The following is a 115,343-nucleotide window of genomic DNA, read 5'->3' as shown; positions in this document are numbered from 1 at the left end:
TCATTCGTAAAGGTATCCCAAATAGAAATTCCTTTTCCATCCACATTATAAGCCCCTTCTGTTTGATAAGCCGCCGTAGCAACACCCCATACAAAATCATCAGAGAAATCAGATTTATTTAATTCTTTTTTAGCCATAAGATACAGCTCAAAATAATATTGACTTATTTTAAGTGCTACGCGAAACTATTTCAATCTCTCGAAAATAAAGTATCAATAGAGTTAAATAATTGTAAGTATGATATAAAGAATAGGTTACTTAAAAAGTGCAATAATTTGCTTAGATCTAAATTCAAAAATCCCTTTCAATTGCTTCTTTACAAAAAGTACATGGGCAATGTTTCCTAAAAAACCTAAAGGCAATTTATAAGAGACTTTATCTCCTAACCAACATGAATTTTCATCAATTTTCTCAAAAAAATGTTCATGATGCCACATCTTGTATGGTCCAAACCTTTGCTCATCTATGAAAAACATCCCTTTTTTAACCTGTGTAATCTCAGTTACCCAATTCAATCTAACTCCTGGTAATACACTCACTTTATAAGAAATAATCTGACCTGGATACGCCTTTTTAGGTTTTCCTGACGTTACTTGAAAATTCATTTCTTTAGGAGTTAGTTTCTCTAAATTATCTGGTGAACTAAAAAACTCCCATGCCTTATCAATAGAAATTGGTGCCTTTTGCCTTGACTCTAACGTAAAAATCCCAGAATGTTTTTTAAATGTAATACTCATTTATTAAAAGCGTTTAATTTTTCAAATAAAAATAAATTTCCAAACAGCATAGAAAAAGCATAACCAATATCTTCTATCGGAATACTTATCAATCGAATGCCTAGATTTTCTGAATTGTCATACCACACCACGGGTATTTCCGTAAACATACCTGTAAGAGCTCCATTTACTAGGAAAAACGGAACTAAAATTATCAAAAACGAAATATAAAATTTTTGCAATAATTGGATATTAAAGAACAAACCAATAGCCAACACAACAAACAAAAATGAGTAATTGACAGATGTGTAAGCCTTATGAGGATAACTGTACACCAAATACAAACACAACAATTTTAGAAATATAGTGAACCACCTTGTAAATTTTAATGACAGTTTAACCTCTGGAAATTTATAAAAAAATGCAAAATGCGTAAATAAACTACAAAAAGGAATTACAAAAAAGAACAACCATTCCTCTATGGGCATTTTAAGAAATTTAATTCCTAAACAATAATTTTCCTCAAACCCCCATATAGCATTTTCTGTAAATATAACATCCCAAATTAAAAAAACAACCGCAATTATCGAAGTCGATATTACAAAATGCCTCCATCTTTTAATAAAGTCAATTACAAAAACGGAAAACAATAAAGGGACACTTAAAGACCCCACCAACAAATAAAAATACAATGGAGTCATGGCACTTATATTTTGAAATATTTATTTGGTACATTGAGCATACCGAAACACTCACCATCTTCTTTCCCTAGGTGTTTATGATGTACTTTGTGAGCTTTCCTTAAACCAATCAGATATTTGTTTTTAGTTTTTTTAAACCATTTAAAACGTTGATGAATCAAAACATCATGCACCAAAAAGTAGGTGATCCCATAGAACAAAACCCCCAGACCAATAAAAAACTTATAATTCAATTCTGGATGCACTCCAAAATAAAATAAGGTGATACTTGGAATTGCGCCAATTACAAAAAACGCATCATTTTTCTCAAAAGCATGTTGATACCTTGGCTGATGATGATCTTCATGCAATACCCATAAAAAACCATGCATCACATACTTATGCGTTAACCAAGTTACAACTTCCATTGCTAGATATGTAAAAACGATAATCAAAAAATAAAAAATGTAAATCATATGGAAGTGTTGTTTTCAATAAAAGCTTGAAATTCTTTTGTTATATTATTATTCTGTATTTGTTTCTGAAGAAATAATTTATCCTGTTCAATATCATCTTTATACCCTAAAATAGAAGGTGTTTTTTCTTGTAACAATAAACGAACGTACCTTAAATGAACATTTTCAGGATTCTCCTTAATCAACAAAGCTAACTTCTTTTTCGTTTTGTTAAAAATTTTCAGCTTTGAAATTGGATTCATTGCATATTCAGCTTGCTTCATTTCAACAGCACAAACATAAGCTTGAACCATGACACTAGAATTATTAGAGAACTTTTTTAAAAAAGACTGTTCTTCTTGTTTTGTTCTTAGTTCATGAAAGTTTTTAATAATAACCTGATCTTCCGAAAAAAATACCGTAAAAAACAAACACATAAAAAAAATTTTCATTCTTACACGATATTAAACTGATATCTTACATAAGATTTAAATAACAAATAAGTTTTCAAACCATTGGAAACTCTAATTCTACTTTCAAGTAATGCCGTGGCTGGTGTATTGTCTATTTTTTTTAATAACCTTAAATAGTAACGATATGCAACATAAACTCCTAATCTTGCTTCCTTTGGTAATTTCTTTATCCCACTTAAAGCCTCTTCAAATTCAATTTCAATATCTCGAATAATATTTTCTTTATCTTCCTGTGTTAGTTTATTTGGATCTACATTAGGAAAATAAGTCCTACTTAACCCATCATAATCCGCCTTAAAATCTCTTAAAAAATTTACTTTTTGAAATGCCGACCCAAGCTTCATTGCTGGCTCAACTAGTTTCAAGTATTTTTCTTGATTTCCTTGAACAAAAATTTTCAAACACATCAAACCAACCACATCCGCAGAGCCATAGATATAGTCTTTTATCTCTTGATCTGTTGAATACACTTGTTTGGTTAGATCTGCTCTCATACTTTTTAAAAAAGCGTCTACAAGATCACGATCAATATCATATTCCTCAACTGTTCTTTGAAAAGCATTTATTACCGGATTTGAACTGATGCCATATACTCTAGCATAGTGATACTCATCTTCAAACCTATCTAACAACTGTTTTTGTTGATATCCATCAAAACTATCTACTATTTCATCTGCTACCCGCACAAAACCATAGACGTTATAAACCGCTTGCCTTATACTTGGTGCAAGTAACCTAACTGCAATTGAAAAAGAAGTACTGTACTTTTTCGTAATCATTACAGCTGTACTATCGGATACTTTATCGAATAATTCTTTCATTTACCTTCCTTTTTAAAAATCAATTCTGCCGCTATTTTACCAGATATCAAAGCCGGTGGTACTCCTGGTCCTGGAACCGTTAACTGTCCTGTAAAATACAAATTTTTTACTTTACTACTTTTAATTTTTGGTCTTAAAAATGCCGTTTGTGTTAAAGTATTCGCTAATCCGTAGGCATTCCCTTTATAGGAATTATAATCTTTCACAAAATCTTTTACACAATACGACTGCTTGAACAATACAGAATCTTTCACTTTTTGACCTGTTAATTTCTCTAATCTTTCAATTATTATATCAAAATACTCCTCTCTGTGTTCCTCAGTATCCACTAATCCCGCAGCTATTGGTATTAAAAAAGTTGCGGCCTCTTTTCCTTCTGGAGCAAAAGCATCGTCACTTATACTAGGAAAACTCGCGTAAAATAGTGGATCCTTTGGCCAAGCTGGTGTATCATATATATACTCTGCATGTGAGTCAAACTCTTCATCAAAAAACAACGTATGATGTGAAACATTTTCGATTTTTTTATCAAAACCAACATAAAACAACAACGAAGATGGAGCAAAGGTCTTTTTGTCCCAGTATTTTTCTGAGTACTGTCTATACTCTTTGCTTACTAATTTTTCAGTATGATGATAATCAGCACCACTCAAAACAATATCCGCTGGAACAAAAGTATCATTCACTACAATACCTTCAGCTATTCCCGCAGAATTAACTGCTATCTTATCAACCGCAGCATTTAATTTAAAACGTACCCCTAGTTCTATGGCCAGTTGAGCCATCCCATCTGCAACTTCAAACATCCCCCCTTTAGGATGCCAAGTTCCCAATCCAAAGTCGGCCCAATTCATAAAATTATACATAGCAGGCGTATTACCTGGTTTGGCTCCTAAAAACAATACTGGAAACTCAAGGATCTTTATAAGTCGTGGGTTGTTAAATCTTTTTTGAATTAATTTTCTGATATCAAAAAACAACTGATTTAACTTCGTTACAGTTTTCGGACTTATCAACTCCAAAGGCGAAACTCCCGGACGATATACCAAATCTTTCACCGCAACATTGTAATTACTCTCGGCTAATTTTAAAAATTCTTTCAGATATTTAGAACTTCCTTTCTCTTCCTTTTCAAATAATGAATATATTTTTTCTAAATCATCCCCAATTTTAACACTGTCTCCAATTCCAAAATACACCTCATAGGCTGGATTTAGTTTTTCTAGGGTATAATACTTCTCAGGAATTCGGTTAAAATCATTAAAAAACCGCTCAAAAACATCTGGCATCCAGTACCAAGTTGGCCCCATATCAAAAAGAAAACCATCTTTTTTATACTGCCGAGCTCTACCTCCTATTTGACTGTTTTTTTCGTAAACCTCAACATCATACCCGTCTTTAGCCAAATAACAAGCTGCCGACAATGATGAAAAACCAGATCCTAATATTTTTACTTTTTTCTTCATGTTTAACAAATATATAAATTAATTAAACAAATAAAAATATTTATTCAAAAAATGGTAATTCCTTAAAGCTATTAAAAAAATGAATTCTCTCCTTGAAATCCTCTTTTCCAGAAACCTCTTCCATCACCCTACCAACAATTAAACTAGAGCTGTTAGAGGATTTCAAAAACTCTGAATACTCAAACAAAAAGGCTTCTTTTTCTTCTCTCGTTCTTTCAACAACAAAAGAACAAATCCATTTTATAGACAAAAATTTTGTGTTTAGAGTCTCTAGATTAGAAAACGGTATTCCCCCTCCTAAGTAAACCGTTTTTTTACCTCTTTTTTTCAAACAATAATTTAAAAACAACAAACCTAAACTATGTAACTCTCCTACTGGCAAAAACAAAACATAGGTGTAATCATCATCAGAACTTTTTAAATCTATTTTTGCAGTATTTAAAACAATTTTCCCAATAATTAAGTTTGATATAAAATGCTCATGAGCTGGCTTGATAGCATCCGTTTGCCACAAAACACCAATATGATCTAACAAAGGAATATAAACTTTCACAAACAACTCTTCAAAATCCATAGACTTTGACAACTCATCATAAACTTCATCAAATTTCAGACTATCAAAAGCATACATTGCAAGAATCAGTTCATTAACATTATAACCAGGCTTAACCGATTCTAAACTTATTTTTCTGGCAGTCTCATGCAGCTCCGTTTCAGACAAAACAGACAATTTAGATATTTTATGCCCATTACTATATAAAATACTAACGTTTAAAAGTTTTTGTAAATCTCTTAAACTATACTTTCTAATATTCCTATTAAGTCTCTCTGGGTTTAATAAGTTATACCTTTTTTCCCAAATACGAATCGTATGGGCCTTGATACCACTCAGGGTTTCTAGGTCTTGAATCAAAAAGGAATCTTTAATTTTGTTCATCAAAAAATTGATTTATTTAAACAAAAATAAACAAATTTTATCAATTATAAAATAAATAAAAAAAATGGCGAATTGTAAGATCAATACTCACAACCAGAAGGGATATTTTTTACATAATAAGTTTTGTAATTCTTAGCATTTCTATCCATACAACCACAAAGATCAAGAAGCTCGATATTTTTAAAATCTACAGGACTACTTTCCGCTTGTAAGGCAATATAACCAGAATTTAAAACTTCTCCTTCTCTATTAGTCCAGTACTTTATGGAGTTTTCAATTCCGAACTTCTCCCAGTAATTTGGTTTTCTTTTTGAAAAATCCTCTATCTGAGGCAAATCAAACTCTAAAACAACTTCATCATTTATTTTAAAAATCATTGATTCTCCTCCTAAAACAATAGCCTCAACATGCACCCATTGATCCCCGTGATACGTTTTAGAAACAGATTTAATACAATGATCGTAATTCAAAGTATCTTGCATCATAACAACAGTTCCTGGCGTACAAACATTCCCTGTTGTTCTATCCTCATTCCCTAAGCCCCCCAATAACTGAAATTCAACTGAAAAAGGAAATGTTTGATTTTTCTCATTACTTTTTGCTGATTGAGAATGAAGCATCACACCACTATTTCTTACATTCCAAATAGAACCTCCTTCTATTTGATCTCCAACAAAGCGGTAATCAAATCGTAATCTATAATAAGAATAAGGTGTTTTGTAATACATATGACCAAAGTCTTTGTCAAAAACTTTGTAATTATCATAACTCACCCGAATCATGCTATCTTCAACAACAAAGGTGTTTTTATAATTTTCATTCAAATTCCTCTTCGTGAATTTTACATCCCAATTCTCTAAATCAACGCCATTAAATAAAGAAATCCACTCTTCTTTATTAGGGTCATATTTACTTTTTAAACCTTCTGAACATGCGTTCAAAAAAATCAAAATAACGATTGAGAAAAAAATGTATTTCATATCAAAACAATGTAGGTTGTGCATCTCCTTTATCTGTATCCGTATCTTCCGTCACCTCAAGATCATCCAATACAGGCGGCGTATATGGTTTAGGCTCTAATAAATTCACCGTTTTTATCTTATCCGTTGATAATTGATTTCCAATAGCCTTGATTCCTTTAACTGCAATAAACTCCTCAAAATCTACGATAATCGGATCGAGACTTCGTTTAGAAAACACAACCTCTGCATTGGGTCTATGATCTGTTGCTACGATTTCTAATTGTGATTTAGGGTGATCTGTTATAAACCTATCTTCTCTTTCAGGATGATCAATCATAAACCTTTTCACAAAGTACTTTTCCTTCTCCCCATCAAAATAAATAGCAGATACCGGCTTGTTCGGCTCCCATTTTTCCAGAACAATCATATCCTCTTCAAAATGATAATTTAAGGCTGGAGCAATTGTTTTTGCAATTCCTGATTGTGTAACAATTAACAACTTATCCTCTGCTGTAAACTCTCCCAACAACTCTCCTCTGTCATCAACATTTAATCTTTGTACTGTATCATCAAACCATATCTTTCTAGGTTTCAAAGTAGATTTACCCGCCGATTTAAACTCAATTTTTCTGATAGGTAATTTTGTTATCAAATTACCCTTTGACGAACGACCTTTGATTAACAAATCTGAAAAGTCAATATCCCATTTCAATTTTTTAACACTTCCTACAGCTCTCAGGTTTACCGAAACCACCTCAGCTTCACCATTAGGATTTGCAGAAAAATAATGCAACATAGAACCTTTGTTCCCATTTGTTAAATCATACTCCTTATCTCTAGTAATACTTGTGACGTTAAAACGTTTCATATAGCTAGGACCAGACTTCCCATCTCTATACATCAAGTTATAAACTGTTCTTTTATCTCCTTTTTTAAATACCGCTAAATGAATAATCCCTTTACCCACAAAAGTTTTAGAGGCTACTTTGGTAATCATCATTGTCCCGTTATTTCGAAAAACGATAATATCATCAATATCAGAACAATCCGCCACGAATTCATCTTTACGCAACGAAGTCCCAATAAACCCCTCTTCTTTATTTACATATATCTTTGTGTTGCTCAACGCAACTTTAGATGCTACAATATCATCAAATATTCTAATCTCAGTTTTACGCTCTTTACCTTTTCCGTACGTATCTTTTAAATGTTTAAAATAATCAATGGCAAAATCAACCAAATTCTCAAGCTTATTTTTTACTTCGGCTATTTTATCCTCCAAAGCCTCAATAAACTGTTTCGCCTTATCTATATCAAATTTTGATATCTTTTTAATTCGAATCTCTGTAAGCCTAAGAATATCTTCAGTAGTAACCGCACGTTTTAAATGAGTTGTATAAGGTTTCAATCCTAAGTCAATGGCCTCAATTACTCCATCCCAGGTAGCCACTTCTTCAATATCACGATATATTCTGTTTTCGATAAATATTCTTTCTAACGAAGCGAAATGCCATTGCTCATTCAATTCCCCCAACTGAATCTCGAGCTCTTTCTTCAGCAAGGCAACCGTTCTATCCGTTGAGCGCTTCAATTGCTCTGATACTCCGATAAATAAAGGCTTATGATCTTCAATAATACAACTCAAAGGCGAAATCGAAGTTTCACAGTTTGTAAAAGCATACAAAGCATCAATTGTTTTATCCGGAGAAACGTTTGGCGGCAAGTGAATTAAAATCTCAACCTTAGCAGCTGTATTATCCTCAATACGTTTAATTTTTATCTTTCCTTTGTCATTCGCTTTCAAAATAGAATCGATCAAAGACGAAGTAGTAGTTGCAAATGGAATTTCTGTTATAGCTAGTGTTTTTTTATCTACCTGAGCAATCCTTGCTCTAACCCTAACCTTACCTCCTCTTTTTCCATCATTATAGTTTGTGAAATCAGCGATACCTCCTGTTAAAAAGTCGGGCACAATTTTAAAACTCCTACCCTTCAAGTATTTAATCGATGCGTCTATCAACTCTAAAAAGTTATGTGGCAATACCTTTGTAGACAACCCTACTGCAATTCCTTCTGCTCCTTGAGCCAACAATAATGGAAACTTTACAGGCAGATGGATGGGTTCTTTTCTTCTACCATCATAAGAAGCTTGCCAATGCGTAGTTTTTGGATTAAAGAGAACTTCTAAAGCAAATTTTGATAATCTTGCCTCAATATACCTTGATGCTGCGGCGCGGTCTCCAGTCAGGATATTCCCCCAGTTTCCTTGCATATCTATCAGCAATTCTTTTTGACCAAGTTGAACCATAGCATCTGCAATAGAAGCATCTCCATGGGGATGGTACTGCATAGTATGCCCTACTAAGTTTGCTACCTTATTATAACGCCCATCATCCAAGTCTTTCATAGACTGCATAATCCTACGTTGCACCGGCTTAAAACCATCATCAAGCGCAGGAACGGCTCTCTCCAAAATAACATAAGAAGCATAATCCAAAAACCACTCCTTATACATCCCGGTTACCTTGGTAATCGTTTCTTGACTCTGATTCTCTTGTGATTCGTTTAATTGCTCTTCGTTTTCTTCCTGCATATTTTTCCTTAAATTTATTTTTTAAACTTTCCTTTCAACATAGGTCTTTGTGAAACTTCATGATAACATACCACACCATTAGCTAAATAATGAAACACCATACTTTTTCGTGAGTTTTCAGTTTTCATGACCATTTCTCCACCGTGTAACAAATTAGCATGCCAAATCAAAACATCTCCTTTTTTTGCTAAAAACACCTTTTTCTTTAACCTTTTTTTTTCTACAACTCCAGCAATCATATTCTCATAATCCGAATAATCATTATTCCCGAGCATATATTTAGTTCCTTCGTTATTAAAATCTCTATTCATCATATAAGGCAATTTATGGGAACCTGGGTAATAAAAAAGAGGACCATCATCAATTGAAACATCTTGCAATGCTACCCATGCAGCTATCAAATTCCCCTTGGGAAAAGTTGACATATGGATAGAATCAGCGTGCGCCTTTTGTTGACTCCCCTTTAAAAAATTTATTGTCTGAAATAACACTAACTCTCTATTTAATAAAATCTCTAAAATATCCTTGAGTTTTCTGTTCCCAAAATCATTGATCATCTTAGAAACTCGATTTGCAAACATTATCTTTCTAGAAGCATACCTAAACTTTACAACTCCCGAAGCCAACAAACTATCAATTTCTGCATTAATTCCATCTACTTCTTTCTCTGAAAAAAAACTTTTCAAGATAACATAACCATCATCTGACCAAGTTAAAAGAGAATTTTGAATATCACTTGGCAAAGCCGAAAACCTTACATCTTGAGAAAGAAGTTCTTTAGAATTACCTCGATCATATGGATTTAAATCTTCCTTTAATCCAATAAAATCCTGACTAGACAAGGATGAAAAATACTTTTTTTTCAGACCATATTTCTGAAACAATGGAATATTATGTTTTAAATACTTCCTATTAAAAAAATTATACAACTCATAACTAAGTTTATATTTTTTGTATTTTGTATACATTCAGAATTAATTTAGGTATGGATTTTCTAAATTTCGTTTTACTCCCTTTTTATTCAAATTCATTCTAATAGGATGATCTAGAACCTGAAAAAAATAAATTTGCTTCAACCATTTGGCTCTAGAAAAAACCCTTGAATTCTCTAAAAAATCATGATGCTCAATTTTACGAAAATCCTGAGATGAATTAAACTCCTTAATTGCCAACAATTCACCACAATAGCTATTATGATTAGGCTCCATAATATCATCAAAATAGAGATATGTTAAAGGTAAAAATTTATTAGAATCTTTTGACTTTAACACCTCAAATGCTTTCACTGTAGATGAGTAATAATCTAAATCAAAAGAAATAAATCCTATTGGAGCATCCGCAGTTATTTTAGCGGCTAACTTAGGAATTGTATTTTCTACATCTCCTAAAATCAATTCAACTTTATCTGGTAATTTATTTTTCAGCAATGTTATATCCATTTCAAAATCGCCTTCTTGATAATATTCAGGATGATCTAAATGTGACTCTGGCTTTGGCATTCCTTTTCCTGAATCCATTCCATAAACAATAAACTTGACCCCGGTATCCCTAGATACCCTATCCGCAATCTTCGATAAATTCATTAGTCCTGCTCCACTAGCTACACCAAACTCAATAACACTTATCGAATCTAAATCATTAGATTTCGCATAATCAGCAGCTTTCAAAAGAGAATATGCATGATGAGGCCTAACAATTAGATCAAATTTAATTTTCATCCTTAAACTCCCAAAAACATATACAAATAAAGAAATTATATTTAAGTGCAAGGGTTCCGTAAAACGTTCTAAAAAGATTCTACTTAACACTCTTTTATCACGCAATTTTCTCAAAACAAATCCCATATTATTCCTCTACAACATCTAATTCAACTTTCAGATTTTCAATAATGAATTTCTGTCTATCAGGAGTGTTTTTACCCATATAAAATTCAAGCATTTTTTCTATCGGCATTTCCTTATCTAACATCACTGGGTCCAAACGAATATTTTCTCCAATAAAGTGAACAAATTCATTTGGAGAAATCTCACCCAATCCTTTAAATCGTGTAATTTCAGGTTTCCCAGCTAATTTATCTATTGCGTTTCTTCTTTCCTCCTCCGAATAACAATAGATAGTCTCTTTTTTATTTCTAACCCTAAACAAAGGAGTTTCCAAAATAAACAAATGCCCTTCTCTAATCACTTCAGGAAAAAATTGTAAAAAGAAAGTAATCAACAACAAACGTATGTGCATACCATCTACATCGGCATCGGTTGCGATTACAATATTGTTATATCTCAAATCATCTAAGCCTTCTTCAATATTTAATGCAGCTTGCAATAAGTTGAACTCCTCATTTTCATACACTACCTTTTTACTCATCCCATAAGAATTCAAAGGCTTTCCTTTTAGACTAAATACTGCTTGTGTGTTCACATTTCTAGATTTAGTAATGGAACCACTCGCCGAATCTCCCTCAGTAATAAACAAGGTAGTATCTAATCTATTGTCTTTTTTAAGATCTCCTAAATGAACTCTGCAATCTCTTAATTTTTTATTATGAAGATTGGCTTTTTTCGCTCTTTCCCTTGCTAGTTTACGAACGCCAGACAATTCTTTACGCTCTCTCTCCGCTTGTAGAATCTTTCGTTGAATTTGATCTGCAGTTTCAGGATTCTTATGCAGGTAATTATCTAACTGTGTTTTAACAAAGTCATTGATAAATGTTCTAACGGTTGGTAACCCACCGCCCATTTCCGTCGATCCTAATTTCGTTTTTGTTTGACTTTCAAAAACAGGCTCCATTACTTTGATACTTATTCCAGAAACAATAGACTTCCTAACATCTGAAGCTTCAAAACTTTTACCAAAAAATTCACGAACTGTTTTCACCACAGCTTCTCTAAAAGCAACTTGATGCGTACCTCCTTGTGTTGTATGCTGTCCATTTACAAAGGAATGGTACTCCTCTGAATATTGGGTTTTACTATGAGTCATTGCTACCTCAATATCATCTCCTTTCAGATGGATTACAGGGTACGCCATATCCTCAGAGTTCATATTCTCTTCCAACAAATCTTTCAAACCGTTTTCAGAAAAATATTTTTCTCCATTAAAAATAATCGTCAAACCAGTGTTTAAATACACATAGTTTTTGATCATTTTTATCACATACTCATTTCTAAATTTATAATTTGCAAAAATACTCGGATCAGGTGTAAAAGAAACTCGAGTTCCTTTCCTTTGACTTGAACTCTCAGGTTCTCCTTTTGTAATCAACTCTCCTTTTTCAAACTCTGCAAATACTGTTTGTCCATCTCTAATTGACTGAACTCTAAAATTTGAAGATAACGCGTTCACAGCCTTGGTACCAACACCATTCAATCCTACAGATTTTTTAAACGCTTTTGAATCATATTTACCACCAGTATTCATTTTAGAAACCACATCAACTACCTTCCCTAAAGGAATTCCCCTACCATAATCTCTCACGGTAACATTGGTGTTTCTGACCGAAATCTCAATCGTCTTACCAGCATTCATAACAAATTCATCAATTGAGTTGTCTAAAACTTCCTTGATCAAAATATAAATACCATCATCTTGCGAAGTACCATCCCCCAATTTACCGATATACATACCAGGTCGCATTCTGATATGCTCCTTCCAGTCAAGTGATCGTATATTATCTTCTGTATAAGTAGTTTCTGCCATAATTATCTCCGTGATACTAAGTTGATTCCATTTTACCGCTAAAAAACAGTTGGTACGTTGTGAACCTTGCTAAAATAGAGATTTAGCCTAAAAATAAAAAGAAGAATAAAAATAATTATGAACAAGTTTTTAAACGACTACTTAGCCCCCACTATAATTTAAAGTAAACAACAAAATTTCATTCATTAATCTAAATAACCCACCGCTAAAAACCTGCTGCTTTTTTAATTCGTTTAGGAAACTTTTTTATTGGCCGAATTTGAATCCCCTTTACATAAGCCTCTGCTCCTTCGGATTGAATTTGCAATTGTCCTTTATCTAACTTTATATTATCGTGAGTCAAAGCTCCTGTAAGCGCAAACGTTACCGTACCATTTGTAACATGAACCGCACTATCTTCAATAACATACAAGTCAATTCTCGTCCAAGCTCCATGCACACTTTCGGTATCATACATTCTTTTTCCTCCACTTTTAACAAGATCAGCATTCGGATCCCAACGGTTATACTTATTTACATGTACTTTTGCTTTGGTCCCTGCTAAAGTATACAAATCACCAAAATCCCCTTCTTGAATTTGAGACTCTAAACAACGCTTCCAAACATTCCAAAAAGCACCATGTGCACCGTAGCAATGGTACAACAATCCGTTGTCTCTTTTTTTATTTATTCTTGGAGCATATTTTTTATCTCCCCATTTAAAAAGCATTGTTAAATGATAGTTCTGATAAACTTGTTTTGAAGTTAGTCCTGCATATACCAAACCTGAAATCTGTAGTATCAGCTCTCCATTTTCATCCTCAAAAACTTTAAAAACCTCTAGGGAATTATCTAAACCTATTGGCTCTACAGGAATCCCGCTCTCAGGTATTTTATAAGTACTAGGCAAGTCAAGAACAGACTTATGTGGCACCCCGGTCCACACCTCCCAGAGGCTCAAATCTTTATCCAGAAGAGACGTCCAATCTTTGGACTTTACCAAAACGGAAGGTCCTTTTTGCTTATCAATAACCCCTTCCTTTTGAGCCTGAATAGAATTTACACACAAAATAAAGACCAAGCACACAACTTTTGAAACAAATGTTTTCATATTTAAGATTTTTATTATTCAGTCATTGAAACAAGAAATCGATATTATGAAATTCCAAACACCAAGCTGTTCATTATTTCTCAAACCTTTATTCGAACAAATCAAGATGTCATAAACCCTATTTAATTTTCCATACATAGTTTCTTATATTTCTATTAAATTGTGTATTTTTGGCGCTTAATTTTCAATATACAAAAATGTCGTTATCAAGTTTAAATGCTATTTCACCAATTGACGGTAGATATAGAGGAAAAGTAGAATCATTAGCAGGATATTATTCGGAGGAAGCTTTGATTAAATATAGAGTTAAAGTTGAAATTGAATATTTTATTGCTCTTTGTGAAATTCCTTTACCACAATTAGAAAACTTTGATACATCAGTATTTCCTGCTTTAAGAGAAATCTATACTTCTTTTAGCAGTGATGACGCATTGAAAATTAAAGAAATTGAAAGTGTTACCAATCATGATGTAAAAGCTGTAGAATATTTCATCAAAGAAAAATTTGATGCTTTAAATCTTCAAGCTTTTAAAGAGTTTATCCATTTTGGATTGACTTCTCAGGATATAAACAACACTGCTATTCCCTTATCAATCAAAGATTCTTTAGAGGAAGTTTATTATCCTTCATTAGATGAATTGACAGCTAAATTAGCGGATTTATCTGAAGAATGGGAAGATATTCCTATGTTGGCACGTACACACGGACAACCTGCTTCTCCTACTAGACTAGGTAAAGAATTGTTTGTATTTGTTGAGCGTGTAAACCAACAAGTATTGCATTTACAACACACACCTCATGCTGCTAAATTTGGTGGCGCTACAGGAAACTACAATGCACATAAAGTAGCCTATCCTAATATTGACTGGAAAGCTTTTGGAACACATTTTGTAGAAGATATTTTAGAACTACACCACTCATTCCCAACAACTCAAATTGAACACTATGACCATATGGCAGGTGTTTTTGATGCAATGAAACGTATCAATAATGTTATTATGGATTTAGACAGAGATATTTGGACTTATATTTCTAGTAATTACTTCAAACAAAAAATCAAAAAAGGAGAAGTTGGTTCCTCTGCAATGCCGCATAAAGTGAATCCTATTGACTTTGAAAATTCAGAAGGAAATATCGGAATTGCAAATGCTTTATTTGAGCACCTAGCTGCTAAATTGCCTGTTTCTCGTTTGCAACGTGACTTAACAGATTCAACAGTTCTTAGAAATGTTGGAGTTCCTTTTGGACATACTTTAATTGCTTTTGCTTCTACCTTAAAAGGTTTAAACAAATTATTATTAAATAAAGAAGCTTTCGAACAAGACCTAGAGAATAATTGGGCCGTAGTTGCTGAGGCTATCCAAACAATTTTAAGAAGAGAGGCGTATCCAAACCCGTACGAAGCATTAAAAGGTTTGACTAGAACCAATTCTGTTATTAATCAAAAGTCAATTGCAGACTTTATTGACACTTTAGAAGTTTCCGATGCTATTAAAGATGAATTAAAAGTTATCACTCCAAGTAATTATACTGGGATCTAAATATTTATTTTATTATGTAATCCTCATAATAAAGCTAAAAAAACAATACCTACAAAAAAGTACCCTGAACTAGCTGACGGGTACTTTTTTTATTTAATTTTAAAGCATGTTACAAAAAATTGCTATTAGTATTATGATTGTTGGGATTGTCATTGCCTGCAGTCACAAACAAAACAAAAACTCTTATTCTTTTGAATCAGGTCACTTTAGATCTTACCTAGAAAACAAGAGAGATAGTTCAAGTTTTTACAGGGTAGACAACCTACAAATTGAAACCTACAAAAACAAAATAGACACTTTTAATATCATATGGAAAAACAAGTTTGAATTCCATTTGAAAAAAGTAAACCCAAAATCAAAACTAGACAGTACAAATTTCGTGGTGAAAATCACTAAAATAAAAAACAATGCCTACGATTTTGAAGCCGGCTACGAAAACAATAATTTCAAGCAAAAAGGTAGCACCATAAAAATATCTCAATAAACTTTCAAACTAACAACAACTTAACTTCATGGAAATTTTTTCACAAGTAGACACCTGGGTAGCTTTACTAACTTTAACATTTTTAGAAATCGTATTAGGAATCGATAATATAATTTTCATTTCTATTGCAACAGGAAAATTACCAAAACACCAACAAAAAAAAGCAACCAATATAGGTCTGCTATTAGCAATGGTTTTCAGAGTTATTCTTTTACTAGGAGTCTCTTACTTGATTGCCATGAAAGACCCGATTATCACAATTGAAACTTCCTGGTTAAACACACATGTTTCTGGTCAAAGTATTATTTTATTTCTTGGAGGACTCTTTTTATTATACAAAAGCACCAGTGAAATCAGACATAAAGTTGAAGGAGCTGAAGAAACTCAAAACAACGAACACAAGCCAACCTCAACCATGTCCAAGACCATACTACAAATTGTTTTGATTGATATAGTATTTTCTTTCGATTCTGTGTTAACTGCTGTAGGAATGACCAACGGTACCAACGGGGCTTTGTATATTATGATTACAGCAGTCGTTGTATCAATGGCCATCATGATGCTTTTTGCAAATCCAGTTGGAAAATTTGTAAATGCACACCCTACGATACAAATGCTTGCATTATCATTTTTAATTTTAATTGGTTTTATGTTGATTACGGAAGGTGCCCATCTTGCTCATACAACTGTTTTTGACCAAGAAATTGGAGCCATTCCAAAAGGATATCTATATTTTGCAATTGCCTTCTCTTTAGGTGTAGAGGCTTTGAATATGAAAATTAGAAAAAAAAGAAATTAAAAAAAGGAATGCTTAACGGCATTCCTTTTTTAATTACGCTATTTTCTTCGAATAAAATAAAAAACAATAAACTTGCATTTACCATGCTCTAGAGAATATGCAACTACAGGAATAGATAAAATAGTATCAATCCTTATTTTGTTTAAGGCTTAGTTTTAATAATTCAATACAACCAATTGAATTATTAATTAACTAAACTTAAATCCATGAAGAAAAAACATTCTTTTTTCAACAAGAAATTTGATGTGTTTCAAAAAAACACGTCCATTGTAAAACGAAGTGCTCAAACACTTTTATTATTCTGTGTCACCACTCTTTCAGCACAAAATATTGGCTCTATAGGAACCCAATCAGGAAATGTAGAAGGAACAAACATTACTTTTTTTAAAAATAAAATAATCGTTAATACCACTCGAGTCCTTACTCCTAGTAATGCTACAACATCATTTATCAATTCCGAAATCACAAGAATATCTAATCTTGGAGGCGGTGTTTTAAGATTTACAGCTCCAAATGGTACTAACACAACCTACACACTTGGTGAGATAAAATTAAAATCGAATATCCGAATTGAAGTAGAAGACAATGTTATTTTCAAAATTGACAAAAGCGGAAACAACCATACTTTATTCAATTTGGGAAGAAACACAAGAACAAATCAAGCAAAAATTGAAAACATTGAAATTATTGGTGCAGGAGAAAAACAAAACCAATGGTTTACCATCGATGTTCGAAATTTTGGAATTCTAGAAAAAGCAGCCCCTTTTAAAGTTGGCTACGTAAAAAACTTTGCCTTATCACGTTTTTTTGTAAAAGACAACTTCACCAACATCCCTTCTGAGTTTATGGTGGCGGATAGTAAATACATAAGTGCATCTGAAGGGTATGACCTAAATACCTTTGGACGAATCCCCGAATTTGGAGTCGTAAAATCTGCCAAAGCAACAAATATTGCAACAGGCTATGCCTTAGTTCAATTATTCAGTGGTAGAAACATCATGTTAGAAAAACTTTTTGGAAAAAAAGGAATTACTGTACGCCTTGAACCAGGAAGCGGAAAAGGAAATGATGACCTAAACAAAGTAACAAATCGAAGAACAGGAAATATTGCCAACATAAGACTTGTTAACATTTCAAATAATGATGGTTTCACTTCATTATTCCTAAAACCACATGCTAAATTGTGCGAAAACGTGACTGCTATTAATATTCGTGCAAAAAACAGTCTTTCCTCTTTATATGTTGCAGCAGCCACACTTACACCCAAAAGCAGAAGGGGAAATTTTAAAAACACCTCCATTAAAAACATTTCTTTCAAACAAGACAAAAAAAATCAAGAGGGCGTTTATTTAGCTGACACAGGTTTAGAAGGTCTAAGTTTTGCGCTTCCTACGTACCGAACACTCCTACAAAATAAAAGAAATAACACCTCACCTAAACCTCCTATTTTAACTTTAGTCGAAAAAGATGCCAGTCAACAAAGATGGACGACTTACCCAATTGCTGCAGTAATTATGACCTCTGCATTCTCTAAAACCTCAACTGGAAACCTAAATCAAGGTAGATACAAAGTTTCAATTCCAAATGAAGCTGAAATAAAAACATCAGGCTTCTTTGAAGGCAAAAAAGTGGTCTACAGAAACGAAGCTATTAACCTTGTTGATAGTACTCCTAATACTGATTTAATAAACAAATAATAACACTATGAGAAAACTACATATTTATACAATTGCATTTTTTATATGTTTCCAATTGCACTCTCAATCGAAAAACATAATTGGCTTGAATTCTAAAGAAGGAATGACCACCACAATAAATTCACTGGGAGACTTTATTACTGGAACCCAATATTCTAATTTAGAAACAAGCACTGTCAACACTGTTAATTTAATAGGAAATCAATCTGGAGCCCAAGTGAAAACGGCAATCTACTCTGATAGTAATAATGCGCCATATCAACTTATTGCAATGTCAGAATCAAAAAGCATTGATGATGGTATTACTACAATGTCCATACCTGATCAGGTGTTACTTCCGGGAAAGTATTGGATAATGACACTTTACAATCGAGATGGACACCATATTTATAGCTCTACAGCATCCCCCAATAATAAGGTGTTTTATTTCAAACATGAGTTTGATAAAGCCTTCCCTGAAAAAGCTGAAAATTTTTCAGTTTATCAAGGCCATAGTTTTGCATATTTCTTAGGCTCCAAAACCTCTGAACACGAGAGAATTGAATTTTACCCTAATCCAGCACAAAATTGGATGAGAATAAAAAATCCAAAATGCCAAAATTTCAATATCAAAATCATAAACAGTCAAGGAATTACAAAAACTACATTCATAAGTAACGATAGTTTAATTGAATTAAATATTAAACCGCTACAAAAAGGAAATTATTATTTAATCATAAACAACTCTATACGAGAAACATTTGTTGTTAATTAACACTTACACTTATAAATTTTAAAAGACGCAATATTTTATTGCGTCTTTTTTTATACTCAGACTAAAATCCATTTAAATCATGTTTTTACTATCTCAAAGCTGATTTCAAAAAAATACGATTAAAAACATGACAAACAACTAATTAAAAACATATTATCCGTTCATTTTTTCCAAAAAAATCTTTGGTTTTTAGGTAGAATTCTTTCATCAGATTTTGTAACATTTTTTGTACTTTTGTGCTTTTAAAAATCTAAGCAATAAAGCTTTTAACATTTAAGACTCAATGATTCTATTCTTTCAACGCGATACAACAGTATTTGCAGTTCAAACCAAAGAACTATCACAAGAAAACATTCAAAAATTAGTTTGGCTTTTTGGAAACGCTACACAAGCAGAAGCATCAACAATTGATGGTTACTTTGTAGGGCCAAGAAAAGAAATGATTACTCCTTGGAGTACCAATGCCGTAGAGATTACTCAAAACATGAGTATTGAAGGAATTATCAGAATTGAAGAATTTACAAAAGTAGATTCAAAAGATGCGGCCATTGATCCTATGCTACAAGTATTATATACTAATCTAGATCAAGAGTTGTTTACTATAAACGTACAACCGCAAGCTGTTTTAGATATTGAAGATATTGAAGCATTTAACCAGCAAGAAGGACTTTCTTTAAGTGATGACGAAGTTGCTTACTTAGAGGGGATGTCTCAAAAAATCGGAAGAAAATTAACTGATTCAGAAGTATTTGGTTTTTCACAAATCAACTCAGAACACTGTAGACATAAAATATTTAACGGAACATTTGTAATTGATGGTGAAGAAAAAGATATTTCTTTATTCAAAATGATTCGTAAAACTTCAGAACAAAATCCGAATGGGATTGTATCTGCTTACAAAGACAATGTTGCTTTTGTAAAAGGGCCTAAAGTAGAGCAATTTGCTCCAAAATCTGCGGACAAACCTGATTTTTATGAAACTAAAGATTTTGATTCTGTAATTTCATTAAAAGCAGAAACACACAATTTCCCAACAACAGTAGAGCCTTTTAACGGTGCTGCAACAGGGTCTGGAGGAGAAATTAGAGATAGATTAGCTGGAGGTAAAGGATCTTTACCATTGGCAGGTACTGCCGTTTACATGACATCTTATTCTCGTTTATCTGAAAACAGACCATGGGAAACCATGCAAGAAAGAGATTGGCTATACCAAACTCCTATGGATATCTTGATCAAAGCTTCTAATGGAGCTTCTGACTTTGGTAATAAATTCGGTCAACCATTAATTTCTGGTTCATTATTGACTTTTGAAGCTGATGAAACTACAACAAGTTCTGATTCTCTAAGAAAATTAGGATTTGACAAAGTAATCATGCAAGCCGGAGGAATTGGATACGGTAAAAACGAGCAAGCGTTAAAAGATACTCCTAACGAAGGAGATAAGATTGTAATTTTAGGAGGTGACAACTACAGAATTGGTATGGGTGGAGCTGCAGTTTCTTCAGCTGATACTGGAGGAATGGACAGTCAACTTGAATTAAATGCGGTACAACGTTCTAATCCTGAAATGCAAAAAAGAGCTGCAAATGCAGTTCGTGGAATGGTAGAAAGTGATATAAATCCTATCGTTTCTATTCATGATCATGGTGCAGGTGGACATTTAAATTGTTTGTCTGAACTTGTAGAAGATACAGGAGGTAAAATTGATCTTGATAAATTACCAGTAGGAGATCCTACCCTTTCTGCTAAAGAAAAAATAGGAAACGAGTCTCAAGAAAGAATGGGATTGGTTATCAATGAAAAAGACGTTGATTATTTAAAACGAGTTGCAGATAGAGAACGTTCTCCTATGTACACTGTTGGTGATGTTACTAATGATGATCAATTTACCTTTGAATCTGCTACTACAGGTGAAAAACCAATGGACTTATCTATGAATGATATGTTTGGAAGTTCTCCAAAAACAATCATGAATGATAAATCAATTCAAAGAAAATATGATGCTTTGTCATACGAAGCAGAAAACATACATGAATACCTTGAAAACGTTCTTCAATTAGAAGCCGTAGCTTGTAAAGATTGGTTGACTAACAAAGTAGACCGTTGTGTAGGTGGAAAAGTTGCAAAACAACAAACTGCCGGACCTCTACAGTTACCATTGAATGACGTCGCTGTTATGGCATTAGACTTTAAAGGTAAAGAAGGAATTGCTACAAGTATTGGACATGCTCCAATTGCAAGTTTAATTGATGAAGTTGCTGGATCTAGAAATGCAATCGCAGAGTCATTAACAAACTTAGTTTGGGCTCCGCTTGAAGAGGATTTAAAATCTGTATCCTTATCTGCAAACTGGATGTGGCCTTGTAAAAATGAAGGTGAAGATGCTCGTTTATACAATGCGGTAGAAGCAGTTTCTAACTTTGCTATTGAATTAGGAATCAACATCCCTACAGGAAAAGATTCTTTATCAATGAAGCAAAAATACCCGAACGAGGATGTGATCTCTCCGGGAACAGTGATTATTTCTGCGGCGGGACATTGTAATGATATCAACAAGGTTGTTGAGCCAGTATTTAAGAAAAAAGCTCAAAATAAAATTTATCATATTGACTTTTCTAATGATAGTTTTAAATTAGGAGGTTCTTCTTTTGCTCAAGCAGTTGCAGGTATTGGTAACGAAAGTCCTAACATTAATGATTCAGAGAAGTTTAAAACTGCATTTAATACGGTTCAACAATTAATCAAAGAAGGACGTATTTTAGCAGGACATGATATTTCTGCAGGTGGTATGTTAACTACTATTTTAGAAATGTGTTTCTCTCAAACTATGGTGGGTGCTAATATTGATATTACAGCACTAGGAGAAGCTGACACAATAAAAGCTTTATTTGCTGAAAATAGCGGAGTGATTATTCAATCTGATGATGCAGAAATTGAAAATATCTTGAATGCAAACGGAGTTGCATTTACTGTTTTAGGTAACGCTATTAGAAGTAGTGAAGTTACCATCAAAAATGGAGATGTTACAGAAATATTTAATGTTGCCTACCTACGTGATATTTGGTTTGGAACGTCTTATTTATTAGACGACAAACAAACAGCAAATGGATTGGCTACAACTCGTTTCAATAATTACAAAGAACAACCTTTGCAATTTGATTTCCCATCAAACTTTACTGGAAAATTACCCGTACTAGATGCTAGCAAAGCAAGACCAAAAGCAGCCATTATCCGTGAAAAAGGATCTAACTCAGAAAGAGAAATGGCAAATGCTATGTATTTAGCTGGTTTTGATGTAAAGGATGTACATATGACAGACTTAATATCAGGACGCGAAAACCTAGAAGATGTTCAGTTCATCGGAGCCGTTGGAGGATTCTCTAACTCTGATGTTTTAGGATCTGCTAAAGGATGGGCTGGAGCATTTTTGTACAATGAAAAAGCAAAAACAGCTTTAGACAATTTCTTTAAAAGAGAAGACACTTTGTCTATCGGAATTTGCAACGGATGTCAGTTATTTGTAGAACTAGGATTGATCAATCCAGATCATGAAGAAAAACCAAAAATGGGTCATAATGATTCTTTCAAACACGAAAGTGGGTTTACTTCTGTGGCTATTCAAGAAAACAATTCTGTTATGTTAAAGACATTAGCAGGAAGCACTTTAGGAGTATGGATTTCTCATGGTGAAGGAAAATTCAACTTACCTTACAACGAAGAAAAATACAATATCGTAGCGAAATATGGTTATGATGGTTATCCAGCAAATCCTAATGGTTCTGATTTTAATACAGCCATGATGACATCTAATGATGGACGTCACTTGGTAATGATGCCTCATATTGAACGTTCTATATTTCAATGGAACTGGGCTAACTATCCAGTAGACAGAAAAGATGAAGTTTCTCCTTGGTTAGAAGCTTTTACAAATGCTAAAAATTGGTTGACAAAATAATCGTTAACTAATTTCATTAAAACTAAAAATCCCTCAAGAAATTCTTGAGGGATTTTTTATGAGCGCTTTTTATCTTTTCTCATTACACAATCAACTTCGTTAATTATGTAATCTAACCTATTATCCTTTGCCATAGTTTTATCTAACACGTATCAAAGGATAACTCCCTATATTACAAACACAAAAGCTTATTTTTAATTCCATTGGTGTCGTTCTTAGTAAATTATGATTCTATTTATCTGAAAAAACACTACCTACCAATAGGCAATTATCTATACCGACTGTTTGCTGGTAACAAATTCTTTAACAAAACTAATTATACTACAATTAATTTACTGATAGCCACAAATTAATAATTTATAAATAGGATTTTTTGACCAACCAAACTTAAACCAAAAAATCATGTTAAAAAAGACTATCTACAGCATATTGCTGTACGGATTAATTATGTTCAAAGGGTATTCTCAAATTATTATCCCGAACAATGTATTTACACATGTTGCCATTAAAAACGGAAACTGGAACTCAAAATCTACCTGGAATACTGGAACCATACCATCGACAGGAGCAATTGTACGTATTCCTAATGGCAAAAAAGTAAATTATAATGTGGTCAACACAAGTGCACATATTTTTGTAATAAAAAATGAGGGGGAATTTAACGTTTACGGAAATACGAGTAAGAGAAAACTTATTGTCGATACCTTTTATAACACTCCCACTTCTAAGCTAAATATTACAGCTACCTCCGATAGCGCATCGGACATAGACATTGAAATACGGCCTTATGATATTTTAAAAAAAGTAAACAACAACAATAATTATGGCGGTATTCCTTGGAGTAACACTACGTTGAATTATTTTACGAACGGTGAAAACCAACCCGTTTATGATCATTTTGGAAAAAAAATTCCTTCGGACGGTTCTGGAGTATATGGTAGATATAAATGGGATAAAAACCAAGTAAGTCTATGCCTTATGACTATGGGAATCGTAAGAATCAAAGGGACTGATAAATTGGACTTTTCAGAATTATCAGGAAATGTACCTCTGAACTCAAAAACATTTTTTATTAAATCAGTACCAAAAAACTGGAAAGTAGGTGACAAAATAGTCCTGACAGGTACAAAATTGATAGGGAGAGATGCAGATGAAGTATTTACTATTACCAACATCAACGGCACTAAAATATCCATAGATTCTCCAACAAAAAGAGAACATAAAGGGGTTACCATAAAAGATAAAAGTTATTTTCCATATGTTGCTAATTTAACTAGAAACATCAAAATTCATTCAACGTTTACCGAAACACAAACAAACATCACCAAAAGGGGGCATACCATGTTTATGCTAAACGGTGACATCCAAATAATAAACACACTTTTTAAAGATCTTGGTAGAACTGACAAAAGTAATATTGTAGATGATTTAAAATTAGGAATCCCTACAATTACAGGAACAGGAAATGCAAGAGACATAGAATTCAACAACGCAAACCTAGGCGAATTTGATGCCATCCAAAATATAGAAAACCAAAGAGGTAGATATAGTTTTCATTTTCACAAATCACTAAGAGGCTTGAATTCTGAAAAATTAATAATCGCCAGAGGAAATGTGGTCTGGGGATCCCCCGGCTGGGGAATGGTTCACCACGATAGTCATGCAGATTTTTCAGACAATGTGGTTTTTGATATTGAAGGTGGTGGTATGATTGCTGAAAGTGGTTCTGAAACAGGAATCTGGAGAAAAAATTTAGTGGTTAATATTCGCTATGATGCCTCCTCTCCTTTTTTACCAAATAATGAACCTATGACAAGCCCGATTAGAAGAACTTTAAGAGTAGATCTGGATGATGATTTTAAAGGAGGGGCAGCTTATGGTATGCAAGGTAGAGCCGTGAAAATGCTTAACAATATCGCAACAACTTCAGGTGTTGCTTTTCATTACCAAGGAAGCGGAGAAAACTCTATAGTTGCAGACAAAGTTGATACTAGTATTTTTGAAAAAGAAGGGATGATCAACCCATTTCCTTTAGACTCAGAAATTGTTAGGACCGCTGTACCACTCATACAATTTAAGGGTAATAAATCTATAGGATGTTCTGATGGATTTAAATCACAAAATAGGCTATCAGGTTCTTCTCATAGGGTTTTATCTATTGTTGACCAATTGACCGTAATTAATGCGAGTCGTTTCGGGATCTACATCTCATCTAACTTTGGTTACTTAATAAAAAATTCAATCATTCATCAATCGGACAGTAACCTAACCAATACGGCAAGTGGGATACTTATTCAAAAAGACAATGACAATATCAACCTTAATTACGTCAGATTTCACAATTTCACCACAGATGGCGCGGAAGTTGAAGCTAAGGAAGGGTTCAGTCAAAACAACCCTGCGGCAAAATTTATATTTAACAAAGTGTTTTGGTTAAATAACTCTGGAGAAAACGGTATTCATAGATTAAATCATAAAGACCCATATCCTGACCCTAATGAAAAAGTTCAAATAACAACAACAAACTTTAATCCTAATGAAGTATTTGATGTTTCATTTGTAAAACACAATGATATGGATGATGAAATTAATTTCAATGGAAGTCTGGAATTCAACATCAAAGGTAATATTACAGATAAAGCTGGAACAGTAAACTTTGCAAACTTGACTCCTAAAAATGCCCCTTCTATGAAAAGAACTTATAAATTCAATTCTAAATCAGCTGCGCAAAGTTACATCAACAATCATGGTGGCATCAAAAATGAAGGTTCTAAAAAATATTTTAATTTCATAGAATATATTTCCAATCGAGTTTCAGGAAATATCACTCCCGTAAAATTAAAAATATATGTAAAAAACTATACGAACCTTTCTTCAAAGGAAATTGGCACCAAGGAGAGTATCCAATTAAATAATGAAGGTAAAAACAGTCCAATAGTATACCCAAACCCAAGTAAAAATGGATTTATTACCGTTTTATGTCAACAAAAAAGCAGTATTAAAATCTTTAACATAAATGGTGGCCTAGAGCTTTCATTTGACAAGTCAGCCAATGATGATTCTGAAACAAACATACAACAACTCAGTTCTGGAGTCTATTATATTACAATTTCCACCGAGGAAACTGTAAAAACACAAAAATTGATTGTTAAATAATCTAAAAACATTTTTTTATAAAAAAACCAGTGACTACTATCACTGGTTTTTGTTTTTTGGGTATATACATTTATTTAACAAGTTTTTTCACAATACTACTCCCACCTTGCACTACCTCAATAAAATAGATACCATTTGCCAATTTACTTGTAGGAATTACTATTTCTTTATCCACTCTAGCATCTATTGAATCAGCGATCACTAACATCCCAATGCTATTTATAATTTTTATTTTTATTTCACCCGTTTGATTAAATTGAGTGTCCAATACCACATGAATAGTTTCATTAAATGGATTAGGATATATTACTAAGCTTTTAAAAACATCACCTTGTTCTTCCTTTATATCCTTGACGTTTGCTTTCCCTTTCACGTCCTTTAACAAAACGGAACTCAATGAAGAACCTGCATTAAAAACACGGTCTTTCCACCAAGTAGTACTTCCTTCCCAAGCACCAATAGCAGGATCAGAAGCTCTTGTAACACCGGAAATTTTCAACCCTCCGGTATTATAAGCTGAACTCGTTTTCAACCTAAAATTACCATTCCCTGAATCTATAAAATGGTCAGAAGCATTTACAACAGATTTGTTTCTACCAGAAATAATATTATAATTCAAAGGAGGCTTTGCAATTTCTTGAGTAAAATTAAAAAAGTTAGTTTCTGTAACGCTATTATTTCCAGCACTTAAATAATTTGTCTTTCCATTCATCATTAAATTATTTTTAACCTCCATATTATTTACTTTTCCTCCCTCTAAGTGCCAGAAGCTAATTAAATGATTATACCCCCAAAAAGTATTATTGTAATAATTCATTTTATTTGTCATGTTTTTAGTTCTAGGACCTAGGTATGCAATAATATTATTGTTTTTTGTAGTTTCAGGTTCTCCATTACTTTTTAAACGAACACTTGTATATTCATCATCCAAACCATAAATTAAATTATGATGTACTGTGTAATTATCGGTATCTTCTAAATACAAGGCAACAATAAACTTTTTATTACTCCAATCTTGAGGGTCATAAGCAGGAATCCCTTTTTGATCATGAATTTTATTCCAAGATATTTCTGTGCCTTTCATATCCAATCCTTCTGCTTTTCCTGTACTTGTAAACATAATAGAACCAGCATCCTCTCCTAAAGACATGGCACCAGAAAAATCATTATCTGTAATTTTGGCGTATACCGACTCTGTTGTTCTAATATGAAATCGGGAAGCTTTATTGAATGTGTTTTTCGTAATCTTTGTATTATTCCCATTGTTTTCCACAGCTATTGTAAACTGTCCCATCCAACCAATATCTTCAATATAACTATTGTTAATTTTGGAATTATCTGAACCTTTTAAAATGATAATTCCACTTCCCCACGTATGTCCGATATAGCAACTTTCAAAAGTTGTATTATCTGCATTATTTAATAGAATTCCTTGTCTAAAGGATCCATATGTTCGTCTATACTGAAAAGGAGACAGATATGTAAATGTACAATTAGACAAAGTAGTTGTGTTGGCATTTTTTAACTCGACTTCTCCTACTTTAAAATCTATATTTTGGATTTTTACATTATTTGCATGGACTTTCAGTGTGAATTTTCTTCTTTGAATTTCAAAGTTTTTTCCTGCTATAGTTCCACCTACTGGTTTGTAGTAAATCGTATTTTGCTTTTTTTTGTAAAACCACTCCCCTTCATAATCTAAAACTGATAAATCCATGATGTATCCAAACCCTTCTGGTTGTGTTACCGCTCCATCAGTTCCCCAAATATTACCTTGAGTGTTATAAGATTTAAATTTCACTAATCTATCTCCAGCTTTGGTTACTTGTCCACCATCACCCGAATAAGAAAAAATATTATTTCTCAATTTTCCAATAAACCCTCTGACAATTGCTTCGTCCGAAAAAGTTACATTTGGCAGCTTTTGTGTTCCTCCATGCCAAGAGAATGTAACTTGTCCTGTTTGATTATTACCAGTAGGTTTGCTTGCATTTAACAATACAGCAAATCCTGTTTTTTGATCCCTGGGGTTCATCATTTCTCTATTACTTCCTTTGATGTAACTTATGTACGGAGAAGTGTTGTTCGGGAACCTCGCTATTTGTTTGTGCTGTCCATTGACAAAAAATTGTGTGAATTCGGTTTCGACTTGATTTTGGTTTAAAGTCATTTTAAAAACACCCGTCCTATTAGGATCTCTTGTCCAATTACTATCTCCATACCAATTAGCACCAGATACAGTTACAATAGCATTGTTATATGGTTTGATGGTTACATCATTTACATTTACAACAACTGTTTCTCTGTAAACACCTTGATGCATTAAAATAATATCACCAGGTTGTACTAATTTAGTATTAAATAAATAACTTATGGTTAAATAGGGCGCATTTAAAGAGCCTCTGCCAGTTGGTGCATTAACTCCTGATTTAGCTACATGAATTTCTTTGGCTGTACATGTTAAGTTAAAAATTAAGCACAACAATACTAGGAACTGTATTTGAACAGTTCTTTTTGATTTAAATTTCATTTTTATTGGTTTTGGTTAGTTGCCTTAAAACTAGTCTTTAAAGACTTATGAAACGTACCTCAAAACCATCGTAGGCCTGATGTATATAATTAGTATAAAAATAAATCACTGATTTACAATATACTGATGAACGCCTATTTCTAAATACAAGTATTCATCAAGTTACCTACTAAAATACCAATTGAGTAATCTGACGTTGTGGTCGCCCTAAATTTCCCAAAACTACCAATTTAGATAAACCGTTAACATAAACAACTAGAAATCTATCCACCTACCAATTGCTAAATCGAGCCAATATAATTACTCAAATCATCTCCTCTCTCTAGTCCCATTTTTTTTCGAATCCGATGCCTTGAAATATGAACACTACTCACAGAAATATTTAACAAACGAGCCATTTCTTTGCTATCAAATTTCAATTTAATTAAGGCACAATGTTTTTCTTCGGTTGGCGTCAAAGTATCATGTTTCAACCTCAAACGTTTGTAAAAATCTACATTGACCTCTGTAAATCTCAGGTTAAAACTTTGCCATAAATCTTTATTCTCATTTACAATTTTTTGCTTGACCTTACCATACTTCTCAGGAGATTCATCTTTGATCAAACTCAATAAAGATTCTATTTTTTTATCTTTTTCTATCAATTGCAATGCAGATACCGTAAGTTCTTTACTCTTGGTTTCTGCCATCAGATCATACTTTTCTTTATTGTGTTTCTCTTGAATTAATACTTGTTGTTTTTCAAATTTTAAGCGCTTAATTTTTGATTTATGAGATAAAATTAGAGAAAGTAATAGTATTAGAACAATGATCGAACACAAAATAAGGATCAAACGAAATTGAATTTTATCTTTTTTTGCTAGATCCAGTTCTTGTTTTAAAATTTCTTTATTTTTTAGAGCAATCGTTTCTTGATATTTGTTTTTCACTTGAAACATTTTGCTATTATTACTACTACGGATACTAAACAAACTATCTGCTATTTTTATGGAAGCATTTAAATATGCATAAGCAATTTGATCCTGATTCATTGTTTTATGAAGCCTTGCTAATTTCCGTAACACATCTGCCTTAAAATCTGTATGTGATTTATATAACCCCATATCATCAAGACTTTTTTGGTAATAATAAATTGCCTTTTGAAAAGATTTTTTTTTGACATACAAATCTCCCAAAGAAGCATACACTATAATTGTAAAATGCTTTTTTTCTTTTTCTAATAATTGCTTTGCCTTTAATAAATATCCTTCAGCAGTATCAAAGTCATTTTGCAAATAATAAATCACCCCTTTTTCAGCATTTATATAAGGGTTCTCTTCGGTAAACTCATACTTCTTTCCATCGTACATGTCGCAGCTATCCAAATATACAAGTGCTTTGTCTAATTTTTGGGCCTTTCTGTATTGGACAGCCAAACTAAAATAGGCCTTTCCTAAACTAGAGTTGCGAGCCTCTTTAAACTCAATATTTTTTTTCACAAAATCAAGGGCAATATTTTTATGACGGATTGCCTCTTTCTCTTGTCCATAAACCCCGTATAAAACTCCAAGTTCATCATGAATCAAAGCCTGTTTTGAATCAATATGAGCAGCATCAGCCAACAACATTGCATTCCACAAATGATCATAAGCCTCTGTATAATGTCCATTATTTTTTTCTTGGTTTGCAAACTCCAAAAACAAATCAATTAAAGCGACTGTATCTTTTTCTTTGGCAAGGATAGAATTACTTTTCTTTAAACCTTTTTCTAATTCTAACTCTCCATTTGTTTGAGCAAACAAAATACTGCTTAGCGCACAAAAAGTTAGATAGCAAATAGACAAAATGGCAATTCTATTTTTTTTATTCATGACGGCCAATGTAGTTAATAATTATGATTGATAAACTAATAGTAAAGTTAATTTCAGCAACAAAACCAAACAGTAAAGTTATTGTAAAGTCCTATTTACACAGGGATGATAGATGTTATACTAATTTTGAAACAACAAAATATTTTTTAAACCCAACTAAACCATAGTCTACAAATTTAAAAGGATTTAAGGCTATAAAAACTATTTTAAACATGATAAAAACTGATTTAAACAAAATTAAAGCAACCTTCATTCTATTTATTTTCTGTCTTTTTTCCTTTGTGAATATTTCTTGTAATGAAGATAAAACCGAATCATTAGAAAATGAAGAAGCTCCTATTGATGAGACCCTTCCCGAAGAAGAAACTCCGATAGAACCAGAAAAAAAATGTAGCATCAACCCTAAAGATGGCCTTTTAATTTTAGAAGCAGAAAATTTTGATTTAAAGGGAAAATGGAGAATCGTGGAAGACACAAAAGCCTCTGGTGGAAAATACATTGAATATTATGGATACAACAGCTACAATGCGCAAAACCTAGACCACGAAATCTCGATCACCTTTAACATCCCAGAAGCCAAAGGCTACCTTGTAAAATGGTTTATGAGACAACCCGATCATGCCGAAGGAGACAAATCCAACGATGCGTGGATATACTTCCCAGGAAACATAGGTTATGCTTGGGTAAATCAACAATCTGTAGCATTGGAGCATTATGAAAAATTTGTAAGTAGAGGAAAAGGTGAATTCACATATGGAGGAGCTTTAGATTTACACAATCCCAAATCTAGTTCTTGGTTTACTGTTAAGTTTCCTGAACCTGGTGAATATACCTTAAAAATATGTGCACGGTCTGAATTTTTCCAATTGGATAAAATGGTACTTTCCTCTGGAATTACAAACGATGAAGCCATGGTACAATCTAAAGATGTAACAGAGACCATCATTTGCGAATAATCATTTTAGAGTTTTTTACTATGAAAAACAAACTATCATTTCTTATTTTTTTTGGCACTGTATTCTTTAACTTACAGGCTCAAGGATTGAAATACAACAATTATCGCATTGCCTGTAGTGCAGATGGAAATGCACAACCTGACTTGGAACACAAAGGCAAATACAATTATGCTGATCCCGATGACTGGGGTGCAACACCCGCTGCCCTAGCCTTACTTGCTAAAAAAGATTTACAAGATCAATTGGTACATTTCTCTTACAATAATTTTATGCCATCACCACCGCATACTACGGTACGAAACTACATGAAAGAAGGTGTTGATGGTTCTATTGAAAGGTGGAACTTTAACAAAAATGTATTCTTTGATGTAGGTTTTGATAAAGAGAAAGCCATTCTGCATCTGGCAAAAGAGATTGAAAAATCTACTCCAGAAAACCCCTTGTTTTTTGTAAACATGGGGCCTTCTGAGTTTCTATATCAATCTGTAGCAATCGTGATGAAAAGTGCGAAAAAAGAATCCTTAAAATCCGTTTATATTATTTCTCACAGCTATTACAATGATAATCATTTAAGACGGCCAGAACATCACACCATAGACCAAGTACTTGCTTTAAGTGAAGGACAACTTCATTTTGAGCGAATCAAAGATCAGAATATGAAAAACAACCCTCATATAGGTTTGAGTTCTAATCATGACTGGAGTGTGTGGGATTGGTTAAAAAACCATGAAGATCCAGATATTGCATGGATTTGGGTATGCATGAAAAAACATAGCGAGAAAAGAGCAGATATTTCTGACGCTGGAATGATTTATTATTTGCTAACGGGAGATGATGCTGGAAATCCTAAAAAAATCCAAGCCTTTTTAGGAGATAAAATTTAACCAAACTTAATTTTTCCAATTTGGAAAGTCCTTCAAGCTACCTTGAAGGACTTTTTTGTTTCCTATTTTGATAGCATTCCTAAATTATATTCCTTTATATTTATTTCAAAGATTCATAAAATCAAATCTCAAAATAGTATGAAAAATGATGTATCATCGATAAAGCTTAGCGATTTAAATTTCCAAAAACTAAATTTATCAAACGTAAAAACATTGATATCCTGGGCTAAAACGGAAGGATGGAATCCAGGAAAACAAGATGCGGCTGCTTTTTGGTCAGCAGATCCCGATGGTTTTTATGGTTACTTTAATAACAACGAACTTATTGCAGGAGGATCAATTGTCTCCTATAATCAAGAATATGGTTTTATGGGACTTTTTATCGTTTCTCCATTATACCGTGGTATGGGAATCGGTGCACAATTATGGCACCAAAGATTAAATACCTTAAAAAAAAGATTAAATGCTAATGCCAGTATAGGAATGGACGGCGTAGTAGCAATGCAACCATTTTATCAAAAAGGAGGGTTTGAAATAGCATTCAAAGACAAACGTTATGAAAAAAAAGGTAAAAAATTCTCTATCAGTCCAAACATCTCTCCCATAACCAAGGAGGATTTTCATCAAATTGCAATTTTTGACCAACATTGTTTTGGTTTTTCTAGGATAGAATTCCTTGCATCATGGATGAACCTAGAAGCAAGTAGAACTTTCAAATATACCTATAACAACAAAATACTAGGTTTTTGCGTACTCAGAAAAGTGAATAAGGGCTATAAAATTGGACCTCTTTTTGCTAACACCTATTCTGTTGCTGAATCACTTTATCAAGCCTGTTTGAATGCCGCTATCGATGAATTTGTTTATTTAGATATTCCGATGTCAAATCCTGATGCGGTCAAACTTGTTGAAAATTTTAAAGCTACTTTTATTTTCGAATGTGCAAGAATGTATCATGGTAATGCGCCCAACATACCGATTGATAAAGTATTTGGCATCACCACTTTTGAATTAGGATAACTCATCCAGCAATATTTATTGCTTTTTATACTTTCTCTGCATGATACCATCATTACCAATAATTTTGACTTTTTATAAAAACATACATGGAGTTTAATTAGTTTAACATTTAAAACACAAACACCTGAGGAACAAAAGGATTATCACAAAAGATATTACTATTTTTAGCTGAAGCCTAATCACCACCCCCCCTTGAAAATCAATTAATTCAATATGAAGAAAAAAAACAGCATCTATATTTTTAGAACACTCCTCTTTTCAGGAACGATCGTTTCTTTGTTTTTTGTTCCATGGATATTGATTAAGGCGTGGATACTTCCTTTACCTAATTCGATTGAAGAACAACTTGAACAAAGTTTGGAATTTGGCTTTGATGGGATGATTGTTTATGTGGATGAACAAGGAAAGGAACCTCAAAAATTTGCAGCCGGATGGCATAATAAAGAGACTAAAACACCCGCTAAAACAGATGCTATTTTTTGTATTGCTAGCATAAGTAAGTTATATGTTGCTGTTGCGATTACCAAACTAGCCAAGGAAAACAAAATTGACCTGCAAAAAAGTCTAGCCTATTATTTTCCAGAATACAAAAATCGTATTGAGTATATTGATGACATTTCGATTGCCATGTTAGTACAGCATCGCAGTGGAATTCCTAATTTCACAGATTTTAATGAATTTTGGCAAAACCCACCAAAAGACAGTGAGAGTACTATCGCAATGGTTTTAGACAAACCTGCAAAATTTAAACCAAATGCATCCTATGGATACAGCAATACGAACTACTTGTTACTCTCTAAACTCATTGAGAAAATAACTGGTAAGGATCGTTTTTTTTACATCAAAGAAAAAATACTACTTCCACTTGCATTAAAAAATACTTTTAACTCCAATAAAAACATAGACCCAGAACGAATAATGAGCGGTTATTATGTTGGAATTGAAAAGGATCAAAAACATAAAAACCAAGGGATGTTTGCTACTGCACATGATGTTGCCGTTTTTATAAGAGCCCTTAACAATGGAAGCATCTTTGATACTGGTGAGCAAGATATTTACAATACTTTGTATAATTATGAACATACAGGACTAGCAGCTGGATACCAGAGTATTGCTAAATACCATAAAGATATAGATACTGTTGTTATTCAATTTAATAACACCACAGATTTTAATGGCTACCAATGGAATCTTGCTGAAATATTTTATAATAGAATTTTAAAAATTATTAAAAATAATAAATAATCAAACCTCCAATTATATCTTGAAAGATTTATTAAAAACAATCAATTCAATTGTTTCCCTATCGGATAATGAAAACAAACAATTACAGAATACGTTACAACCGCTCACTTTAAAAAAAGGGGAAGTGTTTTTAAAGCAAGGAACAACAGTAAATCAGATCGCACTTGTGGCATCAGGGAGCTTAGAAATGTTTACGATAGATGCATTAGGAAACGAACGTACCCTAGATTTTATTTTTGCTCAAAGTTTTGCTACTGATTATGTTTCCTATCTAAATAACACTCCTAGTGAAATGAACATTCGTGCCCTAAAAAAAACGGAAATTTATATTATTGAAAAAATAGAACTTGATGCTTTATTTGATAGTAGCATCAATTTTTCTAAGTTAGGACGAGTGATTACCGAACAATTTTTTACCGAATTTGCTAAAAGAATTAGAGATAACTTTTTACCTCCAGAACAACGATATCACAAATTAGTAGAAGACAAACCAGAATGGATTCAAGAAATTCCTCAATACAAGATAGCCTCCTTTTTGGGAATTTCTGCAGAATGGTTATCAAAACTAAGATCAAAAAAATAATTTATTGAATTAATTCAAGAAGATTTAAGTAGTGCTATTTTATTTTTGACAAAAAAATAAAGCTATGAAAACTATAAAAAAACTCCTTGCAATAAGCATCCTATTCGTTTGCCTCACAACCCAATCGCAAAATAAAAAATCAAATTTCTGGCATCCTTCTCCACCAAACTATGAAGTTGAACAAGCCGTTGAAGTTGAAAGTTTATTCCCTATGTTTTTTACCGGTGGTTTTCATGTTGGAATTGGATATCGATATAAAAAATTTAGACTTAGGGTAAGTGTGATTAATGGTGGTACTTATAACGCAGACCAACAAGCAATTGGAGAAACTGATGAAAACTACAATAGATACTATACCACTTCTCCTGGAATTTTCTTTGGATACAATGTTTGGAGAAATTTGGAAATCTATGGTTATTATGAGAACCATAATTTTGATATAGAACAAATTTCCACGGGAGAAACACTTCAAATCCCTTCAAATGATGTAGGAATTGGAATGAGTTATCAATTTTTTATCGGGCGTACATTTTATATACAACCTGGGATACATAGCTATTTTAGAGCAGCTAAAGAAATACAATTTTCTAACGCTGACACCTACAACATTCCTACTTTTGAAATCTCCCCAATTATAAGGGTTGGTGCCAGATTATGGAAAATTTTCGATTAATCAGACACTCCTTTTCTTTTTTTAATTTTTATCTCTACTTTCACGAAAAAAAGAAAAACTTACTATGGCCCAAGAATTTAATAGCACTCAGCTTCCTGACAAAGAACTAGCGAGTCAACTTTACAAACCCACCGGAGCGCAAGGAAAAGAAGTTGGCAAGCAAATGAATAAAGGAAATAAGCATATATGCCTGAATTCATATAAGTGTTTGGCTCCGGAAGCCAACAGCTTGATACTTGAAATTGGTATGGGAAATGGTTATTACATAAAAGACTTGTTGACTATCAATAAAAATTTACAGTATTACGGTTTGGATTTTTCGCAAACAATGATTGAAGAAGCAACCATACTCAATAAAAAATTGATAGAGAAAAAACAAGTTACGCTAATAAATGGTTCTATAGAAAAACTTCCATTTGAAGACCAAAGTATCGATTATATTACTACTACAAATACTATTTATTTTTGGCCAAATCCTGTTGCCAATGCAAAGGAACTTTTACGAGTTTTAAAACCCGATGGAAAAGTACTTATTGGATATCGAAACAAAGAAATGATGAATAAAATTTCCTTCACAAAACATAACTTTGAGAAATATTCGCAGAACGAAGTGGAAAATTTATTAAGAATTACTGGCTTTAAAAATATCACTACTGAAATAATTCCTGAACCAGAACTTGAGTTCCAAGGAAAAACTATGATCATGGAAGGTTTTTATACCTCTGCTGTAAAATAAATTCTAAAAATGCTTTTTTTCAAAAACTATAGAAATTTCTAAGCAATTCTTTTTTTATGAAAGACTACCTGAACCAATTTGGTATTCTAACTTCCGAAGAAATCGATAGTGTAGCGTCGCTACTCACATTAAAAAAACTAAAAAAAGGCGACTTTTTCATAAAAGCCGGTCAAACTTCGAATGAAGTTGCTTTTGTAACTTCCGGCTCTTTTAGGTCATTTTATCACTCTTCAACAGAAGAAGAAATTACCTATTGTTTTACATTTTCAAATTATTTTGTCAGTGCGTATTCTTCATTTTTATCACAAACTCCCACACTAGAAAATATTCAAGCACTTACTGATGCAACTATTTTAACGCTTGATAGAAAAGAAATACTAAAACTAGAAAACTCAAGCACCAATTGGCTACGTTTCTTCAAATATATCGCTGAGCAGGAATATATTAAGATGGAAAAACGAATTTTCTTGTTACAGAAGGAGTCTGCAGAAAAACGTTACCAAGACTTAATCATCAACAACCCCGATTTTCTTCAACAAGTCCCTCTTACCTATTTAGCATCCTATTTAGGGATCACGCAAAGGCACCTCAGCAGAATTAGAAAAAACATTTAGAATTAGACAAATGTCCTTTTTCTAAAAATGGATACTATCGTTCTTTGTCTAAAACAAAAAAGAATGAAAAAAATAGTTATCATCAATGGTCACCCTGACAGTGAAAGTTTTAATTTTGCTTTATCCAATGCTTACCATAATGGAGCACAGAATACAAATGCCAAAATCACTAAAATCAACATCAACGAACTAAATTTTAATCCCAACCTTGAGTTTGGATATCGTAAAAGAACAGAACTTGAACCTGACCTTCTGAATGCAATCGAAAAAATTAAAGAAGCAAACCATATAGTGTGGGTGTTTCCTATGTGGTGGTTTGGTTACCCAGCCATTATGAAAGGGTTTATTGACAGAACATTTTTACCTGGAATAGCATATGAATCAATCGAGGGAAAAGCTGTCCTAAAAAAACTTTTCAAGGGTAAAACAGCTAGAATAATTATAACATCTGACACACCTAGATGGTATAATATCCTTTTCATGAGAAGTCCAGCTGAGAATCAATTAAAAAATGGAACCCTTAAGTTATGCGGCATAAACCCTGTCAAAACAACATATATCTCATCCATAAAAGGTTCGTCAGCTACGTTTAGAAAAAATTGGATTCAAAAAATTTATGCTTTGGGCGAAAATCAAAATTAAAGTAAGTTCATCCGATTCTACTATCTATAGTTAGCAGAAAAACATATATTAATATTTTGATTATGTTTGCAAAAAACACCCGGTTTACTGAGGTAAAAAAATACCATGGAAGCTATCACACAATCAGACACAAACAGTACAAACCAATTATCAATTACTCAATCTTCTGGAGGTTTTTATACCTCTTCTGTGAAATAATATCTTTACCTTTAGAATATTGGAATCTCTACAAGACAATTTAAAAACGCATCACACTGACCCCATATTTCAATTTTTAAACAGCATCAGTGAAATATCCAATGAAACATGGGAACAACTCTCTAAAACTGCAGTTCAAACAACTTTAAAAAAACATGATTATTTTGTAAAGTTCAATGAAGTTTCCCAAGAAATTGGAATCCTTACAGACGGACTTGTTCGATCATTTTATGTAACCGATGATGGCAAAGAATACAATAAAACACTATTTGCTGCACCAAATATAATTGGCTCTTATGTTTCGATAATAACAGGAAAACCCAATAAATTACCCCAACAAGCACTTACAGACTGTATTATTACAAAAATCCCCCTAGCAGAAATAGAAAAACTCTCCAAAAACCATATTGAAATAGAAAGACTACGCAGAAAAATGGCAGAGCATTTTTTTGTTCTCAAAGAAAAAAGAGAACTAGAAATGGCACTACTGCAAGCGGAGGAGCGATATTTGATTTTCAAAAAAGAATTCCCAACGGCAGAACAATTGATACCTCAGTATCATATTGCTTCTTACCTAGGCATCAGTGCAACTCAATTAAGTAGGATACGCAATAAAACAGCCGATTCTTCAAAATAAAATTTACCTATGTAAATGCAAGTCTTTTTCTTAGACTCTAATTTTGACTTCTACTAAAAACTCAAAATTAGAAATTATGAAAACTACGGATCATTCTATTTTCACAACCTTATTTTTACTTGCATCCTTATGGAATGCTATTGGAGCTGGATTCGGTTATTTTAATACCGAATACACCTTCCAAGCACTATTTAATAGAGAATTAACTGACCCTCTATTATTTGAAATTTACAAGGGTGCCTGGGGTACAACTCTCCTGTTTTTTGTTGGTTATATTATGGTAGCAATAGATCCAGTAAAACACGTTGGGATAGCAATAATTGGCGCTATTGGAAAATTCGCGTTTGCTTTTGCTGAATTAAAATTATACCTAAACAACCTTGCAACTTCATACGTACTTATCATTATTGCAGGAGACTTTATTTTTTGTGCATTCTTTATCTATTATTTTATCAAAATCTATCATTTAAATTCAAACAAAAACAACCCTAAATCTTAAAATAAAAATTTTGACACCTTGTTTTTGATTGTATAACTTGAATCCTATTTTAAATCGAGATTCACTCCTATTAGGAATGTAATAAAAAAATGAGTCTTATATTTTTCAAGTAAATATGGAACATTCTTTAACTTTAATTAAATTCGCCATCGATAGATGAACAAATTATCTATTCGAAAAAAAATTACTATGGAAACTATCACACAATCAGACACAAACAGTACAAACCAATTATCAATTACTCAATCTTCTGAAAGTTTTTTAACCGAAATAGCGAAATGGACAAAATTCTTATCCATTATTGGCTTCATTTTTTCTAGTTTCATTATTATTATGGGACTTTCCTTTGGAAGCATAATGACAATGCTACCTTCCAATGAATTGAATGAAATACCAAGTGGCTTTGGAGCTTTGTTTGGTATACTTTACATTGCTCTAGGACTTTTGTATTTTTTTCCTGCGTATTACCTTTTTAAATATTCTCAAAAATTGAAGTTAGCACTTAACTCCAAAAACAGTCAGAATTTAGAAGAAGCCTTAGGAAACCAAAAATCATTTTTTAAGTTTTTTGGAGTTATGGCAGCAATCGGTGTTGTTCTTTATGGTTTTTCAGCTATTATCGGAATTATTGTTTTTCTTGTTGCTTCGTAAAACTTACATCTTACAATTCAAAGATGCTGCTTTTTTTCTGCTAAAAAAGCAGCATCGTCGTTTTTCAACCTATTTATTCTCTTCAAATTGTTTATAAAATTCAAATTTGGTATCTTTTTCATGAAAATGAAAAAGATTAAATATGACTGTTAAAAAAAAACTTCCAATTATTTTAATCCCAGGAATTCAAGGAACGAGATTAAACAATTCTAATGAAACGGATTTTAAAGTACTTTGGTCTGGTGTCAAAAAATTCTTTGCAGATATTCATAAATTAGCCCTTAAGCCTGATGGAGAGAGCGACGCAAAAAAACAAGTTATTATTGAAAGGGCAGATATTGAAAATCTAGCCTACTCTGAAATAGTAAACTATTTACGAGATCTAGGTTATTCTGTTTATATTTTTGGTTATGATTGGAGGAAATCAAACAATTATATCGCAGAAGACCTGAGTAACTATATAACCAAGTTACAAAAGAAACTTGATAGAACAGATTTCAATTTCCTTACACACAGTATGGGGGCACTTGTTTTATCCAGTTATTTTAAAACCCTATCTCCTTCAAAAATTGACCAATTCACAAATAAAGTAATATTCACTACCCCTCCTTTTTTAGGTTCACTTGAAGCCGTTTTTAATTTGGTAATAGGAAAATCTCGTTTATTTAATTCTAGTGATGATTTTAGAAAGGTAGGTAGAACATTTCCAGGAATTTATGAATTACTTCCTGTATACAAAGAAGCTTATTCTCCCAAAGTGGAAAATTTCTATAACTTTGATACGTATTGGCAACATAAAGAAAACCAGCAAAATTCTAAAGAAAACTCCGTAATTAAGAACCGTTTAAATCATCTGAAAAACGTTAGAAATCAAAATAATTTCATTTACGACTTTAATACCTTATCCCCCTCTTTAAGAAGTAAAATGATTGTACTAGCGGGAGGTGGTGAGGATACAAAAACAAAACTAAAGATTGAGGAAAACGAAGATGGCTTTCGATTTTTGTTTGATTTTGAAAAATTCGGAGAACAAAAAAATAGCGGTGATGGTACTGTCCCAATAATAAGTTCAGGAGCATTCAAAAACGTGATAGACACCTATCAAATTGATACAACATGGTTTGAAAAAAGAATTGACTCAAAGTTGATTCAAAATGACTGGCATGCATTTTTTTTAAATAATAGCAGGGTACAAAATATTATAAAACGTTTTTTTGACCCTAATTTTATTGAAAATGAGAATTGGTATCAATCCATCAAAAATAAAGTCACAAAATTATAATTTTAACTAGCTACAAATAAAAAGGATATGACTGAATTGGATTTGATAATAGACCTCCATAAAAACAATCCAAGACAAGGTCCTGGAAGTGAAAAAGATTTAATCAAAGCACTCAGCTTTATGAAGCTCCCTAAAAACAAGGTTTTAGATATTGCTGACATAGGTTGTGGTACAGGTGGACCAACAGTAGCATTGGCTAAATTATTAAAAGCAAATATTGCTGCAGTAGACCTATTTCCAGAGTTCCTTGCAGCACTAAAAACAAACGCACAACAAACTGAAACTGCTAGATATATTAATCCGATAGAAGCATCAATGGATAACTTACCCTTTAAAAAAGAGCAATTTGATATCATTTGGTCTGAAGGCGCGATCTACAATATTGGCTTTGAAAATGGAATAAAAAAATGGAAAGATTTTTTAAAGCCGAAAGGTTATCTTGCCATAAGCGAACTTACTTGGATTACGCAAAACCGCCCCTCTGAAATAACTAATTTTTGGAATTCAGCATATCCTGAAGTATCTACAGCTTCTAAAAAAATAAATCAATTAGAAGAAAATGGGTTTTCACTGCTCGGGTATTTTTATTTACCTACAACAAGTTGGACAACACATTACTTTAAGCCACTTGAAGCCTCTTTTGATTCATTTCTAAAACGTCATAACAATTCAGAATTGGCACAAAAAGTAGTTATGGATCATAAAGCAGAAATTCAGCAATACCATAAATATCAAGAGTATTTTAGTTATGGATTTTACATCGCTAAAAAATATTAACGCGAAATATTTTATTTGAAATAGTAACTTATTTCGCTACCAAAACAAAGTCATACATACTCCTATACCACAAAAAAATATGTTATTTTGACTTTCAATAAACACTAATACAATGCAGGAACTTATTTATACTATTTTAAAAAAAATAAAACTTTCTCATGACGACCGCCTCCTTTTAAACTCATTGTTCATTACCGAAATCATTCCGAAAAACGCCCTATTTCTAAAAGAAGGAATGACAGAAAAACATGTTTACTTTTTAAACAAAGGAATTGTAAAAGGCTACCAAAATATTGACGGTAAAATGGTAGTGCAACACTTAATTTCAAGCAATACCTTTTTTACATCTTTTGAAAGCTTTACAGAACAAACTCCATCAAAAGATTTTTACGAAAGTATTACAGAATGTAGTGTATCAAAAATTTCAAAAACACATTTTGACTTCTTAAATGAAAATACAACCTTTTGGGCACCTTTGGTAAAACAGATTACTGATGAACATCTGCAATGCAAATTAGAACGTGTTACCGATTTTCAAGTTTTGACTGCCAAACAACGTTATGAAAAATTTGTATTAAATGATCAAGAGCTAGCACTGCATGTTTCTGTTGAAACAATTGCTTCTTATTTAGGAATGCAACCTCAATCGTTAAGTAGAATCAGAAGTCAACTTACTTTCTAACATTTGTTATTTTAATAACGTAAAATCTAACGGAAATTTACCCAATAAAAAAACAATAATTATGAGCAAAGAAATTTCATTAGTTACAGGTGGTAACGGACATTTGGGAAACAATATTATACGACTTCTTCTTAAAGAAAACATACCTGTAAGAACAACCGTTAGGAATATTGAACAAAAGGCACCTTTTGAAGGGTTGGACTGTGAAGTTGTTTTTGCTGATCTTAGAGATAGAGATTCTTTAAAATCTGCTCTAAAAAACGTTACTAATCTATACGCTGTCGCAGCTAATTTTAGTATGTGGGCTAAAAATCCAAAAGAAGAAATTTACGATAACAACCTACAAGGATCTCAAAACCTTTTTGACATGGCACATGAATGCGGTGTTAAAAACATTGTCTACATAAGTTCTGTAGCTAGTTTAGATTTTACAAAACTCCCTGCCGACCCTAAAAATGGATATAATCAAGACAGAAGAAATTGGTATTTTAATTCAAAAAATGATTCAGACAAACTTGCTCTTAAATTAGCCGAAAAATATAATATCAGAACGGTATTGGTTTTACCATCGGCTATGATTGGTCAAAATGCGTTTAAATTAAGTTACTCTAACAACCTTGCACTTCAAATAATTCAAGGGAAGGTTCCTGTAGATACAAATATTACAATCAATTGGGTAGATGTAAAAGATGTGGCAAAAGGAACCATAATGGCGATGAAGCAAGGTAAAAATAAATCAAGATATATCTTAGCTAACGAAAAACACACATCCATTCAAGAAAGTGTTAAAATTGCAGCTGACTTTTTCCCAAAACTAAAGTTAAAAACGCCCTTAAAAGCGCCTAGAGTTTTATTATATCTGGTTGCTTTTCTTATGGAAGCCGTAAGTAAAATAACAGGTAAAGAACCCTTATTACAAAAACAATATCTTGATATGTTTTATGGATTGCCTCAAGATTATAATATTGAAGCTTCTAAAGAAGAATTAAATTTCAATCCGAAAAATTCTAAAGAAGTATTGCAGGAAACTTTTTCTTATTTATTAAACGATTGGAAACCTTATACGCACAAACAAGATTAATTTTTACCGCTTCATGATTTTTTTTGATTCGCCTGATAATCATACAATCTATCAATTCATTTCAATAAAATCTTAAAAAGCAGTAATTTCCCCAGCGAATAACGCCTAACATTGAAAACTGCGATGGACTCAAACAAAGACATTTATTATAAAGAATGTGAAGCATGTCAAGGACAGGGTCAAAAAAGTAGAAAACCTAAGAAAAAACTTCGTGTATTATATCAAAAACAACTAGAAGAACATCATAAAAACCCGCAATCTTTTCCAGAGCCAAAACGTCCAAAACGAATACTTACACCTTGCCTGAATTGTAACGGCAAAGGTATCGTTCAATCAGCCACACCACCCATCTTAAAAAAATATCCGAAAGTCGCCATCATTGGTGGTGGCATTGGAGGAATTGCCCTTGGTGTTGCTTGTCTGCATAGAGGTATTCCGTTTACCATTTATGAAAGAGACGCAAGTTTTAATGAGCGATCACAAGGTTATGGATTAACCCTGCAACAAGCAAGTAGAGCCATAGAAGGTTTAGGTTTGGTTACACTTAAAAACGGAATTGTCTCCAACAAGCATATGGTATTTAAAACAGATGGAACCAAAATTGGAGAATGGGGAATGCGAAAATGGATAGATACAAACTCAAATACCACAAATAAAAGAACCAATATTCATATTGCTAGACAAGAATTGCGCAAAGAACTTTTAGAACAATTGAGCTCTAAAAACTGTATCCAATGGAGCCATCAACTCCTCGAAATAAACAAAAATAAAAATCATGACTTGACATTTGATGTTGATGGAAAACAAGTTTTTGCTGACGCAGATATTATTGTTGGTGCCGATGGAATAAGAAGTACTGTTAGAAAAAGTATCATTCAGGAAAAAGACAACCCACTACGTTATCTAAACTGTATCGTAATTTTAGGAATCTGTTCTCTAGAAACTTTGAATGACGTTAATAATGAATTACTGGACGGAAAAACGGTATTTCAAACAGCTAATGGAAACGAAAGAATATATATCATGCCCTTTGATAAGGAATCTGTTATGTGGCAACTAAGTTTCCCTTTATCTGAACACGAAGCTTTAACACTGAGTAAAAAGGGTGCTAAATCATTAAAAAAAGAAGCCATTAGCAGAACTGATTGGCACAACCCCATACCACAAATTATTCAGGCTACTCCAGAACAGAATGTTTCTGGATATCCTGTTTATGATAGAGATTTAATTTCTGAAGATGCTTTTTTAAACGCAGATAAAACAACTCTAATTGGTGATGCGGCGCATCCTATGAGTCCCTTCAAAGGCCAAGGAGCCAATCAAGCTTTATTAGATGCTATAGCATTGGCAAGAAAAATAACAAAGCTTTGTGGTGAAGGCTCTCAATGGAGTGAAAAAGGCATTAGAAATTCAGTTTTATTAGATTTTGAAAAAGAAATGATTTCTAGGAGTTCTTCAAAAGTAAAAGGATCTGCAAATGCGGCCTTATATTTGCATTCTGACATTGTTCTAAAAGAATCTGACACTCCTAGAGGAAGTAACTACAATCTAAAAGAAAGCCCTTAATTTAAGTCCAAATAAAAGATGAAATTACTATTTTTGATACTTATGCCAATAGCTATGGGAGCACAAACAATAATTGATTTTAACAAAACCACCAATATCGAGGATTGGGTAGTGACGGATGATGTTGTCATGGGCGGAAAATCTTCAGGAAATTTTGGTCTTAACGAAGAACACTTTGGTATTTTTGAAGGAAATGTATCCCTAGAAAATAATGGAGGTTTCTCTTCTGTAAGATATCAATTTCCAACTATGAAGACCTCCCAACATTCAAAGATTGTTTTAAAAATAAAAGGAGATCAAAAAAAATATCAATTTAGAATTAAATCATCCATTCAAGATTATTATTCCTACATTTTCCATTTTGAAACCAATGGAAAATGGCAAGAAATTGAGATTCCATTAAAAGAAATGTACCCTGGCTTTAGAGGTAAAAAATTAGATTTAGAAAATTATTCTACCGGGACTATGGAGCAAATAACATTTTTAATTGCTAACAAAAACACTGAAAATTTCAAGTTATTGATAGCTTCTGTAGCTTTAGAATAAAATAGTTTTTACTAAAAAAAGCAACCATCAAGATTAATATTTTATATTTCAGTTTGGATAAAATAATACTTTGCATTTGCTTTGTAAGATTTAAATTCTAAATTGAACACAAATTAAGATACGTATACCAATACATGATTGAGTTAAAAGAAGAAAGAGACATTAAAGAATTACTGTCGCAAGGAGCTGATGAAAGAATATTTACCAATGAAAAAGGTCTTACCCGTTACGGAGTAAGTGCTACCAACGCAAAAGTTATAAATCGTGGTTCCTGTACTTGTAGCGTTGTTACTGACGACAGCATTGATCGAATCAAAAACATGTATCAATCTGTAAAAACCAATACTGAATGGATACAAGAAAATGATCAGATTTTTGATAAAGTAAAAGATTTTATCAACGATAAAAACGAAAATGATTTTGAATTATTCTTGGCTCCCTCTGGAACTGATCTTGTATACGTCCCTCTGATTCTTTCAAAATTAATTGCCCCAAACAGAAAAATATTAAATATCACCACTTGTATAGAAGAGCTCGGATCTGGAACACGATTGGCATCTAACGGAAAGTATTATTCAAACTACAATCAATTTGGAGAAACGGTACCCCAAGGAGATAGCATTTTAGAAAACAATAATATTGAAACTTATTTTTGCAAAGCCCGTTGTGAAAAAGGGGAGATTATTAACAACCAAGAAGAAATAATAGAGGTTGTAAAAAAACATCCAGAGCATACCGTAATTATTAATTTAGTTTATGGTAGCAAATCTGGAATTGAAGACAACCTGGAATTGATAGATAAGATTGATGCTGAAAATGTTTTATGGAATACAGACTTATGCCAATTTAGACATTCAAAGGAAATAATAAAAAAACTGATCCGAAAAAATTCAACTGTGATGATTACCGGTTCTAAATTTTATCAATGTCCACCTTTTTGTGCTGCAGTATTGATCCCTAAAACCATTCTGAATAAAATTTCTAAAAAAGCCAATGCGAATTCAATTGAAGAATTTAGTGCTATTTTTTCTACCTATGATTTGCCTCCCTCTCTAAGACCTAAGTTGGGCTTAAGAGATCAATTAAATCCTGCTAGGATCATCAAATGGAAGTATACCATACAAGAAATCTTAAATTTTAATTTAATTCCTGCTGATCAAGTTCAAGAAAAAATTAATTCGTGGAGAACACATGTTATAAAATTTATAAATAGCTATCCAGAATTTGAGTTGATGCCTTATCAAGAGGATACAAACAAAACTATTATTTCCTTTAGAATAAAATACCAAGGTTCCTACCTGAATGAAAAACAATTAAGAAAATTACATTACTTAACGGTTACTAAAAACTACGAAGATCTGTCAGCCGGAAAATCTATGGTATTTATTGGACAACCCGTGACTTATTTTAGCGATAAATCTTTTCTTCGTTTGGCTATTGGTTCTAAAAACATTAGAGAATTTGTTACTAATAACGAAACAGAATTTGAATTAGACAACAAAATCGTTGCCATTTTGATCGCCAACCTAAAGGAACATTATAATGATCTCTAAACAAGAAGCAGAAGACCAATATCTAAAAGCCGTAACAGAAAAACTATGTTCCTCTGAAAAGGCAACTATATTTTACTCTAAAAATGCTTTAGACAATCAGCTTGATTTGCTAAGAACCATTTTCCCTGCGAATACGAAGCATGCGATCGCTATCAAAACCTGTAACCAAAAAGATGTTTTGGCACACATAATAAAAAGAGGATTTGGACTAGAGGCCGCCTCTTTTGAAGAGGTAATGCTAGCAAAAAAGGCAGGTGCCACAAACGATCAAATTGTATTTGACTCTCCTGTAAAAACAGTTTCAGAAATAAATAAATGCCATCACGATCTTCCTGGAATGCTCCTCAATGCTAACTCGTTGGAAGAATTACAGCGCTATCCAGAGAATTTCAACGGACATATTGGCTTAAGAATTAACCCTCTGGTTGCAAATGCAGGTGGCGCATTTTTTAATGTAGCTACTTCTAATTCTAAATTTGGAGTTCCCATTACCAAAAGAAATGAGATCATCAAAAGTTGTATTGAATATTCTTCAATTGACGCTTTACATTTTCACATAGGTTCAAGTCTTACTGATTTATCTCCAAATTTAAAAGCTATTTCTATAATGGTAGAATTAGCACAAGAAATAAATGCCCTAAGAATTGAAAAAGGCATTGAAACCAAAATCAAGACGCTAGATATCGGTGGAGGAATTGAATTTGACAAAAAAACAATGACGGAATTTGTAACAGAAATGAATCAAATCCCAAACATTTCCGATTTCAATCTCGTAACTGAATATGGAAATTTTGTACACAAACACAACAGTTTTGTGACCTCTAACATAGAATATGTTCTATCAAACGACGAGACTTTGCCTGAAATTGTTTATGTGCATGTAGGTGCTGATCTTTTTGTTAGAAAAGTATATTCTAATTTAAATGCAGATTACCCCTGCTCCATTTTATACAAAGATAAACCGAAAGAAAATGTACCACTAAAATCGTATCATATTGTTGGTCCTTTATGCTTTGCTGGTGATATTCTTTTTAAAGACTTACAGTTCCCTAAAATACAAGAAGGAGATACTTTTTTTATTTTCAACACAGGTTCAAATACATTAAGTATGTGGTCTGGCCACTGCAGTAGAGAGCAGCCTGAATTTATTTTTTACTGATATTAATTGCTTAACTTAGTGCAACTTTATCATAAATTATGAAAGAACTAACGCTTACAACTCCTGCACTATTATTTTCTGCAATATCCTTAATCATGCTTGCCTATACAAATCGTTTTTTGGCCTATGCAACCGTGGTTAGAAGTCTGCATGACACCTATCTAAAGAACAAAGATGCTGTTTTAATCAAACAAATTAAAAATATCAAACAACGATTGTATTTAACTAGGGCCATGCAAATTTTTGGCATCTCAAGTTTACTACTCTGTGTAATCTCTATGTTTTTAATTTATATTGAATTCAATACTTTGGCTATATGGGTTTTTGGTCTTGCTTTATTGCTATTGATCATTTCTCTATCGGTTCTCATCGTGGAAATTCAAATCTCAGTAAAAGCTTTAGAACATCATATAAGTGATATCGAAAGTAAGTAGCCTTATTGACTTTTTTAGTTAAATAAAAAAATCAGTAACTTGAACGTAAAAATATGCCATGTCAAAAATAATTTCTCTGTTCTTTATTATTTTTAGTTTTCTGATTTCTAATGCGCAAACGGAAATCTACGAAACTCCGCCTTTGATAAAAAAAGACTTTTACAATGATGGAGTACCTGTTAAGATAAGATGGTATGGTTATGATAAAAAAATTGACAGTTTAAAAACTTATTACAAATCAGGTAAATTAAATGAAGAACTCTATTTTAAAAATGGAAAATACCATGGAACCTTTTATCAGTATACCACGCTAGGTGAGGTAAAAACCATATGGGAATTTGAAAACGGGAAACTCGTTGAACGAATTGACAAAAAAATGGTATTCACAAAAAAGACTGAAGAAAGAACTAAGAAACTATACTTGTCTTTGAACGCTCTTAATACAAAATTAAAAAAAACAAATACCTCATTTTACGCTACTTATAAAAGAGCTAGTTTACGTTTTCGCTTGGGTAATTATACTCTTGCAATGAACGATCTAAAAAAACTAGAAAGACACATTGAAAAGTTCTCCGTTGAAAAACAAGCGAAATATCACAGACTTATTGCTGCTGTATATGATTATTTAGGTAGTATCTACAATAGTTATGAATTGGAAAATTATGCCATTCAATACAAATACAAAGCTTTAAGAGCTTCGCCTGAACAAAGTAGACTCTATCATAATCTAGGTTCGTACTTGATTGAAATAAAATCGTACGATTTAGGTATAAATTATTTAAACCAAGCTATTGAAATGGTTCCCAATCATTCATTTGCTCATTGGGTATTAGCAGCAACCTACACAGATCTTGGACAATATGAAAAAGCAATGGAGCATGTACAAATTTCATTTAAAAATGAAAATAGTCTATATAAGTTTGGTATCGGTAATCCCGAACGTGATTTACGGACAATACGTGGTTTACTCTACCATAAATTAGGAGACACTGAAAAAGGAATTCATGATTTAGAAGAGGCTTTGGATATCAATAAAAATAATTCATTTGCTATGAGAAACCTTGGAGTTGTCTTATATGAAACAGAGAACTATGAAGAGGCCTGTGAACTTCTTCAAAAGTCAAAGGATTTATTTTACGAGAGCAAACATAGAAAAAAAGATTTACAAGAATATATCGATCTCGCTTGTAACAAAGAGGTGTTTATTGAGAAGAAAGAAAAAGAGGAACTCCCTTTTATATTTCCAAACCCAGCGTCTGACATCATAGAACTTAGAAACTTTGACTTTGATAATTTTGTTTATGAAGTAGTTACACATAACAATCAAACCGTTAAAAAAGGAAAAGCTAACGGAAAACGAATCGATATTTCAGAATTGCCACATGGTTTATATATTCTACGTATCTTAGAAACTGATAAACCTATTTCATTAAGAGTTATCAAAAACTAATACTGCAGAGTTACAACTCATAGAATTAACGTATTCTTAATTGGATGCTTTTATTAAATTTCCTATTTTGCATTAACATCTGTTAATTTACTGGATTAAAACTTAAATAAAATTATGAAAGATATTTCCTTACTATTTGATTTCCCACAATATCAACTTGAAAAATTCAATTTGAAAAAAGCATTCTCTACTAAATATGGAGATACCTGGGTAAGTCTATCCTCACAGGAATATATTGATGAATTAAATAAAATAAGTAGAGGTTTATTAAAACTTGGTGTAAAACCAAATGATAAAATTGCCTTGATCTCTAGTACCAATAGAACAGAATGGAATATTATGGATATGGGAGTGTTGCAAGTTGGAGCACAAACCATCCCAATCTACCCTACTATAAGTAAAGAAGATTATCAATACGTATTGAATCATTCTGAAGCAACTTACTGTTTTGTATCTGATGTCAGTATTATTGAAAAACTTAATCAAATTAAGGAGAACACACATCTTAAAGCTATTTATACTTTTGATGACATTGCCGGAGAAAAAAACTGGAAAGAAGTACTAGAACTTGGACAAAGTACAGAAACACAACCTGAAGTGGAAGCCATTAAAAAAACGGTTAAACCAGATGATTTAGCCACTATTATCTATACTTCTGGGACTACAGGTAAACCAAAAGGTGTTATGTTATCACATCGAAACTTGGTTTCAAATACGCTAGATAGTACCCCAAGAGTTCCTTTAGTACATGGAGAGGCAAAAGCTTTGAGCTTTTTACCTGTTTGTCATGTATTTGAACGTATTATTCATTATTTATACATCTATTGCGGTATTGAGATTTATTTTGCGCAATCTCAAGAAACAATCAGTGATAATTTAAAAGAAGTTCAGCCAGACATTATGACGGCCGTACCGAGGTTATATGAAAAAATATACGATGCAATTGTTGAAAAGGGAACCAACTTAACAGGAATTAAAAAGGGTCTATTTTTTTGGGCACTGAACCTTGGGTTAAGGTTTGAACCTTATGGAGTGAATGGTTGGTGGTATGAAACACAACTAAAATTAGCGAGAAAATTAATTTTTTCTAAATGGAAAGAAGCCTTAGGTGGAAAAATGAATACACTTGTTTCTGGGTCTGCTCCTTTACAATCTAGATTAATCAGAGTATTTTCAGCTGCTGGAATGCCTATTTTAGAAGGATATGGATTAACGGAAACTTCTCCAGTAATTTCTGTCAATTGCCCTTACAACAATGGGATAAGAATTGGTACTGTTGGAAGAATTATTGACAATGTAGAAGTTAAAATTGCAGAAGATGGTGAAATTTTAGCCAAAGGTCCGAATGTTATGTTAGGCTATTACAAGGATCCAGAAAAAACAGCCAGCGTTATGACTGGTGATTATTTTCATACAGGTGATATTGGTGTATTATCTGATGACAACTTTCTTACAATCACTGATCGTAAAAAAGAAATGTTTAAAACTTCTGGAGGTAAATACGTGGCTCCTGCACTTCTTGAAAATGAATTGAAACAATCTCGTTTTATAGAGCAGATAATGGTTATTGGGGAAGGTGAAAAAATGCCTGCCGCTTTCATTCAACCAAATTTCACTTTTATCAAAGAGTGGATCAAGAGAAAAGAAATCACTTGTGGTTCTGAACCCAAGGATATTTGCTCTAATGAAAGAATTATAAAGCGAATTCAAAAAGAAGTTGATAAATGCAATACCAACTTTGGGAAATGGGAACAAATTAAAAAATTTGAATTGACTCCTATGGAGTGGAGTATTGAAAGTGGACACCTAACTCCTACTTTAAAAATGAAACGTAAGATTATTAAAGAAATTCATAAAGACTTGTACAACAATATTTACGGAAAAGATCCTTCTTAATAAGAATCAATATCTATTCCTAATCTCACAGATCTATAAGCTCCAATAGCAGTAAAAGTATTCTGAATTTTTTCAATATGCTTTTTAGTTGCTTTTAACGATTGTTTGGGTGGAATCTTTAGCGTTATGTGTTTTATATAAAGATTTCTAACCCTAGAAACGTTAGGAGCTGTTGGTCCGAGAACATTGTCTTTAAAAGCATTTTTCAAGGAAGTTCCAAACCAATCCGCAGCATTATCTAAGGTCATCAAATCACGGTGTCGTAAAGTTATCCTCAGTACTCTGTAAAAAGGTGGGTAATGAAACTGCCAACGATCTTCTAATTGTTCCTTATACATGGCAGAATAATCATTGGTAGAAACCTGTTGTAATATTTGATGATAAGGATTAAATGTTTGTATTATCACTTTTCCTCTTTTCTTGGATCTTCCAGATCTTCCCGCTACCTGAACCATCATTTGAAAAGTTCTTTCATGAGCTCTAAAGTCTGGGAAATTCAACATATTATCAGCATTCATAACCCCAACCAAACTCACCTTTCCAAAATCAAGCCCTTTTGACAACATTTGAGTTCCCACCAGAATATCTATTTCTTGAGCCTGAAAAGCTCCAATAATTTTCTGGTACCCATATTTACCTCTTGTAGTATCGAGATCCATACGACCTATATTTACATCAGGAAATAATTCATTTAACTCTAGTTCAATCTGTTCTGTTCCAAAACCAATCGTACTTAATTTTGTAGAACCACAAGCACCACAATTTAAAGGCATTGCTTGTCTGTAGTTACAATAATGGCATCGCAACTCTTTTCTGTATTTGTGAAACGTAAGAGAAACATCACAATTAGGGCATTCAGGCGAGACTCCACAAGTCTCACATTCAACAACCGGAGAAAACCCTCTTCTATTTTGAAACAAAATTACTTGTTCCTTATTCTTTAGGGCCTCTTCAATTTCTAAAATCAAACGATCTGAAAAATGACCGTTCATCCTTTTTTTCCTGTGTTTCTCTTTTATATCGACCAATTCAATGGCTGGCAATTGAACTTCACCAAACCTTTTGGTCAGATTAACAAGTCCATACTTATTATTGGTAGCATTGTAATAACTTTCTAAACTTGGTGTTGCTGACCCTAAAAGAGTTTTCGCTTGGTGCATATGCGCCAATAATATTGCCGCATCTCTCGCATGGTATCTGGGCGAAGGGTCAAACTGTTTATAGGAGGTCTCATGCTCTTCATCAATGATCAATAAGCCTAAATTAGAAAACGGTAAAAACAAGGAAGACCTTGCACCTAGAACTATTTGCGCCTTTTCCTTGCCATTTAAAACGTTATTGTAAACTTCAACACGTTCATTCATTGAGTATTTAGAATGAAATACAGATATCTTTCCACCAAAATATTGTTTCAATCTACCTATAAGTTGTGTGGTTAGCGCAATTTCTGGTAATAAAAACAAGACTTGCTTTCCGAGCTCAATTTGTTTTTGAATTAATTGGGCATATACTTCAGTTTTTCCACTGCTAGTAACCCCATGTAAAAGAGTTACAGCCTTCGTTTCAAAAGACTTATTTATTTCCGTACAAGCCTTTTCTTGAAACTCATTCAATTTTTTTAAGTTCCCATCGCCTTCTCTAAAGCTAACTCTATCTACCTGGATATGATAAAATTCTAAAATTTCCTTATCCACAAGTCCCTTTAAAACCGCTGCAGACACATTTGCTTTTTCTTGCAAATCTTTTGCTTTGATAGGTTTTTGAGTTTGAGCCTCTAATGAAAAGTACGTCAATAAGGCATTATATTGCTGTTTGGCTCTTTGTACAGAATCTAATAATGAAGATAGTGCCGCATCCCCTTTATGAGTCTCATTCAATTTTATGTATTTAACCAATTTCGGCTTATAGGATTCATAAATTTCCTCTTTTAATAGAATGGCATTTTTAGCTAGCATTGTTTTCAAAAGCGGAAATATATTTTTCCTTGAAAGTATACTGCTGATCTCTAAAACGGATAATTGACTTTGTTGTCCCAAAGCCTCAAAAACTAAAAATTCTGGATCTGTTAAGACATCCTCATCGGTAAAACTTGGATTCTTAAGAACGATTGTCTCACTTTCCAACAAAAATGCAGATGGCAGTGCAGCCCTATAAACCTCGCCTAATGAACACATATAATACTCAGAAATCCATTCCCAATGTTGTAACTGTAATTCATTCACTACAGGTACCTCATCCAATATTTGATGAATCGGTTTGGCTTCATATGCAGCAGGTTCTTCCTCATGAATTTTATACACTAATGCAGTATATATTTTTTTCTTACCAAACGGAACTGCAATACGCATTCCCTTTTTCAAGAACGTCGCCTCTGCTTCGGTTATCCTATACGTGAACAATCTTTGCAAAGGAATTGGTAAAATTACATTGACGAAAAAATTCTTAAAGGGAAGCTGTGGCAATTTTTGTTTTTTGAAATTATGACACAAAGATAGCTTTTTAAAAAAAATATTTTCCACGGAATTACTGATAAAAAAAACACACAAACTATATTGTGATATTTTTGTTTAACAAAAACCATACTTTAATAAACATTTTGTATATTTGAATATCTAAAAATGATATTTTATGGAAACTATACAAGAAGCATTAGAATTCGAAGAAAATATTAAGACCTATAAAAGTCGAGATCAAAAAATTTGGGCCTCACTGAAAGCCAAAGAATTAATTTTATCATTGAATGAATTTTATAAAAATTCTAAAGACGATAAAATTATGGAAATTATGAAAAGACTGACGCTGATCAAGCGAAAATTTGAAGCAAGACTCAAACCCAAAATTAGAATATAATTATGTTAGATTTTTTATCATCCAATAAAATTGGCCCATCGAAACAGTCTCTATATGAGTTACAAATTAATGCTGTTAATGGAACTCCTATAGATCTTAAGTCTTACCAAGGAAAAAATATTTTGTTTGTCAATGTGGCCTCTAAATGTGGATTTACCCCGCAGTACAAAGAACTTGAAGAACTGTATCAATCACATAAAGATAATCTGATTATCATTGGAGTTCCCTGCAATCAATTTGGCAACCAAGAACCAGGTAATAATGAAGAAATTTCTAATTTTTGTCAACTGAATTATGGTGTTAGTTTTCCTATTACTGAAAAAGTAGATGTCAAAGGAAACCAACAGCATCCCCTGTACCAATGGTTAACCGAAGAGAGTTTAAACGGTAATACTAGCTCTAAGGTTCGCTGGAATTTTCAAAAATACCTTATCAATAAAGAAGGATACTTTGTAGATTTTTTCTACTCAACCACCTCTCCAAAAAGTAATAAAATCTTAAAACATTTAAAATAGTGAGTTAAGTTAGCAAAATTAATTTGGTCAATTAATTTTAGATGGGCACCATCCTTCCTTGGTGCCCATTTTTTTTTACTAAAATGTTTTAGTCATGGTATTTTTGCAGACAATAGTAAACTCATTATTTCCTTTATTGGATTGCTCTATACTTGTTACCTGTTTTTGGGAAACAAAAGAGATCACTGCGATTTTTAATTTTTTATGATACTCATGTACATACCAAGCAGTACCTTCATGATTTTTTGAATGAAAATTGCCATTGAAATGCAAGAATAATTTGTTCTTGTTTTTTTTCTTTAACGAAGCCACTATACTATACCCCATCGTTGCATCCTTTAACGCTTGGGCATCAATAAAATTTTTAGCAGCTCCATGCATTCCGTGTCCGGACATCATTTGTTCCATTTCCTTATAGGATTCGTTATCATAAGGTACCTTAATTGGGAGTGGCGCTATATATTTTTTTCTTGCTTCTTTAGACAGTAACCTTAACGAATCTAATCCTTTTTTAGAAACCAAACTGGCATACCTTCTAGGTACATTTGTAGCAATAAAATGTAAAGAATTGTCTTTGGCGAAGTTTACCAAAGGCGCATAATCTGTATTATAATTATCCCATGCTTTACCATCTTTTATCAATGTTTTCTCTTTAATCAGTCCTGAAAGGTATTCATCAATTAGTAATTGATTGTCTTTTTCAAACATTTCTGCACCGAGAATAATTTCATTGTTTGTTAAAGCTGTAAGTTTACTTGTTAATTCAAACTGTAACCAATGAGCTATAGGATTATTGTGCAATTCCCCAAAAAACACAACATCATACTTCACTAAAGAATCAGCCATTTTTTCAAAAGAAATAGGTGCTTCCTTTTTATCAAATATTTGATAGGGTTGTAAAATATCTTGAGCATTCGCTGCAATAATAAATGTAAAAATAAAAGTATAAAAAAACATTTTTTTCATAGGATACAATTTCTCTTTTAACATAGGTCTAAAATAAAAAACTGTACCCAATTATATTGACTACAGTTTTTTTATTTCTAATTATTTTCAAGCTTTACTCTTCCAATATTCTTTGAAAAAGAAATTTAGGGTTTCCTTTGTCTAAATTTTCATCATAAAAACTGGTAAAAGCCAATTTAAAAAATACGCCTTCCGTAGACTTAATTATATAATATTGATCTTCTACAATATTGAAACTAAAAGTAGCAAAGTCTAATTTTTTCCAATCACTACCAATAGCATCAACCTCTTCACTTAGCGAAATTTTTATGGCATCAGCATATGTAATATCTTCAAATGAAATATAAGTTTCATGCGCTGCCTCTAGTTCTTGTTTATTCAAACGGATGGCTGAAGTTTTTCCTTTATTGATAAGAGCACCGGTTAAACTGTACGGCACCAACACACCAGAACCATTGTCAGTTCTTCCATTGTAATTTGCTAGTACCAAATCCCAACCATCTATACCTTGAGCATGATCTTTGTTAGGGTCCCAAACGTCTAATTTTACAAAATCGTCATTATTATAATGCACTCCAAAAACATCAGCGTTGGAAGTTTCTGAAGCGGCATCAAGGTCAACAAATACCTGACGGTTATAATCTAATTGAATTTGCTCTACTTGTTGAGTGTGGTGATTGAATCCTTCTACAAAAACCTCTGGACTACTATGTAAAGAAACTTGCAGACTAAATGTTGAACCATCTAAACTAGCATCTTCTGGAATAATAGGACTATTTTCTTCTCCGCAGGCGAATAATAAAAAAGAACACAGTATGCTTGTAATAATTGAATTTTTCATTTTTTGATATTTAGTAATTAATTGATTGTTATTAAATTTTATTTAGGTTGTATTTTATTGAGATAAAAAAGCTGCGTCCCCATGCTATTAGACGTCCATTACCTGACGAATGAGCACCACCCGAGGTTGAGTTTGATACTGCTTTTACATCCAAAATATTTTTTGCTCCTGCGGTTAGACTGAACTTTTTATCAAAAAAGTTTTTAGTAGTTGAGAAATTTAACATTTGATAATCTTCAATGAAACCTTCTGCAATAGCGTCGTTAGCATCTAAAAATAACTGAACTCTTTCTCCCGTGTATTTATAATCTATTCTCATAGATACATCTTGCTTTCTAAAAGAATAACCTATCATGGCTGTTACATCGGTAGCGTAACTAAAATTAAAATTGTTCGTGTCTCTAAAATCATAACCTATTCCTGTTACCACAACTCCTGTACTTATCTTCAAATTTTGTACACCATAATCAACAGAGAAGTTCCCTCCTTGCGTTTTCTTTTCCGAAATGTTTCTATAAAAATAGGCTTGGTTATCTCCTTCACTTGTGGTTAATTCAATCACGTCGGTTAAGTAATTATAAAAACCAGAAAGATTGAATCTTAAGATTGCTGCATTGGAAAAATTAAGTGTCTTATTAATGTTTGCTGAAACATTATGAGAGGTTTCAGGTACTAAATTTTCATTACCAAATATCATATGATTGGTATCAACAAAATCCATATACAACTCCTTCATGCTCGGAGCTCTAAAGCCTTTTGCATAAGAAATTCTTGATTGCCAAGATTTGTTTGGATTCCATTTTAGATGCGCTGAATATATTAACGGAGCCTTAAAAACGTTATGGTGTAAATACCTCAATCCAGGTTGAAAAATCAATTTCTCTGATATCTCCATTTTCACATCTGTCCATAAAGCATTTTCTGTCAATCCATTATTCGCTACTACTTTTTCGCCTTTACCTTTTTCATCTGTTAATTCGTACCCGATTTGCCAGTTAAGTCCTTTATAAATAATATTTCCATAAGAAAAACGCGCGTTTAAAGTTTCAAAAGAATCTTCGGCTGATGCTCCTTTTTTTATTGCTGTGTTTTGCAAATCATCAACTACATAATCTTGAGCTGTTCGTTTATAGGTATTATAGGATACCAAACCCACTAAGGTTTCTTCAGGATTTAGCGTTTTTGTAAACTGGCCATAATAAGTAATCCTATCTGTTAAAAATTGCGTATCAATTGCTCTTGGTCCTTCTCGGTACTCCCCTTTATAGGTTAAATCTTCATTGCTAAAACGCACCCCAACTTTGGTATCAACCCCTCCCAACTTTATACCGTAAAAACCTTCAGAATTTAATTGATTTTTTGGATTCCAATCTAAAGCTCTGGTCGATGAATTTAAATCGTATCCATCAAAAAAACGATAACCACTAGAGATTCCATAATTAGAGTTACCAATGTTTCCTTGAAGGTTCATACTAGCATTATATTGTCCTACGGATTCTGCATAAGCAGTAGCATTCCCTGATAATGTATAATATTTGTTCTTTTTAGAAATAATATTAATCGTTCCCGCCAAGGCATTTGATCCATAAACAACAGACATCGGACCTTCAATTACCTCTATATGATCTACTTGAGTCATATCTATTTGAGACAGATCAATATTCCCATCTTGTCTACCAATAATTGGCATCCCATCTATTAAAAATTTAACATGCTGACCTTCCAGTCCTTGCATAATTATCTGAGAACCTAATACTCCATCCTCTATTAAATTTATATTTGCCTGAAACCGTAACGCATCCCTAATATTTTGTACGCCTTGCTTTTCCATCTCTTTTGAAGAAATAACTTGCACTTTATAAATGGATTGATCCACTTTTTGGGGTTCAATGGTTGCAGTAACAACAACTTGCTCAATATTTAGCAAATCCTCCTCTAAAAAAACTGTAACAGATTTAGTCCTTTTTAATGCAACCGTTTGAGTAACATAACCCATATAGGATATGGTTAATACTGCATCTTCAGCAAAATTAATGTTGGCTATTCCATTGCTATTTGTAGAAAAATATTTGGGAAGCGCCGTCTTGGAGACTAAGCATAAATGAGCCCCAACCATTGGTATATTTTCAAATTTATCCACTACTTTCAATTCTATTACCTGCTGTCCCCATGTGTTGGAAAAGAGAAGGACTAAAAGAGAAAAAATTATTTGCTTCATTATTTTATTTTTAACAAGTCTAGATAAACTCAATGCGAAAATAGAAGCATACTTCGAAACCAAATATCGAATAAAGAAAAACTAATATCGAATAAGGAAATATTTATTGAATTGCCATCAAAAACTAATAACAATCCATCTTAATCTTCTGATTATCTATCAAATAATTGACATCAAAATTAAAATACATTGTGCAGATTTTATCAAGGGTTTTGAGTACTTCATTCTGCATAGCCAAAGAGCCACATATGAGCATTGTAGTATCTTTTAAAATTAAATCTTTTATCAATAGCTCATCCTGAAACAAAGCATCTTGTACATAAGATTTATTCTTTTCTTGGGAATACGCAAAGGATATTTTTATAAGATTGGATACTTGCACATAGTTACCGTACACCTCAAAAGATTTCTTTGTACGCATACCTAAATACAAATACACAGCTTGTTCTTTTTTTATTTCTGAAAGCATACCAATAAACGGAGCTATCCCCGTACCGTTCCCGATCAATATAACATTCTGAGATTTTTCAGGAAAGTAAAAATCTGGTTTTCTTTGCAATTGTATTTCAAGATTTGAACCAATATCTTGATTGTACAAAAAGTTAGAAACTACTCCAAACTCATGTTTTTTAACAGCTAGTAAAATACTTCCTCTGTATTTAGAAATTGAATAATAGCGAACCCTTTTACTATTCTCTGGTAAAATGCCTAATAAATCTCCTGACGAAAATTGCAAGTATTTGGGAGTTTTTAATTGGATCAGAAAAGCGGCATCTACATTCAACTGAGTTTTGGCAACTACTTTAACTTGTGACTTTTTTATTTTGGAGGTGATCAAGGGGTTCTTAATCTTTACATCTAAATTGTTGTTAGCATTCCATAAATCCAACCATTTAGAAAAAGTATCATAGCATTGATTGTTTATTTTACACAAAGGAGTGTTTTCAACAAATCCAACTAAATTTTGAAAAACATCATTTACTTCATAAGCAAATTGACAATATTTTGGATATTCTTTAGATCCAAAACCAACCACAGAATACTGAATTTCAGTTTTCTGCTTTATGGTATTCAAAATACTTTCAAATTTTCTGGCGTTAGTCGGTGACTCCCCCTCTCCATAAGTTGCTGTAAATACAATGATACTGTTCGCTTTTTCATAGGAAGAATATTGATTCAATTGATCTAAAAATACTTTTTTATTTGATTTTAAAAGTCCCAAGTAAAATTCTTTAGCATAGGCATATGTAGAACCATTTTCTGAGCCATAAAGGATGATAAATTCTGCCTGATCTTTATTGTATTTATTTTGTACTTTTTGAGATGCTTTTCTACGTTGAAAAGAAATTTTAAATCCTGAATAGAAAAAATATAAAATTGAAAAACAACACAACAACAATATTAAACTCCATACAAAACTGCCTTGACCAGTATGTAAAATCAGACTATAATAAGAAACCAAGGTTGTAAATGGATATATTTTTTGATCTATAATAGTTTCTGTTTTTTGGTTTACATGTACCTCAGCATCCAATAAGAAAACCGTATAATAATCCTCCTCATCATCAGAAAAAGGAAACTCAATAGTTTTTACTCGATCAAAACTTGTTGACTCAAAAAAAGACAAGGAGGAAGTATTTTTTCTATTTCTCTCTTTACTTGTTTCTAGCCTAGATTTGTTATTTTCAAATTCAGGTATTAAATTAAACTTTTCAAGAGACAAGTAAACTCCTGTCAAGGTAACGATTACAATAGGTACAAGGAATATTCTCCCCAAAACAACATGTAAATATTGATATGTTTTTTGATCTTTTATCTTAGAAAAAAACTTACGGATTCCTCCTTGTCTTTTCAGAATAAGTAAAATTCCTGAAACACTAATAAGCAGTAGTAGAAACGAAGTCAGTCCAACAAAAAATCTTCCAATTTTTTTAAGAAAAAGAGAACGATGTAAGGAAGTTGCAAATAGGTAAATAGGAGCTCTTGCTTTAGGGGTTCCTAATTTTTCTCCTGAAATTGGATTTACATAAGCATCCTCCAGGTTTCCTTCTTGATTTATTACTGATACAACAACTTCATCACTTGAAGTAAGTTCTATAGAAATTATATCTTGATGTTTCAACTTTGTACTGTGCAACACCTCTTTTATGGAAAGTCCCTTTAAATCCAAGGAATAATCATTTGAAATCTGATAATCAATGGGTTCAATAGCCAATACAATCCCTGTTAGAGTTGCTATTAATAAAAACAAAGAAGAAGATACAGCCAAAGTAAAATGGCTGTACCTCCAAAAAGAAATAATCATTACTATTTATTTTTAGTAAATACCGATAAAAGTACCTTCTGCTAAATTTTTCAAAGTTGCTCCTTTGGTAAAGGCATCAGGACTTTCTGAATTGATATCAAAAATGTAAACATTCCCATCTACTCCCGTTGGTGTAATAGACATATAAAATTTACCATCTTTAATAACAGCATTTTGATACTGAGTCAACCATAAATCCTTTGGTACATTAAGATTCACAACTGTTTTGTTGTACAAATCAACTCTTGCAACACTCCATACAGAATCACTAAACCAATTAGAACTTAAATCTGTATTTGCATAAGGAACATACCCTATTCCATTTCCTACATAAAACCATCCATTAGAAGCTACATTAAATCCTAACAAATCTGATAAATTATAATCGTAAGAGATATCATATTCACCATTGCTAATTTTTAAAATGTGTGTATCATATGTGTTATCAGGCACTGAAATAATTTGATATACATCACCAAGCTCATCAGTGTAAGCAACTGGTGTTCTGTAGCCATTCGTGGAACCTTGAGCAATATCCGTTGCTATTATTTTTGGATTTGTTAAAGAAGGATAATCTAATACTAATGTTTCTACATTTGTATAAACTGCTCCTGGGCAACCTCTACCTGTACAAGGATTTTCAGGGCTATATGCTCCCTTACCTAGTCCATAGTAAATTTTATCACCAGCTATTACCGGAGCATCTACTCTACTTGTATAATTATAATGATCGTAATCCGTCCCATCAACATTGATTGTATAAGGAGCTAAATCATGATCACTTACTGGAATTGTAATATTCTCAATTGCTCCAAAAGAAAGGTTTTCTAAATCAACGCTCATCACATTCAATTGCACATCTGATCTGATGAATTTTGTAGGATCATTTTCATCAAAAACACGAATAGCGTTTGAACCGTCTGCATAATGTATAGAAGCTGAGCTTTCACTTGCTTTGGTCCACCTTGGATAAGCTGTTCCCATGGCAAACTCCACATTTTTTTCAAACTTTTGAGTATAGGTTTGTAGACCATCCACAGAAAACTTATAAATTCTTCCACCACCATAATCTAAGTTATAAACGTATTTTCCGTCCGCTGAAGAAAAAATTCTTGCTGTTCTTGTTGATGGCATTTCAAATCCAACTCCCGAATAATCAACAGTAACATCGCTGCCAACATTTTCATGCGCCTGTGTATACACTTTAGTTTCACCTGTTGGACTCGCGGACAACGCTAAAGTAAAGTGAGTTCTTCCCTCCGATGGATCCACAACAGATTCATTCCCTAGTTGGTCGTTATCATCACAAGATACAGCCGTAATTCCTAAAAGCATACAAGCGAGTACTGCTTTTTGAATTGTTGAAATATTAATTTGTAGGTTTTTCATAATAATATATTTAAAAAATTGTATAATTTATTTTAAAGTAAAATGCTCTTCCAGGCTTTTGTAGTGCATAATTGTCAAATACTTGTTTGTCCAAAAGGTTCCTTATATCAAAAGAAACACTGGTTTTATTATCAGGAAATAGATGCGTCCATCCCAAATCTAGAACCAATTGGGTCGGTATAATATCTTTACCTGCTCCTCCCAAAGACTCCCAATCTCTATAAAACCAATGCACATAAGCTAAATTTGCCGTAATATTCGTTTTAGAGTTTTTCTGGAACATATTTTCACCTCTGTACCTAATATTTCCATTCGCTGTAAAAAAAGGCGCATTTCTTTCTCTGTCTCCATACCAGGCGAAAGGCAAACCATTCTCATCCAACTGGGTGTTAAATCGTGAGTTAAATAAGGATACATTTCCATTAAAATCTATTTTCCTTTTAAAAGAGTAAAAAAGGTCTAAATCAAAACCTTGACTGATATAATTGTCATCATTAATAAACTCAGTGGTTTCATCTGTACTATCTTCACGAACATTCAACTTTATTTTATCCATGGTGTCTCTTAAAAATGTGTTTAGTTTTATACTAAAATCATGAACGCCCAACGAATAAACTCCTAAGGTACATCCCAGATTGATGTTCAAACTTTGTTCTGGTTTTAAATTATAATTGGGTTCTAAACTTTCTGCTAAATTCCCAAAAAGCTCTCCTGCTACAGGCATTCGAAATGTATTCTCCGCTGAAGTTTGTATCAATATTTTTGGTGAGATTTTATATGCTACTGTAAAGCCATAACCATTGGCACCAACAGCTCTATCGGTTTGATTATATACTACTGGATCGTTCCCTTCTTTTTTATATTCAATAATTTCAATATTTTGATGAAACCTTTTGTAAAAAACAGAACTAGTTAATTTTTTTTGAATAGAGGTATTGGTATACCCAACTCCAAAAATATTTTTTTTCGTAAATCGAATATCCTCTTTATCTCTAATATCCACATGGCGTAATGGATCTTTTGAGTCCCTTTCAAATCGATTGTACATATGATTGATTGCCAATTTATTTTGTAAATCGAATGCATAAGAAAAATTTACTCTAGCTAAAAGAATCTCTTCATTACTAGTTTGCAGAGTAGGATTTCCTGCCTCTGCACCAGAAGCGTATTCATAATATCCATTGGGGTTTCCATCCTTATCGTATTTAACTTTCTTTTTGCCATCCCAATCATATATATAGGGAATGGTATCAATTATGTTTCTTGTTAATCTAGAATAGGAAGAAAACATATCTGCTTTCAGTTTTTTTGCTCCTAAGAAGGTTTGATCTTTATACGAAAGACTTGCTAACTTGGTATCTTGATTATAATTTCTATTTCCGTAAACCGACTCCATCGTTGCGCCATGTTGAATTTCTTTATCCAATTCTGAATATATAAATCCAATCAAAAATTCATCAGCCCATGATTTATCTACAATACCTGCCTCAGCTTTCACTCCATAGGACAAGTAAGCATCATGAAATCTTGTTGCTTTTAAATATGTAATATCACCAGTAGTAGGGTTAGTGGTATATACTTGATTCCCCCATACTTTGTAATTATTATCTGAGTAATTGTAAAAACTAGATCCTCTAAAAACAAAACCCGTTTTCGAATTATGGTAATTTCCAGCAATACTAAATTGATGTGTATTAAAAGATCCAACTGAGTAAGATGTAAATAATTTATTTTTACTTCCTGTTTTTTTCAACACAACATTGATAGCTCCCCCAAGCGCATCACCAGAAAGTTCAATAGGTACAACTCCCTTATAAACCTCAATACGCTCAATTAAATTTGTAGGAATGCTGGCTAGTGAAAAAGAAGGTCCAAAAGATTCTATAGGTGCGCCATCAATAAAAACTCGAATAGCATTTCCTGATAACCCATTGATATTAAAATTCATTCTTGATCCTATACCTCCACTTTGACGAATTCTAACTCCTGAAGATCTATCCAGTACATCTGAAGCCTGAATAGCCTGTAACTCTGCCGATTTTGTACTGATCGCATTTACAGCATATCCTCTACTTTCAATTTGTGCTTCCTTAGATTTACCAATAACTAAAACCTCAGTAAGTTCATTTTCTTCATTAAACCCAAAAGTATGATCTAAAATAATAGGGTCTTTGCCTACCTCAACATTTACCTTTTCTGGATCTTTACCATAATATTGAAAATACACTACGTTAGAACCCTGTTTTAAGCCTGTCAATTTAAATTTCCCCTCATCATCAGTATACGAATACACAGGAGATTTTGAAACGAAAACAGAGGCTAGTTGAACTGGCTTTCCATTCTTGAAATTCACAACCCCTGTAAGTGTCGCATTCTGAGCTGAACTTATCGCTGAAATCAAGAAAAATAATATGTAGTAAAAATAGTTCATCTAATTGCCGTTATGCTATCAGGAAGTAATAAGTGCGTTTTCAATATTCAAGGAAAATTTATTTTGGCATCATACGAACATATCGGATAAAACCATTTCCTTCGATTTTTGATTGAATTGTTTCTGATGTCAGTTCATAGGATACATCATCCATGTAATATTCATCATCCTCTACCGACGTTTCGATGCGTATTTTATATCCCGCATTGATAACGGCATCTTCAAGAGAAAAAGAAACTACTTGTCTTTTCCCTCCTGACAAGGTTGCTCCTGTGATTGCATCGATTTCTTCTTTTTTAGATTTTTGAAAAGCCCACCAGTGATCTACTTCTGGATACCATTCTTTATCATCTCCAAACACTTGTAACGTTTTGGCATAAGAACCATCTGGTTTGATTAATGAAATAACGATATAGGCCCCTTCTCCTGAATAATTCTTCATTTGAATCATACATTTGTAAAGACTCGTTTTTTTCGTAGAAAAAGCTAGGATAGAGATCAATGTAAAGAGTATTAAAACAGTTTTTTTCATTCCTTTTATTTTAAAATTTTAATTTCTTTTGAATTCAGCTGCTCATTTTCTTTTGCTAACTGATATACGGTTTCATCAAAATCTGTTCGGATAGATTTATCAGCTCCAAGAGACAGCAAATAATCAATGGTTTTCATATTGGTAGCACTCATCACTGCAATATGCAAAGCTGTTAGTCCATCTGTATTTTTTACATTGATATCAACTCCTAAATTGCTTACAGTTTTTAATAACTTTTCGTTATTTTTTTCCGCTGCCAAGTGATATAAAGTATTCCCATTCTTTTGCGCTGCTGCAATATCAAAACCATTATTTTTAAGTAGGTCTAATTTTGTTTTGAAATCCTTTGAATTTCTCCTATTCAAAGTCCTAAATAAATGATAAACTATATTATTGCCTTTGGCATCAATTACATTGATATCTGCCTTTTGATCCAATAGATATTGGATTACTTTGGGATTATTTCCCATAGATTTGGTCAAACATGTCTCTCCCTCGTTATTTTTATGATTGATAGATTTGGTATTTTCCTCCAACCAACTAACAACCTTAAGAGAGTTTCGTTCCGCAGCCTTTATCAATGGATTATTTCCTTTAGAATCCACTTGATCTACAGATACCCCTTTTGATTTAAAAAACTCAAAAGAAGCAATGTCTTTATTTCCTGATGAAAGATTATGAATGGCATTTATACCGTCATTATTGGTAATATTTGCCTCAACACCAAGTGATTCTAAAAACTTAAATTTCTCTAAGGATTGGTATCCTTTTCTTGAACCCATTGTTGCGAAAAGCATGGCATTCCCTCCGTTTTTGTTCGGTTTGTTATAAGGTAAACCTCGAGAAATTAACTCTTGTAACACTTGTTGATTTCCTCCTTTTGCTGCATAATTAAAAGCTCCATTTCCTAGATCATCTGTATCAGTTAGTAAGGCTCCCTGAGAAATAAAATATGCTACAAGAGAAAAATCTTTAACGCTTGTAAAAGCTAATAAAAGTCCATTTGCTCCATGGCCATCTTTATCTGTTTTGATATCTATTCCTGCATCAATCAATAATTTGTAAACCTCAATATTAGTTTGACCAGCAGAAGCGGCAAAGGTCAAAGGAGAAAATTGATGAGAATCCTTAACGTTCACAGATGCCTTCTTTTCTATCAATTTTTCAATCAATGCAACATTCCCGGAATAAGCCGCCCAAAAAATATAAGTTCTTTTGTCGTGCGTTCTTTTATCAATTCCATTCCCCTCAAAAGAGAGCAGATATTCTATGGTTTCTAAGGGTGCATTCCCTAAAATTGACTTAACAACTGCATCAAAATTATTTTCATCAAATTCAGTTATATCATTTCCTTCTTTTATCGCTTGTTTTACCGCTGAAATTGTAGTTTCTGGAGACCAAAAAGATCTATCCAAAAAAACATTTTTATTTTGTGAACTTAAACTCAAAGTGTATGCCCATAAAAGCAAAACTGTTATCTTAATTTTCATTTACTTGTATTTTTATTCAATATTTTTTGAACTCTGCTCCGCTATTGAGCTAACATTCTTATATAACTGATGTAACCAATACCTTCAATTTTTTGATTCAATTCTTGGCTAGATGTCAATTCTATTTGAATATCTTTTTCGAAATAAGCATTGTCCTCAACAGCTGTTTCAAACCGTAACTTGAAACCTTTTTGAAAAGCATCTTTAGGAATCTTAATATTCGTAACAACGCGTTTTCCTGACCCCACCGTTGCCCCAGAGATTGCATCAATATTTGGTCGGTACTTTCCATAAAATTGCCACCAAGATGGAATCTCTGAAAACCACTCGTTATCATCTCCCTGGACATAAAGAGTTTTTACATAATTATTTTCATTATCCAACAATGAAATCACTATGTAGGCTGGCTCTCCTTCATATTTATTCATCTGAATCATGCATTTTACAGGAGTCGTTTCATTTAAAGCGTTAAAACTAACCACCGTGAAAAACAAGACAAAAAGAACCGTGAAAATTTTCAAGAGCTTCATGAAGAATTATTTTACAAATGATTCGATAATTTGATTGATTTCTTCTGCACTACTTACTTCTTCTTTGAATAGATGTTTATACAAAACCTTGTTATCAACTTTACTTCTTAAGTTCAAATCTCTATTTCTAGCGTAAACTTCGTTCCATTTTGCTCTTACTATTTCCCATTTAGAAGTATTTTCTTTCCACCATTTAGCAGCAGCCTCACATCTACTATCGTCAATTCTTACATAGATATTGTATCCCTTTTCTTTTGCTAATACGACATCCTCTTTTCCTTTAGCTCTAATCAACTTTGAGTTATCTTGATCATGCAACCAACCATATTCGGTAATTTCATGACGATTCCCACGCATTGTTACATTATAGTCACTTCTTTTGGTGTATTCTCTTCGTGGTAAGGGTGCAGATGTAGTATTCTCCCAATAACTTTTCCCATCTACATGAACCCATGTTGCGGTACCTTCATATCTTGGACTATTATCAACTTGATAAACTTTTTGAGTCCATTGTTTGGATACATCCTTATTTGATTTTTGTTCAAAAAGCCAAGTATTATCTCCATTGAAACTGTATAAATCATTATTCTCATACAACCAATCTTGCCTCCAATGTTTAACTATATGTGGATCTGATGGATTTCCTACTTGCAAAAGATGTTGAATAGAAATTTTATTTTTTTCATCTGTAACTAAACCTGCCAATTCAATAGCTGTTGCCACCTTATCCTCAGATGCATGATATAAAGAATCTTCACTGTATTCAAAAGTTTCAGTAAAATTAAAAGTTACTTCAAAACACCCACACATTTCCTTAATCGCATTCTGATCCTTTTTCTTTTTTGACTGTGCATTTGTGACAACTGCAGTTCCAAGAAACAACAGTATTAAAATCTTTTTAATCGTATTCATTTTTATTTATTTTTATTAAGTCTTAATAATATTTAAATACAAAAATACATGAATACAGGACTTTCAAACTTTCGAATACGGAAATTATTTTTACCAATTCGGAAAAATAACCCAATCTCTTATTTTTAATTAGTTTAAATTAATACTTTTACCGTGACTTATGATGAGTAATGATTTAGATTTTTTTTTAGCCACTGAAACTTCCTCTAGACTAAATAATTCAAAAGAAGAATTTGGTTTAAAAAAGGAAGCGTATATCTATGTGCACAACAACATTAAAGGTCTTTTCAAGAGCATCGAATTCAATACATGGAGAATTCAACGACACACGCTTGAAGAAATTAAAAATTTAGATACAGCATTGGTTTTGAATAAAAACCATAAATATTTTATTCTAAATGTATCTAATTGTACCGCTCTTACATGGACTGTTGAAAATCAAGCCCAAGAACTCTCTCAAAAAACTGGAATATTCATAAACAATCCGTTAAAATCATTTAGAATAGGTACTACACTAACAGAGACTAAGATTATTATTTTTGAGTTAAAAGAAGCCTATTTCAAACAGAGTATATTTAATGAAAGTCTTCAACATCACATTACCTCTACTCTGAATTCTCAAGACAGATTCACATTTAACGTGGACGCTAAAAAAGAAGCAATACTCAAAGAAATTTTCGACCAAAATGCTTTTGGCTTGTGTCAGTTGATGAGCTTGAATAATAAAATATTTGAATTTTTAGCGTCTGTAATCGACTTTTCATCTGTTCAAAAGAAAGAAAATAAAAAGCATCCATATCATTTGCAATTGGAAAAGGTTACCAAGCAAATAAAAAATAATTTAGAAATTCAATTTTCGATTGAAACCCTATCAAAAACGGCGGGGTTAAATACATCATATCTAAAAAAATATTTTAAAGAAGCTTACGGGATCACCATTTTTGAATATTCTCAAAAGAAACGAATCAAATATGCGAAAAAACTCTTGAAAAAATCGACGCATAGCATCGCTACCATATCAGAGAAAGTCGGCTACCAACAAAGCGCACATTTTTCATATGCCTTTAAAAGAAATACCGGACTTTCCCCAAATCAATACAGAAAAGAGAAATTATTACAAACTACTCTTCCGTAGTACCCCATTCTGTTTTCTGAGGCTTTCTTGAGCCTTCGTACATATCGTATCTTACAAAACGACAATCCAAATCTCCATTTTTTAATGGAATTCTTTTCGATGTTCGCAAACCAACATGTTTCAATGCTTGTAAATCAGAAGTAATAAACCATGCTGTTGAACCTGGATATCCAAATTTCAATGTATCTCCAATATTTTTATAAAAGCCTTCTAAATCGGCTAATTCCAAACGTTCTCCATAAGGAGGATTGAACATGATTGTAGTTTTTCCAAAAACTTCTTTTTTGGAGTTAAAAAAGTTCACATGATGTACTGCTGCAAAATCAGCTAAATTCGCATTTTCAATATTTTCATTTGCTTTCCTTACCGCAGAAGGCGCCTTATCAAATCCCATTATTTTATAATGTGGACTACTAATTTTTTTCAATAAGGAATCCTGGATAATAAAATACAAGTCTTCATCATAATCCAACCAATTTTCAAAAGCAAAATGTTTCCTGTTTATATTGGCAGGAATTCTACAAGCTATCATCGTTGCTTCAATCAAAATAGTACCAGATCCACACATAGGATCAATAAAATTTTCTTCTCCTGTATATCCCGATAACAACACCAATCCTGCTGCTAATACCTCATTAATAGGAGCAATATTAGTTGAGCTTCTGTATCCTCTTTTATGCAATGAATCCCCAGAACTATCAAGAGAAACAGTACATAGGTCATTCTTTATATGCACATGAATTTTTAGATTCGGGTATTTTAAATCTACATTTGGTCTTTTACTATATTTATGACGGTAGTAATCTGCTATGGCATCTTTAGACTTTAAAGAAATATAGTGCGAGTTTGTGGTAAAATTTCTTGAATTCACAACTGCACCAATAGAAAAAGTACCTTCTACTGACAAATATTTTTCCCATTCAATTTTTTGAAGACTTTTATAAAGATCATCTTCATTTCTAACTCTAAATTTTCTAATGGGTTTTAAGATTCGTATGGCAGTTCGTAAAGCAATATTAGCCTTATACATAAAACCTTTATCTCCTCTAAAACTAACACTTCTATTGGCTATTTCAACATCTTGTGCACCAAGATCTTTCAATTCCTTTGCCAATACTTCCTCTAAACCAAACATGGTTGTAGCAACCATTTTAAAATTATTCTCCATTTTGTACTATTGAATTGCAAAAGTACGGAATTCTAAACCTATTGCATCCAACTTCATCACTTAGATAAAAGAAAAAAACAGCCAACTGTAAGAAGCGCTTCAGCTGACTGTTTTTATACCTTTAAAAAGTATAACCTAAGTGTACTGTTAAAAACATGGTAAGCGGTGCAATGTCATAACTTTCGCCTTCAATCGTATTATCACCAGCTATTTTTGCAGTATAACCAACACCTCCCCATGGTTTTATATAAAAATTGTTATTAAATGGCATAAACGAATAGCCTACATAAGGCATCACTAATACATTAGAAAAATTAGAGGTCTCCATATAATGATCGTTTTCCAATCTAAATTCTTGAATACTTAATTGTCCACCAATAAACCATTTTTTATGAACCTCTGAAAAATAATATTCTTCAAATAGTCCATATCCTAAATTTATTCGAGCCTTCCATCCTTTACCTTTATTCATCTCATTTAAATCAACAAATACATCTGGTAAATCCATCGCATAGACTCCTGCTCCAAATAAATGATGTTCGCTATTTTTAGGTTGTAATCTGAGATGAAAACTATAACCATTAAATAAAAAGGTAGCAGGATCCACCTCTATGCTAATTTTAGTTTTTTTTGTATTCTGATTCTGAGCTTTTACAGCCTTAGTACCAACTAAGAAAAATATTGCTAGTAGTACCGTTAATTTAATAGTTTTCATTTTAATTTATTTTTAATTATACTATATATTTATTATATTTAGTTTAAGGTAAAAATTTTTACGACATATCTTGCAATACTTCCGCTATTGATTTGGCACCTAAACTGAGTTTCATTTGCTTTTCAGCTTGCTGTAAAACTCCTGTAATTGACTTTTGAGCTTTGTCTGGTCTCTTACCCTCTGCCAAGATATTATAAGATGTTTGAAATAGCGTTTTACCTCCTTCTGTTGCTTCCAGGATATCTAATACCGTTATCGACTTTGGATCTTTTAATAGCCTTACTCCACCACTTTTACCTTCTTTTGTTTCAATGATACCTGCTAAGGTCAAGCTTTGCATTATTTTAACCAATGTTGGTCTAGGAATATTTAATATTTCTGAAATAGATTTCGTTGAAAGAAACTCAAACTGACCTTGTCGAATTTTATCCGCAATAAAAATTACAACCAAAACAGCTTTAGAAAAAGACAACGAATAAGACATACTTAATATACTTTATATTTAGTTACAAATATAGACTAAAATCTATTCCTGCAAAATAAAAAACAAAAAAAATCTCTAACCTTTCGATTAGAGACTTTTATTATGCTTATTTCAGTAAAACTTACACTTCACTTTCCGGTGCTAATTCAATTTCCAAACCATCCATTTCAGGAGTAATATGTAATTGACATCCCAAACGACTGTTGTCTTCCACGTAAAATGCTTGATCCAACATATCTTCTTCAGCATCTCCCATTTCAGGTAATTCATGTTCAGACTTTACATAGCATTGACAAGAAGCACACATGGCCATACCACCACAAGTACCTTCTACAGGTAACTCATATGCTTTACACAATTCCATGATATTCATCCCCATATCTGTTGGAGCATCTAATTCATGAACTACACCTTCTCTATCCGTAATTTTTACTTTAATATCTGACATTTTGTTATTCTATAGTTTTAACAACTGCTTTTTTAGCTTCTTTCTTTTCCCCATCAAATCCTGTAACTCCATTTACGGTAGTATACTTCATTACATATCTCTTTCCTGGGTTGATAATGTTATAAGCAAATTGAACTGCAATTGTAGCCTCATGGAAACCACTCAAAATCAATTTCAATTTTCCTGGGTATGTATTCACATCTCCAATAGCAAAAATTCCTGGGATGTTTGTTCCATAATCCAACGCATTATTTACAACAATCGCATTTTTCTCAATTTCTAATCCCCAATCAGCAATAGGTCCTAATTTTGGAGACAATCCAAATAAAGGTATAAAGTGATCACATTCTTTAACACTTTCACCTTCTGTTTTGTGCTTAATCATAACTGATTCAACTTTGTCTGCTCCGTGAATTTCTTTCACCTCAGCATCAGTAATCAAGTTAATTTTTCCTTCCTTAGACAATTCAGCAACTTTCTCTACTGAATCCAAAGCACCACGGAAATCTTTTCTTCTGTGTACCAATGAAACTTCAGAAGCTACATCCGCTAAGAAAATAGCCCAATCCAAAGCAGAATCTCCACCACCTGAAATTACCACTCGTTTACCTCTATAAATTTCAGGATCTTTAATAATGTATTCAACACCTTTATCTTCGTAGTTTACGATTTCTTTGATAGGCGGCTTTCTAGGCTCAAAAGATCCCAATCCACCAGCGATAAACACTGTTGGTGCATGATGTTTTGTTCCTTTGTTTGTAGTTACAACAAATGTTCCATCGTCTAACTTCTCAATAGTATCCGCTCGTTCACCTAATGTATAAGTTGGCTCAAATGGAGCAATTTGCTCTGCTAAGTTTTTTACCAAATCACCCGCTAAAATTTCTGGATAAGCAGGAATATCATATATAGGTTTCTTTGGATAAATTTCTGTACACTGACCACCTGGTTCAGCTAGAGCATCAATTAAATGACAACGTAATTTTAATAATCCCGCTTCAAATACGGCGAACATTCCAACTGGCCCGGCCCCAATTATTAATATATCTGTTTCGATCATCTTGTAATTATTTTAATTTATTTGGTTTTGCAAAAATCGTAATAAAATACTATTTCGCCTTATACTAATTCAATTATTTCTTCTTCGCTACCAATCCTTTGGTAAATTCGTTCAAAGCTTCCACTTTTTCTTCAAAATCTCCTTTGATAGTTTTTCTGTATTCATTTAAATTCTCTGCCAATTCATTAATATCAGCAGGAATCACTTCTTCAAAAAATTGTCTCAAACGCTTCGCCATTGTTGGTGACTTACCATTTGTTGAAATTGCAATTTTTACGTTTCCTTTCGTTACAATTCCTCCCATATAAAAATCACAAAATGGAGGATTATCCGCCAGATTTACAAGAATATTTCTTTGCTTACAATCTGAATGTACTTGTTTGTTAACTTCTTCTAAATCTGTTGTTGCAATTACAATATGTTTGTTTTCTAAAAAACGCACATCATAAGGTTGCTCAAACATTTCAATCCCATGCTTTTTCGCCAAAGCAATTGTTTCTTCTCGAAACATAGGTGAAACCATTTGAACTTTCGCATCTGGACTAGACTTCAATAAAAAAGTTAACTTCTCTAAAGCCACATTACCACCACCAACTATTAAAGTATTAAGCTCGGTAACTTTTAAAAAAACAGGATATAATTGATTTTGCATTACAATGATTTTCCTTTTTGATTTAACAATTGACTATATAAAACTTCACTTTCTTTTACGGTCTCCCCTACAACTATGATAGATGGATTGGATAAACCTTTTTCATTTACAATATTCAAAATTGTATCAATGGTACCCACTGCCAAACGTTCTTGCGATTTGGTTCCATTTTCAATAATAGCAACAGGAATTGTATTTTTCCCTTTTGCCTTGAACATGTTCACTATATTTTCAAGCTTACTCATCCCCATCAATATAACGATGGTTGTGTTAGAATTAGCAGCTGCCTCAATGTCTTCACTTAACTTTAAATCAGAGCGTGTACCTGTAATCACACGAAAACTTTCATTTACACCTCTCTGTGTTAAAGAAATTCCAAAACTCGCTGGCGCTGCAATTGCTGAAGTTACTCCTGAAACAATATCTATTTCTATTCCGTGTTGAATTACAAATTTCAATTCCTCAGAACCTCGCCCAAAAATAAAAGGATCTCCTCCTTTTAATCTTACCACATGCTTTCCTTTCAAAGCATGTTCAACAATTAATTCTTGTATTTTTTCTTGAATGAACTTATGCATTCCTTTTCGTTTTCCAACAAAAATTTTCTCTGCATTTTCAGCATAATCCAATAACTCTTCATTAGCCAAAGCATCGTATAAAACTACATCTGCTTCACGCAAAGCTCTTACTCCTTTTAAAGTAATTAGCTCTGGATCTCCAGGGCCTGCTCCTACTAATGTTAATTTTGGTTGCTTATTCATTCTTTTTATTTTAAAAATTAGGAGCTGCAAAAATAACAACTCCTAATTCAAAATAACTATTATGCTTCAACTAATTCTTGTTCTCTGTATTGATCTACCAAAGTGTAAAACTTTTCAGCATCTGCTAAATATTTAGCAGCAAACTCAGCTGAAGCTTCATTTTGGTTTATTTGATAAATAAAAGTCTCAAAATCAGTATCCAATTTAATTTTCCCTGTTGCTACGAATACTTCGTTGAAATCAGAAATAATTTTATTGTGCGTATTTGTTTTCTTTCCTTCTGCTGTTAATAAAGCTTTCGCTGTATTCACAATTGAACTATATGCATAATAAATACCATCAGATAATTTTCCTTCTGCTAAAGATGCCTTAGCATTTTCAATTTTTTCTTTACTGTCAAATAATAAAGTTGCAATCAAATCAATAACAACACCAGCACATTCTCCAATACCTACGGCTTTCTCATACTTCTCTTCATTCCCCCAGTCAATAAAATCAGACTCTTCTAAATTAGAAACATCAGATAATGGCTTTAAGAAATCATAGAAATACTTTTCTCCTTGTTTCAGGTAATAGTTGATAAAGTCTTTTCCATCAGCATTCGCTATAAAATCATTTAAGATCAAACGCAATGATTCTGGACCTCTTTTAGAAGGTATTTTAATTACTTTGTCAGAAATACGACCTTTTCCATCTTTTAAGATTCCTCCTCCTAATAAAATTTGTAAAGCAGGAGCAACTAATTTCCCAGACTTCACAGACATTCCTTGATAACCAATGTTTGCCATATTGTGTTGACCACAAGCATTCATACAACCAGAAATTTTGATCATTAAATCTTTGTCATCTGCAAATTGCGGGTATTCTGCTCTTAATACTTTCCCTAGTTCATCAGCAATACCCGTTGAGGAAGCAATACCTAAGTTACATGTATCCGTTCCTGGACAAGCCGTAACATCTTGAATAGATTCGTATCCTAAATCTACCATTCCTAATTTCCCTAATTCTTGGAAAAAGAATGGTAATAAATCTTCACGTACGTGACGAATTAATATATTTTGACGTAATGAGAAACGCAATTCGTCTCCTGCGTAATTCTTAATCAAATCAGCTAAAATTCTAGCTTCTTTCGTATAAAAATCTCCAATATTTACTTTTACTCCAATTGCAAATAATCCTTCTTGTTTTTGCTCAATTACGTTAGAAGCTTTCCATGCATCAAATGCTGCTTGGTCTACGGTCACTTCTGGAGCTACAATTCCTGAAACATCTGGTGTATCGAATCCTTCTGCAGAAATTTCTACAGTTTGATTAGACAATGCTTTTGTCTCTAATGCTACTATTTCATTAAATTTTTCCAATCCAACATCTTTGATGAAGAATTTCAAACGAGCTTTTGCTCTTTTAGAACGCTCTCCGTATCTATCAAAAACACGCAAAATAGACTCCATGTAAGGAATAATTTTGTTTGTTTCTAAGAAATCAAAAGCTACATCAGCAAAACGAGGCTGAGAACCTAATCCTCCACCTAACATTACTTTAAATCCTCTTACTTCTTCACCGTTGATTACTTTCGTTTTTGCGATAAAACCTATATCATGCATAAAACTTAAAGCAGTATCATCATCCGTTCCAGAGAAAGAAACTTTGAATTTACGTCCTAATTCTTGACAAATAGGATTTCTTAAAAAGAATTGGAATACAGCATGTGCATATGGAGAAACATCAAAAGGCTCATTTTTGTCAATTCCTGCAGTTTCAGAAGCAGTAACGTTTCTTACCGCATTTCCACAAGCCTCACGTAAAGTAATATCACTCTTTTCTAATTCAGCCCATAACTCTGGAGTTCTATCCAAACTTACGTAATGAATTTGAATATCTTGACGTGTTGTAATATGTAAACGACCTCTTGAATACTCATCAGACACATCAGAAATTCTGTGCAATTGATCACTTGTAACTTTACCATAAGGTAATTTGATACGTATCATTTGAACACCAAACTGACGTTGTCCGTATACTCCACGAGCCAAACGTAAACTTCTAAATTTTTCTTCATCAATTCTTCCTTCATGAAACAATTGAATTTTATCTGCCAAATCGATGATATCTTTCTCAACGATAGGATTTTCTATTTCTGATCTAAAACTTTGCATCTCGTGTTATATTTATTGGATAAAACCTACTCCTGAGGTATTGTTAGTTTGTGCATCTATTAAAATGAATGACCCATTTGCTTTATTATCAGCATATGCATCATAAAATAAAGGTTTGGCTAGTTTTATAGACACCTCTCCTATTTCATTAATTGCTAATTTTGATGCAGAATCATCTTTTCCTGTAAAATCAGTTTTGATCACAGATTTAACGTCACCAATCTTTGCAACTACTCTATTGGCACCATGTTGAATTAAATACTTCGTTCCTGGTACCAAATTTTTAGCATCCATCCAACAGATTTTTGCTTCAATTTGTTTTGCTTCTTTTGGCAACTCAGAAGATTTTACTAATAAATCTCCTCTCGAAATATTGATATCATTTTCTAAAGTAATATTTACAGAAGAACCTCTTTCTGCTTTATCAAAAGTCTTATCGAAATGGTAAATTTCTTTAATTTTAGAAGATGTTTTTGATGGTAAAACTGTTACCTCATCACCAACACTTAAAGAACCTCCATACAATTTACCTGCATACCCTCTAAAGTCATGAAATTCTTCAGTTTTAGGACGAATCACAGTTTGAATTGGCAAACGTGCTTGTGAAACTTCATAAACATCCTGAGCATCTAAAGCTTCCAAGTGCTCCAACATAGTTTCACCATCATACCAAGGAGTTTGATCTGATTTATTCACCACATTATCTCCTTTTAAAGCACTTACAGGAATAAACGTAATGTTCTGTCCTTTGTAATCTGCCTTTTCTGCCAAAGAAGAAATCTCTGCCTTGATAGCATTAAATTTTTCCTCAGAAAAATCTACCAAATCCATTTTATTTACAGCCACAACGATATCCTTAACTTTTAATAAGTTATTGATAAAGAAATGACGGTATGTTTGTTCAATTGCTCCTTTACGCGCATCAACTAAAATAATTGCCGCTTGCGATGTAGATGCACCTGTTACCATGTTTCTTGTATACTCAACATGTCCAGGAGTATCTGCGATGATATAACTCTTTTTCGCTGTTGAAAAATAAATATGAGCTACATCAATTGTAATTCCTTGTTCTCTCTCAGCAACCAATCCATCAGTAGCCAAAGAAAAATCTAAATAATCAAATCCTTTTTGCTTACTACTTCGCTCAATTGCTTCTAATTTATCATCAGTCAATGATTTCGTATCATATAGAATACGACCGATAAGGGTACTTTTCCCATCATCTACACTTCCCGCTGTTGCTATTTTTAAAACTTCCATTTTAATTTCGTATCTGGTAGTTGGTATCTAGTAGCTAGACCATTTCCTAAAATTTTTAATTTATTTATTAACTGAATCTTCGTTACATTAGAATCTAGATACTAATGTAGTATTACGAATTCTAGAAATATCCTTGTTGTTTACGCTTCTCCATAGCAGCTTCAGATCGCTTATCATCAATACGCGCTCCTCTTTCTGAAATAGAAGAATCTCTAATTTCCTCAACAACTTTTGCAATGTCTACAGCATCAGACAAAACAGCTGCCGTACAACTCATATCTCCTACAGTTCTAAAACGAACCATTCTTTCAACAACTTCCTCATCTTCTTCTCTATACACAACGGCATCATCTGCTGTCCAAATCATTCCATCTCTCACAAAAGTTTTACGTTTATGAGCAAAATAAATAGAAGGGATCTCAATTTCTTCCTTTTCTATATAAGACCAAACATCTAATTCTGTCCAGTTTGAAATAGGAAATACACGAACATTTTGTCCTAAATCAATTTTCCCATTTAAAATATCAAACAACTCTGGTCGTTGGTTTCTTTCATCCCATCCACCAAAATCATCTCTTACAGAAAAGATACGTTCTTTGGCTCTTGCTTTTTCCTCATCTCTACGAGCACCACCAATAGCGGCATCAAAACCAAACTCTTCTAAGGCATCTAATAAAGTTTCTGTTTGCAACATATTTCTACTTGCATACTTTCCAGACTCTTCCTGAACTTTTCCTGAATCAATATTATCTTGCACATTGCGCACAATAAGCTCTACCCCTAAATCTTTACATAACTTATCTCGGAAATCAATAGTTTCCTGAAAATTATGCCCTGTGTCAACATGCAAGAATGGGAATGGTATTTTTGCTGGATAGAAGGCCTTCTGTGCCAATCTTACCAAAGTAATCGAATCTTTACCTCCTGAAAACAACAACACAGGTTTCTCAAACTGTGCCGCTACCTCTCTCATGATATAGATAGCTTCGTTTTCTAAAGCGTTAGAATTTAATATTGTACTCATTATATTTATTTTATTTCGTGTAACTAAATTTTAAAAAGAATTAAGCGTGTAATCCACACTCTCTATTCCCCAATACTTTTGTCGGATCAAAGTATTTATGCTCATTTGGAATTCCGTTTTCCTCGTTGTATGCATCTAATTGTTCATCAGACCAATCGTAAAAAGGACTTACTTTGATAACACCATCCGCACCCTGAGAAACAATATCTATACTATCTCTAAATGCAGTTTGACCTTTTCTCAAGTTGGTAAACCATAAATCAGGTTGATGCTCAGCCATTGCTCTTTTAAAAGGCTCTAACTTTACTTGTTCTGTAAATACCTTATGCATCGGATCTTCAATCTGAGGAATTCCCATCACAACATCTCTATGAGAAGACGTTTGCTGCGGTACATACAAATGAATATTCAAACTCAACTGTTCCTTTAAAGCCTCTGCATGTCTATAAGTATTAGGAGTATTATATCCTGTATCACACCAAACCACCTTTAAATCTTGCTTCTGACTCGTTGTTAAATGCAAGATAGAACCTTCATAAGGTCTGAAATTTGTAGTTATCAATGGTTTCTTTGCTGTTTCTAATCCCCATGCTACGATTTCTTGAGGTGTCTTACCTTTCAAAGAATCGTTAATTTCTTGAAGCTGCGCTTCTGTGTAAATTGTACTCATTATCTTCCCCATTTTATTGTATTCCACACTCTTTCATGAAAAAAGTATAAAATCATTTTTGTCACAAAATCAACTCCAGCAATCGCAGAAGCAGTTGAAACTTCTCCCGTAATAAACAAAGACACAATCAAAGTATCTACAGTCCCCACAACTCTCCAGCTAATCGCCTTCAATAAACTACGAATGGGCTTATCAGAAACTACAGCTTGTTGGTAGCTCTGATTCTCTTTGTTGTTTTGTAACCTATCTAATATCATTTATTTTTTATTTCAAATATTGTAAAACCTATTACCCTATCGGATTGGTAGATTATGTCGCAAAAATAAGAACTTCATTACAACCTCACAAGTTTTTCTATATAAATTAATCTTCAATTTCTTCAGTAACTACAGTAACGCAGCATTTACCCTACAAAAACAGTAGGTTTAAAAAAATAATTATTTTTTCAAGAATCAAAATAAAATGATTAAATTGTTATAATCTACTGAAAAAGAAAACATTAAATAAAACGCTATGATTTACCCAACCACTCCCAAAAATGAACTTGGAAGATTAAAATCTCTTACAAGTTTTCAAATTCTAGACACATTACCGGAAAAAGAATACGATAACATCACAAGAATTGCATCTGAAATTTGCCTTAGTCCAATAGCTTTAATTTCTTTAGTCTCAAAAGACAAACAATGGTTTAAATCACACCATGGACTAGATGCAACCGAAACACCAAGAGACATCGCTTTTTGCGCTCATGCAATCAACTCACCGAATGAAATCTTGATGGTACCTGATTCTAGAGTAGACCCAAGATTCCATGACAACCCCTTGGTGCATGAAGCTCCCAATGTAGTATTTTACGCAGGGGCTCCATTAAACACTCCTGATGGCTTTTCCCTCGGTACACTCTGCGTTATTGACCACGAGCCTAAACAACTTAACAAATCTCAACTAGAAGCTCTTGAGGCTTTATCACAGCAAGTTGTTAGTCAATTCCAACTAAGGAGAAACATTAGTCTTCTCGAAGAAAAAAACAAAGAAACCGAAACGCTAAACAAACAACTTAATTCATTTGCTCATAGCCTAACCCATGATATAAAAACCCCGATAAGAGGGATTCAAACCATAGCCTCATGGCTAAAATCAGACTACCAACATGCATTAGACCAACAAGCTAATGATTGGATTGATTTGATACTTTCACGTGTTAGTTATATGGATACATTATCAACCGGCATGCTTGATTTTTCGCAAAAAACAACTGACAAAATAAAAATCACAAATTTTGACATGAGCAGTTTATTACATAGTATCAGTGAAAATTTCGATGCCAACCATTTCAAATACGAATTTATAAATGCCAATTTCAAAGTAACCCATTCAGAAATCATATTCTTAACTATTTTTCAAAACCTAATATCAAATTCCATAAAGTATTCTGACCAGGAACTTGGGCTTATAAAAATTAGCTTTTTCAAAACTGAAAAAAATCTAAAAATTAGTTATGAAGACAATGGTCCAGGAATCAACAAAGAACACCGAGAAAAAGTTTTTTTACTCTTTGAAACAATTGGTGCGAAAAACGATAATAGTGCTGGTATAGGCCTTACCACGGTAAAGACATGTATTGATAGATTAAAAGGGACGGTAAAATTAATTGATAGAAGCAATGGCTTAAGAGGGGTTCACTTTGCTATTTCAATACCTCTTTTATAGTTTACCTGTAAGATCCGCCAATGTAGTGTTTCTAAAAACCTGAAGTGTACTATCCCGTACCTGTATCATCAATTTATGAACACTACAAGCATTTTCATCAGGACAATCGTCGCATTTTTCATAAAAATTTAAACTTACGCATGGAACCATTGCGATCGGACCTTCCAACGAACGAATTACCTCTGTCATTAAAATATCGGCTGGTTCTTTTAAAAGGTAGTAACCACCTCCTTTACCTTTTTTGGAACCTAAAAGACTCGCCTTTCGCAAAGTAAGCAAGATACTTTCCAAAAATTTATGAGAAATATTTTCACTTTTCGCAATTTCTGATATTTGTACAGGACAATTTTCCTGTCTATTCGCCAAGAAAGTCAATGCCTTTAATCCGTATTTTGTCTTTTTTGAAAGCATAAAACGAAGATAGAAATTTAATTCTATATAGCCTATAAACTTAGTAGATTACCTGCGCTCGTTAAACCGTTTGATAAAATCACTTTTAAACACTCTACCCAACGGAATGGAAATCTCCCCTTCCAAAAAAACCTGATTCCCAGATATTTTTACAATCTTAGATATATTTATCAAATAAGATTTATGAACCCTCATAAAATATTTACTGCCAAGTAATTCTTGCCAATATTTTAATGTTTCAGATGAAAGAATCTTCCTGTCATTTAAATACAACTCCGTATAATCTGAGTCTGTTAAAATGTAATGAATTTCGTCAAACTTAACTCGAATATAATCATAACCTACTTTTACAAACACCTCTGTTAATTCATCAGAATTACGCGTAAAAGAACTCGAAGAATTCAAACTTAACGCTCCACTTTTCTTAGTAGCTTTAGACACTGCTTTTACAAACCTTTGAAAAGAAAAAGGTTTCAATAAATAATCAATCACATTATATTCATAACTCTCAATAGCATAATCTTGAAAAGCTGTAGTAATAATAATTTGGGGAGAAGTGGTTAGGCTTTTTAAGAAATCCATACCAGACAACTTCGGCAAATGAATATCTAAAAACACCACATCTACCTTACCGAAATTGATTACTTCTAATGACTCCATAGCATCAGCATAACAACCTATCAAGGTCATCGAACCTATATCCGAAATATATTTCTTTAATATTCTTTGAGCCGGTAACTGATCTTCAATGATGATACAATTCATATTTCAACTAATCTTTCAATTCAATTGTTAAATCTACCGAATAACTCTCATTATCCGATTCAATATTCAAACTATGACGATTTGGATACACCAATTCTAAACGTTTCTTAACATTCAACAAACCAATTCCACTACCTAAATCATGAGTGTTACTAACATCTAAAAAGGTGTTTTTACACTTGAAATTAAGTACTCCTTTTTCATCTATTTTCAAATCTATATCTATTTCGATAGCATTCGTTTGACTTGATGAGCTATGCTTGAATGCATTTTCAACGAACACAGTCAATATCAATGGCGAAATAACAAAACTTCCCATTTCTTCTTTCACTCTCAAACTTACTTCTCCTCTCCCTTCTATTTGAAGTTTACTCAGATTCACATAATGTTCTAAATGATGAATCTCTTTCTCTAAAGGAACAAATCGTTCTTTACACTCATACAACATATATCGTAAAACAGATGAAAGCTCTAAAATTATCTCTGGTGTTTTGGGCGATTCCATTACTGCATAAGAATACAAGTTGTTAATATTATTAAACAAAAAATGTGGATTTATTTGCGACTTCAAATACAATAATTCACTTTCTTTTACAGAGTTTTTCAACTCCAAAACCTCACGTTGTTTTACCAAAGCATCCCAAGCAAATTTAAAACCTACCAGTATAGAAATTGTTGGTAAAACTCCTAACAACGTATAAAAAATCTTAGAAAATTTCCTACCTCGTGTCTCTGGATAAAAAATCTTTTCTAAAACAAACTCCTCAACCAAAATTACGATTATCAAAACCGAGACTACAGCAATGACCAACTCCCAATACTTGTTTTTATAAAGAAACTTAGGCAGTAACACATAGTTGATTACAAATGCCGTAAAAACCAAATTTAAATAAAAGTAAAACTGCTTAAAATCAATACCCTCGATTCTTTTGTCATACGCAAAAAACACAAAAACCATAACATGCAAAAACAATTGAAAAATCAATTCTTTAAACCTTGAGTGAGAAAAGTGTTTTATAATCTTCATGATTTAAAATTAAACAAAATATCACTCACACAAGCATTTGAATAGTTAATCAACAAAACACACACCTTAAACTACTAATTTACAGAGCTAAACGACAATTTGCTGTTTAACCTAAAACTTTGGTCGTTTGCCAAAAAAAACTTTTGCGATACAGATCTTATGGTTTAATTTGTTTCAACACAATCTAACCCATATTTTAAATTAACAAAAATGGTTCCGAATGAAGATTAAGATTATTTTGATGGCAACACTACTACTCTCGGCTAGTTTTTCGCAAGCACAATACAAGAAAACTGAGATTCATGGAACAATTATAGAAAAAGACAATAGGCTTGCCATACCCTACGCAAGTATCGTACTCTACAATCTAGACACAAATGAAAAATCTGGAACAACTACGGATATGAATGGTGCTTTTAGCATCAACACCACCTATTCTAACTTTGAATTAGAAGTTAGTATTATGGGATACCAAACCAAAACTATTTCAAAATTAAAAAATTCAAATAGAGTGTTAAATCTTGGTAGTATTGAAATACATCCCGAAAACAAAAAACTTGACGAGGTAATTGTTAGAGCAGAAGTTTCAAAAACTGTATTCAAATTAGATAAAAGAGTTTTTAATGTAGGTAAAGATATTAGTAGTTCAGGAGCAAGCGCCCTAGAAGCCCTCAATAACGTTCCTTCTGTTAATGTTAATATTGAAGGCGAAATAAGTCTTCGCGGTAGTACAAGTGTTCAAATCTTAGTAAACGGAAAACCATCCGTACTCGCCGATCAATCTAGCAACGCTTTGGGAACCATCTCTGCCGATATGATTGAAAGTATCGAAGTAATTACAAACCCTTCCGCTAAATACGAAGCCTCTGGTACCTCTGGTATTTTAAATATCATCTTAAAAAAAGAACAAAAAGAAGGTTGGAATGGTTCCATCTCAGCAAATACAGGAACACCCGATAACCATAGCTTAGGTTTGAGTTTAAATAGAAGAACGGAAAATTTTAATTTATTTACACAACTCGGAGCCGGATATCGATCATTACCACAATACAAAAACGGGAGCAACAAGAACCTCAACAGTGGCGAAACTCTTTTTAATGAAGGAACAGAATACAGAAACGAAACGTTTTTTAACGCAACACTCGGTACAGATTACCATATCAACGAACGTAATATTTTAACGCTTTCAGGAAGTTTTGCCTACGAAATCGAAGACCAACCTTCAGAAACTACTTATACTGCTTTTGATGCAAATGACCTTCTTATTTCTAATTGGGTAAGAACGGAAACAACCGAAGCAACAAATCCGAAATTTCAATACGAATTAGATTATAAAAAAGAGTTTAAAAATAATGAAGAAAATTCCTTAATTGTAAGTGCTCTCGGAAGGTATTTTGCCAAAGACCTTTCTTCTGAGTTTTTAGATACTACTATATCTGGCACCGAAAATAACGAAAAACAACAAGTCGATACAGATTACAAATACTCGGACTACACTTTTAAAGCTGACTATGTAAACCCTATAAACGACATATTCACTCTAGAAACGGGAACCCAATATGTTGTTAATAGCGTCATTAATGATTACGAAGTTAGAGAATGGATTGAAGATGACTATGTAATCAATGATTCTCTCTCTAATAATTTTGAATACAGCCAAAACGTATTAGGTGTTTATGGAACATTTGCCTACGAAAAAGAAAAATGGGGAGCAAAAGCAGGACTTAGAGTTGAAAACACAGATTTAAGAACCTACCTTACAGATACAAATGAATCAAACAAGCAAAATTATACGAATCTATTTCCTACCCTACATGCTTCGTATAAAATAGCAAGTGATTTTTCTATTCAAGCAGGCTATTCCAAAAGAATTTTCAGACCTCGCTTAAGAAACCTGAATCCATTTGTGAGCATTCGAGATAACTTTAATGTAAGAACTGGTAACCCTGAATTACAACCAGAATTCACAAACTCTTACGAATTAACCAGTATTTTTAGTTTAGGAAAAGCATCACTAAACTCTAGTTTATATTATCGCTATACAACAGATGTTATTGAAACCGTATATACTTTTGTTGACAATATTACCATTGCTACTCCTCAAAATATTGGAACAAAAAACTCCATAGGTTTTGAAACGAACGGGAAATACAATGCTAACAATTGGCTAAGTTTTAATGGTGATTTTAATTATAACTATTTCGAAAGAAACGGGTCATATGAAGATCAATCTTTTGACTTCGTAGGACGACAATGGTCTGCTAGGCTCGGAACAAAAATTCGATTCCCAAAAGATATCGATCTCGAATTAACTGGTAATTATAGATCAGATTACCAAACCCTGCAAGGAACGAATGATGCATATGCGTTTATGGATGCGGGACTTCGCAAAAAAATCTTAAAAGGAAAAGCAATCGTCAATATTGGAATCAGAGACCTATTCAATTCAAGAATTTATTCACAATCTGTTATTCAACCAACCTTTGAAAGATACAGTGAAAGAAGTCGTGGTCGCTTTTTTACTCTTGGAATAAGCTATGGATTTGGTAAAGGGGAAGCAATGACCTATTCGGGAGGAAGAAGGAGGTAGATTTTTTTGATGGAACAATCTTTAAATAGACAACTTGGCTATTCATTTAAAACAAAAAACCAACACAAAAGTGTTGGTTTTTAATAAAAAAATCATCTATGATATTTATATTCTTTCCAAAGCCTGTTGGATATCGGTGATAATATCATCAATATGCTCTAGACCTAAAGAACAACGAACGGTACCATCTAAAATACCGACAGCTTCTTTATCTTCTTTCGCTAATTTGGCATGTGTTGTAGAAGCTGGATGCGTTACAATCGTTCTAGTATCGCCTAAGTTAGCAGACAACGAACACATTTCGATACTATCAAAGAAAGTTTTCCCTCCTTGAACACCATTTTCCACTTCAAAAGCAACAATTGTACCTCCTAGTTTCATTTGCTTGATGGCAACTTCATGTTGAGGATGAGACTTTAAAAAAGGATATTTCACCCATTTTACTTTTGGATGCGCCTCTAAAAACTCTGCTAATTTCAATGCATTATCACATTGCTTCTCACATCTCACTGATAGTGTTTCTAAGCTTTTAGACAATACCCATGCATTGAAAGGCGATAAAGAAGGTCCTGTTAAACGTGAAAACAAATAAATTTCACGAATCAACTCTTTAGAACCAACGGTAATCCCGCCTAAAACTCTTCCCTGTCCATCGATTAATTTTGTTGCAGAATGAATTACCAAGTCCGCCCCAAATTTAATTGGCTGTTGCAAATAAGGAGTTGCAAAACAGTTATCAATAATCAGTAAAACATTATGTTTTTTTGCAATACGACTCAACTCTTCTAAATCTAGCACATCAACTCCTGGGTTCGTTGGAGTTTCTGCATAAATAAATTTAGTATTTGGCTGAATCAAACTTTCTACTTTCTCTACCTCTGTCACCCCAAAATAAGAAGTTTCAATCCCCCATTTTGGAAAGTATTTTGTAAACAAACCATGTGTTGCTCCAAATACAGACCTTGCTGATACAATATGATCACCAGAACTCAACAAAGCAGCAAAAGTTGAATAGATAGCTGCCATCCCTGAAGCAAAAGCAAAACCATCTTCAGCCCCTTCCATTTTACATATTTTCTCTATAAATTCAGAAGTATTAGGATTGCTATATCTGCTATATAAATCACGCTCTTTTTCTTCTGCAAAAGAAGCACGCATTTCCTCGGCATCATCAAATACAAACCCCGATGTTAAATACAAAGGTGTTGAATGTTCTTTAAACTGAGTTCTTTCAGATTGGGTTCTCACCGCTTCCGTTTCAAAATGTCTTTTACTCATTGTATTCTTTTTAATTACTGGGTCATATTAAAACAACCCAACAGATCAATATTTTATTTTTATTTACAACCCTCCTTCAGAAAGCCTTAAGATATCACCAAAAACACCTCTTGCCGTAACATGCGCTCCTGCTCCTGCTCCTTGAATTACAATTGGCCTTTCCCCATAAGATTCTGTATAAATCTCAAAAATAGAATCAGCTCCTTTTACTTGCCCTAAAGCAGAATCTGCCGATACAGAAATCAGTTTCACCTCTAAACGCCCCTTATCTTGTGACAAATCACCGTGTAAATCACCAATATACCTCAACACATTTCCAGGTTCTTGTTTTCCCTTCACCTCTTGATAAACAGAATCAAACTGATCTAAATTACTTAAAAAAGTTTCTGTATCTCCTTCTCTTAAAGTTTCTGGTATTAAATTATGAATCTGAACATCAGAAAATTCATTTTTCAAATCCAATTCACGTGCCAAAATCAATAATTTTCTTCCAACGTCATTTCCATTCAAATCCTCTCTTGGGTCTGGCTCTGTAAACCCCTGGTCCTTTGCTCCTTGTAACACTGTACTAAATTTCTCGTCATTCGCAGAGAAATTATTAAACAAATAGCTCAACGTTCCAGAAAACACCCCTTTAATTCTCGTAATATTTTCACCCGAATGGTGCAACATTCGAATGGTATCAATCAAAGGCAAACCAGCACCAACATTTGTTTCGTACAAGTATGTTTTTTTATTACGCTTTAACTCCTCTCTTAATCCTTCGTAAAATTCGTAAGAAATTGTATTTCCTATCTTATTTGAAGAAACTAAATTAAAGCCTTTTTGAACCAATGGAATATAATTTTCAACAAATTGAGCATTGGCTGTATTATCAACAGCTATCAAATTTTCTAAATGATATTCATTTGCAAATGCAGCAACCTCATCTACAGATCTCGCAATTCCATTATTTTCTAATTCTTTTCTCCAATCGTTAGTGATCCCTGTTTCATTTAAAACCACTTTTTTAGAATTCGCTACCGCAAAAACATTTAATTCAACACCACGTCGTTTCAAAATTTTTGCTTTGCTTTCTAGTATTTGATCGACCAGCGTCCCCCCCACTAAACCAACTCCAAAAATAGCGATATTAATTTTTTTAGCAACTCCAAAAATCTCCCCATGAATTACATTCACCGCCTTATGCAAGTTCTTGTTTTTCACAACCAAACAAACATTCCTACCAGCAACTGTATTATTCATTAAAATTGGTTCTATACTATTTCGTATCAAAGCACTGTAAGAACTATTGAAAGAAGCCAGGGTTTTTCCTAATGTTGAAATTATTGCAACATCCTTTTCTACGCCAATTTTAGTAACATCTTTACTTAAAAAATCAAGATTGAATTCATTCGCCAAAGCCTCTCTTGCCTTACGAGCTTGAGTTGCATCTACAACAAAACTAATCCCTCTTTCAGAAGATCCTTGTGAAATAATACTTACACTGATATTATCTTTTTGCAACGCAGTAAACACCCTAGCATCAACCCCTACTTTACCCAAAAGCCCCTTACCTTCAAGATTAATCAAGGCCATGTTTTCTAATACCGAAATGGCTTTAATCCCATCTTTTGAGGCATGATCGTTAGTGATTAATGTTCCTTTACTAGAGGCATCAAACGTATTTAAAATTCTTAATGGAATTCCCTTTTCTGTTAAAGGAATCATTGCCTTTGCATTTAAAATATACGCCCCAAAATTTGCCAATTCATTTGCTTCCTTGAAAGATAAATTTTCAATTTTTCTCGCATTTGGTACCAAATCAGGATTTGCCGTATAAATACCATCTACATGGGTATAATTTTCTAATTCATCCGCACCTAAATAGTTTGCCAATAAAGCTGCAGAGTAATTACTACCATTTCGTCCTAAGGTTGTTGTTTCATTTTCTGTATTAGATGCAATAAACCCTGTTACGATCTGAATTTCAGAAGCATTACAATTCTTAAAAAACTCAACCACATTATACTTCGAAACATCCTCAAGCAACTCTGCTTCTCCAAAAGTAGCATCTGTTTTTAACAACTCTCTAGAATCCACAAAATTTGCATTGATCCCGTTTTTATTTAAAAGAGAAACTACCATTTTAGCAGACAATAACTCTCCATAAGCCAACACTAAATCTTTTATTTTAGGACTATAATCACCCAAAAGATTTACTCCTTCAAAAATCTTCTCAAGAAAAGAAAATTCTTCAGAAAAATCTGCCTTAGGATTTGGCTCTATCTGATACTTTTTGAAATTTTCAAAAGCCTCTTTATAAGAAGTACTTTTTTTAGATTTTTCTAAAAGCTTTTCTAAATCGTTCGTAGAAGTACCTCTTGCTGAAAGTACCACGATACTTTTTTCTTTCTTTTTTATCTTTGAGCTAATGATATCCAAAACACTCTGAAGACCTTGCCCATTTGCTAAAGATTTACCTCCGAATTTAATTACTTTCATGGCTTATATGTATGTCACTTATCAAAGTGAATTCTTACTTTATTAATTTAAAAAACATCTTTCAATAGTTTTTTCAGCTGAGCATCCTCAACCAAAAAACCATCATGTCCGTGTAATGATATTATTTCTTTATAAACACTATCAATCCCTAATTCGTCCAAAATATTTTTAGTTTCAATATTCTCTTGAGGAACAAAAAAGAAATCAGAATCTATCCCAATCTGAATTATTTTTGCTTTGATCAATGGCGCTACTTCTTTAAAACTACCTCTATCTCTAACAATATCCAAAGTAGATAATAAGTGATTCACCATTTTATAAGATTGTAAGTGAAATCTGTTTTCTAACTGAAAACCATGGTGTAACAACCAACTTTCTACATTAGGAATTCCTAAATTTTCATTTACTGTTCTATTGAATTTTTCTTTAAACGAACCTGCCGTTCTATAAAACATCATTGCCATCATTCTAGCATCATGAACCGGTTTCTTGGAGTTTAATAGAATTTGTTCTTGAACTTTATTATGAGCTAAAATCCAATCAGAAGCTTTCCAATCCGACGCCACCACAATTAAGTTATCCGCCAACAAGGGAAATAACACTGCCATTTCCCAAGAAATTCCTCCTCCTAATGAACCTCCTATCAGAGCATGTAACTTTTTCACCTCTAACTGTTGCAAAGCCAACCCAAATAATTGAGCCACATCTCTAGCAGTGAAATCCTTATAATTTTCAATCAAATTATCAGGTTTCTTATCGAAACCATTTCCTGGAATATTAAATGATATGATAGTATACTTATTTGTATCTATTAGATTCCCTTCAGAAATAATTCCTTTCCACCAACCCGAATGAGGACTTGCCACATCAGAATTTCCCGTAAGAGCATGATTTACTAACACAATGGGAGCACTATGTAATTCTTGACCAAAAATTTCATAAGAAAGTTCTAGTTCATCATAGACTACACCTGTCTCGGTAGTAAAATCGACAATAGAATGATATTTTAAACTACTATTCAAAGTATTTCCTTTTTATTAATAACAAATTCACTTACTAATGAAATTTCAAAAGCGTTTCGGAAATGTTATAAAAAAATTAAAGGACTTTACTTAGTCTTTGGTTATCTATCCAAGCATATTGCCAAGGTAGAATTTAGCACCTTCTTTAAAAGAATAAAGGGTTGCTAAGGCTTCACCGGGTCTAATCCCTCTGCCTTTCTTGATAACATTTCAAAAAATATATGAACTACGTTGCAAAAATATGAATTATTTACCAAACTGCAACGTTTCTTTAGTAAATCTATAGTTCTCTTATGCGAACAAAGTTTAATCTGTCATCTGCATCGCATCTACCTTTTTAAAATCTTGATAAACTATATAAAATAATAAAGGGATTACAACAAACACAATAGGATTTGTTTGATAGGCTCCCAAAAAATTTAAGTAAAGTAATTGTATAAAAGCCCTAGTCATGCCACATCCTAAACAAGAAACACCAAAGACACTTTTAAACAAACAAGCTGGCAAAACATCTATTTTTGTAAAAAGATACAATAAAATTGAAACAGCATAATACCCAAAACACAGCATCACAACTTTACGATTTTTCACATAATTGAAAAACCTTTTGTTAATATTTAACCGGAACACCGTCTGCATCCTTAAAACTACCCGTCAATAAAATAATAAAATCAATCAAAACCCAAATACCACAACCTCCTAAAGTTAAAAGTTGAACAACACCAATAGCCGTGTGCCCTGTATAAAACCTATGCGCCCCAAAAACTCCTAAAAACCAACATAAGACCAAAGAAACAATCCATCTTTTTTCTTGTTCTTGACTCGCAGAAGACCTTCCATAAATTACTTCTTGTCTTACACCACATTTTGGGCAAATCTCTGCTTTTCTATTAATAGGCTCTCCACACTCATGGCAGTATTTTTCATTTTCAGTTTTCACAATCTTCATTTTTATGTAATTTACCAAAGACAAATAATTTTGCCCTTGGTAAATTTAAGGAATTCAATTAATTTACAAAGACTTAAATGCATTTTCCAAGTCCGCTTTCAAATCTTCAACAGACTCTAATCCAACAGATAAACGAATCAAATCTTGAGAAACACCAGCTCCAAGCTGTTGCTCTTCACTCAATTGTTGATGTGTAGTACTTGCCGGATGAATAATTAAAGATTTCGTATCTCCAATATTTGCCAACAATGAAAATACCTTGGTGGCATCCGTTACTTTTTTAGATGATTCAAAACCACCTTTTACTCCAAAAGTTACCAAACCACTTTGTCCTTTTGGTAAGTATTTTTTTGCTAAATCATTGTATTTATTTGAGGCAAGTCCTGGATAGTTTACCCATGCAACTTCTTCTCTAGACTCTAACCAGGTTGCAAGTTCTAAAGCATTTTCACTATGTTGCTTTATTCTTACTGGTAACGTTTCTAAACCTTGAATGATTTGAAACGCATTGAAAGGACTCAAAGCTCCTCCAAAATCACGTAAACCTTCTAAGATCAATTTAAATGTAAAAGCAGCAGCTCCCAAAGCCTCACTATAAACCAACCCATGGTAGCCTGCTGAAGGCTCAGTGAATTCTGGGAATTTCCCATTTGTCCAATCAAAAGTACCAGCATCAATAATAGCTCCTCCAAGAGAATTTCCTTGCCCTCCAATATATTTTGTCAATGAATGAATCACCAAGTTAGCTCCATGTTTAATGGGATTTAACAATCCAGGTGTTGCCACTGTATTATCAACAATAAAAGGAACTCCTGCTTCTTTTGAATGTTTAGATATCGCTTCTAAATCAAGCACGTCTAACTTTGGGTTTCCTAAAGACTCCACAAAAAACGCTCTAGTATTGTCTTGTACTGCTTCTTTGAAACTATCCGGATTGGAAGCATCTACAAAAGTTGTTGTAATTCCCAATCGTGGCAATGTAACATTTAACAAAGTAAATGTCCCACCATACAAACTACTTGAAGCTACAATATGATCTCCTGCTCTTAACAAAGTCATTAAGCCAGTTGCTATTGCAGAAGTCCCAGAAGCAAACACAACAGCTCCTATTCCTCCTTCAATAGCCGCCAAACGATCTTGTAAAATTTGATTCGTAGGATTGTTTAGACGTGTGTAAATAAAACCTAATTCTCCTAATGAAAATAAATTTGCAGCATGTTCAGTGTCATTAAACACATAAGATGAAGATTGATAAATTGGAACTGCTCTTGTTCCTTGAGTTAATGTTGTGTCATGTCCTGCATGCAAAGCATTTGTTTCAAATTTGTGTGTGCTCATGGTGATAATTTTTAATAGTTTGTATTAATTTCTAGAACAAAAAAAACCTCTATAGAAAATCTATAGAGGTCTTGAATTTATGTATTATTTTAATTTTACACAATAGCATCCCCTACAGACCGAGATCCGCACATCATTTTAGAACACATATTTAATGTAAAATTCATTTCTTCTTTTTTTGTTACAACAAATGTAGAAACTTTTATTTAAAAAGCAAATATTCATTTCTTTTTATGTAATTTTGCAGTATTAAAAGTAAAGAGGAAAGATTTGACTGATTGCCACCTCGTTAAAAAAGAGCTAAAGCAGGATTCTCAATCTATTTCTTTAGCGGCGCTGGTAATTATTTCTGTTTTTCTCGACTCATAGAAAAATTAAAAAACAATGGCATATTTATTTACGTCCGAATCTGTTTCGGAAGGACACCCTGACAAAGTTGCTGATCAAATTTCAGATGCTTTAATTGATAACTTTATGGCTTTTGATCCAGAATCTAAAGTAGCATGTGAGACTATGGTTACCACTGGACAAGTATTTTTGGCTGGTGAAGTAAAATCTAAAACTTATTTAGATGTTCAAAAAATTGCTAGACAAACTATCAATAAAATAGGATACACGAAAGGAGAATATCAATTTGACGGTAATTCTTGTGGTGTTTTATCTGCGATCCATGAGCAATCTGATGACATCAATCGTGGTATTGACAGAGAGGTTAAAGAAGAACAAGGAGCAGGAGATCAAGGAATGATGTTTGGTTACGCAACCAATGAAACTGATAATTACATGCCTTTGGCTTTGGAATTATCTCATAGGTTGTTGATAGAACTAGCTGCTTTGAGAAGAGAAGGAAATGAGATTCCTTACTTACGTCCAGATGCAAAAAGCCAGGTTACAATTCAATATTCTGATGAAAACAAACCAGAAAGAATTGAGGCTATTGTAGTATCAACTCAACATGATGATTTTGATGCTGATGACGCAAAGATGTTGGCAAAAATTAAATCTGACATCATCAATATTTTGGTTCCTAGAGTTCTTTCTAAACTAAAACCAGAGATTCAAGCCTTATTTGGAGATGATATTAAATATCATATCAATCCAACTGGAAAATTTGTTATCGGTGGACCACATGGAGATACTGGTTTAACTGGTAGAAAAATTATTGTAGATACCTACGGAGGAAAAGGAGCCCACGGTGGAGGAGCTTTCTCTGGAAAAGATCCGAGTAAAGTGGATAGATCTGCGGCATATGCTACAAGACATATTGCTAAAAATCTAGTTGCAGCTGGAGTTGCTGATGAAATTTTAGTACAAGTTTCTTATGCAATTGGTGTGGTAGAGCCGATGGGGATTTTTGTTGAAACATATGGAACCTCTAAAGTTTCTTTATCTGATGGAGAAATAGCAGCAAAATTGAGTACCATTTTTGACATGAGACCGATTGCCATTGAAGAAAGATTAAAACTAAGAAATCCTATTTATTTGGAAACTGCAGCTTATGGGCATATGGGAAGAACTCCTGAAGTTAAAACCGTAAGATATGAATCTCCAAATGGTGAAGTTGTTGAGAAAGAAATTGAAACTTTCACTTGGGAAAAACTTGATTACACTGAAAAAGTAAAAGAAGCTTTCGGATTATAAAAACCGAAATTACATAGAACATCAAGCGCCTCTAAATTCAGTTTTAGAGGCGCTTTTTATTTCTAAGATTTTTCTAAATTTGTAAAAAAACAAAGATGTTTATTATCGGAATCACCGGAGGTACTGCAAGTGGAAAATCTACTCTAGTTGAAAAAGCAATCTCCCATTTTAATAAAAATGATATTGGAGTTATTTCTCAGGATTCTTATTACAAATCAACTGATGCACTGACACACGAACAAAGAATCGCAATTAACTTTGACCATCCAGATGCCATTGATTTTGATTTATTGGTTGAGCAACTCATTTCCTTAAAAAACAACATTCCTATTCAACAACCAGTTTATTCTTTCCACACTCACAACAGAATGAAAGAATGCAAAAGTTTTCTGCCAAAAAAAATTGTAATAGTTGAAGGTATTTTGATATTTAACGATAAAAGATTATTAGATTTGTTTGATTTAAAAATTTTTATTGATGCAGATGCGGATGAAAGACTGATGCGAAGAATCCTTAGAGATAATAAAGAAAGAGGAAGAGACACTCAAGAAGTTATTCATAGATATCGATCGACTTTAAAACCAATGCATAATCTGTACATTGAACCGAATAAAAAACATGCTGATTTAATTTTTAATAATACAGAAATAAGCACGAATAATTTAGAGGAACTGACTGAGATAATAAAAAAAAGACTAGCGTAATTTCATGAAACTAATAAAAAAGATACAGCAAAATAAAACTTTAAAAATCTTAACGAATAGCTATGTTTTGATTTTAATAGTTTTCTGTACATGGATGCTTTTTTTTGACGAAAACTCATATTTAAATCACAGAGAATACAATCAAGAAATAGAAGAATTAAAAAACTCAATAGAGTTTTATAAAAAAGAAATTGAGCATAACAAAAAAATGATTGAGGCCTTGAACGACCCAGAACAATTAGAAAAATATGCCAGAGAAATTTACAGAATAAAAAAAGAAGATGAAACTTTATACCTTATAGAGTTTGACACAATTAAATAAAGAAAAAATGAAAATACTTGGTATTGGTAAAAACTACGTAAACAATCTTGAAGAGATAGATGCTCTTAAAAACGGAACTCAAATTATTTTCTCTAAACCAGAATCTAGTTTGGTTTTAGACAACAACGATGTTGAATATCCTTCCTTTACAGATCAATTAATTTATGAACTAGAATTAGTTGTAAAAATTGGAAAAGAAGGAAAAAACATTGCTGAAGCGGATGCAGAATCATACATTTCTGAAATAGGTTTAGGAATTGATTATACCGCAAAAGACATTTTAACGACTTATAGAGATGTTAAAGGACCATGGGATTTAGCTAAAGGTTTTGATGGAGCTGCTCCTATTTCAAAATTCTATCCTATTGAAAAATTTGAGGATTTGTCAAACATCAATTTTGATCTAAAAATCAACGGAGAGCAAAAACAAATTGGAAACACATCCAAAATGATTTACAATTTCAAAGAAATTATTGCCTATGTCTCTAAATTTATGACTTTAGAGCCTGGAGATCTAATTTTCACAGGAACTCCTGCCACTGGAGCTGGTAAAAATGTAAAAGGTGATCATTTACAAGGTTCATTAGAAGGTGAACTCTTGATAGATTATAAATTAATCTAATTCTTTTAGAATGTATATTTCACAAACCTTGATATCCGGAAGATTGTCAAGGTTTTATTTTTTTTGAAAGTATGATTTTAAAAAACCAGTCCCATAACCATAAAACTGAACACTTGTAGCCACAACCGCTAACAAACCTACTTTCAAACTCCCTTCAACTATCATTGCATGAATTGCTAAGATTATAAAATACCCTATATAAAGTAGCAAACCCAAACTTATATTAAAGGCTGCTCCAAGCATAGAAATCATAAACCCAATAAAAAAAAGACTTGGGAACCAATACGTGATTTTTGCCGTTCCAGGAAAACGCTTGTTTAAAAAAGGCCTTGCTTTCCCAAAGGCATTTGTTTGCTTGTAAAATTGAGAAAAATCAACCCTTCGTTTATGGTAAACAAAAGCAGTATCGATCAACTGTGTTTCAAACCCCTCTTTCCATAATCTAAAAGTCAAATCTATATCCTCTCCAATCTTTAAATCCGAAAAACCTTGAGTTTTTTCAAAAGCAGCTTTGGAGATTCCTAAATTAAAACTTCTCGGTTGAAATTTCCCTACTCCTTTTTTCTTTCCACGAATTCCTCCCGTAGTCATTAATGAGGTCATTGAGTAATTTATTGCTTTCTGAATATCAGAAAAACTCTCATGTGCCGCATCAGGTCCGCCAAAAGCATCTGTAAACTTTAAACGTAATTGAGTATCGACTGCGTTTAAATACCCATCGGGAATCAAACAATCGGAATCAAAAATTATAAAATAATTCCCCTTGGCTTTTTGCATCCCATAATTTCTACTTTTTCCAGCACCCTGATTCTCCGTTAAAAAATACTGAATGTTCAAATATTGTTTAAAATGCGATACAATACTCTCACAGGTATTTGGAGAACCATCTTCTACGATCACCACTTCAAAAGAAAAATCTCCTTTCATCTTGGTCAAACTTTCCAACAACTCTTGTACCTCATCAGGACGATTGTAAACAGGAATAATAATAGAGTATTGTAAATTCATTTTATAAAATATGGAAGCCAAATATACTAAAGAAAACCATCTCTTTAGAAATTACTTTTGAAACAAAAAAAAAATGCAAGCGAAAGCGCTTGCATTTTAATATTTGAATCTTGAAAATCTTATTTTTCTTCTGTAAACTCAGACATTACAGCTGTACTCACCCCCATGTTAGAGAATCCTCCATCATGGAATAAGTTTTGTAAAGTTACTTTTTTAGTCAAATCAGAAAATAATGAAATCGTATAGTCAGCACATTCCAATGCAGTTGCATTTCCTAAAGGAGACATTTTTTCAGCATAATTGATAAATCCGTCAAATCCTTTCACACCGCTACCTGCAGTAGTCATCGTTGGAGACTGAGAAACTGTATTAACTCTCACTTTATGATCTCTTCCAAAGAAATAACCAAAACTACGAGCAATAGACTCTAAATATGCTTTATTATCAGCCATATCATTGTAATCAGGAAATACTCTTTGTGCAGCCATATAAGTCAAGGCAACTATAGACCCCCACTCACTCATTGCTTCTTTTTTGTAAAGAACATTCATAACTCTATGGAAAGAAAGCGCAGAAATATCAAAACCTTTATGCGTAAAATCATAATTTGATTCCGTATAGTGTTTTCCTTTTCTTACGTTCAAAGACATTCCAATAGAATGCAAAACAAAATCAATTTTACCTCCAAGTATTTCAACAGATTTCTCTACCAAATTTTCAAGGTCTTCCATTGAAGTTGCATCAGCAGGAATCACTTGAGAACCTGTTTTCTCAGCCAACTCATTAATTGTTCCCATTCTCATTGCAATCGGTGCATTGGTCAAAACAAATGTCGCTCCTTCTTCATGAGCTCTCTCAGCAACCTTCCAAGCAATTGAATTTGAATCTAATGCTCCAAAAATAATACCTCTTTTTCCTTTTAATAAATTATACATAAATATAAAATTGAATGTTTTTTAATTTTTTTTGTGTGGCAAATATACTAAAGATTGACAAATAAAGTTTTTCTCATTTAAAAAAACAAAAAACAACTACTCAACCTCTTCATAATCAACATAATCCCCTACATTTTTAGATTGACTGGTACGGTTAGTTTGAGGCTTCTTATCAATAATAGTTTCACCTACTTTCACGTCTGACTGTCCGTTCGTAAAACCTGAACTTCTCTGTTGCGCTCTTTCTTGCGCCTTATCAACCGCTTTTTTCAATACGATAGGCAACACATATTTGGCTATAAACTTCATAGCATAAATCACTAACAATATGATTGCTATGGTTCTTAAAAAGGTAATAAAACCTGCTTCTTGTATCATTAAAACTATAATTTCTTTCAAAAATAACAATTTAAGAGGAACTGAACCGTTGCTATTCATAAAATCTTATATTTGACAAAAATTTTCAACCTAATAATGATTAAGAATGCCTGGCTCTTTTTATTGCTTTTATGCTCTTATACGGCATTTTCCCAATATACCGATGTCATAAACTCTAGTCGTCCAGGTTTTGCTGAAACTCCTTACGCTATAGGTACAGGTGTAACTCAGTTAGAAGCAGGGTATCAATACGGATCCTCTGATGTTTTTTCTCAAAACACTATTCTTAAATCAAACATTTTTAATCAAACATTACGTTTTGGTGTTCTATCTGAAAGACTAGAATTCAATATTCAATTTACACAAGAGATAGATAAACTTATTTCAAAAAGCACCAACGGTTATGGCAGTAGCTTAGGTGCCACTTTTGGCGGTGGTGTCAAATATTTAATTTTAGATGCCAAAGTAAAAAACCGTGACCATGAAATACGCAGTTGGAAAAAAAGAACCGGATTTCATTGGTCGATGGTTGTACCTTCCATTGCAATCAATGCTTCTGCTAACGCGGGTATGAATCCGCGTTTTACAGAAAATGCGAATATCACTTTAGACGATCCCCTATCTCTTTTAGATATCAATACAATTAAAGCATCCTTAAACCCTAGTGGTAACTTTAAAGTTGGCCTGCTCTTACAGAATCATATAAAAAACTCTTGGGTTGTCGCCAGTAATTTCTCCTATGAAAGAAGATTTTTTAATGATTTTAACGATACTAACATATACAATATAATTGTAGCAGGGACCTATAGTCCTAATAAAGACTGGTCTTTCTTTGCTGAAAGCAAAAATGTTTTTAATATTTATCAAAACAACTTCGACCTAAGATCGGGAGTAGTTTACTTAGTCAATAAAAATCTACAAATTGATGCCTCTATAAATGGTAATATTGGGAACAATTTTAACAGTTCTGGGGCTTCGGTTGGATTTTCTTGGAGATTAGATGAACATATTGATAAACCAAGAAAAATAAAAAAGGCTACAAAAGACACCATACAAGGTCCAAGTTTTATAAAACGTGCAGGGCAAAGCACTAAGGAGTTTTTTATTGTTGCAGGAATCTCAATTGGCACTTTCTTTAGTAATGTTGGAACAGACATTAGCATTTTCACGCAAAACCTTTTCCTTTCCAAAGAAAATCATCTAGAAAAAAGAGAAAGAACAGCCAAAAAAGAGAAAGCAATCCAACCTAAAGAAGAAGAAGAACCATTACCCGAACCTAAAAAACCTAAACGAGGAAGGTTACTAAATCGGGAAATAGAAGACTTTAAATCAGGGAAAACTTTTGAAGAAGAGAGAAAAAAACAAGAGAAATTATTAGCAAAAGAAAATAAAGCCAAAGAAAAAGCTGAAAAAGACCGTCTAGCGGCGGAGGAGAAAGTTCGAAAAGCAGAAGAAAAAGCGGAGAAAGAAAGAATTGCTGCGGAGAACAAAGCTGAACAAGAAAGAATCGCGGAAGAAAAACGTTTGGCAGAAGAAAAAGCAGAGAAAGAAAGAGTTGCTGCGGAGAACAAAGCTGAAGAAGAAAGAATCGCAGAAGAAAAACGTTTGACAGAAGAGAAAGCAGAGAATGAAAGAATTGCTGCTGAGAACAAAGCTGAAGACGCGAAGATTGCAGAAGAAAAACGTTTAGCTGAAGAAAAAGCGGAGAAAGAAAGAATTGCTGCGCAGAACAAAGCTGAAGAAGAAAGAATCGCGGAAGAAAAACGTTTAGCTGAAGAAAAAGAGGAGAAAGAAAGAATTGCTGCGCAGAACAAAGCTGAAGAAGAAAGAATCGCGGAAGAAAAACGTTTAGCTGAAGAAAAAGAGGAGAAAGAAAGAATTGCTGCGGAGAAAAAGGCTGAAGAAGAAAGAATCGCGGAAGAAAAACGTTTGGCAGAAGAGAAAGCAGAGAAAGAAAGAGTTGCTGCGCAGAACAAAGCTGAAGAAGAAAGAATCGCGGAAGAAAAACGTTTAGCTGAAGAAAAAGCAGAAAAAGAAAGAGTTGCTGCGCAGAACAAAGCTGAAGAAGAAAGAATCGCGGAAGAAAAACGTTTAGCTGAAGAAAAAGCGGAGAAAGAAAGAATTGCTGCGGAGAACAAAGCTGAAGAAGAAAGAATCTCGGAAGAAAAACGTTTGGCAGAAGAGAAAGCAGAGAAAGAAAGAATTGCTGCAGAGAAGAAGGCTGAACAAGAAAGAATCGCGGAAGAGAAACGTTTGGCAGAAGAGAAAGCAGAGAAAGAAAGAGTTGCTGCAGAGAAGAAGGCTGAAGAAGAAAGAATCGCAGAAGAAAAACGTTTGGCAGAAGAGAAAGCAGAGAAAGAAAGAATTGCTGCGGAGAAGAAGGCTGAAGAAGAAAGAATCGCAGAAGAAAAACGTTTGGCAGAAGAGAAAGCAGAGAAAGAAAGAATTGCAGAAGAAAAACGTTTGACAGAAGAGAAAGCAGAGAAAGAAAGAATCGCAGAAGAAAAACGTTTAGCAGAAGAGAAAGCAGAGAAAGAAAGAATTGCTGCGGAGAAGAAAGCTGAGGAAGAAAGAATCGCGGAAGAAAAACGTTTAGCAAAAGAGAAAGCAGAGAAAGAAAGAATTGCTGCGGAGAAGAAAGCTGAGGAAGAAAAACGTTTGGCAGAAGAGAAAGCAGAGAAAGAAAGAATTGCTGCGGAGAAGAAGGCTGAAGAAGAAAGAAAAGCTTTAGAAAAAGCCGAAAAAGAAAAACAAAAAGCATTAAAAAAGGCTGAAAAAGAGAGAAAGAAACTCGAGAAAAAAGAAAAAGAAGCAGCCCGCTTATTAAAAGAAAAACAGGAAAAACAACAAGAATTAATGCGTAGAATTGACGCGCAATCAGGCTTTTAATTATGCAATTATTTTACAACAAAAACTTGAACGGCACCTCAGAACAATTCACTTTTGACAAAGCAGAAAGTAGACATATTATCCGTGTACTTCGAAAAACAGAAGGAGATAAAGTTCAAATTACAAATGGAAAAGGAATTCTTTTTACCGGAGAGATCTCTGTTGCCAGTGATAAAAAATGTGTTGTCAACATTTTGAATTATGATCTAAAAGAGAAAGCATGGAATTATAATTTACATATAGCAGTTGCTCCCACCAAATTGAATGATCGTATAGAATGGTTTTTAGAAAAGGCAACAGAAATTGGAATTGATGAAATTACACCTATCATTTGCAAACACTCTGAAAGAAAAGTTGTAAAAAAAGAAAGACTTGAAAAAATAGTTTTATCGGGAATGAAGCAGTCTTTAAAATTTCATTTACCCAAAATAAATGAAGCAGTCACTTTCAAACAATTTATTGCAACTAAGCCAACAGGAGATTTATTTATAGCGCACTGCGAAGAACAGGAGAAAAAATCTTTTAAAACTGAAATCACTCCAAACACAGATATTACTATTTTAATTGGACCTGAAGGGGACTTCGCTCCTTCCGAAATAGAAACTGCACTAAACAACAATTATACTCCTGTTACTTTAGGAAACAGCCGTCTCAGAACTGAAACTGCCGCATTAGTAGCATGTCACTCGGTTGCGTTTGTAAATGAATAAGAGCTAACTAATCAATTATAGCATCCACAACAAATTGCTGAATTTTCGTTCTAATATCCTCTTCTCCTAACGTATTATTCTCCATAGATGGATAAGTTCTATTAGACAAGAAAATATACATCAGTCCCGTATCCGGATCTGCCCAAGCGTAGGTTCCCGTAAATCCGCTATGTCCAAAACTATTAGCAGACACGCAACCGCAGGTGTTTTTTACTTCTGGATTCAATTGAGGTTTATCAAAACCTAATCCGCGTCTAACTGAATCCTGCTCATAATACCTCGTATTAAATTTCTCCATCGTTTTTGACTTGAAATATCGATGTCCACCATAATATCCTTTTTGCAAAAATAATTGCATCATTTTTGCCACATCATTCGCATTTGCAAATAAACCAGCATTTCCTGACACGCCTCCCATCATGGCTGCTCCCATATCATGTACCGTTCCTTGCAATACCTGATGCCTAAAATAAGTATCTATCTCAGAGGGAATAATTCTATTTTTATCAAATTCATTAAGTACGTTAAACCTAAGAGTCTCTGCCCCTAAGGGTGCATAAAACTCCTTTGTCAAAAGTTCATCCATCCCTAAACCAAGTTCTTCCTCCATATATTTTTTAAAAATATAAAATGGCAATCCACTGTATTTATACCCTGGTTTTTCACGTTGCTCAACAGATACAATATTCGCATATATGCTATCCTTGAAATCCGTTCTTAAAAATAAGTTTTCCGCAACTTTAATAGAATAATCCCCATTTGGACTACTACTATAATATTTCGGTAAAGGAGTATGCGTTACACTATCTAACGTTTCTAGGTAAAATGGAATCCATGCTTTCAACCTTGCTGTATGTGAAAACATTTCCTTTACTGTCAAAGTATCCTTATTACTTCCTGCGTATTCAGGTAATATATCACCCAATTGATCCTCTAAAGCAAACATTCCGTCTTCTTCTCCTTTCATGATGAGTGGTACTCCTCCAAGAATTTTAGTCAAAGAGGCTAAATCATAGATATCGGTATCCAATACAGGCTTACGCTTCTCATAGGTATGATAACCGTAACTCTTCTGGTAAATCACTTTTCCATATCTTGCAACTAAAATTTGTGCACCTGGAGTCATTTTTTCATCAATTGCATACTGAATCAAACTATCAACTTTAGAAAATGAAGGACCTTGCATACCCACAGACTCAGGTTTTCCATAGGTCAATCTCATCAGGTTAGTAGATTTCTTCCCTGAACCTACTTTAAAAACACTTCCAATAGATACTGGTAACTTTCCACGAGTTTCCATGGCGCCAAATATCATTTGAGCTGCTATTTCTTGAGCATAAATACTGTTTTGATATCCTACAAGAACAGATTCTATATTTTCAAAAGAATATACCTCCAACAGCGCGTAAGGACTTGAGAACACACTCAACAAGATCTCATTTTGCGCTGCTATCTTATCTAGTTCAACTAATTCTTTATTCAAAAATTTAAAACTTTTCCAAGGATTGCTATTTGATTTATGATACCCAACAATTACCCTTGAATATTTTTTTAATTCTTCTAAATAAGTTCCTTGTTCATCATACTTCACTTCTGTAATATGGGTGTACTTTTTAAGCATTTTAATAAAATGCTCATTGGGTCCATCTCCCAACTTGACATAAGCTATCTCAGCACTTTCTAAATCCTTTATCGGAAAGATTCCTTTATCGTTTTTCAATAAAGTTATAGAATTTTCAACCAACTTAGCATGCAACAAAGAATCTTGAACAGTATTTAAATCTTCATTTAAATTTTCTAAAGCCACCGGTTTGTATTCATTTAAACCTGCCCAATATTTTGCTTTCAATATCTTTTTTACAGAATAATCTAGTCTTTGATTAGTAATCTGCCCTGTATTTAGGGCTCTTTTAATTTTCTTTACTGCCGCTCCAACATTTTCTGGAATCAATAGCATGTCATTTCCAGCCATAAATGCAGCCAAATCAATATCTCCAGGTTTGGCATAATTAGCGGCACCTTTCATATTCAAAGCATCTGTAAAAATCAACCCATTAAACCCCATCTTTTCTTTCAATAAATTTGTAATAACCTTATATGAAATAGAAGTTGGAATCTCAGGATTCGGTTCTAATGCAGGTACGCTTAAATGCGCTACCATGACACTAGATAATCCTGTGTCAAAAATTTTAGTGTAAGGATATAACTCTACGGATTCTAATCTATTTATATCAAAAAGTAATTGAGGCAACGTTTTATGAGAATCTGAAGCCGTATCTCCATGTCCAGGAAAATGTTTCGCATTTGCCAATACACGTTCGCCTTGCATCCCTTTTATAAAAGCGGAAGCTTTTCTTGTTACATTGTATTTATCTTCTCCAAAAGAACGATTTCCAATAATAGGATTTTCTGGATTCGTATTGATATCAACAACAGGAGCAAAATTAATATGAATTCCTAATCGTTTACAATGAACTCCTAATCGCTCACCAAACTGCTCAATCAATTGATCATTTTGAATAGCACCCAAAGTCATGTTCCAAGGATAACGAAATGTCTTTTTCAAACGCATATCCAATCCCCATTCACCATCAAACCCAATTAATAAAGGTATTTTAGATTTCGCTTGATAATAATTATTTAGTTCTGCCTGTTTTTCAGGAGTTCCTTGCATAAAAATTAAACCACCAATATGATATTTTTTTATCTCCGACTCAATAAATTTTCTATGTTTTAAATCTTTATTAGAATAGGCTTGAATCATGAATAATTGGCCAATTTTTTCATCTAAAGACATAGAGTTCATCTTTTTCTCCACCCATATACGCTGTGCTTCAGAATCTTTTGTCAATAACGGATCAAGCTGTTGTGCATAACTTAAAAAAAGTCCACAACAGTAAAAAAAAATAAATTTTAGCTTCATATAAAACAGTCCTGTATTGAATATGTTTAATTTAAAAATCTTTGATGCCAACTATCTTTCGCAAAAACCTCCCATTTATTTGAGATCTCAGCTTTTGTTTGCACCATATTATTAAAAACTATTGTTTCTTCGGTTATCTTATTTTCTTTGGCATAATCCTGAAAATCTGATAAGCTAACGATATTGATATTTTCACCATCTTTAAAAGAAATATTCAATTTATTCATCAAATCTACAGATAATTGACTTTCAATATCCTTTACAAAACGAACTGAAGAATCAATAGAACAACCTGAAGCATTTGCATATGATTCATCTATTGCCAATACTAAAAACTGATCATAGAGCACTGTAAAACTTCCTTTCAATTGATCCCCGTGACGCGTCCAATTCTCAATAAAAGCAACAGCTTCATTTTCTATAATTTCTAATTCATTCTTTTTTAATTTTCTATCTGACTGATAGACCCACACTCTTGCAGAATCGGGTAATGTATTATACGCTACAAACATATTTTTTATCTTTTTGTATTCAAACTTCTTAATTTAATCTGTGTCAACACTTTCTTAGTGTAAAGTGGAAAATCTGCATTCTGAATCCATGCATAATATCCTGGGTTCTCTTCAAATACCTCTAACACTTTCCTCCCCTTGTATTTCCCGAAAGAAAATGTCTCTAATCCTTCTTTGTCAAACATTAAAAAACCAGCAAAATCGGCTCTTTTATTATGAGAAGAATATTCGCTTAAACTTTTTACGTCATTTCCAATATCTTCATATTTCTCTATTTGAGCCAATAATATTTCATACGTTGCTAAAGTATCTGCCTCTGCAGAATGTGCATTTTCTAATTCTTTATCACAATAAAATTGATAGCCTGCACTCAAAGTTCTTTGTTCTTTTTTATGAAAGATAACTTGTACATCAATAGCCACCCTGTTGTTCATATCAAAATCTATTCCAACTCTTAACATTTCTTCTGCTAACAATGGAATATCAAATCTATTAGAATTAAAACCTGCAAGATCACAGCCCTTAATCATCTTCTCAACATCTTTAGCTAATTGTTTAAATGTAGGCTCATTAGCAATTTTCTCATTAGTAATCCCATGAATTTCAGAAGTCTCTTTTGGTATTTCCATTTCTGGATTCACTAACCATGTTTTACTCTCTTTAGTTCCATTTGGAAATACTTTTAAAATAGAAATCTCAACAATTCTATCCTTTGCAATATTGATTCCAGTTGTCTCCAAATCAAAAAAGACAATCGGTTTTTTTAATACTAACCCCATTATTTATTTTTATAAGCCGTAAAGATAATTTATTATGGATAATTGCTCTAAGATTTCACTCCGATTTTACTAAAAAAACAATGCACTTGCTCCATATATTAATAATGAAATTTAATTTGTCATGACATAGTTTTCTAATATCTTTGCACACTTAAAATACAATTCATGATTAATATTACTTTACCTGATGGGAGCGTAAGAGAATACGCAAAAAATAGCACAGCAATGGATGTTGCTATGAGCATAAGCCATGGTTTGGCTAGAAATGTAATTTCTGCAAGTTTTAATGGAACCACCGTTGAAACCAAAACCCCATTAACCACCGACGGTAATTTAACATTATTCACTTTTGATCAGCCTGAAGGGAAAAAAGCATTTTGGCATTCTTCTGCCCATGTATTGGCACAGGCAATTCAAAAATTATATCCAGGTGTAAAACTGACCATTGGTCCTGCTATTGAAAATGGATTCTATTATGATATTGACTTTGGTGATCATAAAGTATCTGAAAATGATTTCCCTAAAATCGAGAAAAAATTTATTGAACTTGCTAGAGGAAAACATGAATTTACATTGCGTGAAGTTTCTAAAGCAGACGCCTTAGCAAAATATAAAGAAGAAGGAAATCCTTTTAAAATAGAACTTATTGAGAATTTAACAGATGGAGATATTACCTTCTGCGACCATGACGACTTTACAGATCTTTGCCGTGGTGGACATATTCCTAACACAGGAATTATCAAAGCTGTAAAAGTAATGAGTGCTGCTGGTGCCTATTGGAGAGGTGATGAAAAAAATCCTCAGTTAACACGTATCTATGGAATATCTTTTCCTAAAGCCAAATTACTTACAGAATATTTGGAGGTATTAGAACTTGCGAAGCAACGTGATCACAGGAAATTAGGTAAAGAATTAGAATTATTTACTTTTTCTCAGAAAGTTGGACAAGGTTTGCCATTATGGTTACCTAAAGGAGCAGCATTAAGAACTCGCTTAGAAGACTTCTTAAAAAAAGCACAACAAAAAGCCGGATATGAAATGGTGATGACACCACATATCGGACAAAAAGAGTTATACGTGACTTCTGGTCACTATGAAAAATACGGTGAAGATAGCTTTCAACCTATCAAAACACCAAAAATGGACGAAGAGTTTTTACTAAAACCAATGAACTGTCCACATCACTGTGAAGTGTATAACTACAAACCTTATTCTTACAAAGATTTACCAAAAAGATTTGCAGAATTTGGAACCGTTTATAGATATGAACAAAGCGGAGAATTGCATGGTATGACCCGTGTTCGTTGTTTTACGCAAGATGATGCACATATTTTTTGTACTCCAGATCAATTAGATCAAGAGTTTAAAGATGTAATTGACTTAGTTTTATATGTGTTTAAAGCTCTTGGTTTTGAAGATTTTACTGCTCAAGTCTCTTTAAGAGATAAAGAAAACACTGAAAAATATATTGGATCTGACGAAAACTGGGAAAAAGCGGAACAGGCGATCATCAATGCTGCGAATGAAAAAGGATTAAGTACTGTTGTAGAATATGGTGAAGCTGCCTTTTATGGTCCAAAATTAGACTTTATGGTGAAAGATGCTTTAGGTAGAAGTTGGCAACTTGGTACCATTCAAGTAGATTACAACTTACCAGAGCGTTTTGAATTATCATATAAAGGATCTGATAACGAATCACATAGACCTGTAATGATTCATAGAGCACCATTCGGATCTATGGAGCGTTTTATCGCTGTTTTACTAGAACACACAGGAGGAAACTTCCCACTTTGGTTAATGCCAGAGCAAGTTATGATTCTGCCAATCAGTGATAAATATCAAAAATATGCGAAAAAGGTTTCAGAACTGCTAGAAAATTCCGAAATTCGCGCCCTAATTGATTCTCGAAGTGAAAAAACGGGAAGAAAAATTAGAGATGCAGAAATCAGCAAGGTACCTTACATGATTATCGTAGGTGAAAAAGAAGAAAATGAAGGAACGGTTTCTGTAAGAAAACATGGTGAAGGGGATTTAGGAACCTTTGCTATCGATGATTTTATAGAATTAATACAAAAAGAAGTAAATAGTACATTAGTACAATTTTAATTAACCCCTGAGCAATCAGGCTAAAATTATAAAGTTATAGCAATACGTAGAAACAGATCTCCTAGAAAACCATGGAGAGTTCAAAACGAAGACCAACACAGAATCAACAGCCGTATTAGAGATGTTGAAGAAGTACGTTTGGTAGGTGAAAACATCGAAGTTGGTGTTTACCCAATTAGAAAGGCATTAGATCTTGCTCGTGAGCAAGAATTAGATTTGGTGGAGATTTCACCAAAAGCAGTTCCTCCTGTTTGTAAAATTATTGATTATAAGAAATTCTTGTACGAACAAAAAAAGAGAGAAAAAGCACTTAAATCTAAAGCAACAAAAGTAGTTGTGAAAGAAATAAGGTTTGGTCCTCAAACGGATGAACATGATTATGAGTTCAAAAAGAAACATGCGATTAAATTCCTTAAAGAGGGAGCTAAATTAAAAACGTTTGTATTCTTTAAAGGACGTTCAATCATCTTTAAAGACCAAGGTCAGATTTTACTTTTAAGACTTGCTCAAGAATTAGAAGAGTACGGAAAAGTAGAACAAATGCCAAGATTAGAAGGAAAGAGAATGATTATGTTTATTGCTCCAAAAAAGAAATAAAAAAATCAAACAATATATATAAGTAAGAATATATAAAACTAAGGAGATATGCCTAAGATGAAAACTAAATCTAGTGCTAAGAAGAGATTCAAAGTAACTGGAACTGGAAAATTAAAAAGAAAGCATGCTTTTAAGAGTCACATTTTGACAAAAAAATCTAAAAAGCGTAAATTAAAGTTAACTCATGATGGTTTGGTACACAAATCTGATGAAGCTAACATTAAACAACAATTGAACTTAAAATAATTTTTTAAGTCAATAGGTAATTATTATTAACCTTGGAGTGGGCTAATTTAAGAGCAACTAGTTGCCGCCTTACTACAAAAAAACATTGAAATTATGCCAAGATCAGTAAATTCAGTAGCCTCAAGAAAAAGAAGAAAAAAAATCTTGAAGGCAGCAAAAGGTTACTTCGGACGTCGTAAAAACGTTTATACAGTAGCAAAGAATGCGGTAGAAAAAGCGATGAGCTATGCTTACCGTGACCGTAAAAATAACAAAAGAAATTTCCGTTCATTGTGGATTCAACGTATCAACGCTGGAGCTCGTCAACACGGAATGTCTTACTCTCAGTTTATGGGAAAAGTTAAAGCTAACAACATCGACTTAAACCGTAAGGTTTTAGCTGATTTAGCGATGAACAACCCAGAAGCTTTTAAGGCTATCGTTGATAAAGTAAAATAAATTATTTAATCTCTTACTTATATAGAAAAACCTCAAACTAACGTTTGAGGTTTTTTAGTTTTACAAATAAAAGCAAACTAAAAAGAACCTTGGTTCGCCTTTACTTTATTTTACTCTAGTAAGCTTAATTACCTTTCGCGTAATCTTCTAAAAATTTTGCCAATCCACTATCCGTTAATGGGTGTTTTAACAATCCTTCAATTGCACTTAATGGTCCTGTCATTACATCAGCTCCTATTTTCGCACAATTCATAATGTGCATCGTATGCCTTACAGAAGCTGCAAGTATTTCCGTTTTAAAACCATAATTGTCGTAGATATGACGAATTTCTTCAATCAACCCCATACCATCAGTTGATATATCATCCAAACGCCCAATAAAAGGAGAAACATAAGTTGCTCCAGCTTTTGCTGCCAACAAAGCTTGCCCCGCAGAAAAAACTAAGGTTACATTCGTACGAATACCTTTTGAAGAAAAATATTTACATGCCTTAACTCCATCCTTAATCATAGGTAGTTTCACTACAATTTGAGGATGTAATGCGGCTAATGCTTCACCTTCTTTTACCATTCCGTCAAAATCTGTAGAAATAACTTCTGCAGAGACATCTCCTTCAACTGCTTCACAAATATCTAAATAATGTTGCAACTGATTCTCTTGTCCAGTAATCCCTTCTTTCGCCATTAAGGATGGATTTGTAGTAACTCCATCTAAAACCCCTAAGGCTTCAGCTTCTTTAATTTGTTCTAAATTAGCTGTATCTATAAAAAATTTCATATTTAATCTGTATTAATTAATACTGTGATCAAATTTAGTATAAATCCAAATAGAATTTGCAATGAAAAGATAAATTTAATGATAATTTGGCCATAATATTTCAATAGCTGTAGCTCCAGAAAAAGAAAGTTTAGAGCACAAAAAATGGCAAGCTACCTACATCACACTGCTACAACCTTGTACCCTTGCTGTGTTCCCACCCTGGGGGATTCCAAAGGAGCTAGTTGTGTAGGACTTGCCGCTGCAAAAATACGTTCAATTTTCATTTTCTGCAACGTTTTTTCAAGAAAAAACCAAGCTTTTTTACAACTATCACATTTAAAGTTATTTAACAATAAAATCTTTTAATCCGTCATTTCTTAGGCTTCTAAATTCCCTATATTCATGAATGGAATCCTTATATTTGCCTTTCAAAATTATTTAAACTTGAGGTATTTCGTTGAGCTTTCTTATTTAGGAAAAAATTACCATGGTTGGCAAATTCAACCCAATGTAATTACAGTGCAAGAAAAAGTGAATTTTGCCTTTTCTACGATACTTGGAACCCCTATTCAAGTAATGGGTGCTGGTAGAACAGATACAGGTGTACATGCCTCGCAAATGTTCGTGCATTTAGATTGTGAAACACAACTCTCAAACACCAAACATCTCTATAAATTGAACGCTGTATTACCAGATGATATAGTTATTCATGATATTTTCCAAGTAAAAGAAGAGGCACATACCAGATTCCACGCCACACAACGTAGTTATGAATATAAAATTCATTTGGGTAGAGATCCTTTTTTATTAGATACCACATGGCAGTTTTTCAGATCTGAACTTGATGTTTCAAAAATGAACGAAGCAGCAGAGATTTTAAAGAATTATACTAATTTCAAGTGTTTTTCTAAATCAAAAACAGATGTGCAAACATATAATTGTAGTATCTCTCATGCGAAATGGATTCAAGATGGAAAATCCCTTGTTTTTTATATATCAGCAGATCGATTTTTAAGAAATATGGTTCGTGCCATCGTAGGAACATTAGTTGCTATCGGACAGGGTAAAATGAAAGTAGCAGCCATAAAAGAAATTATTGAAAGCGAAGATCGATCTAAAGCTGGAACTAGCGCTCCTGCTCAAGGATTATCACTTACTCAAATCACTTACCCACAAGACATCAAACATGGATAAAAGCAAAAAAAATAACGTTTTTGATTTCAATATTTTTTACCGTCTTATGGGCTTTGCTAAAAAATATAGGGTTCATTTTGTGATCTCATGTATCACCGCTATTTCCCTTGCCCTAATTGCAGCGCTTAGGCCTTATTTAATTATTGAAACAGTAGATACTTATATTAAAGGTAAAGATCCACAAGGCTTGCTAAATTACGCTTTGATTATACTTTCGGTTTTAATCACTGAGGTATTACTTCATCTTACATTTATTTATATTGCAAACTGGCTTGGACAACATATTATCAAGGACATTCGTGTAAAACTTTTTGAACATGTCCTAAAATTTAAAATGTCCTATTTTGATAAATCTTCTGTGGGACAAATGGTTACTAGAGTGGTTTCTGATGTAGAAACGATTGCTCAATTTTTTGGTCAAGGTTTGTTCATGATTATTAGTGATTTGTTAAAAATGGTAGTCATCGCCGGTTTTATGCTTTATAAAAACTATCAGTTGGCTTTGATTTCTTTTGCGGTTCTTCCCATTATTATATACGCTACAAAAGTTTTTCAGGCTGCTATAAAAGTAGCATTTCAACAAGTAAGAACCCAAGTCGCAAATCTTAACGGATTCGTTCAAGAAAGAGTTACAGGAATGCAAATCGTTCAACTTTTCAGTCGAGAAAAAATTGAATACGACAAATTCAAAGAAATAAATGAAGCCCATAAAAAAGCGCATGTAAAAACAGTTTGGTACTTTTCTATCTTTTTCCCAATTGCAGAAATTCTTTCTTCAGTTGCGGTAGGTTTGCTCGTTTGGTATGGTGGTTTGAATTTAGCGTTAGATGGTAGTGTTACCCTTGGTGAAATCATGGGTTTCATCATGATGGTAGAAATGCTATACAGACCTTTAAGACAAATTGCTGATAAATTTACGACACTACAAATGGGAATGGTTGCTGGTAATCGTGTTTTTGAAATCATGGATACGCAAGAGTCTGTTTCTAAAGAAGGAAAAATTGAAATTGAAAAACTAGATGGTAAAATTGAATTCAAAGAAGTTCGATTTAGTTATGTAAAAGGTGAAGAAGTTCTTAAGGGAATTTCTATGACTGTAGAGGCAGGAGAAACCATTGCCATTGTAGGGGCTACCGGTGCCGGAAAATCAACCATTATCAACTTATTAAACAGATTTTACGAAATTGATTCCGGTACTATTTGCATAGATTCTATAAACATTAAAGATTTCAAACTTAAAAGTCTTAGAGACCATGTTGCCATAGTTTTACAAGATGTCTTTTTATTTTCTGATACAATCCTAAATAATATTACGTTAGAAAACAAAGAAATTTCTATGTCGCAAGTAACTGAGGCTGCCAAACAAATAGGAATCAATGATTTTATTGAGAGTTTACCAAATGGCTACGAATTTAATGTAAAAGAAAGGGGAAATATGCTATCCTCTGGTCAACGTCAATTGATTTCTTTTTTACGTGCTTATGTCAGTAATCCATCGGTCCTAATTCTCGATGAAGCAACATCTTCTGTTGATTCTCACTCAGAAAAAATGATTCAATTTGCCACTGATAAAATTACAAAGGACAGAACTTCTATTATAATTGCCCATAGATTAGCAACGATTCAGAAAGCTGATAAAATAATTGTAATGGATAAAGGTAATATTGTAGAAATCGGGAGCCACAAGGAATTACTAAAAAATAGCGAAGGATATTATCGAAATTTATTCGAAAAACAATTTAGTGATTCTAATCAAGAAGTCACGAGCAATTAGTCTAATCTAAGTGTTGTTTAATTTTATCAATCAAATCTTCTTTAGATTCAAAAAGCTCAAATTCACCATCCTTTATCAAGGATATTTTTCCTGTTTCCTCTGACACTGCGATACAGATACAATCAGTTCGTTCCGTGATCCCGATTGCAGCTCTATGACGCAATCCAAACCTACTTGGAATACTTTTATCCGATAAAGGCAAAACAACTCTTGTTGCCACTACAAAATTCTCATTGATAATTGTAGCACCATCATGAAGTGGACTATTTTTATAAAAAATACTCTCTAACAAAGGAACAT

The 115,343-nt window shown here is 33.0% G+C and carries 103 protein-coding genes, 1 other RNA gene and 1 riboswitch (2 of these 105 running past the window's edge); of the genes, 47 read left to right on the top strand and 57 right to left on the bottom strand.

The genetic code is table 11. The annotated features are described in order from the left end of the window. The 14 genes from AC2DZ0_RS01075 to AC2DZ0_RS01010 all read right to left on the bottom strand — a co-directional run. Positions 1-137, bottom strand: the start of a protein-coding gene (locus tag AC2DZ0_RS01075) for a GH1 family beta-glucosidase (RefSeq protein WP_484643146.1). 1,228 nt of this gene lie to the left of the window's left edge; only the first 137 of its 1,365 coding nucleotides appear in the window; its start codon is at positions 135-137; its stop codon lies off the left edge, out of view. A gap of 117 nt (positions 138-254) precedes the next feature. Then, the gene (locus AC2DZ0_RS01070; RefSeq protein ID WP_484643144.1) at positions 255-737 is read right to left on the bottom strand and encodes an SRPBCC family protein; all 483 of its coding nucleotides are present in this window, start codon (positions 735-737) and stop codon (positions 255-257) included. Then, positions 734-1,417 carry a lycopene cyclase domain-containing protein gene (locus tag AC2DZ0_RS01065; RefSeq protein WP_484643143.1) on the bottom strand — a complete coding sequence of 228 codons (684 nt, stop codon included), beginning with the start codon at positions 1,415-1,417 and terminating at the stop codon, positions 734-736. Before AC2DZ0_RS01065 ends, AC2DZ0_RS01070 begins: the two co-directional genes overlap by 4 nt. A gap of 5 nt (positions 1,418-1,422) precedes the next feature. Beyond that, positions 1,423-1,872, bottom strand: a complete 450-nt coding sequence (locus AC2DZ0_RS01060) for a sterol desaturase family protein (protein ID WP_484643141.1) — start codon at positions 1,870-1,872, stop codon at positions 1,423-1,425. After that, entirely contained in the window at positions 1,869-2,303 is a 435-nt protein-coding gene (locus tag AC2DZ0_RS01055; RefSeq protein WP_484643140.1) for a hypothetical protein, read from the bottom strand. The genes AC2DZ0_RS01060 and AC2DZ0_RS01055 overlap by 4 nt, the downstream gene beginning before the upstream one ends. A gap of 2 nt (positions 2,304-2,305) precedes the next feature. Further along, positions 2,306-3,145 (bottom strand): phytoene/squalene synthase family protein, encoded by an 840-nt coding sequence (locus AC2DZ0_RS01050; protein WP_484643138.1) that lies wholly within the window; start codon positions 3,143-3,145, stop codon positions 2,306-2,308. After that, complete coding sequence (locus tag AC2DZ0_RS01045) at positions 3,142-4,611, bottom strand: phytoene desaturase family protein (RefSeq protein ID WP_484643137.1); 1,470 nt, start codon at positions 4,609-4,611, stop codon at positions 3,142-3,144. The genes AC2DZ0_RS01050 and AC2DZ0_RS01045 overlap by 4 nt, the downstream gene beginning before the upstream one ends. Before the next feature lie 40 nt (positions 4,612-4,651). Beyond that, the gene (locus AC2DZ0_RS01040; RefSeq protein WP_484643136.1) at positions 4,652-5,548 is read right to left on the bottom strand and encodes a MerR family transcriptional regulator; all 897 of its coding nucleotides are present in this window, start codon (positions 5,546-5,548) and stop codon (positions 4,652-4,654) included. Between the two features lie 80 nt (positions 5,549-5,628). Further along, entirely contained in the window at positions 5,629-6,528 is a 900-nt protein-coding gene (locus AC2DZ0_RS01035; RefSeq protein ID WP_484643134.1) for a 3-keto-disaccharide hydrolase, read from the bottom strand. Position 6,529: 1 nt separating this feature from the next. Then, complete coding sequence (locus AC2DZ0_RS01030) at positions 6,530-9,103, bottom strand: DNA gyrase/topoisomerase IV subunit A (protein ID WP_484643132.1); 2,574 nt, start codon at positions 9,101-9,103, stop codon at positions 6,530-6,532. A 14-nt stretch (positions 9,104-9,117) separates the two neighbouring features. Then, positions 9,118-10,071 (bottom strand): phytanoyl-CoA dioxygenase family protein, encoded by a 954-nt coding sequence (locus AC2DZ0_RS01025; protein WP_484643130.1) that lies wholly within the window; start codon positions 10,069-10,071, stop codon positions 9,118-9,120. A gap of 6 nt (positions 10,072-10,077) precedes the next feature. Continuing rightward, entirely contained in the window at positions 10,078-10,821 is a 744-nt protein-coding gene (locus tag AC2DZ0_RS01020) for a hypothetical protein (protein WP_484643129.1), read from the bottom strand. A gap of 127 nt (positions 10,822-10,948) precedes the next feature. Continuing rightward, positions 10,949-12,799 carry a DNA topoisomerase IV subunit B gene (locus AC2DZ0_RS01015; RefSeq protein ID WP_484643128.1) on the bottom strand — a complete coding sequence of 617 codons (1,851 nt, stop codon included), beginning with the start codon at positions 12,797-12,799 and terminating at the stop codon, positions 10,949-10,951. A gap of 205 nt (positions 12,800-13,004) precedes the next feature. Beyond that, on the bottom strand, positions 13,005-13,889 hold the full coding sequence (locus tag AC2DZ0_RS01010) for a 3-keto-disaccharide hydrolase (protein ID WP_484643126.1): 885 nt from the start codon (positions 13,887-13,889) through the stop codon (positions 13,005-13,007). Positions 13,890-14,086: 197 nt separating this feature from the next. Between AC2DZ0_RS01010 and purB the strand changes: the two genes are divergently transcribed. The 7 genes from purB to AC2DZ0_RS00975 all read left to right on the top strand — a co-directional run bounded on the left by purB (position 14,087) and on the right by AC2DZ0_RS00975 (position 26,275). Then, positions 14,087-15,430 carry an adenylosuccinate lyase gene (gene purB / locus AC2DZ0_RS01005; protein ID WP_484643125.1) on the top strand — a complete coding sequence of 448 codons (1,344 nt, stop codon included), beginning with the start codon at positions 14,087-14,089 and terminating at the stop codon, positions 15,428-15,430. Positions 15,431-15,536: 106 nt separating this feature from the next. Beyond that, on the top strand, positions 15,537-15,914 hold the full coding sequence (locus AC2DZ0_RS01000; RefSeq protein ID WP_484643124.1) for a hypothetical protein: 378 nt from the start codon (positions 15,537-15,539) through the stop codon (positions 15,912-15,914). 28 nt (positions 15,915-15,942) lie between these two features. Then, positions 15,943-16,713, top strand: coding sequence for a TerC family protein (locus AC2DZ0_RS00995; RefSeq protein WP_484491171.1), 771 nt, complete (start codon positions 15,943-15,945; stop codon positions 16,711-16,713). 206 nt (positions 16,714-16,919) lie between these two features. Then, positions 16,920-18,410 carry a hypothetical protein gene (locus AC2DZ0_RS00990; RefSeq protein ID WP_484643123.1) on the top strand — a complete coding sequence of 497 codons (1,491 nt, stop codon included), beginning with the start codon at positions 16,920-16,922 and terminating at the stop codon, positions 18,408-18,410. Positions 18,411-18,417: 7 nt separating this feature from the next. Then, positions 18,418-19,164 carry a T9SS type A sorting domain-containing protein gene (locus AC2DZ0_RS00985; RefSeq protein WP_484643121.1) on the top strand — a complete coding sequence of 249 codons (747 nt, stop codon included), beginning with the start codon at positions 18,418-18,420 and terminating at the stop codon, positions 19,162-19,164. A 283-nt stretch (positions 19,165-19,447) separates the two neighbouring features. Beyond that, complete coding sequence (gene purL / locus AC2DZ0_RS00980; protein WP_484643120.1) at positions 19,448-23,119, top strand: phosphoribosylformylglycinamidine synthase; 3,672 nt, start codon at positions 19,448-19,450, stop codon at positions 23,117-23,119. Between the two features lie 402 nt (positions 23,120-23,521). Continuing rightward, positions 23,522-26,275, top strand: coding sequence for a T9SS type A sorting domain-containing protein (locus AC2DZ0_RS00975; RefSeq protein ID WP_484643119.1), 2,754 nt, complete (start codon positions 23,522-23,524; stop codon positions 26,273-26,275). Positions 26,276-26,345: 70 nt separating this feature from the next. Here AC2DZ0_RS00975 and AC2DZ0_RS00970 read toward each other — a convergent pair whose 3' ends face one another. Together AC2DZ0_RS00970 and AC2DZ0_RS00965 are read right to left on the bottom strand one after the other, a co-directional pair. After that, positions 26,346-28,805 (bottom strand): right-handed parallel beta-helix repeat-containing protein, encoded by a 2,460-nt coding sequence (locus AC2DZ0_RS00970; protein ID WP_484643118.1) that lies wholly within the window; start codon positions 28,803-28,805, stop codon positions 26,346-26,348. A 281-nt stretch (positions 28,806-29,086) separates the two neighbouring features. Then, positions 29,087-30,655 (bottom strand): tetratricopeptide repeat protein, encoded by a 1,569-nt coding sequence (locus AC2DZ0_RS00965; RefSeq protein WP_484643116.1) that lies wholly within the window; start codon positions 30,653-30,655, stop codon positions 29,087-29,089. A 212-nt stretch (positions 30,656-30,867) separates the two neighbouring features. Between AC2DZ0_RS00965 and AC2DZ0_RS00960 the strand changes: the two genes are divergently transcribed. The 23 genes from AC2DZ0_RS00960 to AC2DZ0_RS00850 all read left to right on the top strand — a co-directional run bounded on the left by AC2DZ0_RS00960 (position 30,868) and on the right by AC2DZ0_RS00850 (position 52,419). Continuing rightward, complete coding sequence (locus AC2DZ0_RS00960) at positions 30,868-31,611, top strand: hypothetical protein (RefSeq protein ID WP_484643114.1); 744 nt, start codon at positions 30,868-30,870, stop codon at positions 31,609-31,611. Between the two features lie 20 nt (positions 31,612-31,631). Further along, on the top strand, positions 31,632-32,495 hold the full coding sequence (locus AC2DZ0_RS00955) for a hypothetical protein (RefSeq protein ID WP_484643112.1): 864 nt from the start codon (positions 31,632-31,634) through the stop codon (positions 32,493-32,495). A 138-nt stretch (positions 32,496-32,633) separates the two neighbouring features. Next, positions 32,634-33,515 (top strand): GNAT family N-acetyltransferase, encoded by an 882-nt coding sequence (locus AC2DZ0_RS00950; protein ID WP_484643110.1) that lies wholly within the window; start codon positions 32,634-32,636, stop codon positions 33,513-33,515. Between the two features lie 213 nt (positions 33,516-33,728). Then, entirely contained in the window at positions 33,729-34,760 is a 1,032-nt protein-coding gene (locus tag AC2DZ0_RS00945) for a serine hydrolase domain-containing protein (RefSeq protein ID WP_484643108.1), read from the top strand. Positions 34,761-34,779: 19 nt separating this feature from the next. Then, positions 34,780-35,343, top strand: a complete 564-nt coding sequence (locus AC2DZ0_RS00940; protein WP_484643106.1) for a Crp/Fnr family transcriptional regulator — start codon at positions 34,780-34,782, stop codon at positions 35,341-35,343. A gap of 64 nt (positions 35,344-35,407) precedes the next feature. After that, positions 35,408-36,016 (top strand): hypothetical protein, encoded by a 609-nt coding sequence (locus tag AC2DZ0_RS00935; protein WP_484643105.1) that lies wholly within the window; start codon positions 35,408-35,410, stop codon positions 36,014-36,016. 64 nt (positions 36,017-36,080) lie between these two features. After that, the gene (locus tag AC2DZ0_RS00930; protein ID WP_484643103.1) at positions 36,081-36,752 is read left to right on the top strand and encodes a class I SAM-dependent methyltransferase; all 672 of its coding nucleotides are present in this window, start codon (positions 36,081-36,083) and stop codon (positions 36,750-36,752) included. 56 nt (positions 36,753-36,808) lie between these two features. Continuing rightward, positions 36,809-37,366, top strand: coding sequence for a Crp/Fnr family transcriptional regulator (locus AC2DZ0_RS00925; protein WP_484643101.1), 558 nt, complete (start codon positions 36,809-36,811; stop codon positions 37,364-37,366). Positions 37,367-37,429: 63 nt separating this feature from the next. Then, entirely contained in the window at positions 37,430-38,008 is a 579-nt protein-coding gene (locus AC2DZ0_RS00920) for an NAD(P)H-dependent oxidoreductase (protein ID WP_484643099.1), read from the top strand. A gap of 217 nt (positions 38,009-38,225) precedes the next feature. Next, positions 38,226-38,843 carry a Crp/Fnr family transcriptional regulator gene (locus AC2DZ0_RS00915; protein WP_484643098.1) on the top strand — a complete coding sequence of 206 codons (618 nt, stop codon included), beginning with the start codon at positions 38,226-38,228 and terminating at the stop codon, positions 38,841-38,843. Positions 38,844-38,919: 76 nt separating this feature from the next. Further along, positions 38,920-39,342, top strand: coding sequence for a hypothetical protein (locus tag AC2DZ0_RS00910; RefSeq protein WP_484643096.1), 423 nt, complete (start codon positions 38,920-38,922; stop codon positions 39,340-39,342). 189 nt (positions 39,343-39,531) lie between these two features. Next, entirely contained in the window at positions 39,532-39,993 is a 462-nt protein-coding gene (locus tag AC2DZ0_RS00905) for a DUF5362 family protein (protein WP_484643095.1), read from the top strand. 142 nt (positions 39,994-40,135) lie between these two features. Continuing rightward, entirely contained in the window at positions 40,136-41,275 is a 1,140-nt protein-coding gene (locus tag AC2DZ0_RS00900; protein WP_484643094.1) for an alpha/beta hydrolase, read from the top strand. A 27-nt stretch (positions 41,276-41,302) separates the two neighbouring features. Beyond that, positions 41,303-42,052, top strand: a complete 750-nt coding sequence (locus tag AC2DZ0_RS00895) for a class I SAM-dependent methyltransferase (protein ID WP_484643092.1) — start codon at positions 41,303-41,305, stop codon at positions 42,050-42,052. A 112-nt stretch (positions 42,053-42,164) separates the two neighbouring features. Continuing rightward, positions 42,165-42,734, top strand: a complete 570-nt coding sequence (locus AC2DZ0_RS00890) for a Crp/Fnr family transcriptional regulator (RefSeq protein WP_484643090.1) — start codon at positions 42,165-42,167, stop codon at positions 42,732-42,734. 61 nt (positions 42,735-42,795) lie between these two features. Further along, on the top strand, positions 42,796-43,815 hold the full coding sequence (locus tag AC2DZ0_RS00885) for an NAD-dependent epimerase/dehydratase family protein (RefSeq protein WP_484643088.1): 1,020 nt from the start codon (positions 42,796-42,798) through the stop codon (positions 43,813-43,815). Between the two features lie 123 nt (positions 43,816-43,938). Next, positions 43,939-45,381, top strand: a complete 1,443-nt coding sequence (locus AC2DZ0_RS00880) for an FAD-dependent oxidoreductase (RefSeq protein ID WP_484643087.1) — start codon at positions 43,939-43,941, stop codon at positions 45,379-45,381. Between the two features lie 18 nt (positions 45,382-45,399). After that, entirely contained in the window at positions 45,400-45,927 is a 528-nt protein-coding gene (locus AC2DZ0_RS00875; RefSeq protein WP_484643085.1) for a CIA30 family protein, read from the top strand. A 134-nt stretch (positions 45,928-46,061) separates the two neighbouring features. After that, a complete protein-coding gene (locus tag AC2DZ0_RS00870) occupies positions 46,062-47,480 on the top strand; it encodes a hypothetical protein (RefSeq protein WP_484643083.1) in 1,419 nt (472 codons plus the stop codon). After that, a complete protein-coding gene (locus tag AC2DZ0_RS00865) occupies positions 47,470-48,639 on the top strand; it encodes a type III PLP-dependent enzyme domain-containing protein (RefSeq protein ID WP_484643081.1) in 1,170 nt (389 codons plus the stop codon). The genes AC2DZ0_RS00870 and AC2DZ0_RS00865 overlap by 11 nt, the downstream gene beginning before the upstream one ends. A 38-nt stretch (positions 48,640-48,677) precedes the next feature. Next, on the top strand, positions 48,678-49,073 hold the full coding sequence (locus AC2DZ0_RS00860) for a DUF2721 domain-containing protein (protein WP_484643080.1): 396 nt from the start codon (positions 48,678-48,680) through the stop codon (positions 49,071-49,073). A gap of 58 nt (positions 49,074-49,131) precedes the next feature. Beyond that, positions 49,132-50,523: a tetratricopeptide repeat protein gene (locus AC2DZ0_RS00855; protein ID WP_484643078.1), complete on the top strand. Its 1,392-nt coding sequence runs from the start codon at positions 49,132-49,134 to the stop codon at positions 50,521-50,523. A 114-nt stretch (positions 50,524-50,637) separates the two neighbouring features. Continuing rightward, positions 50,638-52,419, top strand: coding sequence for an AMP-dependent synthetase/ligase (locus AC2DZ0_RS00850; RefSeq protein WP_484643077.1), 1,782 nt, complete (start codon positions 50,638-50,640; stop codon positions 52,417-52,419). On the opposite strand, the gene priA is transcribed toward AC2DZ0_RS00850, so the two are convergent. Beyond that, the gene (priA, locus tag AC2DZ0_RS00845) at positions 52,416-54,881 is read right to left on the bottom strand and encodes a replication restart helicase PriA (protein ID WP_484643075.1); all 2,466 of its coding nucleotides are present in this window, start codon (positions 54,879-54,881) and stop codon (positions 52,416-52,418) included. The genes AC2DZ0_RS00850 and priA overlap by 4 nt on opposite strands. 166 nt (positions 54,882-55,047) lie before the next feature. On the opposite strand from priA, the gene AC2DZ0_RS00840 reads away from it, so the two are divergent. Next, entirely contained in the window at positions 55,048-55,269 is a 222-nt protein-coding gene (locus tag AC2DZ0_RS00840; protein WP_484491136.1) for a hypothetical protein, read from the top strand. A gap of 2 nt (positions 55,270-55,271) precedes the next feature. Continuing rightward, positions 55,272-55,784, top strand: coding sequence for a glutathione peroxidase (locus AC2DZ0_RS00835; RefSeq protein WP_484643074.1), 513 nt, complete (start codon positions 55,272-55,274; stop codon positions 55,782-55,784). A gap of 78 nt (positions 55,785-55,862) precedes the next feature. Here the strand turns inward: AC2DZ0_RS00835 and AC2DZ0_RS00830 are convergent, their stop codons facing one another. From AC2DZ0_RS00830 to AC2DZ0_RS00785, 10 genes are all read right to left on the bottom strand, one after another. Beyond that, the gene (locus AC2DZ0_RS00830; RefSeq protein WP_484643072.1) at positions 55,863-56,750 is read right to left on the bottom strand and encodes a ChaN family lipoprotein; all 888 of its coding nucleotides are present in this window, start codon (positions 56,748-56,750) and stop codon (positions 55,863-55,865) included. A 94-nt stretch (positions 56,751-56,844) separates the two neighbouring features. Then, on the bottom strand, positions 56,845-57,591 hold the full coding sequence (locus AC2DZ0_RS00825; protein ID WP_484643071.1) for an HmuY family protein: 747 nt from the start codon (positions 57,589-57,591) through the stop codon (positions 56,845-56,847). Between the two features lie 31 nt (positions 57,592-57,622). Next, complete coding sequence (locus AC2DZ0_RS00820; protein ID WP_484643069.1) at positions 57,623-59,809, bottom strand: TonB-dependent receptor; 2,187 nt, start codon at positions 59,807-59,809, stop codon at positions 57,623-57,625. Positions 59,810-59,933: 124 nt separating this feature from the next. After that, a complete protein-coding gene (locus tag AC2DZ0_RS00815; protein ID WP_484643067.1) occupies positions 59,934-62,114 on the bottom strand; it encodes a PepSY domain-containing protein in 2,181 nt (726 codons plus the stop codon). Between the two features lie 12 nt (positions 62,115-62,126). Next, entirely contained in the window at positions 62,127-63,503 is a 1,377-nt protein-coding gene (locus tag AC2DZ0_RS00810; RefSeq protein ID WP_484643065.1) for a hypothetical protein, read from the bottom strand. 10 nt (positions 63,504-63,513) lie between these two features. After that, positions 63,514-65,934: a TonB-dependent receptor plug domain-containing protein gene (locus AC2DZ0_RS00805; RefSeq protein WP_484643063.1), complete on the bottom strand. Its 2,421-nt coding sequence runs from the start codon at positions 65,932-65,934 to the stop codon at positions 63,514-63,516. A 58-nt stretch (positions 65,935-65,992) separates the two neighbouring features. After that, positions 65,993-66,466 (bottom strand): DUF2271 domain-containing protein, encoded by a 474-nt coding sequence (locus AC2DZ0_RS00800; RefSeq protein WP_484643062.1) that lies wholly within the window; start codon positions 66,464-66,466, stop codon positions 65,993-65,995. 5 nt (positions 66,467-66,471) lie between these two features. Continuing rightward, positions 66,472-67,956, bottom strand: coding sequence for an ankyrin repeat domain-containing protein (locus tag AC2DZ0_RS00795; protein WP_484643060.1), 1,485 nt, complete (start codon positions 67,954-67,956; stop codon positions 66,472-66,474). Positions 67,957-67,997: 41 nt separating this feature from the next. Continuing rightward, positions 67,998-68,486, bottom strand: coding sequence for a DUF2271 domain-containing protein (locus AC2DZ0_RS00790; protein ID WP_484643059.1), 489 nt, complete (start codon positions 68,484-68,486; stop codon positions 67,998-68,000). A gap of 6 nt (positions 68,487-68,492) precedes the next feature. Beyond that, a complete protein-coding gene (locus AC2DZ0_RS00785) occupies positions 68,493-69,398 on the bottom strand; it encodes a DUF6607 family protein (protein WP_484643058.1) in 906 nt (301 codons plus the stop codon). A gap of 160 nt (positions 69,399-69,558) precedes the next feature. Here AC2DZ0_RS00785 and AC2DZ0_RS00780 point away from each other — a divergent pair, with 160 nt between their 5' ends. Next, the gene (locus AC2DZ0_RS00780; protein WP_484643056.1) at positions 69,559-70,533 is read left to right on the top strand and encodes a helix-turn-helix domain-containing protein; all 975 of its coding nucleotides are present in this window, start codon (positions 69,559-69,561) and stop codon (positions 70,531-70,533) included. On the opposite strand, the gene AC2DZ0_RS00775 is transcribed toward AC2DZ0_RS00780, so the two are convergent. The 12 genes from AC2DZ0_RS00775 to AC2DZ0_RS00720 all read right to left on the bottom strand — a co-directional run bounded on the left by AC2DZ0_RS00775 (position 70,520) and on the right by AC2DZ0_RS00720 (position 81,188). Continuing rightward, entirely contained in the window at positions 70,520-71,701 is a 1,182-nt protein-coding gene (locus AC2DZ0_RS00775; protein ID WP_484491123.1) for a THUMP domain-containing class I SAM-dependent RNA methyltransferase, read from the bottom strand. The genes AC2DZ0_RS00780 and AC2DZ0_RS00775 overlap by 14 nt on opposite strands. A gap of 121 nt (positions 71,702-71,822) precedes the next feature. Next, positions 71,823-72,416 carry a hypothetical protein gene (locus AC2DZ0_RS00770; RefSeq protein ID WP_484491122.1) on the bottom strand — a complete coding sequence of 198 codons (594 nt, stop codon included), beginning with the start codon at positions 72,414-72,416 and terminating at the stop codon, positions 71,823-71,825. Between the two features lie 58 nt (positions 72,417-72,474). Further along, a complete protein-coding gene (locus AC2DZ0_RS00765) occupies positions 72,475-72,900 on the bottom strand; it encodes an RrF2 family transcriptional regulator (RefSeq protein WP_484491121.1) in 426 nt (141 codons plus the stop codon). Positions 72,901-73,021: 121 nt separating this feature from the next. After that, positions 73,022-73,348 carry a 2Fe-2S iron-sulfur cluster-binding protein gene (locus AC2DZ0_RS00760; RefSeq protein ID WP_484491120.1) on the bottom strand — a complete coding sequence of 109 codons (327 nt, stop codon included), beginning with the start codon at positions 73,346-73,348 and terminating at the stop codon, positions 73,022-73,024. Between the two features lie 4 nt (positions 73,349-73,352). Next, the gene (locus AC2DZ0_RS00755; RefSeq protein WP_484491119.1) at positions 73,353-74,408 is read right to left on the bottom strand and encodes an NAD(P)/FAD-dependent oxidoreductase; all 1,056 of its coding nucleotides are present in this window, start codon (positions 74,406-74,408) and stop codon (positions 73,353-73,355) included. Positions 74,409-74,481: 73 nt separating this feature from the next. Then, positions 74,482-75,060, bottom strand: a complete 579-nt coding sequence (locus tag AC2DZ0_RS00750; protein WP_484643054.1) for a precorrin-2 dehydrogenase/sirohydrochlorin ferrochelatase family protein — start codon at positions 75,058-75,060, stop codon at positions 74,482-74,484. Beyond that, positions 75,060-75,821 (bottom strand): uroporphyrinogen-III C-methyltransferase, encoded by a 762-nt coding sequence (cobA, locus tag AC2DZ0_RS00745; RefSeq protein WP_484643052.1) that lies wholly within the window; start codon positions 75,819-75,821, stop codon positions 75,060-75,062. Before cobA ends, AC2DZ0_RS00750 begins: the two co-directional genes overlap by 1 nt. Positions 75,822-75,880: 59 nt before the next feature. Further along, positions 75,881-77,977 (bottom strand): nitrite reductase, encoded by a 2,097-nt coding sequence (locus tag AC2DZ0_RS00740; protein WP_484643050.1) that lies wholly within the window; start codon positions 77,975-77,977, stop codon positions 75,881-75,883. A 12-nt stretch (positions 77,978-77,989) separates the two neighbouring features. Then, a complete protein-coding gene (locus tag AC2DZ0_RS00735; protein ID WP_484491115.1) occupies positions 77,990-79,237 on the bottom strand; it encodes a sulfate adenylyltransferase subunit 1 in 1,248 nt (415 codons plus the stop codon). Between the two features lie 121 nt (positions 79,238-79,358). After that, on the bottom strand, positions 79,359-80,261 hold the full coding sequence (gene cysD, locus AC2DZ0_RS00730; RefSeq protein WP_484491114.1) for a sulfate adenylyltransferase subunit CysD: 903 nt from the start codon (positions 80,259-80,261) through the stop codon (positions 79,359-79,361). A 40-nt stretch (positions 80,262-80,301) separates the two neighbouring features. Continuing rightward, on the bottom strand, positions 80,302-80,931 hold the full coding sequence (locus AC2DZ0_RS00725; protein ID WP_484491113.1) for a phosphoadenosine phosphosulfate reductase domain-containing protein: 630 nt from the start codon (positions 80,929-80,931) through the stop codon (positions 80,302-80,304). Beyond that, a complete protein-coding gene (locus AC2DZ0_RS00720; RefSeq protein WP_484491112.1) occupies positions 80,931-81,188 on the bottom strand; it encodes a DUF2061 domain-containing protein in 258 nt (85 codons plus the stop codon). Before AC2DZ0_RS00720 ends, AC2DZ0_RS00725 begins: the two co-directional genes overlap by 1 nt. A gap of 256 nt (positions 81,189-81,444) precedes the next feature. On the opposite strand from AC2DZ0_RS00720, the gene AC2DZ0_RS00715 reads away from it, so the two are divergent. Then, on the top strand, positions 81,445-82,641 hold the full coding sequence (locus AC2DZ0_RS00715; RefSeq protein ID WP_484643047.1) for a GAF domain-containing sensor histidine kinase: 1,197 nt from the start codon (positions 81,445-81,447) through the stop codon (positions 82,639-82,641). Here the strand turns inward: AC2DZ0_RS00715 and AC2DZ0_RS00710 are convergent. The 3 genes from AC2DZ0_RS00710 to AC2DZ0_RS00700 are packed head-to-tail and all read right to left on the bottom strand — an operon-like array spanning position 82,636 to position 84,844. Beyond that, positions 82,636-83,052, bottom strand: coding sequence for an RrF2 family transcriptional regulator (locus AC2DZ0_RS00710; RefSeq protein WP_484491110.1), 417 nt, complete (start codon positions 83,050-83,052; stop codon positions 82,636-82,638). The two genes, AC2DZ0_RS00715 and AC2DZ0_RS00710, sit on opposite strands and share 6 nt — an antisense overlap. 48 nt (positions 83,053-83,100) lie before the next feature. Continuing rightward, positions 83,101-83,817: a LytR/AlgR family response regulator transcription factor gene (locus AC2DZ0_RS00705; RefSeq protein ID WP_484643045.1), complete on the bottom strand. Its 717-nt coding sequence runs from the start codon at positions 83,815-83,817 to the stop codon at positions 83,101-83,103. Between the two features lie 7 nt (positions 83,818-83,824). Then, the gene (locus AC2DZ0_RS00700) at positions 83,825-84,844 is read right to left on the bottom strand and encodes a sensor histidine kinase (RefSeq protein WP_484643043.1); all 1,020 of its coding nucleotides are present in this window, start codon (positions 84,842-84,844) and stop codon (positions 83,825-83,827) included. A 220-nt stretch (positions 84,845-85,064) separates the two neighbouring features. Here AC2DZ0_RS00700 and AC2DZ0_RS00695 point away from each other — a divergent pair, with 220 nt between their 5' ends. Continuing rightward, a complete protein-coding gene (locus AC2DZ0_RS00695; RefSeq protein ID WP_484643041.1) occupies positions 85,065-87,434 on the top strand; it encodes a TonB-dependent receptor in 2,370 nt (789 codons plus the stop codon). A 105-nt stretch (positions 87,435-87,539) separates the two neighbouring features. Here the strand turns inward: AC2DZ0_RS00695 and AC2DZ0_RS00690 are convergent, their stop codons facing one another. The 6 genes from AC2DZ0_RS00690 to AC2DZ0_RS00665 all read right to left on the bottom strand — a co-directional run bounded on the left by AC2DZ0_RS00690 (position 87,540) and on the right by AC2DZ0_RS00665 (position 94,505). After that, the gene (locus AC2DZ0_RS00690; protein ID WP_484643040.1) at positions 87,540-88,712 is read right to left on the bottom strand and encodes a trans-sulfuration enzyme family protein; all 1,173 of its coding nucleotides are present in this window, start codon (positions 88,710-88,712) and stop codon (positions 87,540-87,542) included. Between the two features lie 63 nt (positions 88,713-88,775). After that, positions 88,776-91,196 carry a bifunctional aspartate kinase/homoserine dehydrogenase I gene (gene thrA / locus AC2DZ0_RS00685; protein WP_484643038.1) on the bottom strand — a complete coding sequence of 807 codons (2,421 nt, stop codon included), beginning with the start codon at positions 91,194-91,196 and terminating at the stop codon, positions 88,776-88,778. A gap of 47 nt (positions 91,197-91,243) precedes the next feature. Then, positions 91,244-92,218 carry an alpha/beta fold hydrolase gene (locus AC2DZ0_RS00680; protein WP_484643037.1) on the bottom strand — a complete coding sequence of 325 codons (975 nt, stop codon included), beginning with the start codon at positions 92,216-92,218 and terminating at the stop codon, positions 91,244-91,246. Between the two features lie 98 nt (positions 92,219-92,316). Then, positions 92,317-92,427: riboswitch (SAM riboswitch) on the bottom strand. 97 nt (positions 92,428-92,524) lie between these two features. Then, complete coding sequence (locus tag AC2DZ0_RS00675) at positions 92,525-92,809, bottom strand: DUF2752 domain-containing protein (RefSeq protein WP_484643035.1); 285 nt, start codon at positions 92,807-92,809, stop codon at positions 92,525-92,527. Between the two features lie 19 nt (positions 92,810-92,828). Continuing rightward, a complete protein-coding gene (locus tag AC2DZ0_RS00670; RefSeq protein ID WP_484491101.1) occupies positions 92,829-93,167 on the bottom strand; it encodes a TM2 domain-containing protein in 339 nt (112 codons plus the stop codon). 63 nt (positions 93,168-93,230) lie between these two features. Beyond that, the gene (locus AC2DZ0_RS00665; protein WP_484643033.1) at positions 93,231-94,505 is read right to left on the bottom strand and encodes an O-acetylhomoserine aminocarboxypropyltransferase/cysteine synthase family protein; all 1,275 of its coding nucleotides are present in this window, start codon (positions 94,503-94,505) and stop codon (positions 93,231-93,233) included. A 384-nt stretch (positions 94,506-94,889) separates the two neighbouring features. Between AC2DZ0_RS00665 and metK the strand changes: the two genes are divergently transcribed. From metK to AC2DZ0_RS00645, 4 genes are all read left to right on the top strand, one after another. After that, positions 94,890-96,146: a methionine adenosyltransferase gene (metK, locus tag AC2DZ0_RS00660; RefSeq protein WP_484643031.1), complete on the top strand. Its 1,257-nt coding sequence runs from the start codon at positions 94,890-94,892 to the stop codon at positions 96,144-96,146. A gap of 95 nt (positions 96,147-96,241) precedes the next feature. Continuing rightward, the gene (gene udk / locus AC2DZ0_RS00655) at positions 96,242-96,850 is read left to right on the top strand and encodes a uridine kinase (protein ID WP_484643029.1); all 609 of its coding nucleotides are present in this window, start codon (positions 96,242-96,244) and stop codon (positions 96,848-96,850) included. A 4-nt stretch (positions 96,851-96,854) separates the two neighbouring features. After that, positions 96,855-97,172 carry an FtsB family cell division protein gene (locus AC2DZ0_RS00650; RefSeq protein ID WP_484491097.1) on the top strand — a complete coding sequence of 106 codons (318 nt, stop codon included), beginning with the start codon at positions 96,855-96,857 and terminating at the stop codon, positions 97,170-97,172. Between the two features lie 7 nt (positions 97,173-97,179). Further along, entirely contained in the window at positions 97,180-97,794 is a 615-nt protein-coding gene (locus AC2DZ0_RS00645; protein WP_484491096.1) for a fumarylacetoacetate hydrolase family protein, read from the top strand. 54 nt (positions 97,795-97,848) lie between these two features. On the opposite strand, the gene AC2DZ0_RS00640 is transcribed toward AC2DZ0_RS00645, so the two are convergent. The 3 genes from AC2DZ0_RS00640 to AC2DZ0_RS00630 all read right to left on the bottom strand — a co-directional run bounded on the left by AC2DZ0_RS00640 (position 97,849) and on the right by AC2DZ0_RS00630 (position 100,136). Then, positions 97,849-98,802, bottom strand: a complete 954-nt coding sequence (locus tag AC2DZ0_RS00640) for a glycosyltransferase family 2 protein (RefSeq protein ID WP_484643027.1) — start codon at positions 98,800-98,802, stop codon at positions 97,849-97,851. 119 nt (positions 98,803-98,921) lie between these two features. Next, a complete protein-coding gene (locus AC2DZ0_RS00635; RefSeq protein WP_484643025.1) occupies positions 98,922-99,737 on the bottom strand; it encodes an enoyl-ACP reductase FabI in 816 nt (271 codons plus the stop codon). 96 nt (positions 99,738-99,833) lie between these two features. Continuing rightward, positions 99,834-100,136: a DUF4834 family protein gene (locus AC2DZ0_RS00630; RefSeq protein ID WP_484643023.1), complete on the bottom strand. Its 303-nt coding sequence runs from the start codon at positions 100,134-100,136 to the stop codon at positions 99,834-99,836. Between the two features lie 75 nt (positions 100,137-100,211). Here AC2DZ0_RS00630 and AC2DZ0_RS00625 point away from each other — a divergent pair, with 75 nt between their 5' ends. Continuing rightward, positions 100,212-103,004, top strand: coding sequence for a transporter (locus tag AC2DZ0_RS00625; protein ID WP_484643022.1), 2,793 nt, complete (start codon positions 100,212-100,214; stop codon positions 103,002-103,004). A 2-nt stretch (positions 103,005-103,006) separates the two neighbouring features. After that, positions 103,007-103,714 carry a 16S rRNA (uracil(1498)-N(3))-methyltransferase gene (locus tag AC2DZ0_RS00620; RefSeq protein WP_484643021.1) on the top strand — a complete coding sequence of 236 codons (708 nt, stop codon included), beginning with the start codon at positions 103,007-103,009 and terminating at the stop codon, positions 103,712-103,714. A 7-nt stretch (positions 103,715-103,721) separates the two neighbouring features. Here AC2DZ0_RS00620 and AC2DZ0_RS00615 read toward each other — a convergent pair whose 3' ends face one another. Genes AC2DZ0_RS00615 through AC2DZ0_RS00605 form a run of 3 tightly spaced genes read right to left on the bottom strand, consistent with a single transcriptional unit; the run spans position 103,722 to position 107,928 of the window. Further along, positions 103,722-106,637 carry a serine hydrolase domain-containing protein gene (locus AC2DZ0_RS00615; protein WP_484643019.1) on the bottom strand — a complete coding sequence of 972 codons (2,916 nt, stop codon included), beginning with the start codon at positions 106,635-106,637 and terminating at the stop codon, positions 103,722-103,724. Positions 106,638-106,663: 26 nt separating this feature from the next. Further along, entirely contained in the window at positions 106,664-107,149 is a 486-nt protein-coding gene (locus tag AC2DZ0_RS00610; RefSeq protein ID WP_484643017.1) for an ABC transporter ATPase, read from the bottom strand. Between the two features lie 5 nt (positions 107,150-107,154). Then, on the bottom strand, positions 107,155-107,928 hold the full coding sequence (locus tag AC2DZ0_RS00605; RefSeq protein WP_484643015.1) for an exonuclease domain-containing protein: 774 nt from the start codon (positions 107,926-107,928) through the stop codon (positions 107,155-107,157). 165 nt (positions 107,929-108,093) lie between these two features. Between AC2DZ0_RS00605 and thrS the strand changes: the two genes are divergently transcribed. The 4 genes from thrS to rplT all read left to right on the top strand — a co-directional run bounded on the left by thrS (position 108,094) and on the right by rplT (position 111,315). Next, positions 108,094-110,034, top strand: coding sequence for a threonine--tRNA ligase (gene thrS / locus AC2DZ0_RS00600; RefSeq protein ID WP_484643014.1), 1,941 nt, complete (start codon positions 108,094-108,096; stop codon positions 110,032-110,034). 42 nt (positions 110,035-110,076) lie between these two features. After that, positions 110,077-110,631, top strand: a complete 555-nt coding sequence (gene infC / locus AC2DZ0_RS00595) for a translation initiation factor IF-3 (protein WP_484492473.1) — start codon at positions 110,077-110,079, stop codon at positions 110,629-110,631. Positions 110,632-110,679: 48 nt separating this feature from the next. Next, positions 110,680-110,877, top strand: a complete 198-nt coding sequence (gene rpmI / locus AC2DZ0_RS00590) for a 50S ribosomal protein L35 (protein WP_249983077.1) — start codon at positions 110,680-110,682, stop codon at positions 110,875-110,877. 93 nt (positions 110,878-110,970) lie between these two features. Then, positions 110,971-111,315: a 50S ribosomal protein L20 gene (gene rplT / locus AC2DZ0_RS00585; protein WP_152286330.1), complete on the top strand. Its 345-nt coding sequence runs from the start codon at positions 110,971-110,973 to the stop codon at positions 111,313-111,315. A gap of 124 nt (positions 111,316-111,439) precedes the next feature. Here the strand turns inward: rplT and fsa are convergent, their stop codons facing one another. After that, positions 111,440-112,093: a fructose-6-phosphate aldolase gene (gene fsa / locus AC2DZ0_RS00580; protein WP_484491086.1), complete on the bottom strand. Its 654-nt coding sequence runs from the start codon at positions 112,091-112,093 to the stop codon at positions 111,440-111,442. 142 nt (positions 112,094-112,235) lie between these two features. After that, positions 112,236-112,334: signal recognition particle sRNA small type (gene ffs, locus AC2DZ0_RS00575), an RNA gene on the bottom strand. A gap of 185 nt (positions 112,335-112,519) precedes the next feature. Here ffs and truA point away from each other — a divergent pair. Continuing rightward, a complete protein-coding gene (truA, locus tag AC2DZ0_RS00570) occupies positions 112,520-113,269 on the top strand; it encodes a tRNA pseudouridine(38-40) synthase TruA (RefSeq protein WP_484643012.1) in 750 nt (249 codons plus the stop codon). After that, positions 113,262-115,043: an ABC transporter ATP-binding protein gene (locus AC2DZ0_RS00565; protein ID WP_484643010.1), complete on the top strand. Its 1,782-nt coding sequence runs from the start codon at positions 113,262-113,264 to the stop codon at positions 115,041-115,043. Before truA ends, AC2DZ0_RS00565 begins: the two co-directional genes overlap by 8 nt. A 1-nt stretch (position 115,044) precedes the next feature. On the opposite strand, the gene cdaA is transcribed toward AC2DZ0_RS00565, so the two are convergent. Further along, positions 115,045-115,343, bottom strand: partial view of a diadenylate cyclase CdaA gene (cdaA, locus tag AC2DZ0_RS00560; protein ID WP_484643009.1) — the end only. Its footprint extends 472 nt past the window's final position; 299 of the gene's 771 nt are visible here — the last part of the coding sequence; the start codon falls outside the window, past its right edge; its stop codon occupies positions 115,045-115,047.

Source organism: Flavicella sp. IMCC45668, from assembly GCF_057219105.1.
Note: the sequence above shows the minus strand (reverse complement) of the source record. Positions and strands in the feature narration are given on the sequence as shown.

Coding starts and splice junctions, on each gene's coding strand:
- AC2DZ0_RS00855 (WP_484643078.1), top strand. CDS start 49,132: ATGTCAAAAATAATTTCTCTGTTCTTTATTATTTTTAGTTTTCTGATT.
- AC2DZ0_RS01050 (WP_484643138.1), bottom strand. CDS start 3,145: ATGAAAGAATTATTCGATAAAGTATCCGATAGTACAGCTGTAATGATT.
- AC2DZ0_RS00615 (WP_484643019.1), bottom strand. CDS start 106,637: ATGAAGCTAAAATTTATTTTTTTTTACTGTTGTGGACTTTTTTTAAGT.
- AC2DZ0_RS01060 (WP_484643141.1), bottom strand. CDS start 1,872: ATGATTTACATTTTTTATTTTTTGATTATCGTTTTTACATATCTAGCA.
- AC2DZ0_RS00760 (WP_484491120.1), bottom strand. CDS start 73,348: ATGTCAGATATTAAAGTAAAAATTACGGATAGAGAAGGTGTAGTTCAT.
- AC2DZ0_RS00920 (WP_484643099.1), top strand. CDS start 37,430: ATGAAAAAAATAGTTATCATCAATGGTCACCCTGACAGTGAAAGTTTT.
- AC2DZ0_RS01000 (WP_484643124.1), top strand. CDS start 15,537: ATGTTACAAAAAATTGCTATTAGTATTATGATTGTTGGGATTGTCATT.
- AC2DZ0_RS00750 (WP_484643054.1), bottom strand. CDS start 75,060: ATGCAAAATCAATTATATCCTGTTTTTTTAAAAGTTACCGAGCTTAAT.
- AC2DZ0_RS01040 (WP_484643136.1), bottom strand. CDS start 5,548: ATGAACAAAATTAAAGATTCCTTTTTGATTCAAGACCTAGAAACCCTG.
- AC2DZ0_RS01025 (WP_484643130.1), bottom strand. CDS start 10,071: ATGTATACAAAATACAAAAAATATAAACTTAGTTATGAGTTGTATAAT.
- AC2DZ0_RS00870 (WP_484643083.1), top strand. CDS start 46,062: ATGATTGAGTTAAAAGAAGAAAGAGACATTAAAGAATTACTGTCGCAA.
- AC2DZ0_RS00995 (WP_484491171.1), top strand. CDS start 15,943: ATGGAAATTTTTTCACAAGTAGACACCTGGGTAGCTTTACTAACTTTA.
- metK (WP_484643031.1), top strand. CDS start 94,890: ATGGCATATTTATTTACGTCCGAATCTGTTTCGGAAGGACACCCTGAC.
- AC2DZ0_RS00770 (WP_484491122.1), bottom strand. CDS start 72,416: ATGAAAACTATTAAATTAACGGTACTACTAGCAATATTTTTCTTAGTT.
- AC2DZ0_RS00815 (WP_484643067.1), bottom strand. CDS start 62,114: ATGATTATTTCTTTTTGGAGGTACAGCCATTTTACTTTGGCTGTATCT.
- AC2DZ0_RS00860 (WP_484643080.1), top strand. CDS start 48,678: ATGAAAGAACTAACGCTTACAACTCCTGCACTATTATTTTCTGCAATA.
- AC2DZ0_RS00950 (WP_484643110.1), top strand. CDS start 32,634: ATGAAAAATGATGTATCATCGATAAAGCTTAGCGATTTAAATTTCCAA.
- thrA (WP_484643038.1), bottom strand. CDS start 91,196: ATGAAAGTAATTAAATTCGGAGGTAAATCTTTAGCAAATGGGCAAGGT.
- AC2DZ0_RS00625 (WP_484643022.1), top strand. CDS start 100,212: ATGATTAAGAATGCCTGGCTCTTTTTATTGCTTTTATGCTCTTATACG.
- AC2DZ0_RS00825 (WP_484643071.1), bottom strand. CDS start 57,591: ATGAAAAATTCAATTATTACAAGCATACTGTGTTCTTTTTTATTATTC.
- cysD (WP_484491114.1), bottom strand. CDS start 80,261: ATGAGTACAATATTAAATTCTAACGCTTTAGAAAACGAAGCTATCTAT.
- AC2DZ0_RS00645 (WP_484491096.1), top strand. CDS start 97,180: ATGAAAATACTTGGTATTGGTAAAAACTACGTAAACAATCTTGAAGAG.
- AC2DZ0_RS00665 (WP_484643033.1), bottom strand. CDS start 94,505: ATGAGCACACACAAATTTGAAACAAATGCTTTGCATGCAGGACATGAC.
- AC2DZ0_RS00905 (WP_484643095.1), top strand. CDS start 39,532: ATGGAAACTATCACACAATCAGACACAAACAGTACAAACCAATTATCA.
- AC2DZ0_RS01035 (WP_484643134.1), bottom strand. CDS start 6,528: ATGAAATACATTTTTTTCTCAATCGTTATTTTGATTTTTTTGAACGCA.
- AC2DZ0_RS00945 (WP_484643108.1), top strand. CDS start 33,729: ATGAAGAAAAAAAACAGCATCTATATTTTTAGAACACTCCTCTTTTCA.
- AC2DZ0_RS00865 (WP_484643081.1), top strand. CDS start 47,470: ATGATCTCTAAACAAGAAGCAGAAGACCAATATCTAAAAGCCGTAACA.
- AC2DZ0_RS00610 (WP_484643017.1), bottom strand. CDS start 107,149: ATGTTTGTAGCGTATAATACATTACCCGATTCTGCAAGAGTGTGGGTC.
- AC2DZ0_RS00565 (WP_484643010.1), top strand. CDS start 113,262: ATGGATAAAAGCAAAAAAAATAACGTTTTTGATTTCAATATTTTTTAC.
- udk (WP_484643029.1), top strand. CDS start 96,242: ATGTTTATTATCGGAATCACCGGAGGTACTGCAAGTGGAAAATCTACT.
- AC2DZ0_RS00695 (WP_484643041.1), top strand. CDS start 85,065: ATGAAGATTAAGATTATTTTGATGGCAACACTACTACTCTCGGCTAGT.
- AC2DZ0_RS00670 (WP_484491101.1), bottom strand. CDS start 93,167: ATGAAGATTGTGAAAACTGAAAATGAAAAATACTGCCATGAGTGTGGA.
- cobA (WP_484643052.1), bottom strand. CDS start 75,821: ATGAATAAGCAACCAAAATTAACATTAGTAGGAGCAGGCCCTGGAGAT.
- AC2DZ0_RS00970 (WP_484643118.1), bottom strand. CDS start 28,805: ATGAAATTTAAATCAAAAAGAACTGTTCAAATACAGTTCCTAGTATTG.
- AC2DZ0_RS00975 (WP_484643119.1), top strand. CDS start 23,522: ATGTTAAAAAAGACTATCTACAGCATATTGCTGTACGGATTAATTATG.
- AC2DZ0_RS00820 (WP_484643069.1), bottom strand. CDS start 59,809: ATGAAGCAAATAATTTTTTCTCTTTTAGTCCTTCTCTTTTCCAACACA.
- AC2DZ0_RS00790 (WP_484643059.1), bottom strand. CDS start 68,486: ATGAAGCTCTTGAAAATTTTCACGGTTCTTTTTGTCTTGTTTTTCACG.
- rpmI (WP_249983077.1), top strand. CDS start 110,680: ATGCCTAAGATGAAAACTAAATCTAGTGCTAAGAAGAGATTCAAAGTA.
- AC2DZ0_RS00890 (WP_484643090.1), top strand. CDS start 42,165: ATGCAGGAACTTATTTATACTATTTTAAAAAAAATAAAACTTTCTCAT.
- AC2DZ0_RS00805 (WP_484643063.1), bottom strand. CDS start 65,934: ATGAACTATTTTTACTACATATTATTTTTCTTGATTTCAGCGATAAGT.
- AC2DZ0_RS00895 (WP_484643092.1), top strand. CDS start 41,303: ATGACTGAATTGGATTTGATAATAGACCTCCATAAAAACAATCCAAGA.
- AC2DZ0_RS01030 (WP_484643132.1), bottom strand. CDS start 9,103: ATGCAGGAAGAAAACGAAGAGCAATTAAACGAATCACAAGAGAATCAG.
- AC2DZ0_RS00900 (WP_484643094.1), top strand. CDS start 40,136: ATGACTGTTAAAAAAAAACTTCCAATTATTTTAATCCCAGGAATTCAA.
- AC2DZ0_RS00705 (WP_484643045.1), bottom strand. CDS start 83,817: ATGAATTGTATCATCATTGAAGATCAGTTACCGGCTCAAAGAATATTA.
- AC2DZ0_RS00700 (WP_484643043.1), bottom strand. CDS start 84,844: ATGAAGATTATAAAACACTTTTCTCACTCAAGGTTTAAAGAATTGATT.
- AC2DZ0_RS00960 (WP_484643114.1), top strand. CDS start 30,868: ATGATAAAAACTGATTTAAACAAAATTAAAGCAACCTTCATTCTATTT.
- AC2DZ0_RS00840 (WP_484491136.1), top strand. CDS start 55,048: ATGGAAACTATACAAGAAGCATTAGAATTCGAAGAAAATATTAAGACC.
- AC2DZ0_RS00620 (WP_484643021.1), top strand. CDS start 103,007: ATGCAATTATTTTACAACAAAAACTTGAACGGCACCTCAGAACAATTC.
- AC2DZ0_RS00780 (WP_484643056.1), top strand. CDS start 69,559: ATGATGAGTAATGATTTAGATTTTTTTTTAGCCACTGAAACTTCCTCT.
- AC2DZ0_RS00755 (WP_484491119.1), bottom strand. CDS start 74,408: ATGATCGAAACAGATATATTAATAATTGGGGCCGGGCCAGTTGGAATG.
- AC2DZ0_RS01065 (WP_484643143.1), bottom strand. CDS start 1,417: ATGACTCCATTGTATTTTTATTTGTTGGTGGGGTCTTTAAGTGTCCCT.
- AC2DZ0_RS00775 (WP_484491123.1), bottom strand. CDS start 71,701: ATGGAGAATAATTTTAAAATGGTTGCTACAACCATGTTTGGTTTAGAG.
- AC2DZ0_RS00925 (WP_484643101.1), top strand. CDS start 36,809: ATGAAAGACTACCTGAACCAATTTGGTATTCTAACTTCCGAAGAAATC.
- AC2DZ0_RS00830 (WP_484643072.1), bottom strand. CDS start 56,750: ATGAAAAAAATGTTTTTTTATACTTTTATTTTTACATTTATTATTGCA.
- AC2DZ0_RS01010 (WP_484643126.1), bottom strand. CDS start 13,889: ATGAAAACATTTGTTTCAAAAGTTGTGTGCTTGGTCTTTATTTTGTGT.
- AC2DZ0_RS00635 (WP_484643025.1), bottom strand. CDS start 99,737: ATGTATAATTTATTAAAAGGAAAAAGAGGTATTATTTTTGGAGCATTA.
- thrS (WP_484643014.1), top strand. CDS start 108,094: ATGATTAATATTACTTTACCTGATGGGAGCGTAAGAGAATACGCAAAA.
- AC2DZ0_RS00605 (WP_484643015.1), bottom strand. CDS start 107,928: ATGGGGTTAGTATTAAAAAAACCGATTGTCTTTTTTGATTTGGAGACA.
- AC2DZ0_RS01055 (WP_484643140.1), bottom strand. CDS start 2,303: ATGAAAATTTTTTTTATGTGTTTGTTTTTTACGGTATTTTTTTCGGAA.
- AC2DZ0_RS00640 (WP_484643027.1), bottom strand. CDS start 98,802: ATGAATTTACAATACTCTATTATTATTCCTGTTTACAATCGTCCTGAT.
- AC2DZ0_RS01045 (WP_484643137.1), bottom strand. CDS start 4,611: ATGAAGAAAAAAGTAAAAATATTAGGATCTGGTTTTTCATCATTGTCG.
- AC2DZ0_RS00710 (WP_484491110.1), bottom strand. CDS start 83,052: ATGCTTTCAAAAAAGACAAAATACGGATTAAAGGCATTGACTTTCTTG.
- AC2DZ0_RS00955 (WP_484643112.1), top strand. CDS start 31,632: ATGAAAAACAAACTATCATTTCTTATTTTTTTTGGCACTGTATTCTTT.
- AC2DZ0_RS00735 (WP_484491115.1), bottom strand. CDS start 79,237: ATGGAAGTTTTAAAAATAGCAACAGCGGGAAGTGTAGATGATGGGAAA.
- AC2DZ0_RS00650 (WP_484491097.1), top strand. CDS start 96,855: ATGAAACTAATAAAAAAGATACAGCAAAATAAAACTTTAAAAATCTTA.
- AC2DZ0_RS00850 (WP_484643077.1), top strand. CDS start 50,638: ATGAAAGATATTTCCTTACTATTTGATTTCCCACAATATCAACTTGAA.
- AC2DZ0_RS00910 (WP_484643096.1), top strand. CDS start 38,920: ATGAAAACTACGGATCATTCTATTTTCACAACCTTATTTTTACTTGCA.
- AC2DZ0_RS01020 (WP_484643129.1), bottom strand. CDS start 10,821: ATGAAAATTAAATTTGATCTAATTGTTAGGCCTCATCATGCATATTCT.
- AC2DZ0_RS00990 (WP_484643123.1), top strand. CDS start 16,920: ATGAAGAAAAAACATTCTTTTTTCAACAAGAAATTTGATGTGTTTCAA.
- AC2DZ0_RS00935 (WP_484643105.1), top strand. CDS start 35,408: ATGAAAACTATAAAAAAACTCCTTGCAATAAGCATCCTATTCGTTTGC.
- AC2DZ0_RS00740 (WP_484643050.1), bottom strand. CDS start 77,977: ATGCAAAGTTTTAGATCAGAAATAGAAAATCCTATCGTTGAGAAAGAT.
- AC2DZ0_RS00835 (WP_484643074.1), top strand. CDS start 55,272: ATGTTAGATTTTTTATCATCCAATAAAATTGGCCCATCGAAACAGTCT.
- AC2DZ0_RS00690 (WP_484643040.1), bottom strand. CDS start 88,712: ATGAGTAAAAGACATTTTGAAACGGAAGCGGTGAGAACCCAATCTGAA.
- purL (WP_484643120.1), top strand. CDS start 19,448: ATGATTCTATTCTTTCAACGCGATACAACAGTATTTGCAGTTCAAACC.
- AC2DZ0_RS00785 (WP_484643058.1), bottom strand. CDS start 69,398: ATGAATACGATTAAAAAGATTTTAATACTGTTGTTTCTTGGAACTGCA.
- AC2DZ0_RS00965 (WP_484643116.1), bottom strand. CDS start 30,655: ATGAATAAAAAAAATAGAATTGCCATTTTGTCTATTTGCTATCTAACT.
- AC2DZ0_RS00800 (WP_484643062.1), bottom strand. CDS start 66,466: ATGAAAAAAACTGTTTTAATACTCTTTACATTGATCTCTATCCTAGCT.
- AC2DZ0_RS00795 (WP_484643060.1), bottom strand. CDS start 67,956: ATGAAAATTAAGATAACAGTTTTGCTTTTATGGGCATACACTTTGAGT.
- AC2DZ0_RS00810 (WP_484643065.1), bottom strand. CDS start 63,503: ATGAAAAACCTACAAATTAATATTTCAACAATTCAAAAAGCAGTACTC.
- AC2DZ0_RS00985 (WP_484643121.1), top strand. CDS start 18,418: ATGAGAAAACTACATATTTATACAATTGCATTTTTTATATGTTTCCAA.
- rplT (WP_152286330.1), top strand. CDS start 110,971: ATGCCAAGATCAGTAAATTCAGTAGCCTCAAGAAAAAGAAGAAAAAAA.
- AC2DZ0_RS00725 (WP_484491113.1), bottom strand. CDS start 80,931: ATGAGTACAATTTACACAGAAGCGCAGCTTCAAGAAATTAACGATTCT.
- AC2DZ0_RS00720 (WP_484491112.1), bottom strand. CDS start 81,188: ATGATATTAGATAGGTTACAAAACAACAAAGAGAATCAGAGCTACCAA.
- AC2DZ0_RS00765 (WP_484491121.1), bottom strand. CDS start 72,900: ATGTCTTATTCGTTGTCTTTTTCTAAAGCTGTTTTGGTTGTAATTTTT.
- fsa (WP_484491086.1), bottom strand. CDS start 112,093: ATGAAATTTTTTATAGATACAGCTAATTTAGAACAAATTAAAGAAGCT.
- AC2DZ0_RS00885 (WP_484643088.1), top strand. CDS start 42,796: ATGAGCAAAGAAATTTCATTAGTTACAGGTGGTAACGGACATTTGGGA.
- AC2DZ0_RS00880 (WP_484643087.1), top strand. CDS start 43,939: ATGGACTCAAACAAAGACATTTATTATAAAGAATGTGAAGCATGTCAA.
- AC2DZ0_RS01070 (WP_484643144.1), bottom strand. CDS start 737: ATGAGTATTACATTTAAAAAACATTCTGGGATTTTTACGTTAGAGTCA.
- AC2DZ0_RS01015 (WP_484643128.1), bottom strand. CDS start 12,799: ATGGCAGAAACTACTTATACAGAAGATAATATACGATCACTTGACTGG.
- purB (WP_484643125.1), top strand. CDS start 14,087: ATGTCGTTATCAAGTTTAAATGCTATTTCACCAATTGACGGTAGATAT.
- AC2DZ0_RS00875 (WP_484643085.1), top strand. CDS start 45,400: ATGAAATTACTATTTTTGATACTTATGCCAATAGCTATGGGAGCACAA.
- AC2DZ0_RS00715 (WP_484643047.1), top strand. CDS start 81,445: ATGATTTACCCAACCACTCCCAAAAATGAACTTGGAAGATTAAAATCT.
- AC2DZ0_RS00930 (WP_484643103.1), top strand. CDS start 36,081: ATGGCCCAAGAATTTAATAGCACTCAGCTTCCTGACAAAGAACTAGCG.